73 protein-coding genes and 1 tRNA gene are annotated in these 115,343 nt (G+C 70.3%); 21 read left to right on the top strand and 53 right to left on the bottom strand.

The genetic code is table 11. From position 1 onward, the window contains the following. Positions 1-8: 8 nt before the first annotated feature. The 10 genes from YU1_RS0100375 to YU1_RS31655 form a co-directional block, all read right to left on the bottom strand. Positions 9-1,277, bottom strand: coding sequence for a cytochrome P450 (locus YU1_RS0100375; protein WP_029002386.1), 1,269 nt, complete (start codon positions 1,275-1,277; stop codon positions 9-11). A gap of 74 nt (positions 1,278-1,351) precedes the next feature. After that, entirely contained in the window at positions 1,352-2,629 is a 1,278-nt protein-coding gene (locus YU1_RS27190; RefSeq protein WP_084539554.1) for a cytochrome P450, read from the bottom strand. 78 nt (positions 2,630-2,707) lie between these two features. Further along, a complete protein-coding gene (locus tag YU1_RS0100365) occupies positions 2,708-4,003 on the bottom strand; it encodes a cytochrome P450 (RefSeq protein WP_084539553.1) in 1,296 nt (431 codons plus the stop codon). A 300-nt stretch (positions 4,004-4,303) separates the two neighbouring features. Beyond that, positions 4,304-5,128, bottom strand: a complete 825-nt coding sequence (locus YU1_RS0100360) for an FkbM family methyltransferase (protein ID WP_029002384.1) — start codon at positions 5,126-5,128, stop codon at positions 4,304-4,306. A gap of 349 nt (positions 5,129-5,477) precedes the next feature. Continuing rightward, a complete protein-coding gene (locus YU1_RS33240) occupies positions 5,478-25,028 on the bottom strand; it encodes a non-ribosomal peptide synthetase (RefSeq protein ID WP_029002383.1) in 19,551 nt (6,516 codons plus the stop codon). After that, positions 25,025-26,350 (bottom strand): flavin-containing monooxygenase, encoded by a 1,326-nt coding sequence (locus YU1_RS27185; RefSeq protein ID WP_035713094.1) that lies wholly within the window; start codon positions 26,348-26,350, stop codon positions 25,025-25,027. Before YU1_RS27185 ends, YU1_RS33240 begins: the two co-directional genes overlap by 4 nt. Beyond that, positions 26,347-46,794, bottom strand: a complete 20,448-nt coding sequence (locus tag YU1_RS33235) for an SDR family NAD(P)-dependent oxidoreductase (protein ID WP_029002382.1) — start codon at positions 46,792-46,794, stop codon at positions 26,347-26,349. Before YU1_RS33235 ends, YU1_RS27185 begins: the two co-directional genes overlap by 4 nt. Then, entirely contained in the window at positions 46,791-49,157 is a 2,367-nt protein-coding gene (fabD, locus tag YU1_RS0100340; protein ID WP_029002381.1) for an ACP S-malonyltransferase, read from the bottom strand. The genes YU1_RS33235 and fabD overlap by 4 nt, the downstream gene beginning before the upstream one ends. Next, a complete protein-coding gene (locus tag YU1_RS0100335; protein WP_029002380.1) occupies positions 49,142-50,794 on the bottom strand; it encodes a cyclic peptide export ABC transporter in 1,653 nt (550 codons plus the stop codon). The genes fabD and YU1_RS0100335 overlap by 16 nt, the downstream gene beginning before the upstream one ends. 3 nt (positions 50,795-50,797) lie before the next feature. Further along, positions 50,798-52,453: a cyclic peptide export ABC transporter gene (locus YU1_RS31655; RefSeq protein WP_029002379.1), complete on the bottom strand. Its 1,656-nt coding sequence runs from the start codon at positions 52,451-52,453 to the stop codon at positions 50,798-50,800. 272 nt (positions 52,454-52,725) lie between these two features. On the opposite strand from YU1_RS31655, the gene YU1_RS0100325 reads away from it, so the two are divergent. After that, positions 52,726-52,992 (top strand): acyl carrier protein, encoded by a 267-nt coding sequence (locus YU1_RS0100325; RefSeq protein ID WP_198018768.1) that lies wholly within the window; start codon positions 52,726-52,728, stop codon positions 52,990-52,992. Between the two features lie 32 nt (positions 52,993-53,024). Continuing rightward, positions 53,025-54,983, top strand: a complete 1,959-nt coding sequence (asnB, locus tag YU1_RS27175; RefSeq protein WP_051356315.1) for an asparagine synthase (glutamine-hydrolyzing) — start codon at positions 53,025-53,027, stop codon at positions 54,981-54,983. Positions 54,984-54,999: 16 nt separating this feature from the next. Here the strand turns inward: asnB and YU1_RS0100315 are convergent, their stop codons facing one another. From YU1_RS0100315 to YU1_RS27170, 6 genes are all read right to left on the bottom strand, one after another. Then, on the bottom strand, positions 55,000-55,794 hold the full coding sequence (locus YU1_RS0100315) for an enoyl-CoA hydratase/isomerase (protein WP_051356314.1): 795 nt from the start codon (positions 55,792-55,794) through the stop codon (positions 55,000-55,002). 1 nt (position 55,795) lies between these two features. After that, positions 55,796-57,040, bottom strand: a complete 1,245-nt coding sequence (locus YU1_RS0100310; protein WP_029002376.1) for a beta-ketoacyl synthase N-terminal-like domain-containing protein — start codon at positions 57,038-57,040, stop codon at positions 55,796-55,798. Further along, positions 57,021-57,266, bottom strand: a complete 246-nt coding sequence (locus YU1_RS0100305; protein WP_035713089.1) for an acyl carrier protein — start codon at positions 57,264-57,266, stop codon at positions 57,021-57,023. Before YU1_RS0100305 ends, YU1_RS0100310 begins: the two co-directional genes overlap by 20 nt. 25 nt (positions 57,267-57,291) lie before the next feature. Continuing rightward, entirely contained in the window at positions 57,292-58,542 is a 1,251-nt protein-coding gene (locus YU1_RS0100300) for a hydroxymethylglutaryl-CoA synthase family protein (protein ID WP_029002374.1), read from the bottom strand. After that, positions 58,539-59,786: a cytochrome P450 gene (locus YU1_RS0100295; protein WP_051356312.1), complete on the bottom strand. Its 1,248-nt coding sequence runs from the start codon at positions 59,784-59,786 to the stop codon at positions 58,539-58,541. Before YU1_RS0100295 ends, YU1_RS0100300 begins: the two co-directional genes overlap by 4 nt. Before the next feature lie 90 nt (positions 59,787-59,876). Next, a complete protein-coding gene (locus YU1_RS27170; RefSeq protein ID WP_051356311.1) occupies positions 59,877-60,659 on the bottom strand; it encodes a 4'-phosphopantetheinyl transferase family protein in 783 nt (260 codons plus the stop codon). A 160-nt stretch (positions 60,660-60,819) separates the two neighbouring features. Here YU1_RS27170 and YU1_RS0100285 point away from each other — a divergent pair, with 160 nt between their 5' ends. Then, positions 60,820-61,569: a thioesterase II family protein gene (locus tag YU1_RS0100285; protein ID WP_029002372.1), complete on the top strand. Its 750-nt coding sequence runs from the start codon at positions 60,820-60,822 to the stop codon at positions 61,567-61,569. Between the two features lie 18 nt (positions 61,570-61,587). Here YU1_RS0100285 and YU1_RS27165 read toward each other — a convergent pair whose 3' ends face one another. The 4 genes from YU1_RS27165 to YU1_RS0100260 all read right to left on the bottom strand — a co-directional run bounded on the left by YU1_RS27165 (position 61,588) and on the right by YU1_RS0100260 (position 64,453). After that, the gene (locus tag YU1_RS27165) at positions 61,588-62,898 is read right to left on the bottom strand and encodes a prohibitin family protein (RefSeq protein WP_156921882.1); all 1,311 of its coding nucleotides are present in this window, start codon (positions 62,896-62,898) and stop codon (positions 61,588-61,590) included. A 57-nt stretch (positions 62,899-62,955) separates the two neighbouring features. Next, positions 62,956-63,261, bottom strand: a complete 306-nt coding sequence (locus tag YU1_RS33895) for a hypothetical protein (protein ID WP_198018766.1) — start codon at positions 63,259-63,261, stop codon at positions 62,956-62,958. 152 nt (positions 63,262-63,413) lie between these two features. Next, a complete protein-coding gene (locus tag YU1_RS27160; protein WP_051356309.1) occupies positions 63,414-63,947 on the bottom strand; it encodes a YcjF family protein in 534 nt (177 codons plus the stop codon). Positions 63,948-64,375: 428 nt separating this feature from the next. Next, positions 64,376-64,453: transfer RNA gene (locus YU1_RS0100260), tRNA-Pro, on the bottom strand. A 229-nt stretch (positions 64,454-64,682) separates the two neighbouring features. On the opposite strand from YU1_RS0100260, the gene YU1_RS0100255 reads away from it, so the two are divergent. Both YU1_RS0100255 and YU1_RS0100250 read left to right on the top strand, forming a co-directional pair. Then, positions 64,683-66,344 (top strand): Na/Pi cotransporter family protein, encoded by a 1,662-nt coding sequence (locus tag YU1_RS0100255; RefSeq protein WP_029002369.1) that lies wholly within the window; start codon positions 64,683-64,685, stop codon positions 66,342-66,344. Between the two features lie 343 nt (positions 66,345-66,687). Beyond that, positions 66,688-67,074, top strand: coding sequence for a septal ring lytic transglycosylase RlpA family protein (locus tag YU1_RS0100250; protein ID WP_029002368.1), 387 nt, complete (start codon positions 66,688-66,690; stop codon positions 67,072-67,074). A gap of 256 nt (positions 67,075-67,330) precedes the next feature. Here the strand turns inward: YU1_RS0100250 and YU1_RS34870 are convergent, their stop codons facing one another. From YU1_RS34870 to YU1_RS0100220, 6 genes are all read right to left on the bottom strand, one after another. After that, a complete protein-coding gene (locus YU1_RS34870; RefSeq protein WP_425339130.1) occupies positions 67,331-69,208 on the bottom strand; it encodes a MerR family transcriptional regulator in 1,878 nt (625 codons plus the stop codon). A gap of 15 nt (positions 69,209-69,223) precedes the next feature. Beyond that, positions 69,224-69,541, bottom strand: a complete 318-nt coding sequence (locus YU1_RS0100240) for an integration host factor subunit alpha (RefSeq protein ID WP_029002367.1) — start codon at positions 69,539-69,541, stop codon at positions 69,224-69,226. 82 nt (positions 69,542-69,623) lie between these two features. Then, the gene (locus YU1_RS0100235) at positions 69,624-70,598 is read right to left on the bottom strand and encodes a beta-ketoacyl-ACP synthase III (RefSeq protein WP_156921880.1); all 975 of its coding nucleotides are present in this window, start codon (positions 70,596-70,598) and stop codon (positions 69,624-69,626) included. Continuing rightward, positions 70,595-71,662, bottom strand: coding sequence for a phosphate acyltransferase PlsX (plsX, locus tag YU1_RS0100230; protein ID WP_029002365.1), 1,068 nt, complete (start codon positions 71,660-71,662; stop codon positions 70,595-70,597). The genes YU1_RS0100235 and plsX overlap by 4 nt, the downstream gene beginning before the upstream one ends. A gap of 97 nt (positions 71,663-71,759) precedes the next feature. Beyond that, entirely contained in the window at positions 71,760-72,284 is a 525-nt protein-coding gene (locus YU1_RS0100225) for a YceD family protein (RefSeq protein WP_029002364.1), read from the bottom strand. 4 nt (positions 72,285-72,288) lie between these two features. After that, positions 72,289-73,038, bottom strand: coding sequence for a ubiquinol-cytochrome C chaperone family protein (locus YU1_RS0100220; protein ID WP_245263187.1), 750 nt, complete (start codon positions 73,036-73,038; stop codon positions 72,289-72,291). A gap of 98 nt (positions 73,039-73,136) precedes the next feature. Here YU1_RS0100220 and YU1_RS0100215 point away from each other — a divergent pair, with 98 nt between their 5' ends. After that, positions 73,137-73,604, top strand: a complete 468-nt coding sequence (locus YU1_RS0100215) for an outer membrane protein assembly factor BamE (RefSeq protein ID WP_084539551.1) — start codon at positions 73,137-73,139, stop codon at positions 73,602-73,604. An 85-nt stretch (positions 73,605-73,689) separates the two neighbouring features. Here YU1_RS0100215 and YU1_RS0100210 read toward each other — a convergent pair whose 3' ends face one another. From YU1_RS0100210 to YU1_RS0100195, 4 genes are read right to left on the bottom strand one after another with little or no spacing between them, the layout of a single operon-like run. After that, entirely contained in the window at positions 73,690-74,034 is a 345-nt protein-coding gene (locus tag YU1_RS0100210; RefSeq protein ID WP_029002361.1) for a gamma-glutamylcyclotransferase family protein, read from the bottom strand. 13 nt (positions 74,035-74,047) lie between these two features. After that, positions 74,048-75,040, bottom strand: coding sequence for a threonine ammonia-lyase (locus tag YU1_RS0100205; protein WP_029002360.1), 993 nt, complete (start codon positions 75,038-75,040; stop codon positions 74,048-74,050). After that, positions 75,037-76,104, bottom strand: coding sequence for a glycosyltransferase family 4 protein (locus YU1_RS0100200; RefSeq protein WP_035713084.1), 1,068 nt, complete (start codon positions 76,102-76,104; stop codon positions 75,037-75,039). Before YU1_RS0100200 ends, YU1_RS0100205 begins: the two co-directional genes overlap by 4 nt. Further along, positions 76,104-76,910 (bottom strand): UDP-2,3-diacylglucosamine diphosphatase, encoded by an 807-nt coding sequence (locus YU1_RS0100195; protein WP_029002358.1) that lies wholly within the window; start codon positions 76,908-76,910, stop codon positions 76,104-76,106. The genes YU1_RS0100200 and YU1_RS0100195 overlap by 1 nt, the downstream gene beginning before the upstream one ends. A 231-nt stretch (positions 76,911-77,141) precedes the next feature. Here YU1_RS0100195 and YU1_RS0100190 point away from each other — a divergent pair, with 231 nt between their 5' ends. Further along, on the top strand, positions 77,142-77,990 hold the full coding sequence (locus YU1_RS0100190) for a fumarylacetoacetate hydrolase family protein (protein ID WP_029002357.1): 849 nt from the start codon (positions 77,142-77,144) through the stop codon (positions 77,988-77,990). 42 nt (positions 77,991-78,032) lie between these two features. Here the strand turns inward: YU1_RS0100190 and YU1_RS0100185 are convergent, their stop codons facing one another. The 8 genes from YU1_RS0100185 to YU1_RS0100150 form a co-directional block, all read right to left on the bottom strand. Continuing rightward, positions 78,033-79,154, bottom strand: a complete 1,122-nt coding sequence (locus tag YU1_RS0100185) for a carboxylate-amine ligase (protein ID WP_035713081.1) — start codon at positions 79,152-79,154, stop codon at positions 78,033-78,035. 239 nt (positions 79,155-79,393) lie between these two features. Beyond that, positions 79,394-80,146 (bottom strand): 16S rRNA (uracil(1498)-N(3))-methyltransferase, encoded by a 753-nt coding sequence (locus YU1_RS0100180; protein WP_029002355.1) that lies wholly within the window; start codon positions 80,144-80,146, stop codon positions 79,394-79,396. 393 nt (positions 80,147-80,539) lie between these two features. Beyond that, positions 80,540-80,935, bottom strand: coding sequence for a c-type cytochrome (locus tag YU1_RS0100175; protein WP_029002354.1), 396 nt, complete (start codon positions 80,933-80,935; stop codon positions 80,540-80,542). Positions 80,936-81,082: 147 nt separating this feature from the next. Next, positions 81,083-81,952 carry a bifunctional methylenetetrahydrofolate dehydrogenase/methenyltetrahydrofolate cyclohydrolase FolD gene (gene folD / locus YU1_RS0100170; protein ID WP_156921908.1) on the bottom strand — a complete coding sequence of 290 codons (870 nt, stop codon included), beginning with the start codon at positions 81,950-81,952 and terminating at the stop codon, positions 81,083-81,085. A gap of 192 nt (positions 81,953-82,144) precedes the next feature. Then, positions 82,145-83,299, bottom strand: coding sequence for a tRNA guanosine(34) transglycosylase Tgt (tgt, locus tag YU1_RS0100165; protein WP_035713077.1), 1,155 nt, complete (start codon positions 83,297-83,299; stop codon positions 82,145-82,147). After that, the gene (queA, locus tag YU1_RS0100160; RefSeq protein ID WP_029002351.1) at positions 83,281-84,354 is read right to left on the bottom strand and encodes a tRNA preQ1(34) S-adenosylmethionine ribosyltransferase-isomerase QueA; all 1,074 of its coding nucleotides are present in this window, start codon (positions 84,352-84,354) and stop codon (positions 83,281-83,283) included. Before queA ends, tgt begins: the two co-directional genes overlap by 19 nt. 57 nt (positions 84,355-84,411) lie before the next feature. Then, on the bottom strand, positions 84,412-85,029 hold the full coding sequence (locus YU1_RS0100155; RefSeq protein WP_245263186.1) for an exopolysaccharide biosynthesis protein: 618 nt from the start codon (positions 85,027-85,029) through the stop codon (positions 84,412-84,414). 82 nt (positions 85,030-85,111) lie between these two features. Continuing rightward, positions 85,112-85,381 carry an usg protein gene (locus YU1_RS0100150; protein ID WP_029002349.1) on the bottom strand — a complete coding sequence of 90 codons (270 nt, stop codon included), beginning with the start codon at positions 85,379-85,381 and terminating at the stop codon, positions 85,112-85,114. A 366-nt stretch (positions 85,382-85,747) separates the two neighbouring features. Here YU1_RS0100150 and groES point away from each other — a divergent pair, with 366 nt between their 5' ends. The 3 genes from groES (at position 85,748) to YU1_RS0100135 (ending at position 88,678) form a co-directional block, all read left to right on the top strand. Continuing rightward, complete coding sequence (gene groES, locus YU1_RS0100145; protein ID WP_029002348.1) at positions 85,748-86,062, top strand: co-chaperone GroES; 315 nt, start codon at positions 85,748-85,750, stop codon at positions 86,060-86,062. Between the two features lie 53 nt (positions 86,063-86,115). Next, a complete protein-coding gene (gene groL, locus YU1_RS0100140; protein WP_029002347.1) occupies positions 86,116-87,744 on the top strand; it encodes a chaperonin GroEL in 1,629 nt (542 codons plus the stop codon). Positions 87,745-87,961: 217 nt separating this feature from the next. Further along, positions 87,962-88,678 (top strand): MgtC/SapB family protein, encoded by a 717-nt coding sequence (locus YU1_RS0100135; RefSeq protein ID WP_029002346.1) that lies wholly within the window; start codon positions 87,962-87,964, stop codon positions 88,676-88,678. Positions 88,679-88,693: 15 nt separating this feature from the next. On the opposite strand, the gene YU1_RS0100130 is transcribed toward YU1_RS0100135, so the two are convergent. Further along, on the bottom strand, positions 88,694-89,593 hold the full coding sequence (locus YU1_RS0100130; RefSeq protein WP_029002345.1) for a LysR family transcriptional regulator: 900 nt from the start codon (positions 89,591-89,593) through the stop codon (positions 88,694-88,696). Positions 89,594-89,686: 93 nt separating this feature from the next. Between YU1_RS0100130 and YU1_RS0100125 the strand changes: the two genes are divergently transcribed. Then, entirely contained in the window at positions 89,687-90,466 is a 780-nt protein-coding gene (locus YU1_RS0100125; RefSeq protein WP_029002344.1) for an MBL fold metallo-hydrolase, read from the top strand. Between the two features lie 33 nt (positions 90,467-90,499). Here the strand turns inward: YU1_RS0100125 and YU1_RS0100120 are convergent, their stop codons facing one another. From YU1_RS0100120 to YU1_RS0100110, 3 genes are all read right to left on the bottom strand, one after another. Beyond that, positions 90,500-92,044 carry an ArnT family glycosyltransferase gene (locus tag YU1_RS0100120; protein ID WP_029002343.1) on the bottom strand — a complete coding sequence of 515 codons (1,545 nt, stop codon included), beginning with the start codon at positions 92,042-92,044 and terminating at the stop codon, positions 90,500-90,502. 112 nt (positions 92,045-92,156) lie between these two features. Beyond that, positions 92,157-92,447: an acylphosphatase gene (locus YU1_RS0100115; protein ID WP_029002342.1), complete on the bottom strand. Its 291-nt coding sequence runs from the start codon at positions 92,445-92,447 to the stop codon at positions 92,157-92,159. Between the two features lie 16 nt (positions 92,448-92,463). After that, positions 92,464-93,288 (bottom strand): cell envelope integrity EipB family protein, encoded by an 825-nt coding sequence (locus YU1_RS0100110; protein WP_029002341.1) that lies wholly within the window; start codon positions 93,286-93,288, stop codon positions 92,464-92,466. 98 nt (positions 93,289-93,386) lie between these two features. Between YU1_RS0100110 and YU1_RS0100105 the strand changes: the two genes are divergently transcribed. The 5 genes from YU1_RS0100105 (at position 93,387) to YU1_RS0100085 (ending at position 97,924) form a co-directional block, all read left to right on the top strand. Continuing rightward, a complete protein-coding gene (locus YU1_RS0100105; RefSeq protein WP_029002340.1) occupies positions 93,387-93,851 on the top strand; it encodes a RidA family protein in 465 nt (154 codons plus the stop codon). 6 nt (positions 93,852-93,857) lie between these two features. After that, a complete protein-coding gene (locus YU1_RS0100100; protein ID WP_029002339.1) occupies positions 93,858-94,586 on the top strand; it encodes a glycerophosphodiester phosphodiesterase family protein in 729 nt (242 codons plus the stop codon). Positions 94,587-94,636: 50 nt separating this feature from the next. Beyond that, positions 94,637-95,698 (top strand): DUF4424 domain-containing protein, encoded by a 1,062-nt coding sequence (locus YU1_RS0100095; protein WP_084539550.1) that lies wholly within the window; start codon positions 94,637-94,639, stop codon positions 95,696-95,698. 85 nt (positions 95,699-95,783) lie between these two features. Next, positions 95,784-96,956 carry a GNAT family N-acetyltransferase gene (locus YU1_RS0100090; protein ID WP_029002337.1) on the top strand — a complete coding sequence of 391 codons (1,173 nt, stop codon included), beginning with the start codon at positions 95,784-95,786 and terminating at the stop codon, positions 96,954-96,956. A 200-nt stretch (positions 96,957-97,156) separates the two neighbouring features. Further along, positions 97,157-97,924 carry a proteasome-type protease gene (locus YU1_RS0100085; protein ID WP_029002336.1) on the top strand — a complete coding sequence of 256 codons (768 nt, stop codon included), beginning with the start codon at positions 97,157-97,159 and terminating at the stop codon, positions 97,922-97,924. Positions 97,925-98,016: 92 nt separating this feature from the next. On the opposite strand, the gene YU1_RS0100080 is transcribed toward YU1_RS0100085, so the two are convergent. The 6 genes from YU1_RS0100080 to YU1_RS0100055 form a co-directional block, all read right to left on the bottom strand. Further along, positions 98,017-98,475: a peptidylprolyl isomerase gene (locus YU1_RS0100080; protein ID WP_029002335.1), complete on the bottom strand. Its 459-nt coding sequence runs from the start codon at positions 98,473-98,475 to the stop codon at positions 98,017-98,019. A 30-nt stretch (positions 98,476-98,505) separates the two neighbouring features. Beyond that, a complete protein-coding gene (locus YU1_RS0100075) occupies positions 98,506-99,075 on the bottom strand; it encodes a peptidylprolyl isomerase (RefSeq protein WP_029002334.1) in 570 nt (189 codons plus the stop codon). Between the two features lie 81 nt (positions 99,076-99,156). Continuing rightward, on the bottom strand, positions 99,157-99,678 hold the full coding sequence (coaD, locus tag YU1_RS0100070; protein WP_029002333.1) for a pantetheine-phosphate adenylyltransferase: 522 nt from the start codon (positions 99,676-99,678) through the stop codon (positions 99,157-99,159). A 54-nt stretch (positions 99,679-99,732) separates the two neighbouring features. After that, positions 99,733-100,344, bottom strand: coding sequence for a LysE family translocator (locus tag YU1_RS0100065; RefSeq protein ID WP_029002332.1), 612 nt, complete (start codon positions 100,342-100,344; stop codon positions 99,733-99,735). Between the two features lie 8 nt (positions 100,345-100,352). Then, entirely contained in the window at positions 100,353-103,136 is a 2,784-nt protein-coding gene (gene gyrA / locus YU1_RS27150) for a DNA gyrase subunit A (protein ID WP_051356308.1), read from the bottom strand. Between the two features lie 306 nt (positions 103,137-103,442). Then, the gene (locus YU1_RS0100055) at positions 103,443-104,618 is read right to left on the bottom strand and encodes an E22 family MetX-like putative esterase (protein ID WP_029002331.1); all 1,176 of its coding nucleotides are present in this window, start codon (positions 104,616-104,618) and stop codon (positions 103,443-103,445) included. A gap of 548 nt (positions 104,619-105,166) precedes the next feature. On the opposite strand from YU1_RS0100055, the gene YU1_RS0100050 reads away from it, so the two are divergent. Further along, positions 105,167-105,670, top strand: coding sequence for a GNAT family N-acetyltransferase (locus YU1_RS0100050; protein WP_029002330.1), 504 nt, complete (start codon positions 105,167-105,169; stop codon positions 105,668-105,670). Between the two features lie 103 nt (positions 105,671-105,773). On the opposite strand, the gene YU1_RS0100045 is transcribed toward YU1_RS0100050, so the two are convergent. After that, positions 105,774-107,216, bottom strand: coding sequence for a class II 3-deoxy-7-phosphoheptulonate synthase (locus YU1_RS0100045; protein ID WP_051356307.1), 1,443 nt, complete (start codon positions 107,214-107,216; stop codon positions 105,774-105,776). A 304-nt stretch (positions 107,217-107,520) separates the two neighbouring features. Here YU1_RS0100045 and YU1_RS27145 point away from each other — a divergent pair, with 304 nt between their 5' ends. Then, complete coding sequence (locus tag YU1_RS27145; RefSeq protein WP_035713073.1) at positions 107,521-108,774, top strand: multidrug effflux MFS transporter; 1,254 nt, start codon at positions 107,521-107,523, stop codon at positions 108,772-108,774. A gap of 46 nt (positions 108,775-108,820) precedes the next feature. On the opposite strand, the gene YU1_RS0100035 is transcribed toward YU1_RS27145, so the two are convergent. Both YU1_RS0100035 and gor read right to left on the bottom strand, forming a co-directional pair. Then, positions 108,821-109,117, bottom strand: a complete 297-nt coding sequence (locus YU1_RS0100035) for a hypothetical protein (RefSeq protein WP_029002328.1) — start codon at positions 109,115-109,117, stop codon at positions 108,821-108,823. Between the two features lie 79 nt (positions 109,118-109,196). Beyond that, positions 109,197-110,555, bottom strand: a complete 1,359-nt coding sequence (gor, locus tag YU1_RS0100030; protein ID WP_029002327.1) for a glutathione-disulfide reductase — start codon at positions 110,553-110,555, stop codon at positions 109,197-109,199. A gap of 207 nt (positions 110,556-110,762) precedes the next feature. Here gor and YU1_RS31650 point away from each other — a divergent pair, with 207 nt between their 5' ends. Further along, positions 110,763-112,895 carry a glycosyltransferase family 2 protein gene (locus tag YU1_RS31650; protein ID WP_051356306.1) on the top strand — a complete coding sequence of 711 codons (2,133 nt, stop codon included), beginning with the start codon at positions 110,763-110,765 and terminating at the stop codon, positions 112,893-112,895. A gap of 72 nt (positions 112,896-112,967) precedes the next feature. Here the strand turns inward: YU1_RS31650 and YU1_RS27135 are convergent, their stop codons facing one another. Continuing rightward, positions 112,968-113,483 carry a DUF2059 domain-containing protein gene (locus YU1_RS27135; RefSeq protein ID WP_051356305.1) on the bottom strand — a complete coding sequence of 172 codons (516 nt, stop codon included), beginning with the start codon at positions 113,481-113,483 and terminating at the stop codon, positions 112,968-112,970. Positions 113,484-113,504: 21 nt separating this feature from the next. Beyond that, positions 113,505-114,215: a ribose-5-phosphate isomerase RpiA gene (rpiA, locus tag YU1_RS0100015; protein WP_029002326.1), complete on the bottom strand. Its 711-nt coding sequence runs from the start codon at positions 114,213-114,215 to the stop codon at positions 113,505-113,507. Positions 114,216-114,380: 165 nt separating this feature from the next. Between rpiA and gph the strand changes: the two genes are divergently transcribed. Both gph and YU1_RS27130 read left to right on the top strand, forming a co-directional pair. Then, a complete protein-coding gene (gene gph / locus YU1_RS0100010) occupies positions 114,381-115,067 on the top strand; it encodes a phosphoglycolate phosphatase (RefSeq protein ID WP_029002325.1) in 687 nt (228 codons plus the stop codon). A gap of 77 nt (positions 115,068-115,144) precedes the next feature. Continuing rightward, a partial coding sequence (locus YU1_RS27130) for a transposase (RefSeq protein ID WP_035713249.1) occupies positions 115,145-115,343 on the top strand: 199 nt, incomplete at its 3' end.

The following is a 115,343-nucleotide window of genomic DNA, read 5'->3' as shown; positions in this document are numbered from 1 at the left end:
TCGGGCGCTCAGCGCCCGAGCCGCACCGGCAGGGACTGGAGGCCCCGCTGATTGGTGCGATCCGCCCACCAGACCGGCTCGCCGGCCAGTTCGATGCGGGGAAAGCGCTCCAGCATGGCGCTCAGGCCCACCTGTGCCTCCAGCCGCGCCAGCGATGCGCCGATGCAGACATGCGGGCCGCCGCCGAAGATGAATTGCGCATTCGGCTGGCGGGCAATGTCGAACACCTCCGGTTCGTCGAAGCGGGCCGGATCACGGTTGATGGCGGCGACGAGGCCGATGGCCAGCGCGCCGGCCGGGATGAGGACGTCTCCCAATTGATAGTCCTTGATCGCCACGCGCAGGATAAAATTGATGCTGGGCTCGTAGCGCAGGACCTCCTCGATGGCCGATTTCACGAGGTCAGGGTCGGCCCGCAGCCGGGCGAGTTCGGCGGGATGCCGCAGCAGGGTGAGCAGCCCGTTCCCCAGCACGGTGACCGTGTTCTCGTTTCCCGTGACGAGGCCGAGGAGATTGTTGAGGGTCTCCTCCTCGTCCATGGTGCCGTCGTCGAGCGCCGCCAGCGCCAGAGCGATGAGCCCTTCCCCGGGATTGCCGCGGCGCGCCTCAAGATGGTCGCGCAGGAACGCCTTGTATTCGCGCAGCGCGGCCAGGGCCTCCTGCTTCTGATCCGGCGACATCATGATGTCGCCGATCTTGACCAAGGCGGCGTTCCATTGCGCCATCTGCGGGTCCATGTCCGGTGAGATCTCGAACAGGTTGCGCGAGACCCGCAGCGGCAGGTGGTTGGCGAAGGCGGTCATGAAATCGACCGGGCTGTCCACCGGCAGTTCGTCCAGCAGTCGGCGGCATTCGGCCTCGATCATCGGCTGGAGTTGCGCCATCTGGGCCGGGCGCAGCGCCTTTTCATAGACATCGCGCATGCGGCGATGGTCGGGCGGATTGGCATTGACCATCTGGCGCTGGAACTCGCTGAACAGGTCGAAGCTCACCGGGTCGCGCTGCTTGTTTTCCGGCGTGTTCCAGCCGTTGCTCCACAGCCGGGTGTCACGGCCCATTTCGGGCGCCATAGCCATCTGGCGGAATTCGCCATGGCCGAGGACGAAATAGACGCCGAACGCCCCGTCGCGATGCACCGGCCCAAGCTCGCGGATGCGCTTCAGCTCCGCATGGGGGGATGCGAGGAAGGCGGGGTCGGTCAGCATGGTCCACCAGTCGATCCCGGCGCCCGGCGTGGGGATGGGGGGATTGGCGTCTTGGGTCTCGGACTGGGACATGGAAGATCACCGCCAGTGCGCGCACCGGAGCCGACGGGCGCCCGGATACGCGTTGCCAAACAATGCGTTGCGTCTCATTGCGCGGACGCGAGCCGCAACGGCAGGGAATGCAGCCCGTGCTGGTCGCTGCGATGGGTCCACCAGACCGGAGGTCCGGCCAGCTCGATCCGCCCGTAGCGATCCAGGAGGCTGGCGAATGCGACCTCGGCGGTCATGCGGACGAGGGCCTTGCCGAGACAGATATGCGGACCGGCACCGAAGACCAGATGCGCATTCGGCTGCCGGGTGATGTCGAACACGTCCGGATCCTCGAAGCGGATCGGATCCCGGTTGATCGCGCCGACGAGGCCGATGGCGAGTGATCCAGCCGGGATCAACATGCCGCCGCAGGCGTAGTCGCGGATGGCGACGCGGAGGATGAAGCTGCCGCCCGGCTCATAGCGCAGCATCTCCTCGATCGCGGGGCGGATCAGGCCGCGGTCGGCCCGCAACTGCCCGAACGCGCGCGGGTGCCTCAGGAGCGCCAGCAGCCCATTGCCCAGCAGCGTGGCCGTCGCCGTGCCCCCGGAGATGAGCGTCACCAGATTGGTGAGGGTCTCTTCCTCGTCCATGGTGCCGTCGGCCAAAGCCGCAAGCGCCAGGCCGACGAAGCCTTCGCCCGGGGCATCGCCGCGCGCGGCGATGGCATCCCGCAGATAGGCCTTGAAGGCGCGCAGCGCGGCCTGGGCCTCCCGCTTCTGGTCCGGCGTCATGATGACATTGCCGAGCAGGCTCAACGCCTCGACCCATTGCCCGAGGAGGTCGCCCATCTCCGGCGGGATGTGGAACAGCTTGCGAGAGACGGCGCGGGCCAAGGGGTTCGCGAAGGCCGACATGAAATCGACCGGGACACCGGCCGGCACGGCGTCCAGCAGCCGCTCGCTCTCCGCCTGGATCATGGGGAGGAAACCCGCCAGCCGGGCCGGACTGAAGGCCTTTTCATAGACCTCCCGCATGCGGCGATGGTCGGGGGGATTCATGTTGGTCATCTGGGGCTGGAATTCGCGAAACAGCTCATAGCCGAGGGGGTCGCGCACCCGGCTTTCGGGAGCGTTCCAGCCATTGGCCCACAGGCGTGTGTCACGGCCCATCTCCGGGGCCGTGGCCATCTGGCGGAATTCATTGTGGCCGAGCACGAAATAGACGCCGGAGACGGCGTCATGGTGGACCGCTCCGAGGTCGCGGATGCGCTTCAGCTCCGCATAGGGGCTTTCGAGATAGGCCGGATCGGTCAGCATCGTCCACCAATCGATCCCGGGGGCTTCCAGAGCGGTGGCGGCAGGCGCGGTCGTGTGGAAATCAGACTGAGACATGAACCATCACCGCCAGGGCGCGGGGCCGGAAACCGCCCCGCATGCGCATTGCCGAACGCGGCATCCCGCCGCCTGCTCTCAGGCCAGCTTCAGCGGCAGAGACTCCAGCCCGCGCTGGTCGCTCCGATCGGTCCACCAGACGGGGTCCCCGGCCAGTTCGATGCTCTCGAACCGATCCATGAGCGCGTTGAAGGCGATTTCTCCCGTCATGCGCGCCAGCGCCTTGCCGATGCACACATGGGCCCCGCCGCCGAAGGCGGAATGGGGGTTGGGATTGCGGGTGATGTCGAACACGTCCGGATCGTCGAAGCGCTCCGGGTCGCGGTTGATGGCGCCCACCAGGCCGATGGCCAGCGCACCGGCGGGAATGCGCACGCCGCCGCACTGGAAATCGTGGATCGCCGCCCGGGGGATCAGGCTGCTGCCCGGCTCAAAGCGCAGCATCTCCTCGATGGCGCGCCGCATCAGGCCCCGGTTGGCGCGCAGCTTGGCGAACTCATCGGGATGCTTCAGCAGGGTGATCAGCCCGTTGCCCAGCAGCGTCAGCGAGGTCCGGCTGCCGGAGATGAGCATCACCACGTTGTTGAGGGTCTCCTCCTCATTCATGGTGCCTTCGGCCGCCGCCGCCAGCGACAGGCTGATGAGCCCGTCGCCGGGATCCTTGGCCCGCGCGGCGAGATGGTCGCGCACGAAATCCTTGAACTCGCGCTGGGCGACCTGGGCCTCGCGCTTCTGCTCCGGCGTCATGACCACATTGCCGAGCCAGCTCAGGGCGGCGATCCATTTGCCGATCGGCTCGCCCATCTCGGCCGGAATGTCGAACAGCTTCAGAGAGATGAGATGCGGCAGCGGGTTGCCGAACGCGGTCATGAAGTCGAACGGCGCGTTGGTCGGCAAGGTGTCCAGCAACTGCCGGCATTCCTGTTCGATCAGCGGGATGTAGCGCGCCATGTCGCCAGGGCGGAACGCCTTGTCATAGACCCCGCGCATGCGGCGGTGGTCGGGTGCGTTGGCGTTGATCATCTGCGGCTGGAATTCGGTGAACAGCTCGTAGGTCTGCGGGTCGCGGACCTTGTTCTCCGGGCTGTTCCAGCCATTGGCCCAGAAGCGCGTGTCGCGCCCCATCTGCGTGGTCTTGGCCATCTGGTTGAATTCGCGGTAGCGCGTGACGAAGTAGATGCCCGTCGCGGGGTCTTCGTGCACCCCTCCCAGTTCCCGGATCTTCTTCAGCTCGGGATAGGGATTGACGAGATACTCGTGATCCATCAGCAGCGTCCACCAGTCGAACCCCGCCGGAAAGGAAGCCCCCCCGGGCGCCGCGACGGCGCCGGCACCTGCGCGGGACGCATCCACTTTTTCTTGGCTGTGCGACATGATGAATCCTCCCCCTGCGGAGCGCGAGCAATACAGACCTGAAACGCGACTTTGCCAGACGGGACCCGTCGGAACGGCCGGGACCCGCTGGATATGCTGAACCGGCCCCTGACCGGCGAAACGGTGCCTCAGGTGCCCGTGCGCCCTCGTGTCCGAAAGCCCACCGGGGCATGGAAGCAGATTTGCGCGCGGGCGGCGCGCATCTCGGCGCCCTTGTCCCGCTGCGGATCGTCGCGGAGCGCCGCCCGGCTCATGCCGGAACGGCCGGTCGCCGGCCCCGCCCGCCGGGATCGGCCCGGGTCATGGGCGATGCGCATAGATGTGGAACACCGGCGCGCCGCCCTGCGCCATCGGGTGATCCTCGACCACCGCCCGATAGCCGTGCCCCTCCAGCTCAGCCCTGATGGTGCGCAATTCCTCCGGCCCGCGATGCACCTCGACCAGGAGTTGCCGGATGCGCGGCCACAGCGCCGGGCTGATGCCGTCCAGCACCGCCCGCTCCTGCCCTTCGGTATCGATCTTCAGCAGGTCGATGGTGCCGATGCCGTATTTCGCCACGACACTGTCCAGCGTATCCACCACCGCCGTCACCGCCTCGGTGCGGAACAGCTGGTCGATGAAGGCCGCATCGTCGAGCTTCTCGTGCGCGCCGGTGCGATCGATGATGGCGCGGATCTGGTCACTGGCACCCTGGCCGAACAGCAGGCCGCGCAGGCCGTCCGCAAGCGTCTGGCCCACCGCATGGTCCGCCGTCGAGAGCGCCGAGATGGCCGGGTAATGATCGAACACGATCTCCCCCGGCGCCGCTCCCAGGGCCATCCGGCACGCCTCGACCGCCCCGCCCATGCTGGCGGCGTTGCGCTCCAGCGCCCCGAAGGCGGCGGGCATGGGCTCGAAGGCGAATATCCGCGCGTCCGCGCACAGGTCGCGCAGCCGGAGGCAGAACAGGCCGATGTTGGCGCCGACATCCACATAAGTGCCGTCCGCCGGCAGGCTCAGCCCGCGCTGCGTGAGGTCGTCCGACACGATCTCGTGCCAGCCGAATCCGACCTCATAGGCGTTCACGCAATGAACATTGCGGCCGTCGGGCAAGGTGGCCAGGGAGCCAGTCGCGTCTTGGGTCATGCACCACACCTATAAGTGCGCGGACATTGCGACGTGTCGCGCCGTGATTGTTATCCTGCGTCCACGTCCGGCAGACAAGAAGCCGATCCGGTCGCGCCCCTCAATTGACCGGCCCCTCAGCAGCGTCCCCGTCCGGCCGCGGCCGCACGGGTGTCGAAAGCTCTCGTCGAGCTTTGCATTCCCGATCCCGATCCGCAATGCGCGGCCTCGTGCATCGACGGCCTCGGGCGCACGTGGCAGGCGGCGGGCATCACATGGCGCAACCACTTGGCGGTCCTTGAAAAACAGGTTCCGGTTCCATGCCCGTTGGCACGGGATCAATCCCTTGGAGGCTGGGGCGGATGCACATCTAAATTCGCCCTGTCCGGGACGCGGGCCGCCGCGCCAATTCCCGGGACAGGCATCCGGCGAGATCGGCCACCAGCGGCGCGGCCATGCAGGAATAATGATCGCCGGCAATGGACACCGGCGACAGGTCCGGCAACAGGGCGTCCCAGCCGCGCGCCGGGTCGGCATGGCCGCCGGCCGCCGCGTAGAGCAGCGCAGGCCCGGCGAACGGCGCGGGCCGATAGGAGCGGGCGGCCCGTGCATGGGTGCGGAAGATGCGATAGAGCCCTTCCAGTTGTTCCGGCGTCGTGTCGCCGATGGCGCCCGCCACGTCCGGCCGGAGCGCGAGGTCGGCCACGTTGCGCAGGCCGGTGTCCGCCACCGCGACGCCGAGGCCGTCGCGGGCGAAGGCGCGCAGCAGCGCCGCCTCGGCCATCTCGCCCTCGCTTTCCCCCTCCCCTGCGCCTTCCAGCGCCCTGAGCAGGTCCGGGGCATAGCTGTCGATCAGCACCAGCAGGCCGCCATCTTCGCCGGCCGCGCGGCACTGGCGCGCCATTTCATAGGCGATCACGCCGCCCAGCGACCAGCCGGCGATGTCGCAGCCGCCAGCGGCGTTCATCCGTCGGAGCGTCGCCAGATGATGGGCCGCGAGGGACGGCACGTCCCAAGCCCGCTCAGGCTGCGCCGGATCGAGCAGCGGCGTGTCGAGGCCGTAGACGGGACGCCCGGTTTCCAGAAGCCGCACCAGAGGCACATAGCAGGCGGTCGTTCCCCCTGCCGCATGGACCAGGACCAGCGGCTCGCCCTGCCCTGCCTTCAACAGCCGCACGCCCGGCAAGGCGGGCGCAGCTGGGGCGCCTGAAGGGCGCAGCCGGAGAGCGAGCCGGGCCGGGGTCGGGGCGTCCACCAGATCCGCCATCGCCAGCCGCAGGCCGAAACGCCGCTCCAGCGCGCCCAGCAGCCGCACCGCGAGCAAGGAATGGCCTCCAAGAGCGAAGAAGTCGCTCTCCGGCCGGATGGCGGTTTCCGCCTCGGGGCCGAAGGCATGCCGCCAGATGTCCAGCATCTCGCCGATGCGGTCATCTTCGGAACGCGCGTCGCCGACACGTTCTTCGCCCGATGCCTGCCGCCGCTCCGTGTCGGAACCGGACGCGTCGCCGGGCGGACGGGCGCGGAGCGCCGTGCGATCGACCTTGCCCGCCGGCGTGACCGGCAGCGCCTCGACCCGCACGATCCGCCGCGGCAGCATGCCGGACGGCAGGTGGCGGGCGAGCCGGGCCAGCAGCGCGGCTTCCTCGAAACCCGCGCCGGGCATGGCGACGAAGGCGGTGAGCGCCATGTCGCCCAATGCATCCGGCTGCGCGACCACGGCGGCCGCGCGGCAGCCGCAGGTCCGCAGGGCCGCCTCTACTTCGCCGAGCTCGACGCGGTGGCCGCGGATCTTCACCTGGTCGTCCACGCGGCCGAGGAAGGCCAGTATGCCGGCGCCGCCGCGCAGGAACACCGCCCGGTCGCCGGTGCGATAGAGCCGCTCCGGCGCGTCCGCCGGCGCGAACGGGTCCGCCACGAAGCGCTCGCGCGTCAAGTCGGGGCGCTGGTGATAGCCGAGCGCAAGGCGCTCCGGCCCGCCGAGATACAGTTCGCCCGGCACCCCCTCGGGCACCGGATTGCCGTCGGTGTCCATCAGCCGGACGGTGACGCCGGGAAGCGGCGTGCCGATGGGGACCGGCCCCTCGCCGTCGCCGGGCCGCACATCGTGGGCGGTCGCCGTGATGGTGGCTTCGGTGGGACCGTAGGCATTGACGAGACGCACCTGCGCCAGCGGTCCCGACCGCCATTGCCGGACCAGTTCCGGCGGCAGGCGTTCGCCGCCGCAGATCAGCAGCCGGAGCGCGACGCCCGGACCCGGCTGCTCCAGCGTGCGCAGCAGCTCGGCCAGATAGAGCGGCGGCAGGTCGGCCACGGTGACGGCCTGCTCCGCCAGCACGTCCCGGCATTCAGCCGGGGACCAGATGTCGGGTCCGCGCATGACGAGGCGGGCGCCGCACGCCAGGGCCGGCAAAATCTGCTCCAGCGCCGTATCGACGCCGAGGGCCGCGAACTGCAGCACGTGGTCGCGGGCCTCGATGCCGAGACGCGCGGTGGCGGCCAGGCAATGGGTGGCGATCGCGCCGTGCGACACGACAACACCCTTGGGGGTGCCCGTCGAGCCCGAGGTGTAGATCATGTAGGCGGCATCCTGCGGCGCCGGCCGACGGCCCCGTGCCTCCGCTGAATAGGTCCGCAAGGCCGAGCGGAGCCGGTCAAGCTGCACCACGAGCGTGCCGCGCGGGACCAGGGCGTCCGCCCGTCGCGCGTGCGCCGCATCGGTGACGATGGCGGAGGCGCCTGCATCGGCCACGATGGCGGCCAGCCGCGCGTCCGGATGCTCCGCGTCGAGCGGCACCCAGACGGCACCTACGCTCCACACCGCGAGGAGAGTGACAAGGCTGCGCGGCTCGCGCTCCAGCAGCACGGCCACCTTCGCGCCGGGCCGCAGGCCACGGCTGTGCAGATAGGCCGCGAGACGGTTCGACCGCCGGATGAGCTTGCGGTAGCTGAGGCTCCGGTCGCCGCACACCACCGCGATGGCGTCGGGGGTGCGGGCCGCCTGCGCGCGGATCCAGTCCAGCACGCCGCCCGGACGCTCCGCCAGGGCCGGACCGTGGCCCCAGGTCTCCAGCAGGCGCACGCGCTCCTCCGGTGCCAGCATCTCCTGCCGGCTGACGGGGGCATCCGGCTGGGCGCATACCGAGGCCAGCAGGTTGCAGAAGTGGTCCGTCATGGCCGAGATGCGGGGCATCTCGAACCGGCCGGCATCGAAGGTCACCACCAGTTTCACCTGGCTGCCGTCCTCATGCACCTCGAAGCCGAGGGCGCCGTCGCCCTCCTGGCGGATGGCGGCCAGATAGCTGACCTCCACGCCGCTCTTGAGCGCGAGGGGCTCCATCAGCCGGTCGTCGAGGAAGTTCTGGTAGGCGAAGGTCACGGCGAACAGCGGCGGATCGCCGGCGGTGCGGCCGATCTGGCGCAGCAGGCGGGCGAAGGGATAGTCGGCGTGGTCCAGCCCGTCGGTGATCCCGGCCTGCGCGGCGCGCACCACCTCGCCCGCCGGCATGCCGCCGTCGATGCCGAGGCGCAGGCCCATCATGTTGGCGAAATAGCCCACCGCGCCCTCGAAACGCCGGGCGGGGCGCCGCATGGTCGGCATGCCCACCACCATGTCGTCCTGCCCGGTGTAGCGGCGCAGCAGCATGGCGAGCACGCCCAGGAACAGCGCGGACGGATTGACGCCGAGCGTCGTTGCGGCGGTGCGCGCGGCGCGGATCAGGTCCGGCGGCAGCGTCCGCTCCAGGCTTCGCCCGGCGACGCCCTGCCCGCGCGCCGCGGGCCGGTCGGCGGGCAGTTCCATCACCGGCAGGTCGCCGCCGAGGCGGGCCTGCCAATAGGCGAGCTGGGCTTCGCCGCGCGGCGAAGCGACGTGGCCCTGTTCCCAGGCGACGAAGGCGCTGAAGTCGGTTTGCGGCGGGGGCGGAGGCGGGACGGTGCCGTTGGCGAAATAATCGTAGGCATCCCAGAACACCCGCGCCACCACAGCGGCCGAGACGCCGTCGAAGACGATATGATGCACCACCAGCAGGACGATGCCGGTGGTCGTGTCGCCGGCGCGGTGCAGGAACTCCATCCGCATGGGCGCGGCGGAAAGGTCGAACGGCCGCGCCGCACGGGCGCGGGCGAATGCGGTTTCGTCTTCTCCATCCGGCACTTCGACGAAGGTGAGCGGCACGCGGCCGGTGCCGGGCATGCGCCAGGGCTCGCCGTCCACCGCGCGGATCGCGTCCTCCAGGATGGGAAAGCGCGCGACCAGGGCGCGCCCCGCGCGATCGAGCGCCGCCACGTCCACGCCCGTCGCGCGGAAGGCCAGAGGCACATTGTAGCCGGACGATTCCGGATGGAGGCTCTGGAGCGCCCACAGGCCCTTCTGACCTTCGGCGAGAGGCAGGCGGTCGGCTCCCGGGATTGGTTCCGGCGAGATGGGAGCCGGCGCGTCCAGGGGCGTGCGTGTTTCCGGGTCGACGCGCGTCCCAAGGAAGGTGGCCAGCGCCGCGAGCGAGCCATGGGTTTCCATCTCGCGGAGCGACAGGTCGATCCCCAGCAGATCGGCGCAGGTGCGCTGCAGGCGCAGCGCGAACATGGAGGTGGCCCCGAGGTCGCGGAAGGATGCGTCGGCGGGAATGTCCTGCGGCGCAAGGCCGGTTTCCGCGGCGAGGATCGCGGCGATCAATGCCCGCGGCTCGGTCGGCAGCGGAGATGTGGAGGCCTCCGCCGTGGGCAGCGTGGCCGGCCGCAGCCAGTGGCGCTCGCGGGCGAAGGGATAGACCGGCAGGACCATGGGCGGTCCGGCCGGCGGCTCCTCCACCGTCCCGGCGGCGGGCGCGGGCGGCAAGGCGGGCCATGCCTCCAGCGCGGCCAGCAATTCGGCTCGGTTGGCGGCGAAGATGTCCGCGCGGGCTGGCATCCGTTCCCGCCCATCCCGCAGCGTGGCGGCCATGCGCGCGAGATCGAGACCCGGCCGCGCCCGGACGAAGTCCGCCATGCGCGCCAGAAGCACGCCCAGCCGCGCGTCGTCGCGGGCCGAGAACACGAAGCGCCGAAGCCTATCAGGCGCCTGCGGCGGGACGGGCGCGGGTGGCGCCTCCTCCAGGATGAGATGCACGTTGGAACCGCCTGCACCGAAGGAGCTCACGCTGGCCCGGCGCGGCCCTGCCGCCTGCCATGGCGTCGGACCGTCGAGGAAGACGAACGGGGTTCCATCCAGGTCGATGTCCGGGTTGGGGTGGCCCGGCCTGCGGGTCGGCGCCAATTCCCGGTGCTGGAGCTGGAGCAGGCATTTGGTGAGCTGTGCCAGCCCGGAGACGGCCTCGCCGTGGCCCATGTTGGCCTTCACCGAGCCCAGCGCGCAGAAGCCGGCGGCCGGCGTGAAGCTGCGCAGCGCGCGGGTCGCCGCCCGCACTTCGATGGCATCGCCCATGGCCGCGCCGTTGGCGGCGGCCTCCCAATAGCCGATGGAGACGGGATCGATGCCGGCGGCGCGGATGGTCTCGGTGATGAGCCGCGCCTGCGCCTCGGCGCTCGGGACGCCGTAGCCGGCGGAATGCCCGCCGTGGTTCGAGCCGCTGGCCTTGATGACGCCGATGATGGCGTCGCCGTCCCGCCGCGCGTCGGCGAGCGGCTTCAGCAGCACGGCGCCGACGCCTTCGGCGGGCAGGTATCCGTCGCCGTCCGCGAACGAGCGGCTCTCGGCGCTGCTGCCCACCAGCCCGGCCCGGCTGAGGCCGAGATATTTGAGCGGGTGGATGGACAGGTTGACGGCGGCGGCGATGGCGAGGCCGCACTCGCCGCGCAGGAGGCTCTGGCAGGCGAGATGGACCGCCTCCAGCCCCGAGGAGCACATGGTGTCGAGCGCGACGCTCGGCCCCTGGAGGTCGAAGAAGAAGGACAGCCGGTTGGCCAGCGAGGCATAGGAAGCGAGCGAGACCAGCGCCTTGTCGTCCGGGTCGGCGTCGAAGGCGTGATACTGCTGGTACATGGCGCCCACGAACACCCCGACGCGCGCGTCGTAGCGCTGCTGCAACGCCGCCCGCGTGTGCCCGGCCCGTTCCAGCAGGTGCCAGGTCGTCTCCAGCAGCAGGCGCTCCTGCGGGTCGAGGCGCGCCGCCTCGCGCGGCGAGATGCCGAAGAAGCCGGCATCGAAGCAGTCCACGTCCTCAAGGAAGCCGCCCCAGTTGCAGGCGGTGCGGCCGGGCCGGCCTTTCTCGGGCGCATAGAGGGCGGCATTGTCCCAGCGCCCGGGCGGAACCTCGGTGACGAGGTCCTGCCCGGCGCGCAGCGCCTCCCACAGCGCCTCGACGCTTTCGGCGCCGGGATAGCGGCCCGCGACGGCGATCACCGCGATCTCCCCCGGGTGTGCCTCCGCGGGCGACGTGCCGGACGGCGGCGCATCAGGCGCCGGCACCGGGTGAGCCGACGCCGGGAGGGCACTCGGCGGCGGGGATATTGCGGCGAGACGCGCGCCATGGCTGGCGATGAGCGCGGCCGCCAGCTTGTCCAGCGTCGGATATTCGAACAGCAGGGTGCGGGGCAGCGGGCCGAGTTCCTCCTGTTCCAGCGCCTCGATGACTTCCTGGGCCGAAACGGAATCGAGGCCGTAGCGGTCAAAACTCGCGGTGCGGTCCATGCCGCCTTCCGGCAGCTTCAGGATGCGGGTGAAGAGCGCGGCGAGATGGGCGGCGACGTCATCCGCGTTGGGCAAGCCAGTCGGGGGCGCAGCCACCGGGGGAGCGGCGGGCATCGGCCGCATTGCCGCTCTCAGCCGGGTATGGTCGCCGTCCAGCACCAGGATCTGATGGCCGGCGCCGGCCCGCGCGGCGGCGATCCCCGCCCGCAGGGCCGCCAGCCCGGCCTCGCGTTCCAGCGGTGCCACGCCGAAGCCGCGCGCCATGGCCGCCAGGGTCTCGGGCGCCAGGTGCATGCCGCCGTCGCGCCAGTACGGCCAGTCCAGTGAAAGGGTCAGGCCGCTGCGCGCGCCACGTGCCACCTGCGCGGCCCGGCGGGCGGCAAAGGCGTCCATGAAGGCATTGCCGGTGGCATAGTCGCACTGCCCGGCATTGCCCAAGGCGCCGGACACGGAGGCGAACAGCAGGAACAGGTCCAGCGTGCAATGCGCGCTCGCGGCATCGAGCGCCTCCAGTCCCGCGACCTTCGGCGCGAGCACCGCCCGGAATTCATCCTCCGTCTTGCGGACCAGGAGCTTGTCCCGCGTTACGCCGGCCGCATGGACGATGCCGTCGAGCCGCCCGTGCGCGGCGAGGATCTCTTGCACCAGGGCGTGGACGGCGCCCGCATCGGTCATGTCGAGGCGGCGATGGACGACCTGGGCCCCGGCGATGCCGATATCGTCCGGCCGCGGCGAGCGGCCGGTCACCCAGAGGGTCGCGCCCTGTGCGTGGTCGGCGATATCCCGGCAGAGGATACGGCCAAGGCCGCCGGTGCCGCCCGTGACGAGATAGACGCCGTTGTCCTTCCACGGCGAGGGCGCGCGCGGAGTACCGGCGATCTCCGTCCACCGCCGCACGCTCCGGCCAGCCGGCCCGAAGCGCACGTCGCCGTCCGTGCCCGTGCGCTCGCGCCGGAGCGAGGCGCCGATGTCGGCCGGGGCGCCGTCCACGGCGAGCATCTGGCAACGCAGGCCGGGCTGCTCCTGGCCGGCGGTGCGCAAGAGGCCGCCGAGGCCCTGCCACAGGCCAGCCTCTTCATCGGCCGGGATCACGAGCTGGAGGAGCAGGCCGACAGTACGCGCGCGCAGGACATCCTGCACGATGGCCAGCAAGCCCGCCGCCGCGTCCGCGAAGCGGGCCGCGTCCGTCGGGTCGGTGGCGAGAACCCGGCAGTCCGCATCCGGGCAGGCGCGGGCGATGGCCGCACTGTCGCTGGGCGTGAAGCCGCAGAGCAGCACCAGGACCCGCTCCGGGGCTCCGGCTGCCGGCGTCACGGGCGCCGCCTCCCAGGCGGGCGCGAACAGCAGCGGCAGGCGGGCGGTTTCGCGCACGCGATCCTGCACCGCGCGGGCGGGCATGGCGGGCGGCGGGTCGGAGAGAATGCCCGGCAGGTCCGGCACCCAGTAGCGCTCCCGCGCGAAGGGATAGGCCGGCAGGCTGATCTTGCGCGGCGCGGGGCCACCACGCAGGCGCGGCCAGTCGATCTTCGCTCCTTGCGTCCATAGGCGGGCCAGCCCGTCGAGATCATGCGCCGCCATGCACCGCTCGACCACGTCCGGGCCCGGCGCGGGGCCGCGCGTCCCCCGGCGGAGACCAGGACCGTCCGGGGCATGGGCGAGCGCGCGGTCGAGCGCAGCGGCGAGATCGGCCCTGTCCTGTGCAACGATGGCAAGGCGCACCTCGAAGGCTTCGCGACCTTCCTGGAGCACGCCGGCCGCTGCCGGCAGGTCGGTGTCGTCCAGCGAGTCGAGGGCTGCGCGGAAACGCTGGAGGACGCGCTCCAGCGCGGCGCCGTCGCGTGCCGAAAAGGGGAAGATGGCGGGACCATCGAGCGGTCGCGCCTGCGTCAGGGCCGGATATTCCTCCATCACCACATGGGCGTTCGATCCGCCCGCCCCGAAGGAGGACAGGCCGGCCATGCGGGGACGCTCCGCCAGCCAGGATGCCAGGGTGCGCTGCACCACGAAAGGGGAAGCCGCGAAGTCGATGGCGGGATTGAGCGTTTCGGCATGCAGCGAGGGGACGAGGCGCCCGTGCTTCATCTGCAACAGCACCTTGGTCAGGCCCGCCATGCCCGCCGCGCTCTCGCAATGCCCGATGTTGGACTTGACCGAGCCGATGGCGCAGAAGCCGCGCCGCTCCGTCGCCGCCCGGAAGGCGGTGGTGAGCGCGGAAATCTCGATGGGATCGCCCAGCGCCGTGCCGGTGCCATGCGCCTCCACATAGGAGATGTCGTCCGGCGAGACGCCGGCCTGCGTCAGGGCGCGCGAGATCACGGCGGCCTGGGCGTGGGGATTGGGCACGGTGTAGCCGTGGGTCTTGCCGCCATGGTTCAGCGCTGTGCCGCGCACGATCCCGTAGATCTGGTCGCCGTCCGCCAGCGCGTCCGAAAGCGGCTTCAGCAGCACCGCGCCGACGCCCTCCCCCGGCACGTAGCCGTCGCCGCCGCGCCCGAAACTCTCGCACCGGCCGCTGGAGGAGAGGAAGCGGCCCTGGGCCAAAGCGAGATATTTGTTCGGATGGACGGACAGGTTGACGCCGCCGGCCAGCGCCGCCGAGCAATGGCCGGCGCGGATGCTGTCGCAGGCCAGTTGGAGAGCGGTGAGCGAGGACGAGCACATGCTGTCCACCGCCATGCTCGGCCCGTGGAAATCGCAGAAGTAGGAGACGCGGTTGGCGATCGAGGCCGGGACCCCGGACAGAGCCACGGGATGGCCGGCCTGCGTGCGCTCGGCGCCGTAGAGTTGGTATTCCTCGTACATCACCCCCACGAACACGCCGACGTTCGCGCCCCCTTCGCCGCTGGCGAGGCTCGCGGGAGTGTGGCCGGCGTCCTCCAGGGCTTCCCAGGCGCATTGCAGGAACAGCCGCTCCTGCGGATCGATGAACTCGGCCTCGCGCGGCGAGATGTTGAAGAACAGCGGATCGAACTGGTCCACGCCGTCGAGGAAGCCACCCCAGCGGCTGTTGACCCTGCCCGGCGCTCCCCGCGCGGGGTCATAAAGGCGCGCCGCGTCCCAGCGCTCCGGGGGCACCTCGGTGATGCAATCGCGCCCGGCGGCCAGATTGTCCCAGAACTCCGCCAGCGTGCGCGCGCCCGGATAGCGCCCGGCGAGCCCGACGATGGCGATGGGCTCCCCTGCCCCTCGCGGGTTCGGGGCCATCTCGCGCCGCGCGGCGGCAGCGGCGGGCATCGCGGCTGCGCGCTGCGTCGGACCGCCCGACGTCGGCTGCGGCTGCGCGGGCGTGCGTCCCAGCAGGTTCGCCATGGCGGGTCCGTGGGCCGCGAGCAGGTGCGTGGCCAGGGCCTGGAGCGTGCGGTGCTCGAAGAACAAGGTCTTGGAGAGCGGCCCGAGGTCCGCCTCCAGCCGGTCGGTGAGGCGGGTGATGAGGATCGAGTCGATGCCATAGGCTTCGAGCGGGGCATCCGCCTCGACGCTCGCCAGCGGAACGCGCGCCTCCTCCGCCACGAGGCCGGCCAGATGGCGCACGGCGGCTTCGGCCTGGTTCTCGGTCTGGACGCGGCTGGACGTCCCCGGCCCGCCCTGCGGCGGCAGGGCGCGCACGCTGAAGCCCCTCAGGCGCACCAGGATGCGCCCGGCGATGTCGGCCATGTCCATGTCGATCCGGCGCACGGCGCCTTCGCCCGGCCGCAGGCGGGCGTGCACCCACATCTCCTCGACGGTGGCGCCGAGGATGTCGATCCGGTCCAGGGCGAAGGGCACGGCGGCGACCGCCTCCCCGCCGGTCTGGAACAGGGCGAGGCAGCTCTGGAAGGCGCCGTCCAGCAGGCTGGGATGGAGCGTGAAGGGATCGCGTCCGGCCGCGTCCGGTAGGCGCAGCAGGCCGAGCGCCTCGCCCTCCCCCGCCCGCAGCTCATGGACCGCCCGGAACGCCGGGCCGTAGTCGAGGCCGAGCCCCGCGAAGGTCGCATAAAGCTCTGCCGGCGAGATGGCGCGCGGGCAGCGCGCCGCGAGCACGGCGGGGTCCAAATCCGTCGGCCCCTCGCCCAGCGCTTCGATCCGTCCCTGGGCGTGCAGGACCGTCCCGCCGGCGTCGGCGGTGGTCAGGCGGAAGGTGCCGGGCGCCTGCGCCGCATCCAGATCGATCTGCGCGAAGGTCGTCTGCGCGACGCGCACGGGCAGGAGCCAGACCACCTGCGTCAGCGCCAGCGCTGCGCTGTCAGCCCCTCGCGTCCGGGCGGCGGCCGCGCGCGCCAGTTCCAGCGTCATGGCGCCGGGCAGAACAGGCGTGCCCATCACCCGGTGATCGCGCAGATAGAAGGCTTCCGGCGACAGGCGGATCGGTCCATCCCCGGAGCCGACAGTCACCTCGGCAGAAGCGATAGGCTTCGGCATGGCGTCGGCGCGATATGTCTCGCGGCTGAAGGGATAGGTGGGCAGATGCAGGCGCCGGCGGCCGGGGCCGCTGACCGCGCGCCAGTCGACGGCGCCGCCCTCCACCCAATGTCGCGCCAGGGCATCCAGCGACGTCTCGGCTGACAGTTCCGGCCCTGGCGTCCGCAGGTCCGCCTTGCCGAGGATGACACCCGCCGTCTCCCCCGCAGCGAAGGCCGCGAGGCGGTTGCCCAGATCACTCAGGTCGTCCGCCACCAGCGCCAGCCGATGTGCGAGCGGCGCCCGGCCTTCCTGGAGGGTGAAGGCGAGGTCGGCAAGATCGGCCGCCTCCAGCCGCCCGGTTGCGATGAAGCGGGCAAGCTGGCCCGCCTGTTCGCGCAGTTGCGCCGGCTCGCGGGCCGAGAGCGGGATCAATACCGGCCCCCGCGAGAATGCGGGCCTCGGCCGGCGATCGCGGTATTCCTCAAGGACGATGTGGGCGTTGACGCCGCCGAAGCCGAAGCTGCTGACGCCGGCCCGCAGCGGGAGCGCCGTGCCGTCGGGCGCCTGCGGCGCCACCCAGGGCTGCGCCTCCCGGACCACGAAGAACGGCGAGCCCGACAGATCGATATAGGGGTTCGGCGGCGTGGCGTTGAGGCTCGGCGCCAGGATGCGGTGGCGCATCTGGAGCAGCACCTTGATGACGCCCGCGACGCCGGCCGCCAGCTCCAGGTGGCCGATATTGGTCTTGACCGCGCCGAGCCCGCACCACGCCTTGCCGTTTTGCGGCCCTCCGCCGAGCGCCGCGAAAGCTGACTTCAGGGCGTTGACCTCCACCGGGTCGCCCAGCTCGGTGCCGGTGCCGTGGGCCTCGACATAGCCGACCGCCCGCACGTCCACGCCGGCCTGCCTGTAGGCCTGTCGCAGCAGGTCGGCCTGGGCGACGGTGTTGGGCGCCGTCAGGGAATTGGCGCGCCCGCCGTGGTTGAGCGCGGACCCGCGCACCAGAGCGTAGATGGCATCGCCGTCCCGCTCGGCGGCGGACAGGCGCTTCAGCACCACCATGCCGACGCCCTCGCCGCGCACATAGCCGTTCGCCTGGGCGGAGAAGGTGTGGCAGCGCCCGTCCGGGGACAGCATGCCCGCTTTGGCGAAATTGATGTGCGCCTCCGGCGTGAGCATGGTGTTCACGCCGCCGGCCACCGCCATCTCGCAATCGCCTGCCGCCATGGCCTGCATGGCGCGGTGGATGGCCACCAGAGCGCTGGAGCAGGCGGTTTCCACCGGCTCGCTCGGGCCGTGCCAGTCGAGGAAGAAGCTGACGCGGTTGGGGCCGACGGACGCGGCCGCGCCGGTGGCCAGATAGCCGTCCGCGCCGGTCTCGGCGCCGATCAGGTCGCGATAGCCGCTCGACGAGGTGCCGACGAACAGGCCGACCGCCCGGCCGGCGAGGCTGCGGGGCGAATGGCCCGCGTCCTCGATGGCGCTCCAGGCGTGCATCAGGATGAGCCGCTGCTGCGGGTCCATCATCCGTGCCTCACGCGGGGAAATGCCGAAGAACAAAGGATCGAAGTCGTAGACGCCTTCGATGAATCCGCCCCAGCGAATGTTGGTCCTGTTGCTCTCGGTCTTGGGATCGCCGTCGAAGGCGCGCCAGTCCCAGCGATCGGGCGGGATTTCGCCGATGGCATCGCGGCCCGCGACCAGATTGTCCCAGAAGGCGTCGGCATCGGCCGCGCCCGGGAAGCGGCAGCTCATGCCGACGATGGCGACGGGATCATCTGCCTCCGGCGGGGAGGCCGCCGCCGGCAGTGCCGCCGCGACGGCGGGCGGCGGGAGAACATCCGCCGCGGACGGCGCCGGCTCCAGGCGCTCCATGGCGCCGGCCACATGGCGCGCAAGGCGGCCGAGGGAAGCGAACTCGAAGAAGTCCGCCGGCGTCAGCGACAGGCCGAGGTCCGTATTCACCTTGGCGGCGAAGCTGGTCATGATGACGGAATCGAAGCCAAACTCGCCGAACTCGCTCACCGGGTCGAGGACCGAGGTGTCTGTCTCCAGCACGGCCGCGGCGATCCGCGTCAGATGGGCGAGCGCTTCGGCGACGAAATCCCGCTCGGCCGTAACGGTTTCCTGATGCACCGGAACTTCGGTGATGGCGGGCACCGGGGGCGCCGCCGGCATTTCCGGCGGGCGGGGGGCCGATCCGCCGGTGGGGCGCACCCAATATTCGGTGCGGGCGAAGGGATAGCCCGGCAGGCGGACGCGGCGGGGCGGCTGCGCGCCATAGAGGCTGCGCCAGTCGAAGGCGAAGCCGCGCACCCAGAGATCCAGCAGCAGGTCATGCCGGCCGCGTGCCGGCAGGCCGGCCAGGGCACGGCGCACCTCCGCGTCGCTGTCCAGCAGCGCCAGTGTTTCACGGCCCGCCTTGACGCGGCCGAACCGCAGCTGATCGTCCGTCCGGCCGGCGAGGAAGGCGGCGAGGCGCGCGCCGAGCTCCGCCCGATCGGCGCAGGGGAAGGCGAGCCGGTGCTCCATGGCATCCCGGCCGATCTGGAGCGTGAAGGCGATGTCCGCGACCGTCACCTCGGGCGGCAGGCCCGCGAGCGCGGCCTCCAGGTCACGCGCCACGTCGCGGAGCTGCTCCTCGCTGCGGGCCGACAGCAGGATCAGCGCCGGCCCCTCCGGCGCGGGCGACGCGGCGGGGACGGTGGCGGGGACATATTCCTCCAGCACCACATGGGCGTTGCTGCCGCCGAAGCCGAAGCTGCTCACCCCCGCCCGGCGCGGCAGTTCCTGGCCGGCGGCATCGCGCGGCCGCGCCCAGGGCGCCCCCTGCTGCACCGGGCGGAACGGGCCGCCGTCCAGCTTGAGATAAGGATTGGGCGTGTCGCAATGGAGCGAGCGCGCCAGCATGCCGTGCCGCATCTGGAGCAGCACCTTGATGAGGCCGGCGGCGCCCGCCGCCAGTTCCAGGTGCCCGATGTTGGACTTCACCGAGCCGATGCCGCAGCGCATGGCCGGAGCCGGGCCGAACGTCTGCTCCGCTTCCCGCGCCAGGTCGGCGAATGCGGCGGTGAGCGCCTCCAGCTCGATAGGGTCGCCCAGCGGCGTGCCGGTGCCGTGCGCTTCCACATAGGTCAGGCTGCGCGGGTCGAAGCCGGCGCGGCGGTAGGCGGTGCGCAGCAAGGCGGCCTGCGCCTTCGGATTGGGCGCGGTGAGCGAGGAGGCGCGCCCGCCGTGGTTCTCGGCGCTGGCGCGGATGACGGCCAGGATGCGGTCGCCGTCCCGTTCGGCCGCCGCCAGCGGCTTCAGCAGCACGAGGCCGATGCCTTCGCCGCGCCCGTAGCCGTTGGCCTCCGCCGAGAAGGTCTTGCAGCGCCCGTCCGGCGCCAGCATCCCGGCCTTGGTGAAGCCGATGAAGCTGTCCGGCATGAGCAGGGTGTTCACCCCGCCGGCGATGGCCAGTTCGCAATCGCCGGAGCGCAGCGCCTCGGCGGCGCGGTGGACGGCCACCAGCGCGCTAGAGCAGGCGGTTTCCACCGCGACGCTCGGGCCGGTGAAGTTGAACTGGAAGCTGATCCGGTTCGGCCCCACGGAAGGGGCGAGCCCGGTCATGGCATAGCCTTCCACCGCCGCGCCCGACTGGGCGGCGAGGCGGCCATAGCCGGTGTCGGCGATGCCGACGAACACGCCCATGGGCATGCCGGCGAGCGTGCTGGGCGCATAGCCGGCGTCTTCCATCACCCGCCACGCCTGGGTGAGCAGCAGGCGCTGCTGCGGGTCCATCATGCGGGCTTCGGTGGCCGACAGGCCGAAGAACGGGGCGTCAAAAGCGGCGATGCCGTCGATGAAGCCGCCGCGATGGACGGTGCCGGGGGCCTCTGCTTCGACCCGGCGCCAGTCCCACCGCTCCGGCGGCACGTCGCCGATGCAATCGCGCTCGGCCAGGAGATTGGCCCACAGCGCCTCTGGATCGCCAGCGCCGGGAAAGATGCCGCTCATGCCGATGATGGCGATGGGCATGGCGGCGTCTGGCGTTGCCGCGCGCGGCACGAGCGGTGCGGCGGACGCGACCGGCGCGGGTTGCGGTCGCGCGGGCGCCGCCGCCGCCGGGGTCGCCACCACCCCGAGGCGCTCGGCGAAGCGGGCGGCATGGGCGGTGCTGAAATGGCCGGCGAGGTCGCCCAGCGTCGGATATTCGAAGAAGACGGTGGGGGTAAGGGCGAGGTCGAAGCGCTCGTTGAGCGCGTTGGCGAACTGGGTGAAGGAGATGGAATCGAAGCCGTATTCGCTCAGTTCCATATCCGCTGCGAGGTCTTCCGGCGCCACCTTGAGCTGGGTGGAGACGAGGCCGATCAGGGCGGCGAGCGTCCGGTGCCGCAGCAGGTCGCCATCGATGGCCACGGCAGGCGTGGGTTCCGCGACAACGGGCACCGCCTCGGGCGGGGCGAGGAAGGCCTCGATCCTCGCCCTGTCGCCGGCCGCCACCAGCACTTGCGGCGCATCGCTCGCGAGCGCGCGGTAGAGGGCCGCGAACGCCGCCTCGGTTTCAAGGGGAGCAAGCCCGGTGGTGCGGGCCATGAGCCTGCGGCTGGCCTCGTCCATGACCATGCCGCCATCGCGCCAGAGCGGCCAATCGACGGCGAGCGTGCGCCCATGGCAGGCGCCCGTCCGGCGCCGCGCCTCGCGTTCGGCGGCGAAGGCGTCGAGGCAGGCGTTGGCCAAAGCGTAGTCCGCCTGTCCGGCATTGCCCATCGCGCCGGAAAGCGAGGCGAACAGCACGAACAGGTCAAGGGGGGCATCGCCGAGCGCCCGGTCGAGATTGAGCGTGCCGGCCACCTTCGGCGCCAGCACGCGGGCGAGGTCGTCCGGCGTTTTGCGGGCGAGCGGGCCGTCCTGGAGCACGCCGGCCGCATGCAGCACGCCGTCCAGCCGGCCGAAGCGGGCGCGGATGTCCGCGAGGAGAGCCTCCACCGCCGGGCCGTCCACAAGGTCGAGGCTGCGGTAGATGACCTGCGCGCCGTTGCGTCCGGACAGGCCGGCAAGCTTCTCGGCGATGGCCGGCCCGTCCGCTGCGCGGCCCACGAGGATGAGGCGGGTGTCCGCGGCCCGCGCCATGATCTCGGCCGCCAGCCGCCCGCCGATGCCGCCGGTGCCGCCGGTGAGAAGGTAGACCCCGCCATCGCGCCAAGGCGCCGCCAGCGGCATACCTGCGACCGCCAGCGGTTCCCAGCGGCGGGCGAGCATCCCAGCCCCGTCCAGGCAAACATCCGCCTCGCCGGTGGTGGCAATCCGCGCGAGCCGCTGGGCCAGCGTTGCCGGCTCGCTCGTGTCGGCGCGGATCAACTGGGCGTGGAGGCCGGGATATTCCATCCGGGCCGAGCGCAGCAGGCCGGACAGGCCGGCCCACAAGGGCTCGGTCGCAGGCACCACCACTTGCAGCAGGGTGCCGCCCGCCCCGAGGGTCCGGGCCGCGTCCTGCGCCAGGCCCAGGACCGCCGTCCCCTGGGCCAGGACGGATGCGGCGGTGTCTGCCTCACCGGCGGAGGTGCGGATCTCCCAGTCAGGCAGCGCCGCGGACAAGCGCTCCGCCGTGCCGTCGGGAAAGCCGCACAGCAGCGCCACGCGGCGCCCGAACACGGCCGCTTGGGCAGTGCTGATGGGGGGGAGCCCAGACCAGCGGGGGGTGTAGAGCAGCGTCTCGGTATTGTCTCGCGTCGGGGCGCGCGTGGTGAAGCCGTGCATCCGCACGCGCACCTGTCCCACCATATCGGTCAGATCGAGGTCGAGGCGGCGCACCTTGCCGCCCGTATCTTCGGCCGCCGGGCGGATGCGCACCATCATCTGCGGCGCGCAGGCGCCCAGCACCTCCAGCCGGTCGAGGGCGAAGGGCAGCGCGGCGGCGCCGGCGCGCCCGTCCGCATCGAGCGCCATGCCGATCGCCGCCTGGAAGGCGCCGTCCATCAGGCTCGGGTGCAAAGCGAAGGCATCGGCCGTACCGGCCACCGGATCGGGCAAGGCCAGGTGCGCCAGCACCTCGCGGGCGCCGTTCTGCCCCTGCTCGCTGACCGCCAGCCAGGCGATGGCGCGGTGCGCCGGCCCATAGGCGAGCCCCATGGCGGTGAAGGCGGCATAGACCGCGTCCGCGTCGAAGCGCCGGTCGCAGCGGGCCTTCAGCGCGGCAATGTCCACCGTGTCCGGCGCATCCCTGTCCGGCGGGGTGACGCGAGCCTGGGCATGGAGCACCGCCGCGCCGTCCGCGTCGCGATGCGACAGTTCCACCCGCACCGGAAGCCCGGGATCGCGGATGACGGCGATCTCCACATGCGTCGTCGTTGGAACGTCGAGGCGCTTCAGCCAGACCATCTGCGCCAGATCGCCGGTCGCGCCCGCCATCTCGGCGGCGCGGCGCATCAGCTCCAGATACATCACGCCGGGCAGGACCGGACTTCCGTCGAAGGCATGGTCCCGCAGATAGAAGGCCGCCGCGTCGAGATCGACCGCGTAGCGCCCCGGCGCCAGGGCGCGCAGCACCGGAGCCGTCGACGCCTCGGCAGCGGCTTCCGGCTGCGGCAGCCAGAAGCGCTTGTGCTGGAAGGCGTAGGTGGGCAGCGGCAGGCGGCGGGGGCGCCGATTGACATAAAGCCGCGCCCAGTCAATGGACGCGCCGTCCAGCCACCGCGTGGCCAAAGCCGGGGCGTCCAGGTCTGCGGCGACAGGGTCCACCACCGGGCCGCGAACCGCCTTGCGGTCGAGTGTCCGGAAAGCGGTCCGGTCGTCGGCCAGCGTTGCGCGCAACTGGGCCAGCAGGTCCGCCCGGTCCCGCGCCACGAAGGCGGCGCGCACGCGCATGGCGTCACGCCCGGTCTGGAGGGTGAAGGCGATGTCCTCCATCGCCGCGTCGCCGGCGGAGGCCTCAAGATGGGCCGCCAGCCGCGCGATCCCCTGCCGCAGCGCCTCGGGCGTCCTGGCCGACAGCGGCACCACGAACGGGCCGGCAAGCGCGGGCCGGACCGAGGCCGGCGCGCGATATTCCTCGATCACCACATGGGCGTTGGCGCCGCCGGCGCCGAACGAGCTGACGCCGGCCCGCCGCGGCGCCTCCCGGCCCTCGACCACCGGGCGGGTCCAGGGCCGCGCCTCGGAGAGCAGGTAGAAAGGCGTGCCGGACAGGTCGATCAGCGGATTGGGCCGCTCGCAGTGGAGCGTGCGGTAGAGCGTGCCCGCGCGCAGCGACAGCAGCACCTTGATGACCCCGGCAATGCCCGCCGCCGTCTCCGCATGGCCGATGTTCGACTTCACGGAGCCGAGCCCGCAATGCGGGCTGGCGGGGATTGGCAGGCCGTGGTCGGCATAGAGCTCGGCGAAGGCGGCCTTCAGGCCCTCCACCTCGACCGGATCGCCCAGAGGCGTGCCGGTGCCGTGGCATTCGATCAATGTGACGGTGCGCGGATCGATGCCCGCCCGACGGTGGGTCTCCGCCACCAGCCGGGCCTGCGCCCTCGGGTTGGGCGCGGTGAGCGAGGTCGCCCCGCCGCCGTGGTTTTCCGCCGAGGCCCGGATCACGCCGAGGATGGTGTCGCCGTCCCGCTCGGCGGCATCTAGCCGCTTCAGCAGCACCGCACCCACCCCGTCGGCGCGGCCATAGCCGTCGGCATCGCGGGAGAAGGTCTTGCAGCGCCCGTCGCGGCTCAGCATGCCGACGCGCGAGAACAGGATGTGCTGCGTCGGGGTCAGCATCAGGTTCGCGCCGCCGGCGATGGCCATCTCGCAGCCTTCGTGGCGGATGCTCATGACCGCGCGGTGCAGCGCGACGAGGGAACTGGAGCAGGCGGTGTCGATGACCTGGCTCGGGCCGTGGATGTCCAGCAGGAAGGACAGGCGGTTGGGGCAGAAGACGTGGCCGAGGCCGGTGAGCTGGACAGGGTCCACCTGCCCTGCCCGGTTGGCGAGGTCCGCATAGTCCTGGAGGTTGATGCCGAGAAACAGCCCGACGTTCCGGCCCGCCAGGGCGCCGGGTGCGTAGCCTGCGCTCTCGATGAGCTGCCAGACGCATTCCATGAACAGACGGTGCTGCGGGTCCATCAGCTCCGCCTCTTTCGGCGAGATGCCGAAAAAGGCTGCGTCGAAGGCGTCGTGCCCCGGCGCGAAGCCGCCGAAATGCACGTCGGTGCGCGGGCCTGCCTTCGGGTTGCCGTCCACGGCACGCCAGTCCCAGCGCTCCGGCGGCACGCGCGTGATGCAGTCGTCGCCGGCGCGCAGGTGGGCTTCGAACGCCGCAATGTCTGGGCTCTGCGGGAACACGCCGTCCATGGCGATGATCGCCACCGGAGCCTCCGGCCTCGGGGGCGACTGCGTGGCAGCGGGCGGTGCGGCGGGCGCCGGGACGACCGGGTCGATCGTCCGGGCACCGCCGGGCGCGCGGGCCGAGCGGTGGCGGGCCAGCCAGGAGGCCACGTCCGGCTCCGCGCGGTGCGCGGTCGCAGGTGTGGGCGCGGGTGCGCCAGTGGGCTCGGGTGCCGCCTTGCGCGCGTAGTGCGCGGCCACCTGGGCGCCGTAGCGGCTGCGCAGGATGGCCACCAGGTCGTCCAGCCGGCGGGCCTCGAAGAAGGTGGTCGGGGCGATGGAGACGCCGAGGAAGCGCGAGATGCGCGTCATCACCTCGGTGATGGCGATGGAATCGACGCCGTAATTGGACAGGTTCTCGCGCGGGTCGATCTGATCCGCCGGCAGGCGCAGCGCGGCGGCGGTGAGCGCCAGGACATCCGCGTCGAGGCCGTCGCCGGCGGGAGACTGAGGCACGGCCGCCGGCGGTTCCGGCGCCGGCCGCGCCGGCAGCCGCGCGCGGGCACGCGCCACAAGCTCGTCCTCCAGCACCTGCCGCATGGCGGCGCGCAGCGGATCATCGGGCAAGGTCATTGGGCCGCCACCATGCCCGGCCCCTCGCCCGAGGCGAGCAGGTCGCGATACTTGCGCATCTGGCCCAGCAGCTTCCAGAGGTCGGCTTCGAAGAGATGGCGGCGGGAGGCGATGAAATAGTCCTGCCCCAGGTCCGGCGCATCCACCGTCTTGGCAGCGAGGAAGGCGGCGAGCCCGCGCGTGCGGCCGAAGAAGGCTCGTGCATAGTCGCGCACGAACAGCCCCTGCGTCTTCAGCCCGTCGCCCAGCCCGCCGGCGGCGTTGATGAAGCCCATGAACAGCAGGTCGTCATGATTGCGCGGCACGGAATGCAGGAAGAGGTCGGGAATGCCGTCTTTCCATTCCAGCTCGCCGGGATCGAGGAAGGAGAAATCGCGCTGGTAGCCGGTGGCATAGACCACCGTGTCCACCTCCTCCAGAGAACCGTCCGCGAAGCGCACGGTGCGGCCTTCGAACGCCGCCACATCGCCCTTGGGCCGGATGTCGCCATGGCCGATGTGGTAGAGCACCAGCGAGTTCATCACGGGATGGGCGGCATCGAGCGCATAGTCCGGCCGGGGCAGCCCGTAGTCGGCGCCGTCATAGCCGGCAAGGCGGAACACCTCCTCCACATAGGCGAGGGTTTCCTCCTTGGTGGCGAACTTGCCGCCCAGCTCCATCATCCATTGCGGCGTCGGCTTTCCGCCGATGAACTTGGGCTGGTAATAATAGCCCCGCCGCGTGCTGTGGATCACCGACGCCGCGTGATGCACGGCATCCACCGCCACGTCGCAGCCGGAATTGCCGCCGCCCACCACCAGCACGCGCCGCCCGCGCAGCTGGTCGCCCGACTTGTAGTGGCGGGTGTGCAGCGTCTCGCCCTCGAAGGCGCCGGGATAGGCGGGGTCCGGATAGAGCGGCTTGCATTGCAGGCCGGTGGCGATGACCACCAGGGGATAGACGGCGCTGAAGCCGTCGCCGCTGGTCACCCGCCAGCCGCCCGCCTCGCGCGCGAGGCGCCGCACCGGCGCGTTGAACCTTGCCTTGCCGTAGAGCCCGAACGCCTGCGCGTAGGAACGGATGTAGCGCAGCATGAGCGCATGGCTCGGATAGGCCGGATAGTCGTCCGGCATCGGAAAGTCCTGCACCTGGGTGTTGAACTTCGGCGAGATGAGGTGGAGCGAGGCATAGGTGCGTCCGCAGTCCGCATCCGCGTTCCACACGCCGCCGAAATCGGCCTCCGCCTCGAATATCTCGAAGTCGAGGCCGGCGTCGGCCAGTTCCCGGCCGACGCCGATGCCCGTGGGCCCGCCTCCGATGATGGCGATCTTACCCACACTCATGGCTGCCCCCGTGGCGCGAGATCGAGATCGGCGAGGTCTTCGGCCCGCCGGGTCAGCAGGCCGTCCAGCCAGAGCAGCGGACGGCCGTCCAGATCGTGGAGGCTGATGGCGACGCCGCCATCCCCTTCGGCACCGTGGATACGGATCATCATGTCGCGTGTCAGCGGCGCCTCGGCAACGTACCGCTCCAGCGCATAAGGGTGCGCGGGCGGCGGGGCGTGGCCGTTGGTGCGGGCGAAAGCCAGCAGACGCCAGAGCAGAGCCAGGAGGTCGCCGTCCAGGCTCGCCGCCGCCCCTGCGGGACGCCGCAATTCAGCCTCAAGGCCCCCCTCGCGCCGCCGCAACCGGGCGATGCAGGCTTCCAGCGCCACGGCCTCCGCGCCGGCCCGGGCGGAAAACTGCCGCCAGGCGGCGGTCGCATCTGCGCCGTCAGGAGCCGTCGCCAGGGTGGCGGGCATGGCGAAACCGACGTCCTGCCCCTCGTCCAGCAGCAGCGCGCCCACGTGGCACGGCACGTCCGACCCGTCCGCCAGCACGTCATAGAGCCAGCCGTCCGCATCGGCCCGCACGTTGATCTTCATGTCGCCCGCTGGTGCCGGCTTGCCCCAGACCAGATGCGTCACGCCGCGCACAGGCCGGCCAGCCGCCTGCGCGCCGGCGGCGCGGGCCAGTTCGGCCAGTTCGAGCCCGAAGACACGGGCCGGTCGCCCGGCTGCGGGAGGTGTGGCGGGCACTGCAATCGCAGGCTCCGGAGCCTCGATCCAGCAGCGGACGCGGGCGAACGGATAGCCTGGCGCGGACAGCCGGCGGCCGGCAGCCGGCGGCCAGGAGATGGTCTCCCCGTCGGTCCAGCGCCGCGCCAGTTCATGATCGCCCGCCCCCCGGGGAGCGCGGCCCGACGCCACATCACTGAGCCCGGCGCGAAGCGCCTCCCGGTTCCGGAACACGATGGCCGCACGGCATGGGAAGGCAGTGCGACCCTGCTGGAAGGTCGCCGCCAGCCCGGCGAGGTCGAGGTCCGCGTGCGCCACCACGTGGCGTTCCAGGCGTTCCGCATAGGCGGCGAGGCGCTCGGCGGTCCGCGCGGACAAGGGCAGCACCAGATCGCCCGTCCCGGTGGCCGGCTTGGCCCGCGCCGGCGCCTCTTCCAGCACCAGATGGGCATTGGTGCCGCTGAAGCCGAAGGCGCTCACGCCGACGCGGCGCGGCCCCGTGCCGGCAACCCAGGGCGTGCGCGCGGTGTTGAGCCGGAAGGGTGTGCCGTCGAGCAGGATGTCGGGGTTCGGCTTCGCCACATGGATGGTGGGCGGCAGCTCGGCATGCTCCAGCGCCAGCATGGCCTTGAGCGCGCCCGCCACGCCGGCGGCGGCCAGCAGGTGGCCCACATTGCTCTTCACCGATCCCAGCGCGCAGGTGCCGGCACTGCCGGCAAAGGCGCCGGCCAGCCCCTCCACCTCCATGGGATCGCCCAGCGGCGTGCCGGTGCCGTGGCATTCCATCAGGCCGATGCTGGCGGGGGCGATGCCGAAGCGGTCGTAGACGGTCTGGAGCAGCCGCGTCTGGGCCTTGGGATTGGGGGCGGTGATGCCGTTGGTGCGGCCGTCCTGGTTCACGCCCCAGCCGCGGATGATCGCGCGGATGGGATCGCCGTCGCGCTGGGCGTCGGACAGGCGCTTCAGCACCACGACCCCGACGCCCTCGCCCGGGACGAAGCCGTTGGCCCGCGCATCGAAGGTGAAGCACCGCCCGTCCCGCGACAGCATGCTGACCTTGGCGGTGTCGATGAACATGGACGGGCCGATGAGCACGCTGGCCCCACCCGCCAGCGCGAGGTCGCAATCGCCCAGCGCCAAGCTGTTGCAGGCCTCCGCGATGGCCACCAGCGAGCTGGAGCAGGCGGTGTCCAGCGACACGGCCGGGCCGTGCAGGTCCAGCATGTAGGCGATGCGGGCGGCGAGGATCGAGCCCGAATTGCCCAGCAGGCTGTAAGCGTTGCGCTCGGTGATACGGTCCGCGTAGCCGCTCGGCCCGGAGCCGACGAACACCCCGCAGGCGCCGCCGGCCAGCGTGTAGGGATCGATCGCGGCGTCCTCGATGGCATGCCAGGCGTGTTCGAGGAACAGGCGCTGCTGCGGGTCCATCAGCTCCGCTTCGCGCGGCGTGATGGTGAAGAACTGCGGATCGAACAGCTCCACCTCGTCGAGGACGCCCATCCACTTGCAATAGGTCTTGCCCGGCGCCAGCGGATCGGGATCGAAATGCGCCGCGATGTCCCAGCGCTCCGGGGGGACTTCGCGGATGCAGTCGCGGCCGGCGGCGATGTTGTCCCAGAAGGCGCCGAGATCGGGCGCCTCGGGAAAGCGGCCTGCGGCGCCGATGATGGCGACGGCCTCCCGCTCCGGCGTCGACCGGACGGCGGGGGCAGAGGGGCGGCGATCCGTGTCGGGCATGCCCGCCGGGCTTTCCGCCTCACGGGGCTGCGCCCGCTCGACGGGCAGCTTCGGCTTCAGGCCCGCCACATGGTCCACCATCGCTCCGACGGTGGGATGCGCATAGACGGCGGTGGCCGGCAGGGAGAGGCCGAAAGCGGCATTCAACCGGCGGATCCAGGTGACGGCCAGGATGCTGTCGAGACCAAGCTCCAGGAAGCTGGCGCTGTCGCGAACATCGGCCGGATCGTTGGCCAGTTCCTCGGCCAGATGCGCCACCAGGGCGGCCCGCACCGCCGCTCGATCAGTCGCCCCGTCGCGTTCGGGACTTCCCGCGACGGCCACCGCTGGGCGCGCGGTTTCGGCCAGTTGCGCGGCAACCGCTTCGCGCACGGCCTGCCAAGCCGAAGCGTTCTCATCCGGCGCGGGTGCGGCGGAAGGCGCCTGCACATGGTGTCCCGCCGTCTCGCCGACGGCCAGCGCGGCCACGTGATCCACCAGCGCGCCCACGGTGGGGTGCGCATAGACCGCCGTGGCCGGCAGGGAGAGGCCGAACCGGCCGTTCAAGTGCCGGACGAAGGTGACCGCCAGGATGGAATCGAGCCCCAGTTCAAGGAAGGTGGCGCCGTCACGCACCTCCTGCGGTGCGATCATCAGGTCGTCCGCAAGGCAGGCCACCAGGTCCCGCCGCACGTCGCCGCGTGGCCGGGCCGTGATGCGGGGCGCGGCCGCTTCCTCGGCGGGCACGCCGAACGCGGCGCGGATGCGGGCCATCACCTCCGGATTGCCCACGAAAGTGCGGCTGTGCAGGTCGAGTTCCGCCGCCAGCGTCGCCTCCAGGCGCGCGCGCACCGGCCGCGCGCCTTCGGCCTTGGCGGCTTCGAGCGCGGCGCGGGGATGGCGGGCAAGGCCATGGGCGATCGCCACGGCGGAAGCTTCCACCTGCGCCGCCGGCACCACGCGCAGGCCGACGTCGCGCGCGGCGAGCTCCCGCCCGCGATAGGGATGGGCGGAGAACAGCACTTCCCGGCCGAGTTCGTCGCCGAGCCGCGCCGGAAACACCAGGGTGGCGCCCGCCCCCGGCGTGAACCCGAGGGTCAGATAATTGCTGTGATAGATGCCCTCGGCGGCGAAGACCTGGAGATCGCAGAACATGCCCAGTGACCAGCCCGCGCCGATGGCGTGGCCCTGCATGGCGGCGAGCACCGGCAGGGGGCAGCTGAGCGGCAGGCTGTAGATCCGGCGGTCGGTGAAACGGCTTTCGCCGCGCTGAAGGCTCTCCAGGCCGCCCTGGGTGCCGCCGCAGGCGAAATATCCCTCGAAACCCGTCAGCACGACCGCCTTCAGCGCGGCGTCGCTGGCGATGGCGTCGAACGCCTCCGACAGGCCGTCCATGAAGGCGTCGGTAAACATGTTCTTGTGCGCCCGCTCCTGCATGCGCAGCACGGCGACGCCGTCCCCATGCACCTCCAGCGCCATGACCGGAGAGGACAGCGGGATCCGGCGGATCGCCGCCGCCGGAGGGCCCGTCAGAGGAAGCGCATCACCGATCAGGCCGGACAGCGGGCTGGCGAGCGGGCCGGTCGGCCGGCGCGGCGGCATGTGCCGCTTCAGCTCGATCAGCGCGCCACGCGGCGCGGACGCGATCTGGCGTGCAAGCGCCCAACCTTCCGCCATAAGGCTGGCCGCCGGGACGTGCCGGATGCCGCTGCTGTGCGACGGCGCACGGTCCGGCCCGAGAAGGAGGAAATCGCACGCCTGGGAGACGGCCTCGGCGGCGCCTGCCCCGCCCTGCGCGAGGGCGGCGACGACGGGGACTGGGCAGGCAGCCAGGGCTGTAGCGAGTTCCAGTCCGTCCGCCGGGTCGCCGCCGGGCGCATCGTCCCGTGTCACCAGCACCGCACGAACAGTGCCATCCGTACCCGCCGATGCCAGCGCGGCGGCAAGAGCCGCGTTCGTCACGTGGTCCCATGGCCCGTCGAGCACCAGATGGCGCACGCCTTCCGCATCGGGTTCGACGCGGAGCCGCCCTGCGGGCCCGGGCGGAACCGGCGCCAACGGGGCGAGAGCGACCTTGCCGCGGGGCGGCGAGACTGTGACCGGCGAAGCGGAGGCGACCGGCGCCAAGTGCACGCGCGCCGCCGGGCGCGGCGCGTCCGCGCCACCCGCTGCCGCGCTGACCTTGGCATCCACAGGTGCCGAGGCGGCGGCCGGCACGGACAACGACTGGAGCCCCTCGCCTGCCGATCCCGGCGTGGCCCGGCGTGCCGCCAGACGCTCGGACATCTCCGTGGGCGTCGGCACGCCCTCCACCCACAGGGCGCGTCCCGCGAACGGATAGGTAGGCAGCGGCACGCGCCGGCCCCCAGCGGGGAAGAGCCGGGAGACCGGCAACGACGCGCCGGCGATGAAGGCCCGCGCCAGTTCGGTGAGGTGGGCTGTCCCCCCGCCACCGTTCGCCGTCAAACCGTCGGCTTCCGCATCCGCGACAAGCGGGGCGCCCGCCCCGTCCGGCACCTCGCCGGCGAACACGCTGGCCGGAACATGCCCCGCCGCCCATTGCGACAGCCGGGCGGCGGCGTCCTGCGTGTCATGCGCCACCAGCGCGAGACGGTGCGGATGGTGGGTGCGCCCGGCCGCCAGGGTGAAGGCCACGTCGGCCAGCCGCGGACCCGAACGGGCGGATAGATGCGCCGCCAGCCGCTCGGCCTGCCGGCGCAGATCCTCGGCGGTGCGGCCCGACAGGACGATCAGCTGCGGTGCCCCGTCATCCTCGGCTGTCGGCTGTGTGGGCGCCTCCTCAATGACCACATGGGCATTGGTGCCGCTGAAGCCGAACGAACTGATGGCCGCCCGCCGGGGCATCTCCCCGCGGCCCCACGGTTCGGCGCCGGTATTGACCCGGAAGGGCCCGTCGGCGAAGGCGATGGCGCCGTTGCCGGTGCCGAAATGCAGCGAGGGCGGCACAGTGCGATGGCCGAGGGCCAGCAGCACCTTGACGAGGCTGGTGATGCCTGCCGCCGTGGTGGCATGCCCGAGGTTCGATTTGACCGATCCGAGGCGGACGCCGGTGCGGCCGGCGAAGACCCGCGCCAGAGCGGCATATTCGATGGGATCGCCGAGGCTGGTGCCGGTGCCGTGAGCCTCCACGAGCGTGATGCCGGCCGGGTCGATCCCGAATTGCTCATAGACCTCCCGCATCAGCCGCTCCTGCGAGACGGCGCTCGGCGCGGTGATGCCGTTGGTGGCGCCGTCCTGGTTAACGCCGGCGGCGACCACAAGGCCGTGCACGGTGTCGCCATCGGCCAATGCGGCGGAGAGCGGCCGCAACAGCACCGCCGCGACGCCCTCCCCGGGCACCATCCCGTCCGCCCCGGCGCCGAAGGCGGCGCAGCGCCCGCTGGGCGAGAGCATGCCGGCCCCGTTCGCATAACGGTAGAAGCGGTCGGTGCATTGCACGAACACGCCACCGGCCAGGGCAAGCTCGCTCTCGCCCCGCCACAGGCTCTGGCACGCCAGATGGAGGGCGACGAGCGAACTGGAGCAGGCGGTGTCCACCGCGACCGCCGGCCCCTTCAGGTCGAGGGCATAGGCGATGCGCGCGGGGATCAGCGACGAGGTATTGCCCCAGAAGGCCTGGGCCGGCGGCTGGGTGCGGAACAGCTCCTGATAGTCCCCCGCGCTGCAGCCCACGAAGACACCGCAGCGGCGCCCGATCATGTCGGCACCGCCATGGCCGGCGTGCTCCAGCGCCTTCCAGGCCTCCTCCAGGAACAGCCGCTGCTGCGGGTCCATGTGCCGGGCCTCGATCCCGGAAATGCCGAAGAAGGCCGCGTCGAAACGCTCGATGCCTTCGATGAAGCTGCCGTGCCGCCCGAAGGTGCCGGGGGGCGCGGCCGCCTGAAGCGGATCAAGGTCGAAGCGGGTCACCGGCTCCACCAGGTCGTGGCCCGCCTCCAGGTGCGTCCAGAGCGCATCAAGGTCCGGAGAACGGGCGAAGCGCCCGCTCATGCCGATGATGGCGATGGGCTCCTGGCCCCCTGCCCGCTCCCCGATGGTCCGCACGACCGCCGGGATGCTTTCGACGGCGGCCGGGCTGGCCGCCGGCGGCGCGTCCGGCGTCTCCGCGGCAAGCCCGGGATGCTCGGCGAGCAGATGGCGCTCCAGCCGGACGACGGAGCTGAAATCGAACAGTCGCGTATGGTCGAGCGTGACCCCGAGCGCCCGGCGCAGCCGGTCCACGAGTTCGGCGCCGAGAATGGAATCAAGGCCGTAGTCGGCGAAGGGGGCGGCCACATCCACCGCGGCCTCGGCGATGTTCAGCGTATGCGCCACTTCCCGCCGGAGGGTCTCGCGCAGGCGGGCGGATGTCGTTTCCGGACCGGCCTGTGCCGGCTCGACCATGGCAGGGCGCGCGGAGACGGAGGCCGGCGGCCGCGCCTGCCCCCGTTGCGGGGCGGCCGGCGCGCGGGCGGCGATGACCTGCTGGCCGAGCGTCCGTTCGCCCTGCGGCGAGCCGGCGACCCAGCGCAGCCCTTCCGCCTCCAGGGCTTGCCGCCACGCGGCAGCGGTCAGGGACGGCGTGCCGGGAATGCGCAAATGCGCGTCGGTGAAGCGCCACCAGCCATCCAGCAGGCCGAAGGTGACATGGGTGAAAAGCGTCGCCCGGCTGGTCTCGTTCAGCAGCAGAATGCCGCCGGGCGCCATCACCTGGCGCACATGGGCGAGCGTGCGGGCGATATCGGCGGTGGCGTGCAGGACGTTGGCGGCGATGACGAGGTCGTAGCCGGCGAGCGCGACGTCCTGGCCTTCCGGCCGCCTTTCCACGTCGAACAGAGCGGTGGAGAGGAAGGGGGCCTGGGGCCGGAAGCGCTGCTCCGCCCGCAGCAGGAAGGCGCGCGACACGTCGGTGAAGCGATAGTCGGCGATGGCCCCGACCAGCGGCGCGAGCGCGCGCAGCACCGGCGCCGTGGTGCCGCCCGAACCGGCGCCGATCTCCAGGATGCGCAGGCCGGCCTGCGGGGCGGCCGCCCGTCTGCGCGCCAAAGCGTCGGCGGCCGCTTGCGCCAGCACGGCGTTGAAGCGGGAGGCGGTGTCGTTCCGACTGTAGACGGCCTCCACCAGATCCAGCTTGCCGGCCGGGAACATCACGGCGGTGGCCGCCCGCGCGCCGGTGAGAATATCCCCGAGGGACCGCAGCGTCGTTTCCGCCAGCGCCACCTGCGCCGAAGGGGAGGCAAGCGCGGCTTTGAAATGGTCCCATGCGGCCCAGGCCGCGTCGAGGCTCGGGGCCTGTGCGCCGGGATGGTCCGCCAGCAGGCGGTCCAGCGCCGCGCGCCACGGGGCGAAGCCCGGCGTTATGGCGGCCGGCTCCACGTTCCGCAGAACGGCACGCAGCAGCGGCGCGAGGGCGCGTTCCAGCGCCGCATTGGCATCGATGAGCGCCCCGCGCCCCGGCGGCTCGGCCGCAAGGCTTTCGGCAAGCGCGGCATCGATGCCGTCGTCGCCGACGCCGGGCAGCCAGAAGCGGTCACGGGCGAAGGGATAGGTCGGCAACGAGACGATGACGCCGCCGGCGGGTCGGGGCAGGCTGTCCCAGTCCACCGGCGCGCCGTCCACCCAAAGGCCGAGCATGTGGTCGTGGCGCCCTTGCGCGATCCACCGTGCGGCAAGGCTTGCCAGATCGCCGGCATCCGCCCGCGCAAGGGGCGTGGCGGGGGCAGTGCCGGCCGGGCCGCCGACATGCAGGCCGGGGTGATCGGTCCGGCCGTCGAGATAGGCACGCAGGGCCGCGGAGACTTCGCCGTGACTGCAGGCCGCGATGGCGAGGCGCGCGGCCATCGGCTCGCGCCCCACCTGGAGGGTAAGAGCGATGTCCGCCAGGGCCGGCCGGTCGGCGGAGGTCTCGCCGGCTCGCGCGGGCAGCAGGGCCAGCAGGTCCTCCGGGCAGATGCCGTCGCGCAGCGCGTCGGGACCCAGCGGCGCGTCGAGATTGGTGTCCAGCCAGTGGTGCAGGGCGAGGCGCTGGAGCGCGTCGAGGCCCATGGCGTCGAACGGCTCGCGCAGGTCGATCTCCTCCGGCCCGACGCTCAGCAGCGTCGCCAGCTCGGCGCGCAGGCGCGCGCCTTGGGCGCTGAGGTCGCGGGCGGCGACCGGTGCGCCCGGGCTTGCACCGGCTTCGAGGAATGCCAGAAGGCGCGCAGCCGCCTCGCGCAGGCGCTCCGGCGTGCGGGCGGAGAGCGGCAGCAGGTGCACGGTTGCATCCGCCGGGGCGTCCGGCCGTGCGGGTGCGGGCCACGCCTCCAGCACCACATGGGCGTTGGCGCCGCCGGCGCCGAAGGAGGACACGCCGGCGATGCGCCGCTCCGCCGTCCAGGGAGCGGCCGTGCGTTGCAGGACGAAGGGCGAAGCGTCGAGGTCGAGGTCGAGGTTGGGATTGGGCTCGGTCGCGTGCAGCGTCGGCGCGAGCGTGGCATGCCGCATCTGGAGCAGCACCTTGGTGACGCCGGCGATGCCGGCCGCCGCCTCCAGATGGCCAATGCCCGACTTCACCGCGCCGAGGCCGCAATAGCCGCGATCGGCTGTGTCGGCACGGAAGGCCTGCGTCAGCCCCGCCACTTCGATGGGGTCGCCCAGTTCCGTGCCGGTGCCGTGCGCCTCCACATAGCTGACGTCGCGGGCCGAGAGGCCGGCCTCGTCCAGCGCGGCGCGTATAACGGCGCGCTGGGCGTCGGGATTGGGCACGGTGTAGCCGTTGGTGCGCCCGCCGTGGTTGACGGCGCTGCCGCGGATGACCGCATGGATGCGGTCGCCGTCCGCCAGGGCGCGCGCCAGCGGCTTGAGCAGAAGGCAGCCGACGCCCTCCCCCGGCACGAAGCCGTCGCCGCCGGCGCCGAAGCTGCGGCAGCGCCCGCCTGCGCTCAGCATGCGGGCGGCGCTCAGTTCCACGAAATTGGCGGGGTGGAGATAGAGGTTCACCCCCCCGGCCAGGGCCAGCTCGCAGTCGCCGGCACGCAGCGCCTCGCAGGCCGCATGCAAAGCGGTGAGCGAGGACGAGCACATGGTGTCGAACGGCAGGCTGGGGCCGTTGAGGTCCATGGCGAAGGAGACGCGGTTGGCGATGCTCGCGAACGAGGTGCGGGGATGGACGACGGCGCCGCCTTCCACCTCGAACGGCGGGTAGAGGGCAAAGCCGGTCTTGGTGACGCCCACGAACACGCCCACCTTGCCGCCGTGCCGGGCGGCGAAACGCGCGGGTGAATAGCCACCGTCCTCGCTGGCCGCCCAGGCGGCCATCAGGAACAGGCGTTCCTGCGGATCCATGGCAGCCGCCTCGCGGGGGGCGATCTTGAAGAACAGCGGGTCGAAGTCGCAGAAGCCCTCCAGGAAGGCGCCCCACTTCGCATAGCTCTTGCCCTCGGTGACCGCCCTGGCCGGATCAGGTTCGAAGAAGCCGTCGAGCGCCCAGCGCTCGGCCGGAACCTCCCCCACCATGTCCCGCCCGGCGACGAGATTGGCCCAGAAGGCATCGAGGTCCGGCGCGCCGGGATAGCTGCCGCTCATGCCGATGATGGCGATGGGCGCTTGGCCGGAGACCGTTGCCTGCGAGGGCATGGGGACGGCCGAAGCGGTCCCGCCGGAATGGACGACGGCGGCGCCGGTCCAGGCCCGGCAGTCCGCCGCGCGCTCGGAGACCAGCCGCCCGGCCAAAGCGCGCAAGGTGCGGTGCTCAAAGAACAGCGTCCGGGAAAGCCCGGCGAACGCCTGCCCCAATTCCCGGTTCAACGCCGTCACCATGAGGCTGTCGATGCCGTAGGTGTCGAGCGTGGCGGCGGGGTCGATGGCGTCCGGCGCATGGCCGCTGACCCGCGCGAACAGGCGGCGCAACGCCTCGGTCGTCTGCACGTTCAGCGCCTTGTCATCGGCTGCGTCGGGCACCTCCTGCGCAGGAGCCGCCGCGCTGCGCCCGGCGAAGAAGGCACGGATGGCGGGCTCCTCGCCCGCTACCACCGCCACGCGGCTCGCGCCGAGGCGGAGCGCGCGCTCCAGGGCCGCGAAACCCGCCGCCGTGGACAAGGGACGCTGGCCCATGCGCGCGAACAGGGCCGCTTCGACCCGCGCATCCGCCTGCATGCCGCCACCCTGCCAGAGCGGCCAGTTCACGGCGAGCAGCGGCGCGCCGTCCTGCGCGGCGAGCGCGTCGAGGAAGCCGTTGGCGGCGGCGTAATCCGCCTGCCCCACGTTCCCCACCGCCCCGGCGAGCGAGGAGAACAGCACCAGGGCATCGAGCGGAAGACCCGCGCAGGCGGAGCGGAGCGCCAGCGCGCCATCCACCTTCGGCGCCAGCACCGCCGCGGCCTCGGCCGCCGTCTTGAAGGCAATGGAGCGGTCGCGCAGCGTGCCGGCGCAGTGGAACACCGCATGGAGGGCGCCGTGGCGGCGCAGGATGTCCCCAATCAGGGCCGCCACGGCCGCTGCATCGGCCACATCCACCTGCGCATAGGAGGCCGAGGCGCCGAGGCGGCCCAGCGCCGCCAGTTCTTCGGAACGCGCCGCATCCAGCGCCGAAGAGCCCGCCAGCACCAGGACCGCCCCAGGCGCCGCCTCGGCGATATGCCGCGCCAGCCGGCGGCCGAGACCGCCCATGCCGCCGGTCAGGAGATAGACGCCGTTCGGCCGCCAGCCCGGCCATACCGGCTCGCCGGCGGGCGGATCGCGCCACTCCAGCACCTCGCGCCGTCCCGCCCGGTAGCGGACCCGCGCCGTGCCGGAGAGTGCCTCGCGCGCCAGAACGTCCGCCGCCGCGGCGGGCGGCATGGCCTCCAGGCTCACCACCTGCCCACGGATGTCCGGATGCTCCAGGGCGGCGGTGTCGAGCACCGCGCCCAGCCCCGCCATCAGCCCGTCGTCGCCAGCGAGCGGCACGGCCAGTTGGACGAGGAGCGGGCCGCGCCGGGCGCCGGAAATCTCGGCGCGCAGGAGCTCCAGCAGACGCAACGTCGCGGCGCGATAGCGCGCACCCGGCTTGTCCTCTTCGGGCGCGAGTGCGAGCGCCCCCGCATCCGGCGGCAAGGCGACGCCCGCGCTCAGGATCAGCCGGCGCGGCGGCGCCTCTGCGCCGAGCGGCAAGGGACGCCCCACCCAGCAAGGCGCAAGCATGACGACTTCGGGCGCTGCCGGCGCCGGTTCCCGGCCGGTGGCGGGCAGCCAGAAGCGGGTCTGGGCGAAGGAACGTGGCGGCAGCGGGCGGCGGCGCGGCATGGGCGCGCCGAGCGGGGCTTCCTCCAGCACCACATGGGCATTGCTGCCGCCGAAGCCGAAGCTGCTCACGCCGGCTCGCCGTGGCTGCGGCCGCCCGGCCTCGTCGGTCCGGCGCGGCCAGGGTGTGCGTGCCCGCACCAGGTGAAAGGGTGTGCCTTTCAGGACCATGTGCGGATTGGCTTCCACGCAATGCAGCGTGGGCGGCAGCTCGCCCCGGGCCAGGGCCATGAGCACCTTGGCGATGCCCGCCAGCCCGGCCGCTGCCTCCAGATGCCCGATGTTCGACTTGACCGTGCCGAGGCCGATGGAGATGTCCTCGCGTGACCGTCCGGCCAGTAGTGCGTCATAGGCGAGGCGCAGCCCCTCCACCTCCACCGGATCGCCCAGCGCCGTGCCGGTGCCGTGCGCCTCGATATAGCCGATGCCGGCCGGGTCCAGCCCGGCCATGGCGCGGCAGACGAGATCGGCCTGGGCGTTGGCGTTGGGGGCGGTGAGGGCGCCGGCCCGTCCGCCGTGGTTTTCGGCCCCGCCGGCGATCACGCCGAGGATGGCGTCGCCGTCACGTTCGGCGGCGTCGAGCGGCTTCAGCACCAGGGCCAGGGCCCCCTCGCCCCGCCCATAGCCGTCGGCGGCGCGGGAGAAGGCCTTGCAGCGGCCGTCGGGGCTGAGCATGCCCGCCTGGTGCGGCCCCTCGAAGCCCTCGGCGGCGAGCGCCAAATTGACGCCGCCCACCAGAGCCATGGGGCAGCGTCCGGAGCGCACCGCCTCGGCGGCGCGCAGCAGCGCCACCAGCGAGCTGGAGCAGGCGGTGTCCACCGCCTCGCTCGGCCCGTGCAGGTCGAGGAAGAAGGAGAGGCGGTTCGCCACCATGGCCAGCGAATTGCCGGTGGCGGCGTAGCCGTCCTGCGGCACGCCGCTGGCTTCCAGCAGGCTGGCATAGTCTCGCCCGCTGACGCCAACGAACACGCCGGTCTCGCGCGGCAGATCCTCGGGGGCATAGCCCGCCTTTTCGAGCGCGCGCCAGCCCGTCTCCAGCATGAGGCGCTGCTGCGGGTCCATCCGCGCCGCCTCCACGGGGGAGATGCGGAAGAAGGCGGCGTCGAAACGGTCGATGTCGCCGAGAAAGCCGCCCCGCTTGGGGAACGCCGCCGCCGCCATGCGCCGCGCATAGGCGCCGTCGTAGCGCTCCATGGGCAGCGCGCCGGTCAGGTCGTCGCCCGCCAGCAGCCGATCGAAGAAGGCCTCCGGCGTGTCGGCGCCGGGAACCCGCAGCGCGAGCCCGACAATGGCCACCCGTGCTTCCGCCGGCGCACGGACGACGCTGTCCGCCGCGCGCATCGGCTGGGCGGGGGGCGTCCGTTCCGGCGCGGCTGCCACAGGTGATGCGGAGGGGGGCGACGCGGAGGGGGCCGCCGCGCCCTGCCCCGCCAGATGCGCCGCCAGCGCCTGGGCATGCTCGCAGTGGAAGAACAGGGCCGGAGAGATGGCGATGCCGAAGCGTTCGGTCAGGGCCGAGGCGAAGTGCGTCAGCGTGATGGAATCGAAGCCGAGGTCATAGAAGGTCGCGCGCGGGTTCAGAGCGTCGGCGGGAAACTTCAGGATGTCGGCCGCCACCGCCAGCACCGGGCCAAGCAGGGCCTGGGGGACCGCGGGAGCCGTGGCGGGCACCGACTGTGGTTCGGGCGTGGGAACCAGCGGCGGGGCTTCGATCTCGTCGGCCAGCCGATCGGCCGGCTTCAGCCTGATCCCCGTCCAGGCCCCCCGGACAGTCCCTTCGCCATCCAGGAAGAGAATCTCTCCGCCGGGATTTCCGCCCGCGACCCGCGCCAGGACATGGGTGACGTGCGCCAGGGAGGCGGCGTCGCCGGACGCGTGCTCGACAGCGGCTAGGGCGAGGCGTTCCCCGCCTTGCCCGCCGAGGATCAGTGCCTGGAACGCCGCGCCCAGCAGCGCCGCCGGCCAGATGACGTTCTGCTTGTAATGGTCCTGCGCCGGGCCATCGGTCTGCACCGTGCAGAGTACCGTGCCGTCGCGCCCCACGACGGCGACGTCCACCACGTCCAGATACGGGCCGAAGCGGCGGCCGCCGTCCGCCAGCGTGGCGCGGACCTCGGCGGCGGAGAGCGTCCGCAGCGCCTCAGTGCGCAAGGTGGCCAACGAAACGGCGGAGGCCTGGATCGGCGCTTCCAGCCCGACCTCGGCGCGCGCGAACGGTGCCGGAACGCCGTCGGCGCCGCAGGCGTCGAGCCGCACGGCGACGCGCTCCCCGGCCAGCGGGGTGACGGCGAACGCGATCTTCCGGACATCGGCCCAGGCGACGGCGCGCTCCACCCGCAAGGCCCGCACGGCAAGCCGGCCCGAAAGCCCGGCCAGTTGACCGGCGGCAAGCGCCATCTCCACCACGGCGGTGGGCAGGAGGTCGGGGCGGCGCGCGTCGGTGAAGGCATAGTCGCGCAGTTCGTCGAGATGCAGGTCCGTCGCGAAGCGCACGCCCGACAGATCCGAGCCGTTGCGGCCCACCAGGGGATGCAGCTTCTCCCGCGCCCCGAGCGGGCGGACCACGGACGGCGCGCCCTCATATTCGGGATACCAGCACCGCACCTTCTCGAACGGATAGGGCGGCAGGGAGACGCGGCGCGGGAGCGGCCGGCCATGCACCGCGTCCCAGTCGATGGCCGCCCCTTCCGCCCAGGCCGAGCCGAGCCGCGCGAAGTCGCCGGCGAGCATGGCTTCGCCAATGTCCGCCGGCTCCGTGCGCGCCTCGACATCCAGGATGGAGGCGGTGAAATGCCCGCCACGCACCGTGCGCGGATCGCTCAGGGCCTCCCCGAGCCGCGCCAGCAGGTCCGCGCGGCTGGCGGCAGCGAAGGCGAGGCGACAGGGCAGCGCGTTGCGGCCCACTTGGAGCGTGTAGGCGACATCCGCGACGTCGAGTTCGTCATGGGCCTCAAGATAGGCCGCGAGGCGGGCGATCCAGGCCGCCAGCCGTTCCGGCGTCATGGCGCTGAGCACCACGGCCTGCGGCCCCGTGAAGGCCGCCTGACGGGGCGCCGCCACATGCTCCTCGATGAGGATGTGGGAATTCATGCCGCCGGCGCCGATGGAGGTCACCCCCGCGCGGCGCGGCAGTTCGCGGCCGTCCGCGTCGTGCAGGCGCGGCCAGGGCATGAGGGTGCGCGCCACATAGAAGGGCGTGTCGGCGAAGGGAATGTTCGGGTTCAGCGTCTCCGCATGGAGCGAAGGCGCGATCTGCCCGTGCCGAAGCTGCGCCAGCACCTTGGCCACGCCGGCGAGCCCCGAGGCCGCGAGCAGATGGGCGATGTTGGACTTCACGGTGCCGATGGGGATCGACTGGCGCTGCGCACCGCCTTTGCCGTAGGCGAGCGTCAGCGCCTTCATTTCGATGGGATCGCCCAGCGCCGTGCCGGAGCCGTGCCCCTCCACGTAGCCGATCGTGGCCGGGTCCATGCCGGCATCGTCCAGCGCCTGCTGGATCGCCGCCGCCTGCTGCGCCGGGCTCGGCACGGTGAAGCCGTTGCGCACGCCGGCATTGCTGATGCCGGTGCCCCGGATCACGCCATAGACGTGGTCGCCGTCCCGCTCGGCGTCGGCCAGCGTCTTCAGCACCAGAGCGCCCACGCCCTCGCCGAGGATGGTGCCGTCGGCGCCGAGGCCGTAGCCGCGGATGACCTCGGCGGTCTTGCTGGTGAAATGCTCCTGCGAGGTGGCGATCAGCTTCTGCGGGTGCAGCAGCAGGCTCACCCCGCCGGCCAGCGCCATACGGCAGCGGCCGCCGCGCAGCATGTGCACCGCCTCGTGGATGCAGGTGGCCGAGGCCGAGCACATGGTGTCCAGGAAATAGGACGGCCCGGTGAAGCCATAGTAATAGGACACCATGTTGGGCACGGTGCCGGTATAGCTGCCGCTGGCCAGCGCGCCCCGCAGCAGCATGTTCTGGAAGCCGTAGAGATCGTATTCGTTGGTCATCGAGCCGACGATGACAGCCACGTCGCCACCGAGCTTGGCCTGCATGTATTCGCGCGAATAGCCGGCATCCTCGAACGCCTCGACGCTGGCTTCCAGGAACAGCCGCACCTCCGGCGACATCAGCTCGGCTTCATACTGGGCGATCCGGAAATAGCGCGGATCGAACTTGTCGATGTCCGGCAGGAAGGCGCCGGTCTTGACCACCGTCTTGCCGAGGATGTCCCGCTCGCCATGCAGCAAGGCCGCATGGTCCCAGCGCTCGGCCGGCACCGCCTCGAAGCCGTGCAGGCCCTGGGATAGCAGGTCCCAGAAGGCGTCCTGGTCCGCCGCCTTGGCCACCCGCAGGGACAGGCCGACGATGGCGATGTCGTGGGTGGAGGCGGCGGGACGCTCCTGCGGCCGGGCCGGAGGGGCTTCCGACATGCTCGGGTCCGGCGTCGCGGCGGCAGCGGCGCCCGAGGGGGCGGGACCTGCGGATTGAGGCGCGGCGGATTGCAGCGCCGCAGCGAGGGCGGGGCCGTACTCCTCCGTCAGATGCGCGGCGAGGGACGCGAGGTCGAGATATTCGAAGAACAGCGTCTTTGGCAGCGGGCCGAGAAGCCGCTCCAGCCGCGCCGTCAGTTCCAGGATGACGATGGAATCGAGCCCGTATTCCACCAGCGGCGTGCCGGCGCGGATGCGGCCGGCGTCCATCTGCACCGCTTCCGCGAACATCTCCTTGAGCAGATCGACCACGCGCGGCGCGAGGTCGGGCGGCGGGCTGCCCAAGTCTGCCGGATGTTCCGCCGGATGCTGCACGGCAGGGGCCGGCGCCGCGGGCCGCGCGGATGGCGCCAGCAGTTCGGCGATGCGCCCGGCATCGCCATGCAGCACCGCCGTGCAGGGTTCGCCCGACCCGATCACCTGCCAGAGCGCCGCCACCCCGGCGTCCGCCGGCAGCGGCGTCGTGCCGAACCGGCGGGTCAGCTCGGCGCGGAACACGTCCGCCACCTGCATGCCGCCCTCGGCCCAGAGCGGCCAGGCAATGGCATGGGTGGCGCCCCGGCGTTCGCCTCGCGCCACCAGAGCGGCCCGGCGGATGGCGAAGGCGTCGAGGAAGGCGTTGGCCCCGGCATAGGCCGCCTGCCCGGCATTGCCGAACACGCCCGCCACCGAGGAGAACAGCACCAGGAAATCCAGATCCGCACCGCGCGTGGCGGCATCGATATGGCCCGCCCCCGCCATCTTCGGCGCCATGACCGCGGCCAGGCGGGCGGGGTCCGCGCCGAGAATGTAGCCGTCGTCCAGCACGCCAGCGGCGTGGATGACGCCCTTGAGCGGCCCGACCTCGGCGGCGATCCACGCCACCAGGCGGGCGACGTCCGTCTCCAGCGAGACATCGCAGGGCGCATAGCGCAGGTCGATGCCCTCGGCCCAGAAGGGCTCCAGCACGGCGACGTCCACCTGCGGCGCGCGGCCGCTGAGCACGATGCGCCGTGCGCCCTGCGCGGCGAGGGCGCGGGCGAAGATCAGGCCGAGCCCGCCGGCGCCGCCGGTGATCCAGTAGACCCCTTCCACCGAAAGGTCCGGCACGGGGGCCGCAGGCAGGGACTTCGGCGAGAACCGCAGGGCGCTGCGATGGTCGTCCGGGCCATAGCGCAGTTCGGGGTGGCGGTCGGCCCGGCCGCGCTCGGCATCGACCAGGCGGGACAGGCGCGCGGCGTCGGCGGGGCCGTCCACCCGCACCAGGGCGCCGAACACCCTGGGATGTTCCATGGCCGCCGTCTTGACGAGGGCGGCGAGCGGGGCTGCGGCGACCGGCGAGACGCCCTCGCCGACCATGACGAGCACCTGCCGTGGTCGTGCCGGCTTCGAGGCCAGCAGGCGCGCGACGTGAGCGTGGGCGGCGAGAAAGAGGGCTGCGGAGGCGGAGGCCTCGTCCGCGCCAAAACCATCGGGCAGAGCCGTGACCGGCAGGCCCGTGCGCCCGGCGAGATCCAGGGCGAAGTCCGGGGGGAAGCCCACCAGCAGGACCTCGGTGTCGAAGCCCGGTGGGACGCTTTCGAGCGGCGCGGGTTCCCACGCGGGGACGGCGTAGATGACCGCGTCCGCCGGCTGCGTCTGCGCCGCAGGAACCTCCGGGTCGCGCGCGGCGGACTGGGCGGCAGACTGGGCGGCGGACTGGCGCAGCACGAGATTGCGGAAGGCGACGCAGATGCGCCCTTCGCTGTCGGCGAGATCGATATCGAGCTGCACCAGCCCGTCCACCGCCTTGCCGGTGCGGCGGACGCAGGCCCACATGCCCGGCGTGCAGGGGCCGTACACCGTGATGCGGCCGCAGGCGAAGGGGATGGCGGCCCCCGCCGGCGCGTCCGGATCCAGCGCCACCCAGGCCTGGATGGCGGCATCCATGAGCAGGGGATGAAGCTGGAACGCATCGAGCGAGGCCGCCAGCCGGCGCGGCAGCTTCAGGGCGGCGAGAACGACACCGTCGCCGGCGCGGACGTCGGACAGCACCTGGAAGCTTGGGCCGAGCACAACGCCGCTCGCCTCAAGGCGGGCGTAGCAGGCTTCGGGCGTCAGCACGGCGGTGGCGCGGGCGCGCAAGGCCGCAAGGTCGAGCGGCGCGCCCGTCCCGTCCGCCGGCGCGATCCGGCCGGTGGCGGCGGTGCCGGTCCCGCCGGCCGCGTCGGGGGCCGTGATGGCGAAGCGGGTGCCGGTGTCGTCCCGATCCAGCCGGATGGACAGCTCGACGGGGCCGTTTCCGGCGCGGATCGGCCGCGCCCAGACGAGATCCTCCAGCCGCATCGGGCCGTCGCGGCCGGTGGCCAGCGCGAAGGCCGCGCGGGCCATCTCCAGCGCCACCACGCCGGGCAGCACCTGCACGCCGTTCACATGATGCTCGGCCCAGAACATCTCGCTGCCGGACAGGCGTGTCACATAGCGCTGGGCATCGAAGCCCGACAGGTTACGGTGCAGCAAAGGGTGCTGCGCCGCCTCGGGGTCCTTGACGCCGAGGCCGGGGTCGAACCAGTGCCGCTCGCGGGCGAAGGGATAGGTGGGCGCGAAGATCCGGCGCGGCGGCGGCATGCCGGCGAGATCCGCCCAGGTCACGTCGGCGCCGGCGACCCACATATCCGCCGTGTGCCGGGCGCCGTCGAGGGCGAGCGGCTGGCTTCCGCCCGCCTGGCGCACCCGCTCGTCGTCCTCACCCCCCAGGAACGCCGCAACGGCGGCGCGCAGGGCGGACACGTCGGAGCCCACGAACGCCACGCGACAGTCCCAAACCTCTCGGCCGGTCTGGAAGGTCCAGGCGAGGTCGCGTATCGCGCCGTCGAACGTGCCGAGGAAATCCGCCAGCCGCTCGGCATAGGCGCGCAGCCGCTCCGACGTGCGCGCGGAAAGCGGCAGGATGACCGGCTCGCCGGCGTCGGGCGCCGCCAGAGGGCCGATGGGCGCGTCCTCGATCAGCACATGCGCATTGGTGCCGCCGAAGCCGAAGGAACTCACCCCCGCCCGCCGGGGCCGGGCCGGGTCGCGCGGCCAGGGCGTCGCCGACGCCTGGATGCGGAACGGGGTTCCCTCCAGCGCGATGAGCGGGTTCAGGGTCTCGAAGCCGACATTGGGCGGCAGCACGCCGTGACGCAGGGCGGCGAGCACCTTGGCGATGCCGGCGACCCCGGCGGCGCCTTCCAGATGGCCGATATTGGTCTTCACCGAACCGATGCCGCAGGTGCCGGGGGCCGGCTCCACGCCGGTCTCGGCGGAGCGCTGGCGGAAGGCCGCCTTCAGGCCGGTGATCTCGATGGGGTCACCCAGCGGCGTGCCCGGCCCGTGCGCCTCGATATAGCTCACCGTATCGGGCGCGACGCCGGCCGCGCGGTGGACCTCGGCGATCAGTGTCGCCTGCGCCTGCGGATTGGTCACCGTGAGCGAACTGGTGTGGCCGCCGTGGTTGGTGCCGATGCCGCGGATCACCGCATGGATGGGATCGCCGTCCGCCAAAGCGCGGGCCAGCGGCTTGAGCAGCAGCATCGCCCCGCCCTCGCCCCGCACATAGCCGTCCGCGCGGGCGTCGAACGCCTTGGCGCGGCCGTCGCGGGAGAGCATGCCGCTCTTGGCGAAGACGATGAAATGGTTGGGCGACCAGCACAGATTGACGCCGCCGGCCAGCGCCAGCTCGCAATCGCCGTTCTGGAGATCCCGCACCGCCTCGTAGAGCGCCACCAGCGAGGCCGAGCAGGCGGTGTCATTGGCGATGCTGGGCCCGTGGAAGTCGAAGAAATGCGACACCCGGTTGGCGATGATGGAGAAGGCGATGCCCGTGGGGGTGTAGGCATCGAGCGCCGTGGTCTCCTTCTCGATCAGCTCGGCATAGTCCCAGTGGCACACGCCCACATAGACGCCGGTGCGGCTGCCCTTGAGGTCGCGCGCCCGCAGGCCCGCATCCTCGATCGCCGACCATGCGGTCTCCAGCGCGAAGCGCTGCTGGGGGTCCATCCAGGCCGCCTCGCGCGGCGAGATGTTGAAGAAGGCCGGGTCGAAGCCGTCCGCGTCCTGGACGAAGCCGCCCCAGATGCTGTTGGTCTTGCCCCTCGCCGGGTCGCCGTGCAGCGCCGCCGCGTCCCAGCGGCGCTGGGGCACCTGCGAGATCAGCGAGCGGCCGGCGGCCAGATGCGCCCAGAAGCCGTCGAGCGTCTCCGCCCCCGGCAGCCGCAGGCCGATGCCGATGATGGCGATGGGGGCGTCCGCATGGGCACGCCCGCCGGGCAGGAAGGCGGAGGTCACGCGGCGCCCCCCAGCATGGTGGCGAAGCGCCGGTTCAGCAACGATGCGGTCTCGTCCATCAGGCGGTCGGCGATGGCGTCCACATGGCGGGCGCGCCAGGAGGCGAGCTCGGTGCCGGCGACCCACTGGTTGAACGCGCCCTGCGCCGGGCCGCACTGCACCTGGAAGTCCACCTTGTGCTCAAGATTACCGGCCAGCGCCCAGCGCGTGGCATCGCGGAAATAGCGCCGGAATACGAGGGCCATGCGATGCTTGGGCAGGGCCTTGGCGCGCTCCACCTCGGCGCCGGGATAGGCCGCGCACACCTCGTCGAACACCTGCGCCAGGCTGCGCTTGAAATAACGCTCCTCGATCAGCTGGCGGGTCTTGCCGTCGATCTCCTCCAGCGCCTCGTGCTGGCGATAGAGGCTGACCAGCTTGTTGGCGCGGGCGGGAAAGAAGATGCCCTTCTTCAGCACCTGCACCTTGGAGCCGAGCTCGAACATCTCGCCGGACGGGGCATAGTCCGTGTCGTGCACGTTCATGCCGGCAAGCAGGTCCTTCACCACGTCGCTGGTGGCGGCCTCCACCGTGGACTGGTTGATCGAGCCGGTGAGGATGAAGTCGGCCCCCATCACGAACATGGCCGCGGCGGCCTCGGGCGTGCCGACGCCGCCGGCGGCGCCCACATGCACCGGGCCGAAGCGCGGCGTCAGCGCCGCGCAGCGGTCGCGCACCTTGAGGATGGCGGGCAGCAGGGTCAGCGGCATGCCCTGGTCGGTGTGGCCACCGGAATCCGCCTCGACGCAGACCGCGTCCGCCATCGGCGTCGCGCGCCCGAGCGCGGCCTCCTCGGCCGTGACGGCGCCGGAGGCCAGCAGCCGGGTCAGGATCGCCTCGGGCGGCGGGGAGAGGAAGAACTCGGCCACGTCCGGCCGCGACACCTTGGCGAGGATGCGGTTCCCGGCATGGATGGAGCCGCCGTCACGCGCCAGCCCCTTCAGCCGGTAGCGCACCAGAGCCGGCGTCACCTGCATGAAGGCGGACGCCTCGATCAGGGGGACGCCCAGCTTCAGCAGCAGGTCGGCCAGGGCCTCCTCCTGCTCGGGGAAATGGGTGTTGGCGATGAAGTTGATGCCATAGGGCGCGCCGGCCGGAATGCGGGCCTGGATGTCCCGCACCGCCGCCTCGATAGCCGGCAGGCGCAGGCCGCCGCTGCCGAAGAAGCCGAGCAGCCCGGCCTGCGCCATGCGCACCACCACGTCGGTGGAGGCGATGCCCTGGTACATGCCGCCGGCCAGATAGGCGTGGCGGACCCCGAACGCCGCGCGGAAGGCGCGCGAACCGAGCGCGGAGCCGGCGAAGCCCTGGCTTGTCCCACCCGAAACCGGGCGTGGGGCGAACGACGGCATCGGCGCCGCGGCGGGCGGCGCCGTCTCGGCGGCGGGCACGTCCTGTTCTTGCAGAGCGGCCGCTTCTTGCCGAGCGGCCGCGAATTCCTCCGGGCTCAGGGGATCCGCCTCCAGTTGGGTCCGCATGACCATGGGCTTGACCACGGCCGCGCCCTCCACGCCGATTTCCTCGAAATCGGCCGGAACGAGGCCGGCGGCCAGGACATAGCGGATGCTGTCGCACCAGCGCACCGGCGCGGTGATCTGCTCGACCATGCGCTCGGCGATGCGGCCCGGCACATGCGGGCGGGCGGTGACGTTGGACAGGACGGGAATGCCCGGTTCGGCGAAACGGACCTTCGCCACCTCGGCGCGGAACGCCTCCTGCGCCGGCGCCATGAAGGGCGTATGGAAGGCGCCGCTGACCTGGAGCACGCGGAAAAAGGTCGCCCCCGCCGCCGTCATGTGCGGTTCCAGCCGCGCGACCTCGGCGCTGAGGCCGGAGATCACGATCTGCCGCGGCGTATTGAAATTGGCCGCATAGACGCGGCCCGGCGCATGCTTGGCGAGCACGGCTTCGATCTGCGGCGCATCGAGCCCGATGACCGCCGCCATGCCGCCGCCCACGGCCTCGCCCATGAGGGTGCCGCGCAGGCTGACGAGGCGCAGCGCGGTCTCGAAATCCAGCACGCCGGCGGCGAACAGCGCCACGTATTCGGCGACCGAATGGCCCAGGAGGAAGGCGGGCGGCACCTGCGTCTTCTGGTGGCGCAGATAGCCGAGCGCGCCCACCACGAACAGCGCGGGCTGCGTGAAGCGCGTTGACGCCAGCCGCTCGGCCGGCCCCTCCCGGCAGAGCGTTTCGATGGAATAGCCGAGCACCTCGTCAGCACGCCGGATCAGAGCCGGAAACTCCGCGAAGAGCTCCGTCCCCATCCCCAGCCGCTGCGCCCCCTGGCCGGGAAATATGCAAGCTTTCACGGCGCGATCCATGCCTCCCCCGGGCGGTCCCAGAGGACCGTACCCAAGTCTAGTCTAACGACACGATCGGCATGGTGCCAGTATCGCTCGTCATGGGTCACGACAATGATGGTCTTTCCGCGCTGCTTCAGGTCCGCAAGTATCCGCGTGTAGAAATATTGCCTGAAATGTACATCCTGTTCCGCCGACCATTCATCGAACACATAGACCGGCCGGTCCTCCAACAGGGCGGCGATCAATGCGAGGCGCTTGCGCTGTCCGGTGGACAGGCTGGTCTGGTTGAACTGACCGTTGGCATAGCTCACTTTATGGGACAGGCCCATTTCGGCGATCAGGTCCTGCACCCGCACCGGATCGACATTTTCGAGGCCGTACAGGCGGTCGAACAGGTGAAAGTCGGCAAAGACGGCGGAGAACAGCTCCCGGAATCCGGCCACCCCCCGGCCCTCCACCGCCGTGCCGTCCACCCGGATCAGCCCGGTGTCCGGCGGATAGAGCCCGGTGACGAGGCGCAGCGTCGTGGACTTGCCGCTGCCGTTGCCCCCGACGATGAACAGCACCTCGCCCCGGTCGAGCGTCAGGTTCAAGGGCCCGGTGGTGAACAGCGGCTCGCCGTGGGCATCGCGGTGGGAGAAGCCGAGGTCCACATAGGAGATGCGCTGGAAGTCGTGGAACTGCGGCGCCGCCGCGCGGGCCTCGGCGGGCGAGATGGCCCCTGCGGCGTCGAGGCGGCGCTCCACGTCCAGAATGGCCCGAAGGCCCACCGCCGCCTGCATGAACATGGGCGACTGGGCGACGATCTTGGCCAGCGGCCCGAAGCAGAACAGCAGCGTCGGGACCAGCTGGAACACGACGGCGCCATGGGCGGTGAGGTATTGCGGCAGGATGAACCCGATCGCACCCAGCGCGAAATAGGTCACGAAGCTGAACAGCAGGATCATCGACGCCCAGTGCTCGCCCGAGGCCGCCAGCGACGCCCGCGCCTCGCCCGAGGCGGTCTCGTAGCCGGCAAGGGCCGCGGCGCTGCGCCGCCCGTTGAGGCGCAGCTCCTTGAAGCCGTTCACGATGTCCCCCACCACGTCCAGCATCCGACCCTGCCGGATCACGGTCTGGCGCAGCGTGTGGCGGAAATCGACATTGATCTGCCAGTAGCTCCAGATGCCGGCGGCGACGGCGAGCAGATAGACGATGAACGACGCCGCGGACAGGTGGGCGAGGTAGATCATCGACACCACCAGAAGGATGGCTTGCTGAAAGCAATCCACCAGCAGGGGAAAGGCGACGGACAGGTGGTTGGTCTCCTGCGACACCAGCGCATACAGGTGCCCGCGCCCGAGACCATCGACGGTCTTCAGCTCGGACTTGCGCAGCTTGTCCATCACCTGGACCCGCAGGTCCTTCAGCAGCCGCTCGATGACCGCGTTGGCGCGCAGCAGGGCGAGGCGGTTGCTCTGGTAATAGAGGATGAAGCACGCCACGAAGATGACGGTGTTCACGAGCCCCGGCCCGCGCCCGGTGGCGACGGCGGCGGCGACGTGGTTGATCATGACCACCAGCAGCGCGCTGGAGAAGCCCGCCGCCACGGCGGGGATCAGCATGCGGCGGAGATCGGCGGCCGGGGCCCGGCGGATGAAGTCGAGGATGACCACCGCTCATCCCTCCTGCGGGGCCGGCAGGGCGGCCGGGACGGTGCGGATCTCGCCCAGGTCCAGCGTGATGCGCCGGTCGGCCACCGACCAGAAGCGGTCGTCGTGGGTCACGGCGATGATGGTCTTGCCCTGCCGCTTCAACTCCGGCAGCAGTTCGAGGTAGTAGATCTCGCGGAACCGGACGTCCTGGTCGGCGGCCCATTCGTCGAACAGATAGATGGGCCGGTCTTCCAGCAGCGCCACGATCATGGCGAGCCGCTTGCGCTGGCCGGTGGAAAGGTCGTGGGTGGAGAAGCGCCCGTCCGCATAGCTGACCTTGCCGGACAATTCGAAGCGGGCGATGAGTGCATTCACGCGCTCGGGGTCCACATCCTCGACCCCATAGAGGCGCTCGAACAGGTGGAAGTCGGTGAAGACGGTCGAGAACAGCTCGCGATAGGCCTGCACCAGCCCCCGCCGCACGGGGATGCCGTCCACCAGGATCTGTCCGCCGTCCGGCTGGTAGAGCCCGCAGATGAGCTTCAGCGCCGTGGACTTCCCGCTGCCGTTGGCGCCGGTGATGAACACCAGTTCGCCCCGCCGGAAGGAGAGGTTCCACGGCCCCACGGCGAAGGTGCTGGGCTCGTGCTCCTTGTGGTAGCCGAAACTGACCGAGGCGAGGCTGATCTCGCGGAAGTCGGCGAGGCGCGCCAAGTCCTCCGGCGAGGCCTCGGACGGGCCGAGCGCGCCCGCGTCCAGCCGCTGCTCCAGGTTGAAGACATGCTCAAGCCCGGTCTCGGCCCGGTCGAACAGCGGGGCGGCGGAGGTCACCGCCGTCACCGGGCCGACGCAGAATATGGCGACCGCGGACAGCTTGTAGATGATGTCCGTATAGCCGGAAAAGAAGGCCGGCAGGATGAAGATGACGACGCCGACGAGAAAATACAGGAAGGCATTGCTGAACAGGAGAAGCACCACCCATTGGCGGCCGATGCCGACCACTTTCTCCTCCAGCGTCTCCACCACATCGATGAAGGAGCGGTGCAGCGCATCGTTCTTGTCGGCGTTGAGGCGGATTTCCTGGAAGCCCTCGGTATAATGAGCCAGCTGCGTGAGCATCACCGCTTCCTGGGCGTGCACCGAGAACATGGCGTGCCGCAGGCCGCGGCGGCGGATCCAGAACATCAGCACGCCCAGCACCGTCACGCCGGTGATCACCAGGAAGGCGGCCTGCGACAGCATGGCGATGTAGAGCAGGCAGAAACCCAGCAGGCCGAGGCTCTGGGCCGCGCTGACCAGCAGCGGGAAGGTCTGCGAGAGGTGGTTGGTCTCCTGCACCACGGTCGCATAGATCTCGCCTTGGCCGATATTCTCCAGGGTACGCAGCTCGGAGGTGCGGATCTTGTCGACGATGCGCAGCCGCAGCGCCTCCAGGCCGTTCTGCAACAGGCGGTTCGCCTCGCGCAGCGACATGCGGTCGGCGAAATAGAACACGCCGAAGGCCAGCAGATAGAGCGTCAGCAGCTGGAGCCCCACCGGCCGGCCCAGGGCCGCCCGCTCCGCCGCGATGTTGATGAGGCCGATCAGCGTGACGTTGCCGATGCCGGCGATGCAGGTGATGACGAGGCCGCGCCAGGGCGTTTCCCCGGACCCGGCATAGAGAAGGCGCAGCACATACATGTTTCAGCCACGCGCCTGCAATGATCCGGCAAGTCACCCAACCGTTCCAGCCGTGGCCAGCGCTGATCTTCGATTGCCCGGGCGCAAGATAGGAAGATGCCTCTCCGCCCGTCAAGGCGCGTGCCGGGCGCGCCGCCCGCGATCCCCGGTTCTCGTGGAGGGCAGGCTCGGGGAGCGTGCATCCACGCACATTCCATTTGCCTCCGGCGGCGCAACTCCACTAGCTTGGATTGCATTCGCCCTGGCGGCGGTCCCTGCGCGGCCGAGACACGATGACCATGTCCCCGGACACCGACAAGATCCGTCGCTTCATCGAGGACCAGTTCCTCGTGGAGTTCGACGCGTCCTTTCCCGAGGACACCGACCTGTTCCGCGAGGGGGTGATGGATTCATTCGGCTACGTGCAGCTGCATCGCTTCCTGGAGGCGGAATACGGCATCACCTTCGCCCTTGAGGACATGACCGGCAACGTGCTGGTGAGCCTCGCCAGCATCCGCGCCTATGTGACCGAAAAGACCGCGGCCCGCGCCGCGTCCTGACCCACGCCTGCCACGCGGGAGCACGCTGGAAAATGTGCGGCATCGTCGGCTTTCTCGGCCCGGCCTCTCGCGACCCCGGCGCGACCGGGACGGTGAGCGCCATGCTGGGTGCCATTGCCCATCGCGGCCCCGACGATGCGGGCGCCTTTCTCGACGCGACCTGCGCCATGGGCACGGCGCGCCTCGCCATCATCGATCCGGCGCTCGGCGCCCAGCCGGTCTGCGATCCGGGCGAGCGCTACTGGCTCTGCTACAATGGTGAGATCTACAACTACCGCGAGCTGCGTGCCGAACTGGAAGCGCTGGGGCGGCCGTTCCGCACCCACAGCGACACCGAGGTGCTGCTCCAGGCGTGGCTGCAATGGGGCGAGGCCTGCCTGCCGCGCCTCAACGGCGGCTTTGCCTTCGCGCTCTACGATCGCCGGACGGCGACGCTGGTGCTCGCCCGCGACCGCTACGGCAAGCGGCCGCTGTTCTACGCGTGGCACCGGGGGACGTTCTATTTCGCCTCGGAGATGAAGGCCTTCCTGGCGGTGCCGGGCTTCGGCTTCGCCTTCGATCCGGACCAGTTGGCCGCGATCCTCGGCCAGTGGACTCCGCTGCCGCACCAGACCGGCTTCTCCGGCATCGACAGCCTGCCGCTCGGCACCTGCCTCACCCTCACCGAGACGAGCGCCACCCTGCGCCGCTTCTCGGGCATCGCCTTCGACGACGGCCCGGCCATCGGCTCGCGCGGGGAGGCGATCGAGCGCATCCGCCAGCAGATGCGCGAGAGCGTGGCGCTGCGCCTGTGCAGCGACGTGGAGGTGGGCGTCTATATGAGCGGCGGGCTCGATTCCGCCATCATCGCCCGGCTGGCCCGCGACGCCCTGCCCCGGCTGTCCACCTTCTCCATCGCCTTCGAGGACGCGGAATTCGACGAGTCCGCCGAGCAGCAGGAACTGGCCGCCGCCCTCGACACCCGCCACAGCACCCTGCGCATCCGCCATGCGGACATGGTGGCGGCCTTTCCCGATGCGGTGTTCCATGCGGAGGTGCCGGCGTTCCGCAGCGCCTTCGTGCCCATGTTCCTGCTGTCCCAGCGCACGCGCGCGAGCGGCGTCAAGGTGGTGCTGAGCGGGGAAGGCGCGGACGAGGCCTTCCTCGGCTACGACCTGTTCAAGGAAACCCGGCTGCGCGCCGACTGGGACAGCCTGGACGAGGCGACGCGCACGGAGCGCCTGGCCCAGCTCTATCCCCATCTCAGCCATTACGGGCCGCAGGACGTGGCCGCGACCACCGGCCTCTACCAGCAATTCTCCCGGGAGCATCTGCCGGGGCTGTTCTCGCACGAGCTGCGGTTCCAGAACGGCCGCTTCTCCGCCCGCCTGCTGAAGCAGGCCGGCGATCCGTTCGCCGCCGTGGGCCGGCTGGCGGCCGAGGAGCCCGGCTTTGCCGCCATGACGCCGGTGGAGAAGGCGCAGTGGCTGGAGTACCAGACCCTCCTGCCCGGCTATCTGCTCTCCACCCAGGGCGACCGCATGGCGCTCGCCCATGGGGTGGAGAACCGCTGCCCCTTCCTCGACCCGGCGGTGGTGGCGCTGGCCTCGGCGGTGAATCTGCGGTTCGACGACGGCTTCGAGGAGAAGGCGCTTTTGCGCGCCGCCTTTGCCGACTGCCTGCCTTCGTCGGTGGTGCGCAAGCGCAAGTTCCCCTACCGCGCGCCGGAAAGCGCCGCCTTCGCCAGCCTCCGGCCGGACTATCTGGAGCTGGTGCTCTCCGAGGCGGAGCTGGCGAAGCTCCCCTTCATCGACCAGCGCTTCGCCCGCGCGCTCGCGCAGAAGGTGCTGTCCCGCGATCCGGCGGAGATCAGCACCAAGGAGAACCAGACCTTCATCTTCCTGCTGTCCATCGCGCTGCTGAACCGCGATTTCGTCGCCGGCGGGCGCCGGCCGGGCGCTGCGCCGCAGGTGCGCATCGCCGATTTCCGGCCCGTGCCGGTGCCGGCCTGACCCCGCGCGCCAGGGGTCACGGCTCCCAGGGGAATTTCAGTTCCGTTACATAGCGGGCGATGTTCGCCCGCACATCGGGATCGGCGAACATCTCCCGGTTCGCGGCCAGCGCCGCCGGCCGGCAGCGTTCGATCGTATCCGCCACGCCGGCGGCATAGGCCTTGTACCGGGCGAGCGCCGGCTTGCCGAGCCGGCGCAGGCGGACCAGATGGCTGCGCAGCAGCGCCTCCGCGTCCGCCTCCACCGCGTCGGCCAGCCCCCAGGCCAGGGCCTCCGCCGCATCGATGGTCCGCGTGCCGAGGGCAAGCTGATGGGCCCGCTGCATGCCCACCCGGCGGGCCAGGAACGGCAGCACGCAGGCGGGATAGAGGCCGAACAGCAGTTCCGGCAGTTGAAAGCTGGCGCTCCGGGCGGCCAGCACCACATCGCACGCGGCGGCAAATCCCACGCCACCCGCCGTCGCCTTGCCCTGCACCAAGGCGATCGAGACGAACGGCCCGGTGGAAAGGCGCGTCCAGAGGTCATAGAGCGGCGCGGGATCGTCCGCTTGGTCCTGGCCGCTGGCACCGGCCAGGTCGCCGCCGGCGCAGAACACCGTCGGCGTGCCTTCCAGCACCAGAACGGTGATCGCCGGCCGGGCCGCCATGTCGGCGCAGACGGCCACCACGGCGCCCAGTTCCGCCACCAGTCCGGCGGTGATGGTGCCGCCGCCCTCGCGCCCGCCGAGGCGCACCCGGCACACGCCGTCCGCCACCTGCACCGCGAGGGTTTGCCAGGGACGGGAGGTCAGGTCGGACGGGGACATCTCCATCTCACGCTCCCGGCGCGCGCAGGACGAGCGCGGTGTCGATGCCGCCGAAGCCGAAGGACAGCGACAAGGCATGCCGCACCTCCAGCCGTTCCGACGTCTCGCCCACCCAGCCGAGCTGCGGCACGATGGGCGTCTTCAGGTTGCGCGTGGGGTGCAGCCGCCCGTCGCGCATCTGGAGCAGCGTCGCCGCCACCTCGATGGCGCCGGCGGCGGCGATGCCGTGTCCGAGGATGGACTTGGTGGCGTTGATCCGGGCCGTGGCGAGGCCCGCTTCCAGCAGGGCCGCCGCCTCGGTGTCATCGCCCAGCGGCGTGCCGGTGCCGTGCGCGTTCACATAGTCGATGGCGTCGGGGCCGATGCCGGCGTCGGCCAGCGCCAGCCGGATGGCGCGCAATTCCCCCTCCAGCGACGGGTCCGGCCCCCGGTGGCCGTCCGCCCGGTGGGCGCCGCCCACGATGCTGCCATAGGCCGCCGCACCCGCCGGCAGGTCGTCCGCCCGGCGCAGGACGAGGGCGGCGCAAGCCTCGCCGAACACGAAGCCGTCGCGGCCGCGATCGAACGGACGGCATGCGGCTCCCGGCGCGGCCTCGGCCTGCGCGTGGCGCGGCCCCAGTGCCCCGAGCGCCTGCAAGGCGGCGAGATCCACATGCGACAGATCCTGGAGGGCGCCGAGGGCGATGCAGGCGTCCACCCGCCCGCTGCGCACCGCCTCCGCCGCCTGGAGCACAGCCACCGCGCCGCTGGCGGACGCGCCGCCCACGGTGAGCGAGAAGCCCCGGATCGGGAAGGCGGCGCAGCACAGGCCGCAAATGTCGGTGTCGAAGAAACTGTAACCCAGATGCGGCGAGAGGATCGCCCGCCCCTCCCCGTGGGCGGTCAGGGCCAGCACGGCTTCGCGGTTCTGCAGATTGGAGCCGCCGACCACGAGGCCGATGCGGGCGGGATCCACGTCGGCAAGGCCCGCTTCCGTCCAGGCTTCCCCCAGCACCGCCACCGCCACCCGGCCGGACAGGCCGGCGGTGCGGGCGATGCGCTTGGGAAGGACGTCCGGAGGATCGGGCATCTCGACGCCGATGAAGGGCGTCGCCGCCCCGGCCGGCTGCCGACCGGGCCGGGCCAGCACGCCGAACACGTCCGCGCCGGCATGAAGGCCGGTGCGCAGGACCTGCTTGCCATAGCCGAACCCGCTGGCGACGCCGATGCCGGTGACGACCGGCGGCGCGCCCTCAGCCCGCGAGCTTGGCATGGAGCAGGTCGGCCAGTTCGCCGATGTTGCGCGGCCCGACCAGCTTGGTCGGGGAGATGTCGAGCTGGAGCGCCTGGAGGGTGAGCAGCAGCACCTCGTTGCGCTCGATGGAGTTGACGCCGAGGTCCACCATGGAATCCGCGCGGGCGATGGGGTGCCCCTCCAGTTCGGGCACCACGTCGCGGATCTGCGCGATCAGGGTTGCGAGGACGGCATCGTCAGTCACGGATATCTCCTTCGGCGCGGGCTCGTCACACCCACGCATACTGCCGATGGTAGTTCACCACGGCCTCCAGCACGAGGCGGGGTGTGCCGTCGGCGTTGCGGCGCGCGCCGGGGACGGCGCCGGCGTCGATGGCGAGGTTCTTGGTGCCGAAGCGCGCGATGCCCTCGCCGCGCAGCAGGTGCTCGTATTCCGCCATGGACAGCCGGTAGCGGGCATCCAGCTTCCGCGCGATGCCCATCTCGGCCAGCAGGCCGGGAGCGCCTTCGCCCACCACCCCGCTGAGGAATTCCGAGCAGCAGCCGGAGCCGTAGGCGAACAGCCCGACCCGCTGCGGCGCAGTCAGGCCCGCAGTGTCGATGACGCCCGCCAGCGCCAGGAAGACCGAGGCGCCGGCCGTGTTGCCCACCCGCGCGCCATAGGCGAGGCTCGGCGCCATCCGGCGGGCGAAGTCCGCCTCGATCTCGGCGGGGGCGGCCTTGTAGAGCCGTCGCATGAGATGGCGGTGGGCGCCCTTCACCATGCCGCCGAACGGGGTGTGGAAGCACAGATAGGCGAAGCTCTCGCGGAAATCCGCGCCTTCCACCCGCCGGGCATAGTCCTTGAACGCGCCCTCGCAGCATTCCAGATAAGCCATCAGCGACAGGTCCGCGTCGCCGGCCTCGGTGTCGGGGCCGGGACGACAGGTGTCCATCACCTCGAACGCATGGTTGCCGTAGGCGCCGGGATCGATGCGCAGCACGTGCGGCTCCTCGCCCACCAGCAAAGCCACGGCGCCCGCGCCCGAGGTGGGCTCGGAATAGGCCCATTCCTGGATGGCGGCGGCATCCGCCAGGGCGAAGCGGGAGATGTCGGTGGCGATCACCAGCGCCTTGGCGCCGGGCGAGGTGCCGGACAGGATGAAGTTCACCGCCATCTGCAGCCCGGCGGTGCCGGAATAGCAGGCCTGCTTGATCTCGAAGAGGCGGCAGTTGCGCCCGAGCCCGAGCAGATCCTGCACATAGGTGCTCATCGACTTGCCGAAATCGATGCCCGATTCCGTGCAGGTGACCACCATTTCGATGCGCGCGCGCGCCTCCGGCGTCATGCGATCCAGGATCGGGCGCGCGGCATTGACCGCGAAGCTCACCGGGTCCTCCCAGGGCAGGGCCACGGTCTTCTCGCGGATCAGCAGGTTCTCGAAGCGCGGGATGTCGAGCCCACGGTGCGCGCACAATTCGCGCACGTCGAGATAGGCCGCGCCGCCATGGATGTTCAGGGCCTCGATGCCGACGCTCATGACGCGGCGGCTCCCACCCGCACCGGCAGTTCGCCGAGCCCGCGCGCATTGATGCGGTCAAGCCGCCATTGCGGCGCGCCGGCCAGCTCCAACTGCGGGAAGCGGTCCAGCAGCATGTCGAAGGCCACCTGCGCCTCCAGGCGGGCCAGCGGCGCGCCGACGCAGAAATGGATGCCGCCGCCGAAGGTGAGGTGGGCGTTGGCGGTGCGGCCGATGTCCAGCCGGTCCGGATCGGCGAAGCGCTCCGGGTCGCGGTTGACCGCGCCGATGAGGCCGAGCACCGGGGCGCCGGCGGGAATGGTCACGCCGTCCACCTCCATGTCCTCCCGCGCGATGCGCAGGATCATGTTGCCCCCCGGCTCCATGCGCATGAATTCCTCCACCGCCGTGCGCATCAGGCTGCGGTCGGCGCGCAGGCGCGCCATCTCGCCGGGATTGCGCAGCAGCAGCAGCAGCCCGTTGCCGATGAGCGTCACCGTGGTCTCGTGGCCGGCGATCAGCATGGAGACGAGGTTGGTGAGCGTCTCCTCCTCGTTCAGCGTGCCGGTCTCGGCGGCGGCGAGCACGCTGCCCATCATGCCGGCGTGCGGGCAGCCGCGCCGCGCCGCCAGATGCTCCCTCAGGACCGCCTTGAATTCGGTGAGGGCATCGAGCGCGCCGCGCTTCTGCTCCGGCGTCATCATGATGTCGCCCACCTTGATGAGGGCGGCGCTCCAGCGGGCGATATCCGCGTCCATCTCCGCCGGCATCTCGAACAGGTTGCGCAGCACGCGCAGCGGCAGCGGGCCGGCGAAGGCCGCGATCATCTCCACCACGCCGGCGGCCGGCATGGCGGCGATCAGGCGCTCGGCCTCGGCGCGGACCATGGCCTCAAGGGCCGCCACTGCCTGCGGCCGGAAGGCGGGCTCGTACACCGCCCGCATGCGGCCGTGATCGGGCGGATCGCTGTTGATCATCTGCGGCTGGAACTGGGACAGGAGGTCGTAGCCCACCGGGTCCGCCGCGGCATATTCCGGGCTCGCCCAGCCGCCGGTCCACAGCCGGGTGTCGCGGCCCATCTGCGGGGCCTTGGCGATGCGGGTGAAGGCGCGATGGCCGAGCACGAAATGGATGCCGGTCTCGGGATCGCGCTGCACCGTGCCGGCCTGCCGCCGCCGCGCCAGCTCGGCATAGGGGTCGGCCAGGAAGGCCGGGTCGCTGAGCAGCGTCCACCAGCCCGGAGAAGCCGTCATCGGGTCCGCCATGTCACCCCTCCCCCATGCCGGGCCCGACGTTGATAGCGGCCGGCACCCAGCCTGACAACTCGCGCCGGAGCGCCGCCGGCCTGTTCCGCCTCAGGGGGCCGGCGCCCCATCGAGCAGGGCCAGCATTTCCCGTCCGGTGATCCGCCCCGCATGGACGCGCACGCGCGCCGGTGCCGCATGGCGCAGCGCCAGCGCGAGGGCATGGCCGGGCGACGGCGCGAACCGCTCCAGGCGCCAGCAGGCGGGATTGTCCGCCGCCGCGGGCGCGAAGCTGATGCCGGGCGGCGACAGGCGGCAGGCGAAGGTCTCAAGGCCCAGCGACAGGCCCCGGCCGACGGCCTTGATATAGGCTTCCTTCAAGGTCCAGAAGCCGAACAGCGCCTCGGGCAGGTCTGCCGCCGGCAGGCCCCTTAGATGGGCGATCTCGGCGGGGGCGAAGGTGCGCGCCGCAAGCTCCAGCGACAGGCGGGCGGGATTGATCGCCTCCACGTCGACGCCGACATCATTGTCCAGCGTCACGGCCACCGCCACGAGGCCGCGGGTGTGGGTCAGGTTGAAGCGCAGCGGCGGCGCGCCGTCCTCGGGCGCCAGTTCCGGCTTGCCGTGGGCGGTGGCGGCGAAGCGCAGCGCGCCCGGCACGCCGGCGCCGTGCGCGGCGAGCAGCGCGCGGGCCAGCGCATGCGCCGCCACATAGGCGTCGCGGTCCTGGGCAAAGTGAAAGCGGGACGCCCGTTCCCGCTCGCCGTCGTCGAGCAAAGAAGTGAGCCGCGGCCAGTGGTCCGGCCCCACGTCGTCCACGAACAGCCAGCGGACGTCCACGGCGTCCGGGCTGAGCGCCGGCGTGGCGGCGGCTTGCGGGGCGAGGGGCTGCACGGCGGCGGGCCTTCCGGATTCGCGTCACGAAGACGCGCACATGTCCAAAGGCTTAGACCATATTCCACGCGCCAGGAAACGGCCGATCTGAGATAAGGTGCCGCAGGATTGCCCGGCCGGTCCGCATCGTCCCATCGCACGGAGCCTCGTCGAAACGCCCATGTCAGCCTGGTTCGTCGCCCCTCCCGCCCGGCCCGCCGCACGGCTGACCCTGCTTTGCATCCCCCATGCGGGGCGCGGCGCGTCGCTTTACTTTCCCTGGCGTCGCGACCTGCCGGAGTGGATCGAGCCGGTCGCGGTGCAGCTGCCCGGCCGCGAGGCGCGCCTCGGCGAGCCGCCGCTGCGCCGCATCCGCGCCATGGCCGAGGGCCTGGCCGCCCAGGTCTCCCACCTGCCGCCCCGCCCCTACGCGCTGTTCGGCCACAGCATGGGCGCCCTGGTGGCCTATGAGCTGGCCCTCGCCTTGCGCCGCATGGGCGCGCCGGCCCCGCTGGCGCTGGCACTGTCGGGACGGCGGGCGCCGACGCTGCCGAACCCGCAGTCGCCCATCCACGGCCTGTCCGATGCCGATTTCATCACCGCCATGTGCGCGCGCTACAACGGCATTCCCCAGGCGATCCTGGACCACCCGGACATGATGGCGATGCTGCTGCCGATCATGCGCGCCGATCTGGAGGCGGTGGAGACGCACATCCACCAGCCCGAGCCGGCCCTGGCCACGCCCCTGCTGCTCTATGGCGGCGCCGACGACCCGCAGGTGAGCCCGGAGAGCTTCGCTGCCTGGGCCGCGCTGGGCGCCGGCGGCGCGCGCAGCCGCCTGTTCTCGGGCGGGCACTTCTATTTCCAGGATGACCGCGCGCCGCTGATGGCGGCGCTGGCGGAGGACCTTGAGCCGCTGCTCGGGCTCTAGCCGCCGGCCTGAGCCGGCTTATTCCGGCCGGGCGTTCGGCGCCACCTGGTCCGAGCTTGCCGGGGCGATGGGTTCGAGCCGGTAGCCGAACCGCTCGCCGAGCGCCTGGAGGAATTCCGGAGCGGGCTTGGTGGGCGGCGCGACCGCCCGTGGCCGGGACGTCTCGTCGGTGCGGGTGGGCGCCTGCGGCAGTTGCGGGGGCTGGCTGCCGGAGTTGGCCGCCTGGTCCACGGCGAACGGCGCGCCCAGGGCGGCGCCTGCGCCGATCTGCACCGGCGCCCGCGGCGGCGTCATATCGATGGAGCCGCTCAACTGGCCGCTGTGGGCGGTGTCGGCGTCGCGCAGGTCGGCCGGCGCCTTGCCCACGCGCGGCCCCGGCGCGGCGGCGTCGCCGGTGTTCAGGATCAGCGGCAGGCCCTGGGAGCCGCCGCCGCCGATGACCACCACCTTGGCGTTGTTGGACGCGGCAAGCTGGAGCGTCGCCTCGATGCCCCGCCACTTGAGGTAGGTCTCGGAGATGCCCTGCTGCACGGTCTGCTGGAACGCCTGGATGCCCTGCGCCTCGATCAGCTTGCGCTGGCTCTCCAGCTTTTCCCGCTCGATGCGGAAGACGTATTCCTGGGAGATCTGTGCTTGTTCAAGCTTACGCTCTATTGCGGTCTGGAGGCGGGGCGGCAGCACCACATCCTTGAGTAAAACATCCACCAGCGACACGAAGTTGGGGCCGCCCGGGGGCTCCTCATTGCCGCCGATCCGGTTCGCCCGCTCGTCCTGCACGGTGAAATCGTAGATCTCCTGCTGGATCTGCGTCCGGCGGGTGGAGAACAACTCCTCGGTCTCGTATTGCGAGATGCGCGAGCGCACCACCGAGCCGATCTCCGGCACCATCAGCACCGTCAGGTAGTTCGGCCCGATCTCCTGGTGCAGGCGCGGCAGGGTGGCCGCGTTCAGCCGCCAGCGGAAGGTGATGCGGATGGAGAATTGCAGCCCTTCCCGGGTGAGGACGTCATAGGTCTCGTCGTCCTCCTGCAGCCGCACGTCGTAGATGAAGATGCGGTCCCAGGGGAAGATGATGTGCAGCCCTTCGCCGAGCCCGGGGCTGGCGGTGCGCGTGCCGCCGAAGAAGCGCAGCCACAGCACCCCCGAATGGCCGGACGGGACGGTGATGAAGATGCTCGGCGCCAGCGCCGCCACCACGAACATGAGCACCAGCAGCGCGAGCATCACCCCGCGCCGCTCCCGGTGGATCAGGCGGTGCGCGGCACGCCCGATCCGTTGCCGGGCCGAAGGCGGGCGCTCGGGCGTGGGGCGGGAGGTGGCGCTATCCATGGGAGGGAATCTGCAAAGCGAAGGCCGGCGGCCAGATGAGGTGTCGCATCCTGGTCGTCACGCGCGCTTTCGCTTCTTCACCGGCTCGCCGTCCACATCCACCACCATCGGCGTCGCGATGATCAGGATGATGAGCGAGATCACCGGGGTGAGCACGATGGCCAGGATGAAATAGAGGAAGAATCCGCCACTCCGCCCGATGGCCATGAAGCCGACGAGCACTGAGAACAGGATGTACAGCCCGACCATCATCGTATCGACACGCTCGCTCGTCCAAACGGTATTGGCAGCAGACGCAATCTCCCGCAGGACGCGGGAGACCGGAAGCCGGGCCTGCGCAGCAGCGCCCCGGAGATATTCCATGCGGAATGCCGAGCCGGGCGCACAGACAGCGCGGGCCGGATGCGGTGCAGGCGCTTCGCCGGGTGGCGATACGGGGCACGAGCCGTGCCGGCCCCGTGGTCATGCCATCACCGGCAGATGCGAGGGCGCCGGTGCGCTGCGCCCTGCGCGATTCAGGCCGGGACCGCGGCGCCCTTCGGCTCGCGGGCGGGAGGCGCAGGCGGCACCACGGGCGCGGCCTGGACCGGAGCTTCCTCGACGGTGGCGCCTTCCCGCGCCTTGGCCGCCTCGAACTCCTGCATGAAATAGGCCTTCATCTCGTCCGGATCGAAGTCCAGCAGCGTGCCGCCGGTCTCGAAATGCTGCACGAAGACGCGGCCGACCGCGATGGTGGACGCCGCCGCGAGCGCCGGAACCAGCAGCACGCCGGCGATCTGGCCCACCACGGGAACGAACTTCAGGGCGGACACCGTGCCGGTGCCGACGGCCACCGGCAGCGCGCTACCCAGCAGGGCGCCGATGGCGACGCGGGCGCGATCGGCGGAGAATTCACGGCCGTAGATCTTGGCGAGATCAGCCAGCATCTTGACCTGCGTGCCGGTGATGACCGCGAAATCAAGAACCGGCACGGGGATCAGGCCGAAGCCAGCCGACCAGTAGGAATAACGGCGGATGAGCGCCGTCGCCTTCTCGAATTGCTCAGACATGAATGGCCCCCAGCTAGATTTCGATCAACTTCGCCCCTGGCATCGCGTATCGATTCGCCAGCGGTCCAAACCTCATCGACGGGCGTCGTTCCGACAGCGTGAAAACGCCAACGACGCGAGAACGGCAGCATGGGAGCCATGCTGGTTCTATGATGACGCCGCAACATCTCACAGGGCCTTTTCCCTGTCCACTGCCGCGGCCGAAATTGGCCTGCCGCCGCCCCTTCGGATGGGTGGGATTGGCCACCGCCTGGCAGGCCGGACGGAGGGGAGCCAGGTGGAGGAGGACGTGGAGGAGGGCGTGAGGGCGGAAGCGGAGATGGGAAGTGGGCGCGCCCGAAACAGAAAGAGCCGGGATGGCAGACCATCCCGGCTCTTTCTTCAGAGCGACGGCCACCGGCTGAACGCCGGAGCCATGTGCTTATGACTGGTCGGGCAGGCGGGATTCGAACCCACGACCCCTAGTCCCCCAGACTAGTGCGCTAACCGGGCTGCGCTACTGCCCGTCATGCACCGCTCTGAACCCGCCGTCCCGCATAGGCCCTGAACCTGCGTTTTCCCGGAAGGAAAAACGCTGCCCGCTGGCGCGGCGTTCCGACGTGGGGCGGAGAGTTAGACCATCGGGTCGGCGCCGACAAGCCTGAAATCCGGTTGTCCCCGGATCACCGCCTCCGGTTGACGCCGCATCCCTCCGTGCCATGTTCGGCAGCGGTAGCGGAGCCGAGGAGCGCGCGCTTGACCTTTCCCGTGACCCTGCTTGACCTCGCCGGCTGCATCGCCCTGCTGCTGTGGGGCACGCATATGGTGCAGAGCGGCGTGCAGAGCGCGTTCGGTCCGCGCCTGCGCAGCTTCCTGGCCGGCGCGCTGAAGACGCGGGTGCACGCCTTCTTCGCCGGGCTCGGCGTCACCGCCGTGCTCCAGAGCAGCACGGCCACCGGCCTCATGGTGGCCGGATTCGCCGCCACCGGGCTGGTGGACCTCGTTCCGGCGCTTGCGGTGATGCTGGGCGCCAACGTCGGCACCACCCTGGTGGTCCAGGTGCTCTCCTTCGATATCTCGCCCCTGTCCCCGGCCCTCATCCTCATCGGCGTGATGATGTACCGGCGCGCTGGCGGGCCGACGCCGCGCGACATCGGCAAGGTGGCCATCGGCCTCGGCCTCATGCTGCTGTCGCTGCACCAGTTGATCGATCTCATCACCCCTTATGAGGATGCGCCCAGCCTCAGGATGCTCATGGGCGCGGTGTCCACCCAGCCGGTGGTGGCGGTCGCGGTGGCGGCCGTGCTTACCTGGGTGGCCCATTCCAGCGTCGCCGTGGTGCTGCTGGCCATGTCGCTGGGCGCCAAGGGCGTGGTCGCGCCGGAGGCGGCGCTCGCCCTGGTGATCGGCGCCAATCTCGGCAGCGCGCTCAATCCCCTGCTGGAGGCGAGTTCCGCCAGCGATCCGGCTTCCCGCCGCCTGCCGTTCGGCAACGTGCTCAACCGCCTGGTGGGGACGGTGGTGGCGCTGGCGCTGCTCGACCCCATCAGCCGCCTGCTGGTGGGCATCGAGCCGGCCACCGCCCGCGCCGTGGCCGACTTCCACACCTTGTTCAACCTGGTGCTGGCGGTGGTCTTCCTGCCCCTGCTCGATCCCTTCGCCAATCTGCTGCGGCGCCTGTTCCCGGTGAAGGTGCAGGAGAGCGATCCGGCCCGGCCGCTCTATCTCGATCCGATCGCCATTGACACGCCGGTGGTGGCGCTGGGCAATGCGGCGCGCGAGGCGCTGCGGCTCGCGGACATATTGGAAACCATGCTGTCCTGCACCCGCGACGCGCTGGAGAAGGACATGCGGGCGCGGATTCCCGAGGCGCAGCGGCTGGATGACGTGCTCGACCGGCTCAATTCGGCGATCCAGGCCTATCTCATGCGGCTCGACAATGACGCCCTGAGCCCGGACGACCACCGGCGGCTCGACGAGATCCTCGCCTTCTCCACCAACATGGAGCATGCGGGCGACGTGCTGGACAATTCGCTGCTGCCGCTGGCCGCCAAGCGCCTGAAGCGCGGGCTGGTGTTCTCACCGGAGGGCCAGAGCGAGATCGCCGCCATGGTGGAGCGCGTCATCGCCAACCTGCGCACGGCCGGCGCCCTGTTCATGACCAACGACGCGCGCACGGCACGCCTGCTGGCCGCCGAGAAGGCGGTGTTCCGCGACCTGGAGACGAAGGCGACGCAGAGCCATTTCGACCGGCTGCGCGCCGGCCAGATCGAGTCGGCGGAGACCAGCGGCCTGCAACTGGATGTGGTGCGAGATCTGAAGCGCGTGAACGCGCATCTCGTGGCGGGAACCGCCTATCCCGTGCTGCAGCGCGAAGGAGAACTGCTGCCGAGCCGGATTTCTTCCGAGCTTGGTTAGAAAAGTCCGACCTGTGGATCGCCGCTGTTCGCGCATAGACGCGCGCTGCTGTGCGTAAGGTCGCCCTTTATACGCAAACACAACGGGCCGTCGGCGGATAGTGCACTGATATTCAATCAAGAAATTCCCGATGTGGCGGTAGTATATGCCGGATCTATAGAGTTAAGCTCGTCAAGAGAAGATTGCGACTTTTCGGCCACAGGCTTGTGGATAAGTGCACAAGAGTAGCCGCACTATACCTCTCTAGTTGTATGGACCGTTGTCTCGCCTGCTGCGCGTGACATTCTCGCCTTAATGCACGGCCATTGGCGGCACTCCATCAACAATCATGGAGGTTGCGGGAATGGAGATCCGAAAGGGGTTTCTGCTTGGTTCACTTGCACTGACGATGGCCGGTATCGGCACGTCGGCTTCGGCCGCCGAGCCCAAACAGACCGGCATCGCGTCCTACTATTGGCAGGGACGCGGCACAGCCAGTGGCGAGCGTTTCAATCCCAACGCCCTAACGGCAGCCCATCGCTCGCTTCCCTTCGGTACGAAGGTTCGCGTCACCAATCTCAAGAACGGACGCACGGTCGTGGTCCGCATCAATGACCGGGGCCCCTTTGTCCGCGGTCGCATCATCGACGTGTCGAAAGCCGCCGCATCCGAGCTCGGCTTTCACGGCTCCGGCGTCACCAAGGTCGCCCTTTCCGTGGTCAATGACAGCCTGACCGCGATCGAACCCTAAGCCTCATCCCCTCCGCGCCCGTCCCGCCGCCGCAGCGCATCTGGAACGGGATCGTCATGCCGGCGCCCTCATGCCGGGACCCTCGTGCCGGCCCCGACGTGCGGCGCGCGGCGGGCTGTCTCCCGATCAGCACGGCACATAGAGTTGCCGTCCGGTGGACCGCACATGGACTTGCAAAGATCAAACACCGCGCCGGCGGGTGGGTTCCCACCGCCGGCGCGGTTTTTTTACGTTCTGTTAAGGCGCGCAGAGGGACTCAGTCGGTGCCGCGTCCCTGGGGATCGTCCAGCGCGGTGATGATGCGCCGGCATTCCGTCAGTTCAAACAGGGCCGCCTGGAGGCGGCTGATGTCGTCGCGCGAGAGCACAGGCGCCGGCGGCTGCGGCGCGCCCGCAAGGCGGGGCTCCGAGCGCAGGTGCGGCGGCAGATACTGCTCCGGCGGGCCGGGGCGATGCGGCTCGGGCGGCAGGTATTCGTCGGGATCGTGGCGCCACCCCTCCCCGCCCCGCGCGGCATAGGCCGGCGGCTCGGGCATATCGTAGCGCCGCTCGTCGCGCCGCTGCGGTGCACGGGGGGCGCGGGCGTCGGCCGCCCAGGCGCCCGGCGCGCCTTCGTCCAGCTCGTCCGGATCATATTCCTCCAGCGGGCCGCGCAGCGGGCCGAGGCGGCCGGCGGCGGCCACCGGCGGCGCCGGGGTGGCGGGCGGCGGATCGAAGAAGGGATCGCGTGGCGCCGGCCGGGCGGTGCTCACCGGCGGGGCGGCACCGCGCTCCGGACCCCGACCGGGCGGCGGAGCCTGGAGATAGGGCTCCTCCGGCTCCCAGCCGCCGTGCGGCGGCTGGCGCGGCGTCGGCTGGCGGGCCTGCGCCGCATAAGGCGGCTCGGCCTGGCGCGGGGGATGACCGCCCTGCGGGGGATGACCGCCCTGCGGCGCGTAACGCTCGTGCGGGGCGTAACGCTCCTGCGGGGCATGGCGCTCCTGCGGGGCGAAGTCGTCCGGCGCGTAGGCTTCCGGGGCGGCGGCGCGGGGCCGGGACGGCGCGCCCTGCGGGGGCATGCGGGTATCGGCGCGAGGGGCGTCGTACATGTCGTCGTCTTCGTACTCGTCGGCCGGGCCGAAACCGTCGGCTTCGGCGCGGTCCGCGCGGGAGCGGGGATCGAGGCCGCGCGGTGCCGGAGCGGCGGGCGGCTCGGGCGGCCGCTTGCGGGCGCGGGCGGGGATATATTCCTCCGGCGGACCGGGCTCCGGCGGCGGCGGGGGCGCCGCCTCCTTGAGCCGGCGGATGCGGGCGTCCAGCGGTTCGGAAATCGGCTCGTCCACCGCTTCCTCATCATCGAAGAAGGGCAGCAGCGGATCATCCAGCTCCGGCGCCGCCGGGCGCTCGGGGATACGCGAGGCCGGTCCCCGGCTCGGGCGCTGCGGCGGCGGCACGGGCCGGCGCTGGGCCGGGCCGAAGGACGGCTCCTCCCGCTGCGCCGCGCGGCGCGGCGGCTCCGGCAGCTCGTCGTCCGCGCGGAAACCGTCGTCGGCCCGATAGATGTCGTCGTCGTCCGGGCGCGTCCCGGCGCGCAAGCCGGGCTCCGCCCGGCGGGCGGCGGCCGGGCGTTGCGGCTCGGCGCGGGCCGGCGGTGGATCTTCCGTGCGCGGCGTGAAGCTGGCGAAGTCCGGGAACGGCAGCGGCGGCTCGTCCGCATGATGGCCCGCGGGGCCGTCCTCCGCCGGGGCGCCGCGGCCACGACGGCGCGGGATCAGCCCGCCCAGCAGGCCGCCGAGCCCGCCGCCGTCCGCGCCGGGGACCGGAGCGGGCGCGGGCGCCGCCACCGGCGGCAGGCCGATGCCCACGTCCTCGTAGCCGAGCGCCTGCACATGGCGCACGCCCTGATCCTTCAGGATCTTCTGCACACCCTTGATGGTGTAGCCTTCGCTGTAGAGCAGGTGGCGGACGCCGCGCAGCAGCTCCACGTCGTCCGGCCGGTAATAGCGCCGGCCGCCGGCCCGTTTCACCGGGCGGATATGGGTGAACTTGGTTTCCCAGAAGCGCAGGACATGCTGGGGCAGCTCAAGCTCGTCTGCCACCTCGCTGATGGTGCGGAAGGCGTCGGGGGACTTATCGAGATGCCTCGCGTCAACCACGTGCCTCGCGGCTCCTTAATCGCGACCGGAAGGCTTCCCTGTGCGCCCGTTGATGCGATTCTTCAAGATGCTGGAAGGCTTGAAGACCATCACCCTGCGGGGCTCGATGGGCACTTCCTCGCCGGTCTTGGGGTTGCGCCCGACGCGCTCGCCCTTGCTCCGCACCACAAAGGAGCCGAACGAGGACAGCTTGACGGTTTCGCCCTTCGCCAAGCAGTCCGCAATCTCGCGCAGCACCATCTCCACCAGCGCTGCGGATTCCGTGCGCGACAGGCCTACCTGCTGGTAGACGGCCTCGCACAGATCGGCACGCGTCACGGTCCGTCCAGCCATGTGTCTTCCCGGCCCCTCGAGGACACCAACGCGTGAACCTATCCACTCGGACGGAGCACGGTCAACGCTCTTAATGCGTTATTTACCAACGCAGAAGCGCGGAACCCCAGGTGAAGCCCCCGCCCATCGCCTCCAGCAGCACCAGATCGCCGTCCTTGATGCGCCCGTCGCGCCGCGCCACGTCGAGCGCGAGCGGGATGGAAGCGGCAGAGGTATTGCCGTGGGCCTGCACCGTGGTGACGACTTTTTCCGGGGCAATGCCCAGTTTCTGGGCGCTGGCGTCGATGATCCGGCGGTTGGCCTGGTGCGGCACGAACCAGTCGATGCTGTCCGCCGACTGGCCGGTGGCGGCGAAGGCGTCGGTGATCACGTCGGTGATCATGCCCACCGCATGCTTGAAGACCTCGCGGCCCTCCATGCGCAGGTGCCCCACCGTGCCGGTGGAGGACGGCCCGCCGTCCACAAACAATTTGCTGCGGTGACGCCCGTCCGAGCGCAGATGCGAGGTCAGGAGCCCCCTGCCCTGCGCCTCGGCCTCCGGCACCGCCTCCAGCACCACCGCGCCGGCGCCGTCGCCGAACAGCACGCAGGTGCCGCGATCCTGCCAGTCGAGGATGCGCGAGAAGGTCTCCGCGCCGATCACCAGCGCCCGCTTGAAGCTGCCCATGCGCAGGTGCGCATCCGCCGTGGCGAGGGCGAAGACGAAGCCCGAGCACACCGCCTGGAGGTCGAACGCCGCCCCGCGCGTGATGCCCAGCTCGTACTGGATGGTCACCGCCGTCGCCGGGAAGGTCTGGTCCGGCGTGGAGGTGGCGAGGATGATGAGGTCGATGTCGGCGGCGGTCAGGCCGGCGTCGACCAGCGCTGCCTGGGCGGCCTTGAGGCCGAGGTGCGAGGTGAACTCGCCATCCGCCGCGATATGGCGCTCGCGGATGCCGGTGCGCTGGACGATCCACTCGTCGGACGTGTCCACCATGTGCGCCAGATCGGCATTGGTGAGGACCTTCTGCGGAAGGTAGGACCCCACGCCGCGAACCACAGAATGCAAGCCGATCACGATTGTCCTTCCGCTTCCGCCGGCTCCACGCCGTGCGCTGCCGCCGCCGGGCGGCTGACGATGCTGTTCTCGATGCGTTGCAGCAGGTGGTGGCGCACCATGTCGTAGCCAAGGTCCACCGCCGCCGCGAAGCCTTCCGCGTCGGTGCCGCCGTGGCTCTTGATGACCACGCCGTTGAGGCCGAGGAACACGCCGCCGTTGGAGCGGCGCGGGTCCATCTTCTCGCGCAGCACGCTGAAGGCGTCGCGCGCCAAGAGGTAGCCGATGCGCGCCCGCCAGCTGCGGCCCATGGCGGCGCGCAGGTAGCTGGCGAGCTGCTTGGCGGTGCCCTCGGCGGTCTTCAGGGCGATGTTGCCGGAGAAGCCCTCGGTCACCACCACGTCGACGGTGCCGGCGCCGATGTCGTTGCCTTCCACGAAGCCGTGGTAGTGCACGTCCGGCACCCCCTCCTCGCGCAGGATGCGCCCGGCTTCCTTCACTTCCTCGACGCCCTTGATCTCCTCGACGCCCACGTTCAGCAGGCCGACGGTCGGGTGCTCGATGTCGAGAATGGTGCGCGCCATGGCGCTGCCCATGATGGCCATCTCGATCAGGCTCTGGGCGGTGGCGCCGATGGAGGCGCCGACATCCAGCACGATGCTCTCGCCGCGCAGCGTCGGCCAGATGGCGGCGATGGCCGGGCGGCCGATGCCGGGCATGGTGCGCAAATTGACCTTGGCCATGGCCATGAGCGCGCCGGTGTTGCCGGCGGAGACGGCGGCGTCGGCCTCGTGCACCTTCACGGCGTCGATGGCCCGCCACATGGACGAGCGGTAGCGGCCGCGGCGCAGGGCCTGGCTCGGCTTGTCGTCCATGCCCACGACCACCTCGGTGTGGACGATGCGCGCCGCCGCCGCGAGGCCGGGATAGCGGCCGAGGATGGCGGTGATGCGCGGCTCGTCGCCGAACAGCACGAACTGGGCGTCCGGATGCCGCACGCGGGCGATCTCCACCCCGGCGAGGATGGTGTCGGGGCCATGGTCCCCGCCCATGGCGTCAATGGCGATGCGAACGGGTGCGCTCATCGGCCCATCGTTCCCGGAATTCCCTGTGTCTGGGCGCGTCCTGCGCAGGCGGGCGGACAATAGCCGCTCGCTCGCGCATCGCAACTGCGCAAGCCCATCAAGGCTTGTCCTTCAGCCGCGCCAAAGCGGCGAACGGCGAAACCGGGGCCTCGCTCTCGGCTGATTCCTCATACGGCTCGAACACCTCCCCCGGCTTACGGGGATAGGGTTCAAGGCCCAGCGCCAGGAATTCGGTGACCAGCAGGCCGAGGTCGATGGCGCCGTTCTCGATCAGATCGGGCGGATCGAAATCGCTGTCCTCCGGCGCATTGGCCACTTCGCGGGCGATGGTGTCGGCGGTGGCGAAGCGCACGTCCACCTCCTCCGCCACATCGTCGTCGAACGGCTCCAGCGAGACCACCGACACCTGCGTGATGCGGGCTTTGACCACGCCGGTGACGCGCGCGCCGTCGGCGCGCTCCTGCGCCAGATGCAGGCGGGCGCTGAGGCTGAGCACGGCGGAGATGTCGAGATGGCGGGCGAGCGTGGCCCGCACCTCCTCACCCGGCGTCAGCGTGAGGTCGAGCCCGTGCGGCGGGATGTCCGCCACGGGAATCACGTGGGAATAAGGCAGTTCGGTCACGGCCTCAGATCTCCTCGGCCTGGGGGGCGGGAAAGGCGGCCTCGCCCCGCAAGAAGGCTTCCGGCGGCTGCGCGGCGAGCGCGGCCTCGGAGGCCCGGACATAATCGGCGAGCGCCGCCATGGCGGCGGCAGCGCCCGCGGGCGTGGCCCCTTCATAGCGTTCGAAGATGTTCCGGGCCAAGACCCGCGCCAACTCAGCCCGCGCCAGCTCACCGTGCGCCGGATCCGCCAGCGCGGCGTCGTAGGCGGCGGTGCGGTCATAGAAGGCCCGGCCGATCTTCTTCATCTTCTTCGGCACCGACAGGTCGCCGATGCCCATCTCCCGCAAGGTGCGGTCGAGGTCGGCCAGGAACAGGTCGAACACCTCCTGCGACGCCGCGCGCTCCGCCGGCGTGCCGCCGCTGAGCCGCCGGCACAGCAGGAAGGTGTGCAGCATCATCAGTTCCAGGCGTCCTTCCACCGTGTCGGGCACGCAGAAGTCCGTGTAGAACGCGGGCTGCCGCGCCTGCGCCACGATCGCGCCATACAGCCGCTCAATGGTCGCGCGCGTCTCGGATCGGCGAAACAGTCTCAGCATGATGGCTTGCGGGTCTGTGCGCCGGCCGGATACCTGACGCTGGGAATGACGAGCGGCGTAGCGTGCGGCGGACGCCCTGGCAAGGGCGGGCTCGCCGGGTCGCATCGGCCGGTGGGTGTGGTAAGGACGAGACAGAGCGCGGAGCGCGGAACGAAAGTTCGGCGATTCGGACGACATTGCGGGAATCTAAGGGGTACAGCGTGGCACCAGGACGGTCAGCACAGAGGTTTGCCTCGTCTCATCCGGTGCGGCGGGCTTCACCGGCCCGTGGCGTCATGGCGGTCGCTCTGGCGGCGGCGACGCTCGCCGGGTGCAGCAACGTGCCGTTGGGCATGGGCACCATAACGGCGCCCAGCGGCATCGTGCGCACCTATCAGCGCGGCTATGTGCTCAGCGAGGGCTCCCTCGAACAGGTTCCGGTCGGCTCCAGCCGCGAGCAGGTGCTGCTGGTGCTCGGCACGCCGTCCACGGTCGCCACCGTCAACGGCGACGTCTTCTATTACATTTCCCAGACCGAGAAGCGCATCGCCTTCCTGAAGCCGGAGATCACCGACCAGAAGGTGCTGGCGGTCTATTTCGGCAAGGACAAGCGCGTCACCCGCATCGCCAACTATGGGTTGCAGGACGGCAAGATCTTCGATTTCGTGACCCAGACCACGCCCACCAGCGGCGAGGAGCTGAGCATCATCCGCCAGCTGATCTCGGCCACCGACTTCTCCGCCGGCCCGGCATTCGGACGCTGAGGCCATCGAACAAAAAGGCCCCGGAGCGCGCTCCGGGGCCTTTTTTTGTTAGCGACGGTCGCCGTCGTCGCGCGCGGGGCCCGGTTCAGGCCTTCACATAGACCCAGGCGGTGATGCCGGAGGCGAGCACGACCTCCACCCGCTTGTAGTCCGACACCTCATAGGCGTCGGCGGCCTCCAGTTCCTCGGGCGTGATGCGGAACACCTTGCCCGGCACCGCGTCGGCGGGATTGCCGGACGGCATGACGATGGGGTGGAAGCGATCCCCGCTCGCGGCCAGCACATCGGGATCGGTGATCTCCACCATCTCCTTGCGATAGCCCGGCATGCTGTCGTCCGTCCCCTCCAGCAGGCGGCCGAAGGACGACATCTGCACCTCCGCATACTGAAGCGTGCCGTAGGAGAAGAGATGGACGTTCGCCACCGTCATGGCCGGCTCCAGGTCAGAGGGTCTTGAGGCAGGCCTCGAAGGTCTCCGGGTCCACGTTTCCGCCGGACAGGACGATCACCACCGTCTTGTCCCTGGCCGGAATGCGGCCCTCCAGCAAAGCGGCCAGGGCCACCGCGCCGCCGGGCTCCACCACCAGCTTCAGCTCCAGGAAGGCATAGGCCACGGCCCGCGCCACTTCCGCGTCGGAGGCGGAGACCGCGCCGCCGGTCAGCACCTTGTTGACCGCGAAGGTGATCTCGCCGGGGGTCGGCGCCAGCAGCGCGTCGCAGAACGAGCCGGACGCCGCCGCATTGCGCTCGCGCGTGCCGGAGGCATAGGAGCGGGCGTGGTCGTCAAAGGCGGCCGGCTCGGCGGTGATCGGCTGGGCATCGGGAAAGCGCGCCTTCACCGCCAGCGAGATGCCGGCCATCAGGCCGCCGCCGGAGGCGTTGGCGGACACCACGTCGAGCGACAGGCCGAGGGCGGCCAGATCCTCGCAGATCTCCCGCCCCACGGTGCCCTGCCCGGCGATCACGTCGGGATCGTCATAGGGCGGCACGAACACGGCGCCGCGCTTGGCGGCGATGGCATTGGCGATGGCGTCGCGGTCCTCGCTCACGCGGTCGTAGCCCACCACTTCGGCGCCCAGCGCCTTGGTGCGCTCGCGCTTCAACGCCGGGGCGTCGTTGGGCATGACGATGACGGCGGGCATGCCGAGCAGCTTGGCGGCGGCGGCAAGGCCCTGGGCGTGGTTGCCGGAGGAGCAGGCGACGACGCCGGCGGCGCGCCGGTCCTCGGGGATCTGCACCGCGCGGTTATAGGCGCCGCGGAACTTGAACGAGCCGGTGCGCTGGAGCGTCTCCGGCTTCAGGAAGACACGCCCGCCGGTGCGTTCGCTCAGGATGGGCGAAAAGACCAGCGGGGTGCGCACGGCCACGCCCTTCAGGCGTTCGGCGGCGGAGTCCACATCGGCGGCGGTGGGAATCGGACGGGGATGGGCAGTCATGCCCGCGACATTATCCGAGGCCGCCGCAGCAGGCGATAGCGTCGCGCGATCGGGCCGATGTCGTGGGCGATGAGCACGTTATCGAGGAACTGTCGGGCGCTCTCCCGCCAGGTGTGGCGCAGCGCGAAGTCGCGCGCGGCCTTGGGCGAAAGCTCCAGCGCCTTCAGGCAGGCGGTGCGCAGGTCCTCGTCGAGGATGCCCACCACGCCATTGTCCTCGCCGATCACGTCCAGCGGGCCGGTGACCGGATAGGCAGCCACCGGCAGGCCGCTGGCCAGCGCCTCCAGCAGCACGATGCCGTAGGTGTCGGTGCGGCTGGGGAAGACGAAGACATGGCTGGAGGCATAGACCTCGGCGAGCGCCTCGCCCTCCAGCGGGCCGAGGAAATGGGCCGCCGGATAGCGCGCCTTGAGGCTGGCCAGCGCCGGGCCGCCGCCCACCACCACCTTGGAGCCGGGCAGGTCGAGGGCGAGGAAGGCCTCGATGTTCTTTTCCACCGCCACCCGGCCGACGAACAGGAACACCGGGCCGGGCAGGTTCAGCGTGGCCTCGGGGCGCGGGCGGAACAGGTCGGCGTCGACACCGCGCGTCCAGCGCATCAGGCGCTTGAAGCCGCGGCTTTCCAGGTCGCGCTCCAGCGTGGCGGTGGAGACCATGACGCCCCCGCCCGCATTGTGGAAGCCGCGCAGCCAGGCATAGGTCAGGCGCTCCGGCACCGGGGCGCGGGCGGCCAGATATTCCGGGAACTTGGTGTGATAGGAGGTGGTGAAGGTGCGCTTGGAGGCGATGCAGGCGCGCCGCACCAGCATGCCGATCGGCCCTTCGGTGGCGACGTGGACGAAGTCCGGCTGCATGGCCTCGATGCGGCGCATGATCATGCGCGGGGTGGCCAGCGACAGGCGGATCTCGTTGTAGGACGGCAGGGGAATCGTGCGGAAGCCCTGGGGGGTCAGGAAGTCCAGCTCGGCGCCCAATTGGGCCGCCTCGCGGGCGGTGTGCTCCAGCGAGCGCACCACGCCGTTGATCTGCGGATGCCAGGCATCCGTCGCCACCAAGACCCGCATCAGGCTGCCGCGCGCGCTCCCTGGACGGCCTGGCCATTCAGTTCGGCCGCCCGCACCTGCTTTGCCCAATAGATGATCTCGAGCCGCCCGTCTTCATGCTCTGCAACAGCGGTGCAGCTTTCCACCCAGTCGCCGCAATTCACGTAGCGCACGCCGAACGTGTCGTGGATGACCGCGTGGTGGATGTGGCCGCACACCACCCCGTCCACCTTCAGGCGCCGGGCCTCGTCGGCCAAAGCTTCCTCGAACTTGCCGATGAAGTTGACCGCGTTCTTGACCTTCAGCTTGGCCCACTGGCTGAGCGACCAGTAGGTGAGGCCGAGCTTGCGGCGCACCAGGTTGACATAGGTGTTGATACCCAGCGCCAGCGCATAGGCGCCGTCGCCCAGGAAGGCCAGCCACTTGGCGTGGCGCACCACCACGTCGAACACGTCGCCGTGGATGACGAGGTAGCGCTTGCCGTCGGCGGCCTCGTGGATGGCGGTCTCCACCACCTCGATGCCGCCGAAATGCGTGCCGTAATAGTCGCGCAGGAACTCGTCGTGATTGCCCGGCAGGTAGACGATGCGCGCGCCCTTGCGGCCCTTGCGGAGCAGCTTCTGCACCACGTCATTGTGCTTCTGCGGCCAGTACCAGGACGAGCGCAGCCGCCATCCGTCGACGATGTCGCCGACCAGATAGATGGTGTCCGCGTCATGGTATTTCAGGAAATCGATGAACAGATCGGCCTGGCACCCCTTCGTCCCGAGATGGACATCGGAGATGAACAAGGCGCGGAACCGGCGTTCCTCAGGGCTGTCGCTCACGCGGGTGGCCTCTTCCGGATATGCTACGGGATAGCATGATGCCGGACTTAGCCGGAGTCGTGTATCCCTTTTATGACGCACTTGCGAAGAGACGCAACGTGCCCGGCGCCCCGCTCCACCGTTGCGGCGCGCCAATGGGTTGCACCATTGACCAATTCGCCGCGCCGCGCCAGCTTGCCCGGCCCGCGGTGCGCCCGGCGCCTGCGGCATAATCCCCAGGGAGAAACATCCATGAAGCTCGTCCGCTTCGGCGCCCCAGGCCACGAGAAGCCGGGTCTAATCGATTCAAGCGGCCGGATCCGCGACCTGTCCGGCATCGTCCCCGACATCGGCGGCGAGGTGCTCACCCCGGCGGGCCTTGCCCGCATCGCCGCGGCGGACCCCGCCGGCCTGCCGCTGGCGCCGGAAGGCGCGCGGCTCGGCTCCTGCGTCGCCCGGCCGGGCAACTTCATCGCGGTGGGGCTCAACTATGCCGACCATGCGGCCGAGACCAACAACCCGATTCCCGAGGAGCCGGTGCTGTTCAACAAGGCGCCGAACTGCGTGGTCGGCCCGAACGACGACGTGATGATTCCCAAGAACTCCCAGAAGCTCGACTGGGAGGTGGAGCTGGTGATCGTCATCGGCGCCCGCGCCCGCTACGTGGACGAGGCCGACGCGCTGAAGCACGTGGCCGGCTACACCATCTGCAACGACGTCTCCGAGCGGCATTTCCAGATCGAGCGCGCCGGCCAGTGGACCAAGGGCAAGGGCAGCGAGACCTTCGGGCCGCTCGGCCCCTACCTTGCCACCACGGACGAGGTCCCGGACACGTCCAGCCTCGGCATGTGGCTGGAGGTGAACGGCGAGCGGGTGCAGAACGGCTCGACCAAGACGATGATCTTCAACGTCGCCTATCTGGTCTCCTACATCAGCCAGTTCATGGTGCTGGACCCCGGCGACGTCATCACCACCGGCACCCCGCCCGGCGTCGGCCTCGGCTTCAAGCCGCCGCGCTTTCTCAAGGCCGGCGACGTGGTCCGCCTCGGCATCGAGGGCCTGGGCGAGCAGCAGCAGACGGTGGTGCCGTTCAAGCTCTGATCCCCGCAGGGCGCCCGGAACGGATCCGGGCGCCCGCCCCGCTCACTGCCTGGTGGCGTGGGCGAGCCAGGTCTTCACCGCCTGCAAGGCCTCGCCGCGATTGCCGGTGCGGTGGTGGGCCTCCTGATAGACCGCGATCTGCATGTCGGCGCTGGTGCCGGCATCGGCGATGGTGCGCAGGTGCATGAGCGCATCCCGGCAGCCGAGCGCCTCGGCATCCTCCGCCACCAGCGCGACCAGCCGCTCCACCGCGTCGCGCACCTGGATCGCCTGGCGCTCGGCCAGGTCCACGAACGAGCCGTGGATGCCGTAGCGCTGGGCGCGCCACTTGTTCTCGTTGGCGATCGCCCGGTCCACCGCGCCGATGTCGCGGTGATGCTCCGGATGGCGCACCAGATAGCGCACCAGCGCGCGATAGAGCGCGGCGATGGCCACCGCGTCCTCCACCCGGGTGCAGGCGTCCGGCGCCCGCAGCTCCAGGGTCGGGTGCTTCTGCGAGGGGCGGATCGCCCACCATACATAGCTCGAATCGCTGATCGCCCGGGCGCCGACCATGGCGTCCACATATTGCTGGTAGGCGGCGTTGCTCTCGAACAGCTCCGGCAGGCCGGTACGCGGCAGCTCGTCATAGGCGGCGAGCCGGTAGCCCATCAGGCCGGTCTGCTTCGAGCCCCAGAAGGGCGAGGAGGTGGAGAGCGCGATGAAGTGCGGCAGATAGGGCGTGATGCGGCGCATCACATCCACCCGCTGCTCGGGGTCCGGCAGTTCCACATGCACGTGCAGGCCGCACACCATGTTGCGCTCGCCGATCATCTGCAAATCCTGCATCAGCCCGTCGTAGCGGTTGGCCTTGGTGGCGCGCACGCTGTCCCAGCTGGCGGTGGGGTGGGTGCCGGCGGCGATGAAGCAGAGGCCGTGCTCGGCCGCCACCTGCCCCGCCCGCATGCGCAGGTCGCGCAATTCGCCCAGGGCGTCGCCCACCTGGGTGGTCGGCGCGGTGGCGATCTCCAGCTGCGATTGCAGCAGCTCGACCGTGATCGATTCGCCCAGCTGCTCACGCAGATGCTCGAAGAAGCCGGACGGCATGCGGCGCTGCACCGCCTTGGTCTCGGCATCGACGACGAAGAATTCCTCCTCGATGCCGAATCGGTAGTGGTCTGACATGCGTACCTCCCGCCCCACGCTGATGAGGCCAAATCGAAGCTGTAACGCTGCGATGGCGACGAAGTTGCGCCAGGGTGATCGCAAATCCGTCAGCAATGGGGCGGGTGGAAGAGCTTGGAGATCATCTAAGGACAGACTTACCGCCCATTCCGTTGATCCCCGTTGCGAGCGCAGGCTTGGCGTTGTTGTTCACAATTATTTCGACGAATTCCATATTTCACCATGGAACCTTTTGCGGTTCACCGTGGGGCGGTGCCCCAGTCGCCGCACACCGCCTGCACCAAAGCGAGCGCGGCGACCCCCGCGGTGTCGGCACGCAGGATGCGCGGGCCCAGCGCGATCACATGCACGGCGGGATGGCGCAGCAGCAGGGTGCGCTCGTCGGCCGAGAAGCCGCCCTCCGGGCCGATGAGCACGGTCGCCGGCCGCCCCTTGAGCGGCGCGAGCGCGGCCACGGGATCGGCCACCGGCGCCGCCTCGTCGCAGAACACCAGCGCCTGGTCGGCGGGCAAGGCGGCGAGGAAGGCCGCCAGCCCCTGCGGCGGGCGCACCTGCGGCAAAGCGAGGATGCCGCACTGCTCGGCCGCCTCCACCGCATTGGCCTCCATGCGCTCGACATTCACCCGCGAGACCTGGGTGTGCTGGGTCAGGACCGGGGCCAGCACCCCTGCCCCCATCTCCACCGCCTTCTGCACCACATAGTCCAGCCGGGCGTGCTTCAGCGGGGCGAAGGCATAGGTCAGGCTGGACGCCGGCGGCTGGGCGCGGGTGCGGGCGCCGACGGCGAGACGCACCTCCTTCTTGGCCCCGGCGATGCGCGCGGCCCGCCACTCCCCGTCGCGGCCGTTGAACAGCAGGATGGCGCCGCCGACCGGCAGGCGGATCACGTTCGCCACATAATGCGCGGGCTCGGGCGGCAGCGAGACGAGGGCCTCCTCCGCGAGGTCCTCGCGGACGAACAGGCGCTGCGCGCGGAAATCATGGTCGGGCATCGGGGTCTCCGCGGGCGGGGCCGCTGGGCGATGCCGGGCGCACCCTTCAGGCTGTCTGTAAGCGAGGGGCCGCCGGTGTCCGGCAGCTCACGCGCACCGCACAGCCTTCACCACGCGGCGCGGCGCGGCACAAGAGCCATGTGCGGCGAGGCCTGACAGCCGGATCGGACAAGGGAGAGAGGATGACGCCGGGCATTGATTGGGCGCTGGGCGTCGGCCGGGAGGCGGGCGCGGGCATCGCCGGCGGCCCCGCAGACCGCGGGGCGACGCCTTTCGGCATCGCCCCTGGCCGCACCCCCGCACGACCTTGCCTGACCGGCTATCACTGCTTCGCAGAAGCGTGGGAAGCGATCATCACCCGAATGGGTGAAGGGCCCCCGTTGCACGATTCTGTTACTTCTTGGACCCGTCGGGGTTGAACTGCGACAGGAAGGCGATGAGGTCCGCCCGCTCGGCGTCGTTCTTGATGCCCACGAAGGCCATCTTCCCCTTGGGCGCCAGCACCTTCGGATTGGTCAGGTAGTTGTCCAGGGTCGCCTGGTCCCACACCTTGCCCGCGGCGGCGCCGGCCTTGATGTCCTCGGAATAGGCGTAGCCCTCGAAATGGGCCCACTTGGCGCCGACGATGCCGTTGAGCGGCGGCCCGACCTTGGTCTTGGCGTCAGGGCCGATGGCGTGGCAGGCCATGCACTTCTTGAACGACTGCTCGCCCTTGGCGACGTCGGGGTCGGCCGAAGCCGCCACCGTGGTGGCCGCCAGGGCCAGGACAGCGAAGATGATCCGTTTCATGGGCGGTCCTTCTTGTGCGTGCGGGGGTCGCCGCAGCAGAGGGACACGATATAGGGCTGTCTGGATTCCTTCCAAGTGGCAGACAGCCGCGCCCGGACCGGCCGGGCGCGCGCGCCACGCAAACCCTTCGCCTTGAAGGCCCGCGCCTCAGACGCCGGCCTGCCGGCGGGCGGCGGTCAGGGTGTTCTGCAACAGGCAGGCGATGGTCATGGGGCCGACGCCGCCGGGCACCGGGGTGATGAGCCCGGCGATTCCCTGAGCTTCCTGATAGGCCACGTCGCCCACGAGGCGCGTCTTGCCGTCATCCTTCGGGATGCGGTTGATGCCCACGTCGATGACCGTCGCGCCGGGCTTGATCCAGTCACCGCGCACCATCTCCGGCCGGCCCACGGCGGCGATCAGGATGTCCGCCTGCCGGCAGACGCCGGGCAGGTCGCGGGTGCGGGAATGGGCGATGGTCACCGTGCAGTCCTCGCGCAGCAGCAATTGCGCGGCGGGCTTGCCGACGATGTTGGAGCGGCCGACCACCACCGCATTGAGGCCCGCCAGCTTGCCCAGATGGTGCTTCAGCAGCATCACGCAGCCGAGCGGCGTGCACGGCACCAGCGCGTCGAGGCCCACGGCGAGACGGCCGGCATTGACCACGTGGAAGCCGTCCACATCTTTCGCCGGGTCGAGCGCGGCGATGACCTTGGTGGCGTCCATGTGGGCGGGCAGCGGCAGCTGCACCAGGATGCCGTGCACCGCCGGATCGGCATTGAGCCGCGCCACCAGCGCCAGGAGGTCGGCCTCGGCAGTGTCCACCGGCAGCTTGTGCTCGAACGAGGCCATGCCCGCCTCGGCCGTCTGCGCCGCCTTGTTGCGCACATAGACCTGGCTTGCCGGGTCCTCGCCCACCAGCACGACCGCGAGGCCGGGCGTGAGGCCATGGTCGCGCTTCAGCGCGGCCACCTCGTCGGCGATGCGGGCCCGCAGGCCGGCGGCGAAGGCTTTTCCGTCAATGGGCTTGGTCTCGATCACGGAACGATCCTCGGAGGTGGAGGGCGTGTTCTGGTCGGCGCCGCGCGGAGGCGCAATCCCCCTTTCCGCCGCCGGGGCGGCGGTGCGGCCGGATTTGCTCTTAAGCAGAAAATATCTTTCCTAGAAAGAAAATATTCCCCACCACAGCGATAATCCGCACGGCAGCCATGCGGGCGGGGGCGTCTGTGGCTAGGCGGCGTAGGGCGCGATGTCGCCGCGGGCCCAGCCCTCCTTGGTGGCGGCCTTGAAGTCCGCGAAGGTGCCGGCGGCGATGGCCGCGCGCATGCCGCGCATCAGGTCCTGGTAGTAGTGCAGGTTCGCCCAGGTCAGCAGCATGGAGCCCAGCATCTCCTCGCAGCGGATGAGATGGTGCAGATAGGCGCGGGAATAGTCCCTGAGCGCCGGGCAGTCGCTGGTTTCGTCCAGCGGGCGCGGGTCGTCCTGGTGGCGGGCGTTCTTGAGGTTCACCTTGCCGAAGCGGGTGAAAGCCAGCGCATGGCGCCCGGAGCGCGTGGGCATCACGCAGTCGAACATGTCGATGCCGCGCCCCACCGCCTCCAGCAGGTCGTCCGGCGTGCCGACCCCCATGAGGTAGCGCGGCTTGGCGGCGGGCAAATGCGGCTCCACCGTCTCGATCATGGCGAGCATGACCTCCTGCGGCTCGCCGACGGCAAGGCCGCCGATGGAATAGCCGGGGAAGTCCATGTCGGCGAGCGCGCGGGCCGATTCGACCCTGAGGCGCGGCACCGCCCCGCCCTGCACGATGCCGAACAGCGCCCGGCCCTTGGGCTGAAGCTCGAACGCCGTCTTGGAGCGCTCGGCCCAGCGCAGGGAGAGGCGCATGGCCCGCTCGGCCTCCGCGTCCTCGCACGGCAGGCGGACGCATTCGTCCAACTGCATCTGGATGTCGGCGCCAAGCAGGCCCTGGATCTCCACCGAGCGCTCCGGGCTCATGGCGTGCATGGCCCCGTCCACATGGGAGCGGAAGGTGACGCCTTCCTCCGTGATCTTGCGCAGGCCGGACAGGGACATGACCTGGAAGCCGCCGGAATCGGTGAGGATCGGCCGCTCCCAGCCCATGAACTTATGCAGCCCGCCGAGCTTGGCGATGCGCTCGGCGCCGGGGCGCAGCATGAGGTGGTAGGTGTTGCCCAGGAGGATGTCGGCGCCGGTGGCGCGCACCTGCTCGGGATACATGCCCTTCACCGTGGCGGCGGTGCCCACCGGCATGAAGGCCGGGGTGCGGATCTCGCCGCGCGGCGTGAAAATGGCGCCGGTGCGGGCGGTGCCGTCCGTGGCGGTGATCTGGAAGGAGAAGCTGTCGGTCATGTCGAGCGGGGCCATAGCAGGCAGGCGTCGCCATAGGAATAGAAGCGATAGCCCTGGGCGATGGCGTGGGCATAGGCGCGCTTCTGGCATTCGTGTCCCACGAAGGCCGCCACCAGCATCACCAGGGTCGATTTCGGCAGGTGGAAGTTGGTGAGCATGAGGTCCACGGCGCGGAAGGCATAGCCGGGGGTGATGAAGATGTCGGTCTCGCCCAGATAGGGCCGGATCGTGCCGTCCGGGGCGGCCGCGGTCTCGATCAGGCGGGTGGCGGTGGAGCCCACGGTGAGGATGCGCCCGCCCGCCGCCTTCACCGCATTCAGCGCGGCGGCGGTTTCGGCGCTCACCTCGCCCCATTCCGCATGCATCACGTGGTCGGCCGTGTCGTCCGCCTTCACCGGCAGGAAGGTGCCGGCGCCCACATGCAGCGTGACGGTGTGGATGGCGACGCCCCGGGCGCGGATGGCCTCCAGCAGCGCCGGGGTGAAGTGCAGGCTGGCGGTGGGCGCGGCGACCGAGCCCTCCACGCGGGCGAACACCGGCTGGTAGTCGGTGCGGTCGCGCGCGTCCTCTGGGCGCTTGGCGGCGATATAGGGCGGCAGCGGCATGTGACCGATGCCGTCGATGGCCGCGTCCAGCGCGGCGCCGGACAGCGGGAAGGCGAAATGCACCTCGCCGCTCTCCGTCTTGGCGGTCACCGTCGCTTCCAGCGTGCCGCCGTGGGCGCCCGAGAAAACAACGGTATCGCCGGGCGCCAGCCGCTTGGCCGGCCTGGCGAAGGCGGCCCAGGCGTCGGGCGCGAGGCGGCGGATCAGCGTCGCCTCGATGACGACCGTGCTGCCGCCGGCGCGGGCGCGGGTGCCGTCGAGCCGGGCGGGGATGACGCGGGTGTCGTTCACCACCAGCGCGTCGCCGGCCCGCAGCAGGCCCGGCAGGTCGGCGATGGTGGCGTCGGTCAGTTCCTGCGCCGTGCCGGGGCGCACCACGAGCAGGCGCGCGCGCTCACGCGGCTCGGCGGGGCGCAGGGCGATCTGGTCGGGCGGCAAATGGAAATCGAAGGCGTCGACGCGCATGGGCTCTCTGGTATCCGGCGCCCGGTCTTAACGGGCGCGGGACCGCAGGAAAAGGGCTCAGAAGATGGCGACGGCGCCCTGCCAAATGGCCCAGGTCATGCCGAAGGCGACCAGCGTGCCGAGCGCGGTGGCGAAGAAGCCGCCGAGGATCACCGCCCCGTCGCGCTCCACCAGCCCGAGGCCGAGGATGCACACCGCGATGCCGGGCGGCATGTTGCCGAGGAACGGGATGGGCAGCAGCAGCACGAAGCCCAGCAGCACCACCAGCGCCCCCACCACGCGGCGGGCGGTGGGGCCGGCGAACACCTCCATGCGCGGCCGCGACCAGCGCTCGAACCAGGCGATCCAGGAGCTGGAGCGGGTGATGATGGTCTCCAGCACCGAGCGCGAGAAGGTGCGCCTGGCGAGCGCCTGCGGCAGCCACAGCTCCTGCCGCCCCATGGCCATCTGCAGGCCGATCAGCGCCAGGATGATGCCGCAGATCACCGGGATGCCCGGCGGCATGGGGATGCAGTTGGGCAGGCCGAACAGCAGGAAGCTGATGCCGAACGCCCGGTTGCGCAGCGCATCGATGAGGTCGCCCACCGAAACGCGCGGTTCCGTATGGGCGGCGAGGACCGCGGCAAGCAGCTCGGACGTGCGGGGGGTGCGGTGGTCCACCAGGGCCTCGTTCATGTCGGCCCTCTCTTTAGCACCGATAAAGCGGCGGAGTCAGGGCGCACGGCGCAGGACCGGGCCCTGACCTCCGCAGGACGCCTTAATGCAGCAGGAAGACGCCGTCCACCGCCCGCAGCTCGGCGGGCTTGATGAGCTTCTGGTGGACGACGCGCACCTCGTGCAGCGGGCCGTCCAGCTCGCGCTGCCAGAAGTCGAGGAATTTTTTCAGCTCGGGAAAGCGGGGCGAGAGGTCGTAGTCCTGCCAGATGTAGGTCTGGAGAAAGCTCGGATGGTCGGGCATGCGGTACAGGATGTGGGCTGTCACCAGCCCGTAGCCGGACATCTGCTTGGCAAAATCGGACGACACCATGTGAGACACCTCCGCTGATGCTGAACCTCGTGGTTTGGGCCGATGAGAAAGAGTGTCGGCTACAGAGCTTGCGCGAGGCAAGCCTAACGAACGGTTTATTTCGATAAATCAAGGTGTTGGCAGCGATTGGCGGACAGTGCTAGCAACGCCTGTTTCGCAGGCGTCCGCCGCCGTTCGCGGCACGCCGGGCAGGCGATTGGCACTCTCGCGGAAAGAGTGCTAAAAGTTCGCCGCCGCCCCCTTGTGGGGGTGGCATCTGCCCCTTAGATGGCAGCGGTGGCGCGGCCGAACCCTTCGGCCGTGGCCGCGATGCCGGACGCCGCCCGCCGGGCGGCCCGGCGCCCAACCAGAACATGGAGGTTCCCGATGGGTTTCCGCCCTCTGCACGACCGCGTGGTCGTGAAGCGCATCGAAGCTGAGCAGAAGACCGCCGGCGGCATCATCATCCCCGACACCGTGAAGGAAAAGCCGCAGGAAGGCGAAGTCGTCGCCGTCGGTCCCGGCATCCGCAACGACAAGGGTGAGCTGGTCGCGCTCGACGTGAAGGCCGGTGATCGCGTGCTGTTCGGCAAGTGGTCCGGCACCGAGGTCAAGGTCGACGGCCAGGACCTGCTCATCATGAAGGAGAGCGACATCCTCGGCGTGGTCGAGGTCTCCGCCTCCGCCAAGAAGGCCGCGTGACGTCTCTCCCGACGCTTTCGTGAACACCGTCACAATCTGAAGGAACAGGCCCAATGGCTGCCAAGGACGTAAAATTTGCCGGCGATGCGCGCGAGAAGATGCTGCGCGGCGTCGACATCCTCGCCAACGCCGTGAAGGTCACCCTCGGTCCCAAGGGCCGCAACGTGGTGATCGAGAAGTCGTTCGGCGCCCCCCGCATCACCAAGGACGGCGTCACCGTCGCCAAGGAGATCGAGCTGGAGGATCGCTTCGAGAATCTGGGCGCCCAGCTGGTGCGCGAAGTGGCCTCGAAGACCAACGATCTGGCCGGTGACGGCACCACCACCGCCACGGTGCTGACCCAGGCCATCGTCAAGGAAGGCTCCAAGGCGGTCGCCGCCGGCATGAACCCGATGGACCTGAAGCGCGGCATCGACCTCGCCGTCGACGCCATCGTCAAGGACCTGGCCTCCAAGGCCAAGAAGGTGACCTCGAACGCCGAGATCGCCCAGGTCGGCACCATCTCCGCCAATGGCGACGCCGACGTCGGCAAGTTCCTCGCCGAGGCGATGCAGAAGGTCGGCAACGAGGGTGTCATCACCGTCGAGGAAGCCAAGACCGCCGACACCGAACTCGAAGTGGTCGAGGGCATGCAGTTCGACCGCGGCTACCTCTCGCCCTATTTCGTGACCAACGCCGAGAAGATGCGCGTTGAGTTCGAGGACCCCTACATCCTCATCCACGAGAAGAAGCTGTCCAACCTGCAGGAACTGCTGCCGGTTCTGGAAGCCGTGGTGCAGTCCTCCAAGCCGCTGGTCATCGTGGCCGAGGACGTGGAAGGCGAAGCCCTGGCGACCCTGGTCGTCAACAAGCTGCGCGGCGGCCTGAAGGTCGCGGCGGTGAAGGCTCCGGGCTTCGGCGACCGCCGCAAGGCCATGCTGCAGGACATCGCGATCCTGACCGGCGGCCAGGCGATCTCGGAAGACCTCGGCATCAAGCTCGAGAACGTGAACCTCTCCATGCTCGGCCGCGCCAAGAAGGTGGTGATCGAGAAGGAGAACACCACGATCGTCGACGGCTCCGGCGAGAAGGCCGACATCGAGGCCCGCGTGGCGCAGATCAAGGCGCAGATCGAGGAGACCACCTCGGACTACGACCGTGAGAAGCTCCAGGAGCGCCTGGCCAAGCTGGCCGGCGGCGTCGCGGTGATCCGCGTCGGCGGCGCGACCGAGGTCGAGGTCAAGGAGAAGAAGGACCGCGTCGACGACGCCCTGCACGCCACCCGCGCCGCGGTGGAAGAAGGCATCGTCCCCGGCGGCGGCGTGGCCCTGCTGCGCGCCATCAAGGTGCTCGAAGGCCTGAAGGTCGAGAACACCGACCAGAAGACCGGCATCGACATCGTCCGCCGCGCCATCCAGGCTCCGGCGCGCCAGATCGTCTCCAACGCCGGCGACGACGGCTCGGTGGTGGTCGGCAAGATCCTCGAGAACGACACCTACGCCTTCGGCTACAACGCCCAGACCGGGCAGTATGTGGACATGGTGGCGTCGGGCATCATCGACCCGGCCAAGGTCGTGCGCACGGCGCTCCAGGACGCGGCGTCCATCTCCGCGCTCATCATCACCACCGAGGCGCTCGTGGTCGAGCTGCCGAAGAAGGGTGGCGCCACCCCGCAGATGCCGGGCGGCGGCATGGACTTCTGATCAGACAGGCCCTTTGGCGCCGCCCGGCGCTCGCGAGAGTTTTCGGGCGGCGGCATGGACTTCTGATCCAGGTCGGACAATTGGCCTCCGGGCCGGTTCGGGAAGGGCGTCGCGCAAGCGGCGCCCTTTTTGTTTGCGCGCCGCCCGGAGCGGGACGGAAACGACCCCGGACTTGCGGCCGTAATCATTCCGTCACACGGCGACGCTATCGGGCGGCATGAAATTCATCGACTCCTTCCACCTCCTACCCTTCCTCGACACCGTCGTCAGCTATGGCGCCGCCTTCGTGTTCGGCGCGCTGATCGGCGCCGAGCGGCAATATCGCCAGCGCACCGCCGGCCTGCGCACCAACGTGCTGGTGGCGGTGGGGGCGGCGGGCTTCGTCGATCTCGCCCAGGGCCTCGCCGGGGACGCGGAGGCGGTGCGCGTCATCTCCTACGTGGTGTCCGGCATCGGCTTCCTGGGCGCCGGCGTCATCATGAAGGAGGGGCTGAACGTGCGCGGCCTCAACACGGCGGCGACGCTGTGGTGCTCCGCCGCCGTGGGCGCCTGCGCCGGCGTCGACCGGCTGGCGGAAGCCGCCTTGCTCACTGTCTTCGTCATCGCCGGCAACACGCTGCTGCGCCCGCTGGTCAACGCCATCAACCGCATCCCCATCCAGACCGAGAGCGTGGAGGCGACCTATGCGGTGAGCCTCACCACCGGCGTCGCGCATGCCGGCGTGATGCGCGACCTGCTGGAGGCGCAGCTGGAGACGGCCGGCTATCCCGTCGCCGAGATCGAGGTGGTGGAGCGGGGCGAGGAGCAGGTGGAGATCGTCGCCACCCTGACCAGCACCGAAGTGAAGGCCGCCCCCCTGGACGCGGTGGTCGACCGCCTCTCCCTCCATCCCGACGTGGACCACGCCACCTGGAGCGGCAATACGCAGTCCTGACAGGCGCGCGGCGGTTCAGGCCGCGCTGCCGTCCTCGAACAGGGCGCGTTCGGCGCGGAACAGGCCGGCGAGGAAATCCACCACCATCCGCAGGCCCGGCTCCTCGCCCTCACCCGGCCGCATCAGCAGCCAGAGCTCGCGTCCCGGCGGCGTCTCGGCCAGCGTGACCGGCACCAGTTCGGGATCGCACGCACCGATGAAATGGGGCAGCAGCGCGAGGCCGCCGCCCGCCCGCGCCGCCATGGCCTGCGCCACCTGGCTGTTGGCGCGGAACAGCTGGCGGGCACCGGGAAAGCGCCGGGTCAGCCACAGCGCCTCGGGCAGGTGGGAACCGCCCTCGTCGAAGGCGATGAAGCGCGGCGCTTCCCCGGCGGCGATGCGCTCCGGCCAGTCGGGCGTGGCATAGAAGCCGAAGCCGAGGCCCACCAGCCGCCGGGCCACCAGTTCGCCTTCCAGCGGACGGGCGAGGCGCAGCGCGATGTCCGCCTCGCGCCGTTGCAGGCTGATGGCCCGGCGGTCGGCGATAAGGTCGATATCGAGCCCCGGATGCACGGCCTGGAAGCCCGCGAGGCGCGGCAGCAGGAAGCCCTCCGCAATGCTCGGCGTGACGGTGATGCGCACTCGCCCGAGCGGTTGCTCCGGCATGGCGCCGGGACTGATGCGGCCGGCCGCCTGCTCCATGGGGGCCGCATCCTCCAGCACCCGCCGCCCGGCCTCGGTGAGCGCATAGCCGGACCCGGTGCGCTCGAACAGGCGCGCGCCCAGCGCCGTCTCCAGCCCGGTGATGCGGCGTGACACCGTGGCGTGGTTGACCCCGAGCACCCGCGCGGTGGCAGACAGGCTGCCGTGGCGCGCCAAAGCGATGAAGAAGCGAAGGTCCTCCCAATGGGGAGCTGTGCGAAATTTATCAGCCATGGCGCGAAGATCGCGAATTTCCGCTCAGGCTGCCAGCCCCTATCTGGCCACTCACAGGCCGCGATCCCGCAGCCGCCAGTCCCGGAGCGTGCCATGTCCCTCACCCTCACCCTTGTCGGCGGCCCGACCGTGCTCATCGAGGTCGATGGCGTAAGGCTGCTGACCGACCCTACTTTCGATGCGCCGGGCGCCTATGCCCTGCCCCATGTGACATTGGAAAAGCGCACCGGCCCGGCGCTGCCGGCGGAGGCCGTGCTGCCGCTGGACGCGGTTCTGCTCAGCCACGACCAGCATGCGGACAATCTCGACACCAGCGGGCGGGCCTTGCTGGCGCGCGTGCCGGTCACCTTCAGCACCGAGGCCGCCGAGGGCCGGCTCGGCCTGCCCGCCGGGCGGGTGCGCGGCCTCGCGCCGTGGCAGACGGCGGAACTGTCCGCCGCCAACGGTTTGCGGTTGCAGGTGACGGCGACCCCGGCCCGGCACGGGCCCGTGGGCATCGAGCCGCTGTCGGGCGATGTGGTGGGCTTCGCCGTGGGCCGCGAGGCGCCGGGCGACCTCGTCTATGTGAGCGGCGATACGGTCTGGTACGAGGGCGTCGCCGAGGTGGCGCGGCGGTTCGATCCCAAGGTGGTGGTGCTGTTCACCGGCTCGGCCAAGACGCGGGGCGCGGCGCACCTGACCATGGACGCCAACGACGCCATATCGGCCGCCCATGCCTTTCCCCGCGCCCGCCTCATCGCCGTGCACAACGAGGGCTGGGCGCACTTCACCGAGAGCGGCGACGACCTCGCCGGCGCCTTCCGCGCGCTCTGCATCGCCGACCGGCTGACGCTGCTGGGCCGGGGCGTGCCGACGGCGATCGATCTCGGCTGACGAGGCCGGGGCGGCGGCCGACGCCGCCCGCCCTCACCGGCACATGGGGTCGTCGAGCTTCAGCGGGGTGATCTGCCACAGGCTCTGGCGGCGCGGGCGCAGCAGCGGGCCCCACCATTTGAACCACAGCTCGATGGCCGAGCCGTCGGACTTGGGCAAGGGCAGGTTGCCGATGCCGTTGGCGATGCCGGCGATGCGGGCGCAGCCCGTGGCCGGTCGGACCGGCGGGCGGTAGGTGTCCTCATAGGGGATCACCACGCGGGCATTGGGGATCGCCGCCCTCAGCCGGCCGGCGGACATGCGGTCCTCCGCCACCAGCGTCGGCGCGTCGCCGAACTGCGAGGCGATCACCGGGCGCAGCGCCTTCAGCGGCTCGGCGGCGACGCAGCGACCGCACAGGAACGGGTCCGGCCACAGGGTGATGGCGGCGCGCACGGCGAGCACGCCGAAGGCGACGATGCCCACCACCCACAGATAGAGCTTCACCCGCTGCTGCCAGCCGCCGAGGCGCTCCAGCTCGGCGAACACATAGACCGTGGCGAGCAGGAAGAAGACGTGGAAATAGCGGTCGCGCAGGGTGGTGACGCCGATCGCCAGCGCGCCGATCAGCGTGACCACGGTGCCGAGGATGATGATGGTCCGCAGCACCCGGCGGGGCGCGGCGCGCTCCGGGGTGCTCGGGGTGGCGTCCTCGCCGCGGTTCAGCGGCAGGAAGACGGCGGCGGCCAGCGCGACGAAGGGCAGAAGATAGCCGACCCAGGCGCCGGCGAAGGTATCGAGCACATTGCGCGTCGAGCCGTCGCTGCTGCGCCCCACCACCTCGGCGGTGGCGGCCACCACGTCCTGCTTCAGGACATGCAGCGCCAGGGCGTAGACCGCCAGCGGCCCGGCCGCCACCAGCACGGTGAGCGCGATGCGCCGGTCGAGGATGGCGGCGCGGAAGCTCGGCTCCAGCAGGCCGGCGATCAGCAGCACGGCGATGAACGGCACGAAGCCGAACTTGCCCAGCAGGCCGACGGCGATCCAGGCGCCGAGGCCCGCATAGAGCAAAGCGGAGGGCTTGCGGGTGACGGCGGTGAGCGTGAGGAAGCTGCCGGCGATGGCCACGATCATCACGTTGGAATGGGTGAGGATGCGGTGGCTATGGTAGCCGATCACCCACAGCAGGGAGAGCGAGAACACCGCCAGCGCCTGGAGGCGCGGGTCGGCGATCACCTGCCGGGCCACGCGGTAGACCAGCATGGCCATGGTGAACAGCAGCCCGTAGCGCAGGATGGCATAGGGCAGCGGGCCGGGGCCGAAGATCCACAGCAGGCCGTAGAGCAGCCAGTCGAACAGCGGCGGATTGCGCGGCACATAGGAGATCTGGAACGACTGGACCAGATAGCTCTCGATGGCGTCGTCCACATTGATGGACGATTCCAGCAGCCAGGACACCAGCAGGTGGGCGAGCGCCCATAGCCCGACGATCACCGCCACGCCGGTCGCGGTGGCCCACCAGGGCATCGGCGCCACCGGCGCCCGGCCGTAGGGCGGGCTGCCGTAGCGCGATTCGTTCAGGTCCGCTGTGGGCGACAAGCGCACGACATCCTCCCTGGACGCTGCGTCGGAGGTGGGTCTATAGCCGCCTCGCCAGCGGCTGGCTATTGCAGGGAAAGCACGCCGCGCCGGGAACGCGCGCCGGCGCCCGTCAGGCCGTCGCCAGCACGTGGAAGCCGGCCCCCATGGCGACCGGCTCGGCCACCTCCTGGCGCTCGACCCGGTCCACCCGGGCGGAGCGGGGACCTGTCTGGCAGGCCGCCGCCATCGCCTCGACCGCCGCTGCCGGCCCGGCGATGACCGCCTCCACCGTTCCGTCGCGCCGGTTGCGCACGAAGCCGGCGAGGCCGCGCGCCTCCGCCTCGGCGGCGAACCAGGCGCGATAGCCGACCCCTTGCACGCGGCCGTGTATCATCAGGTGAAGTGCGGGGAAGTGGGCCATGCCACACCCTGTCCCATCACTTCTTGGCGCAGGGGGTGGCGGAGGCCTTCAAGGGCTCGAAAGCATCGAGCGCGCCTCGCAAAGCGAACTCGCCATAGTCGATCTTCAGCTCACCGATGACCCCATTGTCGTATAGTGTGAAAGTCATGACATATTCGGGGGCGCTGTCACTTTTCTCGGCGTCGTAATAGCTCACGCTGACCGGGTAGAAGGTGTGCCCGCTGAGCGTCCCGCGGGCCGCCTCCAGCAGCTTGGAGGTGTCCTGGCTGGGCTTCCCGATGACCGCCAAGGTGTTGTAAACCTTGGTTCCGTCGGTGGAGCCGTCATAGACCCGGGCCTCCATCAGGCTCTCGCCCTTGGCCGCCGCCTCCAGCACCCTGACCACATGCTCGGTGGGCATCAGCACCTTGCCCTTGAGCGCCACCGTGCGCGGGTCGGGCTTGGCGATCTTGACCTGAATATCACCGTTTTCCAGGCGGTTAGCCTGTGCGTCCACGTCCGACTTGGTGTCGCCGTTGAGCTGGTCGCGGGTCTTGAAGCGGTAGGCGCTGCCGGTCCCCTCCTCCCAGGAGGTGGAGGCCATGTCCGAGCGCACCGGCGCCCCCTCCCCGGTATCCAGGGTCGAGCTCTGGCGCATGTTGACGGTGTACCCCTCGCAGGCATCGCCGCGAATTTCGTAGTCGATACGGCCGGTTGCGCCGTCGAGACGGCCTGTCGCCTTGCCCGCGTCCAGCGCCATGGCATAACCGGCGCGGTGCGGCAGCAGGGCATCAGCGGACGCCGGCGAGAGGCCGGCGGCAAGGGCAAGGGCGAGGCACGGCAGGCCCAGGGGACGCGGCATTGCAGATCTCCATGACGGGCGCCCGGCGCTTGCGCCGCGTCCCTGGTTCAGCGAAGAGGAAGTCGCAAATTGCGCACAAGGTGTGGCAGGAGATGACAATGTCGCAAACCATTGAACAGAAACTGGCTGAACTCGGCATCACCCTGCCGACCCCCAACGCCCCTCTTGCCAATTATGTCCCGGCGGTGCGCACCGGCAACCTCCTGTTCATCTCCGGCCAGGTGTCCATCGACGCCGCCGGCAAGATCGCCACCGGCAAGCTGGGCGCCGGCATCGACATCGACGCCGGCCGTGCCGCCGCGCGCTTGTGCGCCATCAACCTGATGGCGCAGATGAAGGTGGCCCTCGGCGACCTCGAGAAGGTGGTGCGGGTGGTGAAGCTGGTGGGCTTCGTGAACTCCGCCCCGGACTTCGTCGACCAGCCGAAGGTGGTGAACGGCTGCTCCGACCTGTTCGTGGAAGTGTTCGGCGACAAGGGCCGCCACGCCCGCTCGGCGGTCGGCATCGCCGCGCTGCCGTTCGACGCCGCCGTGGAAGTCGAAGCCATCGTCGAAGTGGCGTGAGCTGACATGAGCCTGACCGCCCGGCCCGTCGCACATCGTGGACTGCACGATGCGGCGGCCGGCGTCATCGAGAATACCGCCACGGCCGTGGATGCGGCCGTGGCGGCGGGCTGCGCCATCGAAGTGGACGTGCAGCGCTCCCGCGACGGCGAAGCCATGGTATTCCACGATTTCACTTTGGACCGGCTGACGCTGGCGCAGGGGCCCTTGGCCGAGCGTACCGCGGCGGAACTCAAGGCGGTGCCGTTCAAGGCGACCACGGACGCCATGATGACCCTGCCGGACCTGCTGGAGCGGGTCGCCGGCCGGGTGCAGCTCATCATTGAGATCAAAAGCGATTTTTCCGGCGATACCCGCCTTGCCGAACGGGCCGCGGCGCTGGTCGCGGCCTATGGCGGGCCGGCGGCGCTGATGTCGTTCGATCCGGACATGGTGGGCGTGGTCGCCCGCCACGCGCCGCAGGTGCGACGCGGGATCGTCGCACAACGCCATTATGCCGACGACCGGACACACCTGACGGCGGCCCGGCGCTTCGCTCTGGGGCACCTGCTGCATTGGCCGCGCTCGCGCTTCCAGTTCGTCGCCTACAAGGTGGCGGATCTCGGCGCGCCGGCGCCGCGACTGGCGCGGGCGCTCGGGATGCCCGTCCTCACCTGGACGGTGCGCACGCCACAGGACCGGGCCCGCGCGGCCGCGGGCGCGGACCAGATGATTTTCGAGGGGTTTCGCCCCTGACGCCCCTGGGCGCCACGGGATGCGGGCCGGACAGCAAGCGGGAGCGGGGCATGGCGGGTTTTCAACAGGGCGATACCAGGCACATCCGGCGGCGCGTGGCCCTAGCCGGCGCGGCGCTCGGAAGTCTCCTTCTCGCGGGCGCCCCTGCCCTCGCCAATGATTCGACGGCGGCGCTGGCCGCCGGCGGCCTCATCTTCGTGCAGAACGACCATGTGCAGATGAAGTCGGAGGACCTGTTCATCTCCGAGCAGGAGGTCCGCGTCCGCTATGTCTTCAAGAGCGACGCGAAGGAGGACCTGCGCGTGCTGGTGGCCTTCCCGATGCCGGACATCACGGTGTCGGAATCGGTCAATCAGTCCATCCCGGTGGACGGCTCGGACAATTTCCTCGACTTCAGGACCATGGTCGACGGCAAGCCGGTGACGACGGAGCTGGAGCAGCGGGCCTTCGCCCTCGACATCGACCGCAGCGAACTCTTGCGCAAGCTGAACATCCCGCTGGCGCCCTATCTGGCCGCCACCGGCAAGGCGCTGGATGCCTTGCCGCCGGCGCAGTGGCAGGAACTGATCGGCCTCGGGCTGGCCCGCGTGGATGAATATGACGCCGGCAAGGGCATGGAGCGCCATCTGGTCCCGCTCTGGACCCTGAAGACCACCTTCTACTGGACCCAGGTGTTCCCCGCCGGACGCGAGCTCAATGTCGAGCACAAGTACCGACCCAGCGTCGGCATGTCGGTAGGCACCGTCATCGGCATGAACGTGCGCGACAATCCGTGGGTGAAGGAGGAGCAGCGGGTGCAGATGGATGCCTTCTGCACCGACCAGACCTTCCTCTCCGCCGTCGAGCGCGCCACCAAGGCGGCCGGCACGCAGGGGCAGCCGGCCTTCAGCGATGCGCGCATCCACTACATTCTGAAGACGGGTGCCAACTGGGCCGGCCCCATCGGTGATTTCAAGCTCACGGTGGACAAGGGCGCGCCGGAGAATCTGGTGAGCTTCTGCGGCACCGGCGTGAAGAAGGTCGGCCCCACGCGGTTCGAGATGACCGCCAAGGACTTCTCGCCGGTCAAGGACCTCGGCGTGCTGATCCTCAAGCCCTATCCGAAGAAGTGAGGGCATGCGGCAGACGCATGCCGCGTGAACCAGGGCGTTCGGCCGGTCTTCCCGTGGCGGGCCGGCTGGCCCATGTTTGCCGGGCATGACCGAAATCCGCATCCTCCCCTCGCTGGCCGATATCTCCGCATCCGATTGGGACGCCTGTGCCGCCGGGGCTCAGCCCCGGCCGGAGCCGTTCGTCTCCCATGCCTTCCTGCGCGCGCTGGAAGAATCCGGCTGCGTGCGCGCACGCACGGGATGGCAGCCGCAGCATCTCGTGATGGATGGCCCGGACGGGAAAGCCGTTGCGGTGGTGCCCGCTTATCTGAAATCCCATTCCAGGGGCGAGTATGTCTTCGACCAGGGCTGGGCGGAGGCTTTCGAGCGCGCGGGCGGCGCCTATTACCCCAAGGTGCAGGTCGCGGTGCCCTTCACGCCCGTCAGCGGCCGCCGGCTGCTGGTGCGCGAGGGCGCGGACATCGACAGCGCGCGCGGGACGCTGGGCGTCGGCCTCGTACAACTGGCGCGGTTGCGCGAGGCGTCCTCCATCCACGTCACTTTCTCCACCGAGGAAGAATGGACTGCGCTGGCGGAACTGGGCTTCCTGAAGCGCACGGACCAGCAATTCCATTGGGTCAACGAAGGCTATGCCAGCTTCGAGGAGTTCCTGGAGGCCCTCGCCTCGCGCAAGCGCAAGGCGCTGCGCAAGGAGCGCCGCGAGGCGGTCGCGGACGGCATCACGATCGAGTGGCTGAGCGGGGCAGACATCACGGAAGCTGCCTGGGACGCCTTCTTCCGCTTCTATACCGACACCGGCGCGCGCAAGTGGGGCCAGCCCTATCTGAACCGGACCTTCTTCTCTCTGCTCGGCGCGCGCATGGCCGACCAGTGCCTGCTGGTGATGGCGAAGCGCGCCGGGCGCTATGTGGCGGGGGCGCTGAACCTGATCGGCTCCGACCGGCTCTACGGCCGCTACTGGGGCTGCATCGAGCACCACCCCTATTTGCATTTCGAGGTCTGCTACCATCAGGCGGTGGACTTCGCCATCAGCCGCGGGCTCAAGGTGGTGGAGGCGGGCGCGCAGGGCGAGCACAAGCTGGCGCGCGGCTACCTCCCGCAGACCACCTATTCCGCGCACTGGATCGCCGATGCCGGGCTGCGCCACGCCGTGGCGCAATATTTGGAGCGCGAGCGGGCCTATGTGGCGCAGGCCAATGAGGACCTCGCCGCCCTCGGCCCCTTCCGCCGTGGATCGGCGGAGGAGGAGGTGGAATAGGCCGCCGTCTTGTTCCCTTCACTTACCCATGGAATGGGTTCGCCCACATTGCAGGCGGCCGCGCGGAATCGTAAAACGCGAGAGGGGCCAAGAGCGCGATCTGCAGATCGCACTCCAATTTTTCGAAACGAGACGGATTCAGCCTTCGGACCCAATCGCAAGGCGATTGCGCCCGCGGGCACCCGGCTCTAGGGGGGCAAATGACCTATTGCTGCGGCGTGCTGGTGCGGGACGGGCTGGTGATGATCGCGGACACGCGCACCAACGCTGGCCTCGACAATATCTCCACCTTCCGCAAGCTGCACATTTTCGAGGAACCCGGCCACTATGTGATGGCCATCGCCTCGGCCGGCAACCTCTCGGTGTCGCAGTCGGTCATCAGCCTGCTGCACGAGGGCGTGGAAGATCACGAGGCGGGCGAGCGGCAGATGCTGCGCGATGCGCGCACCATGTTCCAGGCGGCCCAGCTCGTGGGCCGGGCGATCCGGCAAGTGCACAGCGTGGACGCCAACGCGCTCGAACACAGCAACGTCTCCTTCGACGTCTCCTTCCTGCTGGGCGGGCAGATCGCCGGCGGGCCGCTGCGGCTGTTCATGGTCTATTCGGCGGGCAATTTCATCGAATGCACCACCGACACGCCCTTCCTCCAGATCGGCGAGCACAAATACGGCAAGCCGGTGCTGGATCGCGCCGTGACCTACGACATGAACATCTCGGACGCGCTGAAGAGCAGCCTGATCTCCATGGACAGCACCATGCGCTCGAACCTCGGCGTCGGTCTGCCCATCGACGTGCTCGTGCTGTGCCCCGATGCGCTGGAAGCCGAGCTCAACTACCGCATCGAGCCTGGCGAGCCCTATTTCCATGACCTGCGCGAACGCTGGTCGGCGGCGCTGCGCGCGGCCCATTCCTCCATTCCGCGCCCGCCCTATCTGAAGAACGTGCGCACGTCCCGGCCGGAGGAATAGGCGAGCGGCCGTCCTGAAACGCAAAACGCGCCGGCCTCTCGGGCCGGCGCGCTTCGTTTGGGCCTACGCCATGCGGCGCAGATGGGCTGCGCTCACTCGGCGGTGGCGAGGCGGGCCGTCACGATCTTGTCGGGATCGGCGACCGGCTCGCCGCGCTTGATCTGGTCCACATTGTCCATGCCGGACACCACTTCGCCCCACACGGTGTACTGGCCGTCGAGGAAGCGGGCGTCGCCGAAGCAGATGAAGAACTGGCTGTCGCCGCTGTCCGGGCTCTGCGCGCGGGCCATGGAGACCGTGCCGCGCACATGCGGCTGCTTGTTGAACTCCGCCTTCAGCTTCTTGCCGGAGCCGCCCATGCCGTTGCCATACTGGCCGTCGCCGGTCTGGGCCATGAAGCCCTCGATGACGCGGTGGAACGGGACGTTGTTGTAGAAGCCTTCGTTCACCAGTTCCTTGATCCGGGCGACATGGCCGGGGGCCAGGTCGGGGCGGAAGGCGATGGTCACGTCACCCTTGGTGGTTTCGAGCACGAGCAGTTCGTCAGCCATGGGGCCTCTCCTTTGATGGGCTTATGGGTTTCACTTCACGTCGGCCGCGACCTGCATCTTGACGATGCGGTCGGGGGTCGGGACGGAGCCGTTGGCCTCCTTCGGCCCCTTCTTCAGCTTGTCGATGTATTCCATGCCGGACACCACCTGGCCGACCACCGTGTACTGGCCGTTCAGGAAGGCGGAATCCGCATAGCAGATGAAGAACTGCGAATTGGCGCTGTCCGGCGAGGACGAGCGGGCCATGCCCACGGTGCCGCGCACGAACGGGGTCTTGGAGAATTCGGCCGGCAGGTTGGGATATTTGGAGCCGCCGGTGCCGTTGCCATACTGGCCGTCGCCGGTCTGGGCCATGAAGCCGTCGATGACGCGGTGGAACGGCACGTTGTTGTAGAAGCCCTCGCGGGTGAGCTGCTTCATGCGCTCCACGTGCTTCGGGGCGAGGTCCGGGCGCAGCGCGATGACGACGCGGCCGTAGGGCGTCTCCAGATAGAGGGTGTTCTGCGGGTCGGGCTTGGCGGTCTGCGCCGCGGCCGGAGCAGCGAAGGCGGCGGCAAGCGCGAGGCCCGTGAATTCACGGCGGCCGATGACACGAGGCATGTGTGGGGTCTCCTTGAATCACGCCGGGGTCTTCGGCCCGGTGGCGTGGGGTCGGCGGGAACGGCAGGGCGCCGTCCCCCTTCAGGACGCGGCGGGAAACTTGGCCTTCAGACGGGCGAGCACGATCGGCGGAACGAACGGGGCGACGTCGCCGCCCATGGATGCGATTTGCCGGACCAGCGTGGCGGTGATGGGGCGCACGCGCGGCGAAGCCGGGAGAAAGACGGTCTGGATTTCCGGCGCCATGGTGCCGTTCATGCCCGCCATCTGCATCTCATAGTCGAGATCGGTGCCGTCGCGCAGGCCACGGATCAGCAGCGTCGCGCCGGCGCGGCGCGCGGCGTTGACCACCAGATCGGCGAAGGTCACCGCCTCCAGCGTCGCGCCTTCCTCGGCCGCGATCGGCGCGCAGATCTCGTGCAGCATGGCGAGGCGTTCTTCGGTGGAGAACAGCGGCGCCTTGCCGGGATGGATGCCCACCGCCAGCACCAGATGGTCCGACAGCCGGGAGGCCGAGCGCACCACGTCCAGGTGCCCGTTGGTGGGCGGATCGAACGAACCGCCATAGATCGCGACGCGGCGCGTATGTTGGGTGCTGTTCATGGCGCACACGGTTAGCCGTTGGCGTGGCGCCGTGCAATGGGCGCGGGGCCGGTGCTACCGCCGTCCCGCCGCCAGCAGCACCATGGCCCCGCCCGCCAGGATGCCGGCGGAGACGCGATCGGCGACGCGGGAAAAATGGCCGGACAGCGCCGCCCGCGCCTTGTCCGCCACCACCGCCCAGACCATGTCGCCGACGAGCGCGATGGCGGCGAAGATGGCCGCCAGCAAGGCGATCTGGCCGCCGGGATGCTGGGTGTCCGTGACGAACTGCGGCAGGAAGGCCGCATGGAACAGCAGGGTCTTGGGGTTGGCGAAGGCCACCGCGAAGCCACGGCCGAAGGCGGCATGACCGGAGGGGGTAGGCAATCCCACGCTCTTGCCCGCGCCGCGCCACTGCAGCACCGCCAGCCAGATGAGATAGGCCGCGCCGGCATAGCGCACGAGGTCGAAATGCCGGGCGAACAGGTCCACCACCCAGGACAGGCCCGCGGCCACCACGACGAGTTGGAGCACCAGGCCCACGTTCACGCCCATGGCGCTCAGGATGCCGGCCCGTCGCCCGTGCTTCAGGCTGGTGCCGACGATAAGCGCCACGTTCGGGCCCGGCGTCGCGCCGAGAGCCAGGCAGGCGAGGACGAACACCGCAAGGCTCTCGGCTGGGATCATGGCTGGGCCTATTCCTCGGTCGGGGCGTCGGGCAGGTCGGTGAGGCCGTCCTCGCCCTCCTCCGAGGCTTCCCCGGCCTCGTCCTCGCTGATGTGCTCGACCGAGACCACATGCTCGTCCGCCGCCGTGTCGAACACGATGACGCCCTGGCTGGCCCGGCCGACAATGCGGATGCCCTTCACCGGGCAGCGGATGAGCTGCCCGCCGTCGGTCACCAGCATGATCTGGTCGGCGTCGCGCACCGGGAAGGACGCCACGAGGCGGCCGTTGCGCTCGTTCACCGCCATGGCGACGATGCCTTTGCCGCCGCGGCCGGTGACCCGGTACTCATAGGATGAGGTGCGCTTGCCGTAACCGTTCTCGGAGATGGTCAGCAGGAACTGCTCAAGGGCCTGCATCTTCATGCGGGTCACCTCATCGAGCCCGCCCTCCCCGGCGGCGGCTTCCTCGGCATCCGCCTCGACGGCGGCCTCCTCGGCCACGGCACCGCCGGCGGCATTGCGGCGTTCCGCATTGGCGAGGCGCAGATAGGCGGCGCGCTCGTCGGCCGAGGCGTCGGCATGGTTGATGATGGCCATGGAGATGATCTTGTCATCCTTCTCCAGGCGGATGCCGCGCACGCCCAGCGAATCGCGGCCCTTGAAGACACGAACCTCGGGCACCGGGAAGCGGATGCAGGCGCCGTTCGCGGTGGTGAGCAGCACGTCGTCCTGCTCGGTGCAGAGCTGGACCGAAGCGATGGACTCGCCCTCGTCCAGCTTCATGGCGATCTTGCCGTTGCGGTTCACCTGGCTGAAGTCGGCCAGTTCGTTGCGCCGGACATTGCCGCCGGTGGTGGCGAACATGATCTGCCAGCGGCTGTGCTCGCCGGCGTCCTCCGGCAGCGGGACGATGGAGGTGACCCGCTCGTCCGCCGCCAGGGGCAGGATGTTGATGAGCGCCTTGCCGCGCGCCTGGGGCGCAGCGGCGGGCAGGCGCCACACCTTGAGCTTGTAGACCTGCCCCTTGGACGAGAAGAACAGCACCGGTGCGTGGGTGGAAGCGACGAACAGGCGGGTGACGAAATCTTCGTCCCGCGTGGTCATGGCCGAGCGGCCCTTGCCGCCGCGCCGCTGCGCCCGATAGGTGGAGAGCGGCACCCGCTTCACGTAGCCGGCGTGGGAGACGGTGACCACCATGTCCTCGCGGGCGATCAGGTCCTCGTCGTCCAGGTCGCCGAAGCCCTCGGTCAGCTCGGTTTTCCGCGGCGTACCGAACTCCGCCTTGATGGCCAGCAGCTCGTCGCGAATGATCGCCCGCATCCGCGGCCGGCTGGCCAGGATCTCCAGATATTCGGCGATCTCGATGGCGAGCTTGTCCAGTTCGTCGGAGATTTCGTCCCGGCCCAGCGCGGTAAGGCGCTGGAGGCGCAGGTCGAGAATGGCGCGGGCCTGCTCGAAGGACAGGCGATAGGTGCCGTCCTCGGCGACGAAGTGGCGCGGATCGGCGATCAGCACGATCAGCGGCTCGACATCCTTAGCCGGCCAATTTTTCTCCATCAGCCGCTCACGCGCCGTCGCCGGGTCCGGCGCGGTGCGGATAAGCTGAATGATTTCATCGATATTGGCGACGGCGATCGCCAAGCCGACCAGCACATGGGCGCGATCACGCGCCTTGCGCAGGAGAAATTTCGTTCGCCGGCTTACGACCTCCTCGCGGAAGGAGATGAAGGCGGTGAGCGTGTCGTGCAGCGTCATCACCGCGGGGCGGCCGCCGGACAGCGCCACCATGTTGACGCCGAACGAGGTTTGCAGCGGCGTCATGCGGTAGAGGTTGTTCAGCACCACGTCCGCCTGGGCGTCGCGCTTCACCTCGATGACCACGCGCATGCCTTCGCGGTCGCTCTCGTCGCGGATCTCGGCGATGCCTTCCAGGCGCTTGTCGCGCACCAGCTCGGCGATCTTCTCGATCATCGTCGCCTTGTTCACCTGATACGGGATCTCGGTGATGATGATCGCTTCCCGCTCCTTGCGGACGGTTTCGATCGAGGCGCGGGCGCGCATCATGATCGAGCCGCGCCCGGTCATGTAGGCCTGGCGGATGCCGACACGGCCCATGATGAGGGCCCCGGTGGGGAAATCCGGGCCGGGAATGTGTTCGAGCAGCGCTTCGGGATCCAGCAGCGGGTCGTCCAGCAGTGCCACCGTGCCGTCGATGACCTCGCCGAGATTGTGCGGCGGGATGTTGGTGGCCATGCCCACCGCGATGCCGCCCGCGCCGTTGACCAGCAGGTTGGGGAACCGCGCCGGAAGGACGGTCGGCTCGCTCTCGCTGTTGTCGTAATTGTCCTGAAAGTCGACCGTGTCCTGGCCGAGCTCGTCCAGCAGCGCCTGCGTCACCTTCTCAAGGCGCACCTCGGTGTAGCGCATGGCCGCCGGCGGATCGCCGTCCACCGAGCCGAAATTGCCCTGCCCGTCGATCAGCGGCAGCCGCAGCGAGAAAGTCTGCACCATGCGCACCAAGGCGTCATAGACCGACTGGTCGCCATGGGGATGGTATTTACCGATCACGTCGCCCACCACGCGGGCCGACTTGCGATACTGCTTGTTCCACTCGTATCCGTTCTCATTCATGGAGAACAGGATGCGGCGGTGCACCGGCTTCAGTCCGTCGCGCACGTCGGGCAGGGCCCGGGCGACGATCACGCTCATCGCATAGTCGAGATACGAGCGGGACAGCTCGTCGGTGATGGATACGGGCCGGATATCGGAAGGCGTAGCGCCACCCTGCTTCGGCGTCTCGTGGTCAGCCAAACGATCACTCTTTCATGGTCGGCAACAGTCGTCAGTTGTAGCCGATTCACCTTTGCAATACCAGCACTGAGCCTTCGCGATCGAGGCTAAAACACATGTAAAATCAGATACTTGAAAAGACATGCTCACACGACTGGGGATCGTTCGCCGCAGCGGGCGCGAAATGCCGCCGTCCTGCCTCGGCGAAGCAATACTGAAATACCGGCACCGAGAGGGCCCCGGATCTTCGAATGCCCGTCGGATGCCCAAACGACAAGGCCTCCCGGCCTGTACGCCGGGAGGCCCGCCGACGCCGGTGAGGCGGCGCTACTGAGCGAGGAACCGCGTGATGGCCTCGCCCGCCTCGGAGACGTTGAAGACGCCGTTGAGGTGCCCTCGTCCGCCGCCGATGTTCACCTGCTCCACCTTGGCGCCGCCGGAGCGGATTTTGTCGGCGGTGCGCGCGATGGTGGGCGGCGGAAACACCAGGTCCTCGCTGGAGGAAATCAGCAGCACCGGCGCCTTGATGCGGGCAAGGCCCACGTCCCCGCCCGGCGCGAAGGTCTGGTTGGCCTTCACGAGATAGAGCAGGTGATTGGCGTCGGCGAACTCCGCGCGCGCGGCGGCGATCTTTTCCAGCGTGGCGTCGATGGCATAGCGGTTGGCCATGGACTTCTCAGGGTCCTGGCCGGCCTCCGCCCATTTGCGGTTGAAGGTGTCGTCGGCCCAGGTCCAATAGCTCGAGAACAGCGTGATGACCTTCAGCGACTGGGCGAGCCCCGCGTTCGGCGGGGTGCGGCCGTAATAGTCGCCATTGTTCCAGTTGGGATCGAGCCGGATCGGCGAGGCCCAGACGTCGAGCCAGGCCACCAGCCACCCGTCGGTGTCTCCGGCGCCGATCACCGGGATGACGCGCGAGACCATCTCAGGATAGCCGGTCGCCCATTCATAGGCCTGGAGCGCGCCCATGGAGGCGCCCATCACCGCGTGCAGCTTGTGGATGCCGAGGCTCTCCAGCAGGGCCTTCTGCACGTTCACGAAGTCGCGGATGCCGACGATGGGGAAGTCCATCCCATAGGGCTTGTTGGTGTCCGGGCGCAGGGTCGCCGGGCCGGTGGTGATGACGTTCGGGTCCTTGGGGTTGAGGTTGACCAGCGTATCGGACGAGATGATGTAATATTTGTTCGTGTCGAGCGGCTTTCCGGGGCCGACGATGGCGTCCCAATAGCCGGGCGCCTTGTCATCCGGCTTGTACTTGCCCGCCACGTGGCTGCTGCCGGAGAAGAAGTGCGTGACCAGGATCACGTTGCTCTTGTCGGCATTGAGCGTCCCATAGGCTTCCCAGCCGATCTTCACGTCGCGCAGCGTCCCGCCGCTGACCGTGGTGTATGTGGGCAGGGTGAAGCTCTTCTTCTCGACAATGGCATCAAGGGCGAGCGCCGGCCCGGTGCTGACAGCCGCGAGCAGTGGCAGCGCGGCCAGGGCCAGCGCTCCCAGCAGCATGCCCCGCCGGGGCGGCCGGCACCGTTCCGGGGCAGCGGATGCGTCGGCGAATTGTTGTGTGGCGTGATGTGAACGGAATGTCCAAAACCTCATGGCGCCTCCTTCGGCCGCCCGTGGCACGAGCAGCCGCCTCCTTTGCGGGACCAGCCTCGTTAACGACGGCGGGCGACGGCGGTTCGAAGGACGCCGGGAACCAAACTGACGCATCGGTCCCGATGGCGGGCACCGAGGCGGGCGCGCCACGTCCTTGAACGCGCCATCCGCCACGGTCGGCATGGGCTGGCTGCCGGCACTGTGCGGCGGCCCGGAGAACCCGGCAATCGCTTTTCTGGCAAGGGTGCGGCGGCGATTTCACGCGCGGGGCGCTGGACCGTGGGGCGAGGCCGTGCTAATCGCGCCGCCTCCGGTTGAGGCAGTCATGATCCAGGTGTTCCAGCGACGACGAGAAAACGGGCCGCGCGCTTCCGCGCGTGATCTGTCGCGTCTGCCCGCCTGAGCCGCTCCCGGCCTGGGCGGGCCTGTGTCTGCCTCGCTCCCGGCTTTAGATCATGACCGAACTCCCCATCACCGTTGCCCAGGAAAACCCCGCCAATGGCGCCGCCATCGAGCGGCTGCATCGGCGCACCTTCGGCCCCGGCCGGTTCGCCCGCACCGCCTTCCGGCTGCGGGAAGGCGTCCCGCCGGACTACACCCTGTCGTTCACCGCGCACGTGGGCACCATGATGGTGGGCTCGGTGCGGCAGACCCCGATGTTCATCGGCACCACCCCGGCCCTGCTGCTCGGCCCGCTCACGGTGGAGCCGCCGTTCCGCGCGGTAGGCATCGGGGCACGGCTGATGAAGGTGTGCATGGATGCCGCGCGCGACCAGGGCCACCGGCTGATCCTGCTGGTGGGGGATGCGCCCTATTACGAGCGTTTCGGCTTCAAGGTGGTGCCGCCGGGACGGATCGCCATGCCCGGCCCGGTCGATCCCGGCCGGCTGCTCGTGGCCGAACTCCAGCCCGACGCCTTCGCGGGCATCAGCGGCCCTGCCCGCTCGTCGGCGCACTGACGCGCTTCCCGCGCCTCCACCCAACCGCGAAAAGAAAATGCCCCGGCGAACCGGGGCATTTCAGCTGTGTCTGCGGTGCCTGGCGCCGGTAACGGCGCCGGCATCACTCGGCGGCGACGACCTCGGGCCGACCGCGCGACTGACGGTCACGCTTCAGCAGCTCGGCCACCAGGAAGGCGAGCTCGATGGACTGCTCGGCGTTCAGGCGCGGGTCGCAATAGGTATGGTAGCGATCCCGCAGGTCCTCGTCCGAGATGGCACGCGCGCCGCCGGTGCATTCGGTGACGTTCTTGCCGGTCATCTCCAGATGCACGCCGCCGGCATAAGTGCCTTCCGCCGCATGCACGTCGAAGAAGGTGCGGATCTCCGACAGGATGCGGTCGAACGGCCGGGTCTTGTAGCCGGAGCCGGCCTTGATGGTGTTGCCGTGCATGGGATCGCACGACCACACCACGGTGCGGCCTTCCTTCTCCACCGCCCGGACCAGGGCCGGCAGGCTGTCGCCTACCTTGTCCGCGCCGAAGCGGCAGATCAGCGTGATGCGCCCGGCTTCATTGTCCGGCTGGAGGATGTCCAGCAGGCGGATGAGGCCGTCGGTGGTCAGCGAGGGGCCGCACTTGATGCCGATGGGGTTCCGGATGCCGCGGAAATATTCCACATGCGCATGGTCCGGCTGGCGGGTGCGGTCGCCGATCCACAGCATGTGGCCGGAGGTGGCGTACCAGTCGCCGGAGGTGGAATCCACCCGCGTCAGGGCCTGCTCATAGCCCAGCAGCAGCGCCTCGTGGCTGGTGAAGAAGTCCGTGGAGCGCATCTCCGGGTGGGACTGGGGATCGATCCCGCAGGCGCGCATGAAGTCGAGCGCCTCGGTGATGCGGTTCGCCAGTTCCTGGTAGCGATGCGACTGCGGACTGTCCTTCACGAAGCCCAGCATCCACTGGTGGGCGTTGGCAAGGTTGGCATAGCCGCCGGACGCGAACGCCCGCAGCAGGTTCAGCGTCGCCGCCGACTGCCGGTAGGCCTCGATCTGGCGGTGCGGATCAGGGATCCGCGCTTCCGGCGTGAAGGCGATGTCGTTGACGATGTCGCCCCGGTAGCTGGGCAGCTCGACGCCGTCGACCACCTCGGTGTTGGACGAGCGCGGCTTGGCGAACTGGCCGGCGATGCGGCCGAGCTTGACCACCGGCGCGCCGCCGGAGAACGCCATCACCACCGCCATCTGAAGGAAGACGCGGAAGAAATCGCGGATGTTGTCGGCGGAGTGCTCGTCGAAGCTCTCGGCGCAATCGCCACCCTGGAGCAGGAAAGCCTCGCCCGCGGCCACCTTGGCGAGGTGGGCCTTCAGGCGGCGGGCTTCGCCGGCGAACACCAGGGGCGGATAGGAGGCGAGCTTGGCCTCCACATCCTTCAGCGCGGATGCATCCGGATATTCGGGCACCTGGACCACCGGATAAAATCGCCAGGAATCCGGACGCCAGCCTTCGGCGCGGCGCGAGACGGTCTCGGCGGCGCTCGGGATGCGGTCGGAAACGGGGCGGGTGGTCATTCTAATCTCCATCCAGCTTTCGCCGGCGCTCATGCGCCGTGCGTTCCGGTCCTCGGCTCAAGGTCCGCAGGCTCCGGAACGTGGGCTTATACACGAGAGCGCCGGAGCACGGAACCGGAACATGGGAACGCCATCGACGCACCGTCAGCCTGCGGGGCACCCGCTCCGGGAGCGCCAGCTATGCGCCCGGTGCACGTGATGGTGCGCGCGTCTTCGCTGGAAGCCCGCGCGCTTGGCTAGGGGATGCCTTAAGAAGGCCGCGGACCGCATTCATCCGCCGCCCATCGGCCCAGAAGAGACAGATATGACCAAGAATGAGAGAGGGGTCGCACCGTCGACCGCCTCCGCGCCTTCCTTTTACGAATTCGTCGCCATCGTCGCCCTGATGATGGGGACGACCGCCTTCTCCATCGACAACCTGCTGCCCGCGTTCGAGCCGATCCGCCAGGACCTCGGCGTCAGCCGCCCGGCGGACCTCCAGCTCATCATCACCGCCTTCATGATCGGCTTCGCCTTCATGCAGCTGGTGTTCGGCACCATCTCCGACGTGATCGGGCGCAAGCCCGCGCTGATGATCGGCCTCGCCATCTATGCGCTCGGCTGCGTGCTGGCGCTGGTGACCGACAGTTTCGCGGTGCTGCTGGTGGCGCGCGCCATCCAGGGCATGGGCTCGGCGGCGGCGCGGGTGCTCTCCGTGGCCATCGTGCGCGACCGCTTCAAGGGCCGCGAGATGGCCCGCGTCATGTCGCTGTGCATGATGGTGTTCCTGGTGGTGCCGGTCGTCGCGCCGACCATCGGCAGCGGCATCCTGCTGATCGGCACCTGGCACCACATCTTCGTCGCCATGTTCGCGTTGAGCGTCGTGCTGGGCGTGTGGTTCAGCCTGCGCATGCCGGAGACGCTGCATCCGGAATATCGCGTGCCCTTCTCCGTGCGCGGCATCGCCCGTGGCATGCGGATGACGCTCACCAACCGCAGGGCGGTCGGCTATGCCACGGCCATGGGCCTGATGATGGGCGCGCTGATGGCCTATGTGGGCTCGGCGGAGCAGATCTTCGATTCCGAGGTTTATCACCTGGGCGCCTGGTTCCCGATCGCCTTCTCGTCTGTGGCGGCGGTGATGTCGGTGGCTTCGTTCGTGAATTCCAAGCTGGTCGGCCGCTTCGGCATGCGGCACCTGTCCCATGCGGCGATCATCGGCTTCACGCTCGTGGGCGCCGCGCAGACGGTGTTCGCCATCGCCTTCGACGGGCATCCGCCGCTGCTGCTGTTCTGCAGCCTCATCGCGCTGAACCAGGCGCTGTTCGCGCTCACCGTGCCCAATTTCAACTCCATGGCCATGGAGCCGCTAGGTGCCATCGCCGGGACTGCGTCGTCCTTCATCGGCTTCTACACGACGCTGCTCGGCGCAGTGATGGGGATGATCGTCGGCCAGTCCGTGGCCGGCTCCGTGCTGCCGTTGAGCGTCGGCTACATGGTGCTGGGCCTGCTGGGCATCCTGGCCGCGCTCTGGGCCGAGAAGGGCCGCCTGTTCGGCGGGCAGATCACCGCCGGCTGATGTTACGCGGAGCCATGGCGGGGCCTGCCCCGCCATGGCCAGATGATCAGAAGCCGGTTTCCTTCGCGCAATCGGCGATGGTCTTGGCGAGCTTGGCGCGGCCAGCGTCCGCCTCCGTGGTCTCCCGCAAGGTACAGGCATCGAGCGTGTCGAAGGCGGCGCCGCTGATTTTCTTCTGGGTGAAGGCCTCCAGCGTCGCCATGCGATCATTGGGCGGCAGCGCCTGATACTTCAGGACGGCGCCGGGCTTGTCCTGGTTCGGCAGGATGGGGGCAGCGGCGGCCGCTTCCGCATGGGCCGCGACGGAACAGGCAAAGGAGGCAAGAACGAGCAGCGTGCGCACGGCAATCCCCGGACAAAAGCTTGACCAGGGCATGTATTGCAACGGTGCAGGGGCGCCGTCCACGGTGCCGTAGCGGCAGCTACGACGCCTTTGTACGCAGCGTTACCAATTCCTCAGCGCCGGTCGGATGGACGGCCACCGTGCGGTCGAAATCCGCCTTGGTCGCGCCCATCCCGATGGCCACCGCCGCCATCTGGATGATCTCGGAGGCAGCCTCGCCCACCACGTGGCAGCCGAGAACCTTGTCGGTGGCCACATCCACCACCAGCTTGACCAGCATCCGGGTCTGGCGGCCGGACAAGGTCGCCCGCAGCGGCCGGAACTGGGCCTTGTAGATGTCCACCGCATGGCCGGCCTTGCGCGCGGCTTCCTCGGACAACCCGACCGTGCCCACCTCCGGTTCGGTGAAGACGGCGGTGGCGACCAGATGATGATCCACCCGCCATGGCTTGCCGCCGAACACCGTGTCGGCGAAGGCGTGGCCCTCGCGGATGGCCACGGGGGTCAGGTTGATGCGGTTGGTCACGTCGCCCACCGCATAGATAGACGGGACATTGGTCCGCCCGTCCGCATCGACGATGACGGCGCCCGCCTTGTCCAGCGCGACGCCGACGCCCTCCAGGCCGAGGCCGCGCGTGTTGGGCAGGCGGCCGATGGCCAGCATCACCTCATCCACCTCCAGCGCGGTGCCGTCGGACAGCGCCACGCGCTTGCCGGCCTCCGTCCGCTCGATGGCGGTCAGGGTGCGGCCGGTCAGGATGTGGATGCCGGAATGTGCCATTTCCTCCGCCACATGGGCGCGCACGTCCTCGTCGAAGCCGCGCAGGATCTTGTCGGCGCGCAGCACGAGGCTGACCTCGGAACCGAGTGACCGGAACAGGCAGGCGAACTCCACCGCGATATAGCCGCCGCCCTGGATCACGATCCGGCGCGGCAGCGCGGGCAGATGGAACGCTTCGTTCGAGGTGATGGCGAGGTCCGCCCCCGGGATGGCCGGGCCGAGCGCCGGATGGGCGCCGGTGGCGACGAGGATGTGGCGGGCCTCGATCACCTCGCCGCTGCCGGCGAGGCGGATGGTGTTGGGTCCCTCCACCACGGCGCGCCCGTCGACGATCTCCACGCCGGGCGCCGCGAGGTTGCGGCGGTAGATGCCTTCCAGGCGGGCGATCTCCTGGTCCTTGCGGGCGATCAGCGTCGACCAGTCGAAGTGCTTGCCCTCCACGGTCCAGCCGAAGCCGGCCATGTCCTCCAGATCGTGCGCATAGCGGCCGGCATAGACGAACAGCTTCTTCGGCACGCAGCCGCGGATCACGCAGGTGCCGCCCAGCCGATATTCCTCGGCCAGCATCACCGAAGCGCCGTGCTGGGCCGCGATGCGGCCGGCGCGCACGCCCCCGGAGCCACCGCCGATGACGAACAGATCCACGCTCCGCGACATGCTGATTCCCTCCGGCGGCCGCGCGCTGGTGCGCGCAAGACCCGCCTGCCGGCCGTGCCGCGCCGGTGCGGAACGATCGGGGGCGGCAGTTCAATGCCGTCCGGGCGGTGCCGTCAAGCATGCGGCTTGCCCACGACCCGCCAATGATGCTTCAAACCGCCAGCGGCCGGAGCATCCCGTCCGTCGCCTTCAAGCTCCGGCCGGTGCATGCCCGATCTCATCCCACCCCGCTGGCTGCGCCCCCGGCGCACCGTGGAGGGCCAAGCCGATTTCCCGCTGCCGCTGGCGCTCCGCCTGAAGGTGCGGCGCCGGGGCTATGCCTTCGTGCTGGCGCTGGAAGCGGGAAATGTGACGGTGCGGGGCGTATTCCGCGATGCCTCAGGGCAACCGCTGGGGCCGGCCGTCCTTGAAGCGCCCGCGGCCGGGGTATTCGTGCCCCAGGGCGCGGCGAGCCTCAGCTTTCCGGCCGAAGGCTCGGGCCTACGGGTCGGCTATTATCCGCGCAGCAAGCTGGGCCTGAAGCTGCATGCCTTCTTCAACGGCACCTTCAGTGGAGCGCCGATGGGCAAGCGATGGCGCACCGCCGGCGCGGCGGCGCGGGACCTGCGCGGCACCCATGGCGCGCTGATCCAGGCCGGGCCTGCCCACCGGCAGGAACAGGCGGCCGCCTATCGCCGCTACCGGGCGCGGTTCGTCGAGGATTTCGCCGAGGTTCCGCCCGCCGACGCGGCGCCCCTGCTCTCCTTTGTCAGCCGCGTATCAGCGATCGCGGACCTTGGCCCGGCCCTCGATGCCCTGGCGCGACAGACCGACCGACAGTGGGAATGGCTGGTCCTCGTGCCCGAAACCGAGCGCGCGGCGGCATCGGCCCTGCTGGACGGCCAGACCCGGGCGCGCCTGCTGCCCGCGACGGGCGACGATCCGGCGGAGGACTTCAACCGAGCCTGCGCGCAGGCGAAGGGCGCGCTCATCGCACCGCTCGACCCGGCGGGGCGCCTGACCCGTGACGCGGTGGCGATGATCCGCGCCGGCTTTGCCGCGCATCCGGACTGCCGGCTGCTCTATGCGGACGAGGAGCGCCTCGACACGGACGGAATGCCGGTGGAGGGCATCTTCAAGCCGGCGTTCAACCGCCATCTCCTGCGCAGCCTCGATTACATCGGCCAGCCCTGGGCGGTGCGCGCCGATCGGCTGATGGAGATCGGCGGCGCGCGCGCCGGGTTCGGGGCCGCCTGGAGCTACGATTTGCTGCTGCGGGCGGCGGACCCGCTGCCATCGGCGGCCATCCGGCATGTGCCGCGCGTGGCCTATTCCCGCACGGCGGGGATGGGGGACGGCACCTTCGCTGGACCTGCCGTCGAAGCCGCCCAGCGGGCCCTGCGGGAGGCGGCAGGTGTCGCCGAGGTCCAGGCGTCCGAGGGCCGACTGAGGCCGCTCTATCCCCTGCCCGCAACGCCGCCGCTGGTCTCCTTCGTCATCCCGACCCGCGATCGCGCCGACCTGCTGGGGCTGGCGCTGCGGTCGATGATCGCGCTGACCGCCTACCGCAATTTCGAGATCGTCGTGGTGGACAACGGCTCCGTGGAGCCGGAAACCTTCACGCTGTTCGAGGACATCAGCCGGATCTGGCCGGCGACCAAGATCGTGCGCGACGACGGCAATTTCAATTATCCGCGCATCTGCAACCGGGGCGTCGATGCCGCCTCCGGCTCGCTCATCTGCCTCCTCAACAACGACATTGAAGTGGTCGAGCCGGGCTGGCTGGACGAGATGGTGGCGCTCGCCAGCCTGCCGCAGACCGGCGTGGTGGGCGCCAAGCTGCTGTTCCCCGACCGCACCATCCAGCATGCCGGGGTGATCGCCGGGCTATTCGCCTATGCCGGCCACTGGTTTGCCCATGCGGCGGCGGACGCGGACGGCTACCAGGGACGGCTGCACAGCCGCCAAAACCTCTCCGCCGTCACCGGCGCCTGCCTGATGATCCGCCGCGACTGCTGGGACGCCATCGGCCCGCTCGACGCCGAGCGCTTCGCCGAGGACTGCAACGACATCGATCTCTGCCTCAGGGCGGTGGCGGCGGGCCATGAGCTGGTCTGGACGCCGTTCGCCTGCCTGATCCATCACGAATCGGCTTCGCGGGGGAAGCGCCGGGCCAAGGCCCATCGCGAGCGCCTCAAGGCGCAGCGCGCGCGGTTCGAGGCCCGCTGGCACGCCAGCAGGCTGGTGGACCCGCACTACAATCCGAACCTGCGACGCAAGAGCCTCTATGCCACCCTAGCAGCGGAGCCGGACGGCAGCCGCGGGGCGCGGACCTGCCTCGTTCCTCCGCCCGAGGCCTGACCCCCAAACGGAAAACGGCTCCGATGACGCATCGGAGCCGCTCTCGAACACGATATGACGAAGAGGGTGCGATCAGAGATCGTAACCCTGCTTCTTCATTTCCTCGCGGATGCGGTTCATGGCGTCCGCATTCACCTTGCCGCCCCAGGCCTGGATGCTGGTGACCGCCTGCTGCACGATCTGGGTGCGGTCGGTCACGAGCTTCTTGCCCACTGGCGTCGAGAAGAACGCCAGCGCGTCCTTCAGTTCCTGCTCGGTGAAGCGCTGGGCATAGGCCGTGGCGAGGATGTCGATAATCTCGCCCTTGCGCTTCTCGAACTCGGGCCTGAGCGCCAGCGCGGTGTCGCGCAGCTGCTTGGCGAGGTCCGGATTGGTCTGGAGGAAGCCGAGGGCGGCGCCGTCCAGAAGGTTCGGGATGACACCGTCAAAGGCTCGGGCCTCGCCATTGGCCTCGACCAGTTGGCGGGCCACCTGCATCTGGCTGGCGGTGGGCGGCGTCGCGACGGACTGGGCGAAGGCGCCCTGCGCCATCAGGCCGAGAGCGAACAGACCCAGACCCAGGCGCCGGACGGAAGGAAATAGCGACATGACGTTCTCCAAGGGGCAGGTTCAGGCCGTGGCCTGACGTTCGATGACGCGGATGCCGTCGGCGCCGGCGAGCACGGCGCGGCGGGCGAGACCGAGGAACAGGCCGTGCTCGACCACTCCGGCCACCTCCTCCAGGGCCCGCGCGAGGCGGCGGGGATCCGGGATCTGGCCGAGATGGGCGTCCACGATCACATTGCCCTGGTCGGTGATGACCGGCTTGCCGTCCGCCGAAAGGCGCAGGCGCAGCTCGCCCGCGCAGCCGGCCGAGACCACGGCGCCCTCCAGCCGGCGCAGGGTGGCGGTGGTGCCGAAGGTCACGATCTCGATGGGCAGCGGAAAGCGGCCGAGCATGGCGACGAGCTTGGTGTCGTCGGCGATGACGATCATCTCGCGCGCCGCGCTGGCGACGATCTTCTCGCGCAGCAGCGCCGCGCCGCCGCCCTTGATCAGGGCGAGGTCGGGGCCGATCTCGTCCGCGCCGTCGATGCACAGGTCGAGCTCAGGCTGCTCGTCCAGCGTCGCCAGCGGCACGCCGAGGGACTGGGCCTGCGCGCGGGTCTGTTCGGAGGTCGGCACGCCCACCACCTTGAGGCCGCCGGCGACCCGCTCGGCCAGGAGCGCGACGAAATGCTTGGCCGTAGACCCCGTGCCGAGGCCGAGCCGCATCCCGTCCGTCACATATTCCAGCGCACGCGCGGCGGCGCGGCGTTTCAGGTCTTCTGCATCGGCCATTCGGTTGTGCTCGTCTAAGGCTGCTGGCGTTGCCTAGCCGTGATCGGTGCGGATCACAAGCCGTGAGGCGCCGCGACACTGGCGACGTTGCCGCGAAAAAGGGGCAGATTGTGATGTGGATCACCGTCGGCGAGGCGCCGGCACCCGCCCGGAGGATGAAGTTTCATGCCGCAGGTCCGTCCCGTCATTGCGTTCGATCTCGATGGCACCCTCGTCGATACGGCGCCTGATCTGCTGGCGACACTCGACGTCGTCCTGTCCGCCCACGGGGTCGCGCCGGTGGACCGCGACGAGGCGCGGCCGATGATCGGGGGCGGGGCGCGCCTGCTCATCGTGCGCGCGCTGCGCCGCGTCGGCGTCGAGGTCGATGCGGCCGAGCTCGACCGGATGAACCGGCAGTTCCTCGACCACTATGCCGCACATATCGCCGACACCTCCCGCCCCTTCCCCGGTGTTCTCGATGCGCTCGACCGGCTGGAGGCCCGCGGGGCGATTCTCGCCGTCTGCACCAACAAGCTCGAATATCTGGCCCGCCTGCTGCTGGACGGCCTCGGCCTGTCGCCCCGCTTCGCTGCCATCACCGGGGCGGACACGTTCGGCATCTCCAAGCCCGATCCGCTGCCGCTGCTCTCCACCATCTCCGCCTGCGGCGGCGTGCCTGGCCATGCGGTCATGGTGGGCGACAGCGCCACGGATGTCGCCACGGCCCGCGCCGCCCGCATTCCCGCGGTCGCCGTGTCCTTCGGCTACACGGAAACGCCCGCCGCCGAGCTGGGCGCCGACCGGCTGATCCATCACTTTGCCGAACTCGAGTGCGCTGTGGATGACGTACTGCGATCCACAGCCGCCTGAGCCCCTAGGTAGTGTGGACTCTTGGGGTTCCCGGGCTGAATGATCTGTGATTCAAAGCTGCCTTTGATGAGGCAGCGATGGGTGTTCTTGATCGACTGGTGCTTGGGGATGAGCAGTGGGCGCGGATAGCGCCGCACATCATCGGCGACGAGCGGACGCGCGGCTCTTCGGGCCGGGACAATCGTATGTTCATCGAGGCGGTGCTGTGGATCGTGCGCACCGGCTCGCCTTGGCGCGATCTGCCGGAGCTGTTTGGAGAATGGAACACCGTCTTCC

Source organism: Azorhizobium doebereinerae UFLA1-100 (assembly GCF_000473085.1).
Classification (GTDB): Bacteria; Pseudomonadota; Alphaproteobacteria; order Rhizobiales; family Xanthobacteraceae; genus Azorhizobium; species Azorhizobium doebereinerae.
This window is presented reverse-complemented; position numbering and strand designations above follow the sequence as displayed.

What these genes read in the sequence shown, in the direction of transcription:
- groL (WP_029002347.1), top strand. Translation starts at nt 86,116, where the DNA reads ATGGCTGCCAAGGACGTAAAATTTGCCGGCGATGCGCGCGAGAAGATG.
- YU1_RS0100080 (WP_029002335.1), bottom strand. Translation starts at nt 98,475, where the DNA reads ATGGCTGACGAACTGCTCGTGCTCGAAACCACCAAGGGTGACGTGACC.
- plsX (WP_029002365.1), bottom strand. Translation starts at nt 71,662, where the DNA reads ATGAGCGCACCCGTTCGCATCGCCATTGACGCCATGGGCGGGGACCAT.
- YU1_RS27160 (WP_051356309.1), bottom strand. Translation starts at nt 63,947, where the DNA reads ATGTCTGAGCAATTCGAGAAGGCGACGGCGCTCATCCGCCGTTATTCC.
- YU1_RS0100285 (WP_029002372.1), top strand. Translation starts at nt 60,820, where the DNA reads ATGTCAGCCTGGTTCGTCGCCCCTCCCGCCCGGCCCGCCGCACGGCTG.
- gph (WP_029002325.1), top strand. Translation starts at nt 114,381, where the DNA reads ATGCCGCAGGTCCGTCCCGTCATTGCGTTCGATCTCGATGGCACCCTC.
- YU1_RS0100240 (WP_029002367.1), bottom strand. Translation starts at nt 69,541, where the DNA reads ATGGCTGGACGGACCGTGACGCGTGCCGATCTGTGCGAGGCCGTCTAC.
- YU1_RS0100075 (WP_029002334.1), bottom strand. Translation starts at nt 99,075, where the DNA reads ATGCCTCGTGTCATCGGCCGCCGTGAATTCACGGGCCTCGCGCTTGCC.
- tgt (WP_035713077.1), bottom strand. Translation starts at nt 83,299, where the DNA reads ATGGCCCCGCTCGACATGACCGACAGCTTCTCCTTCCAGATCACCGCC.
- YU1_RS0100050 (WP_029002330.1), top strand. Translation starts at nt 105,167, where the DNA reads ATGACCGAACTCCCCATCACCGTTGCCCAGGAAAACCCCGCCAATGGC.
- YU1_RS0100155 (WP_245263186.1), bottom strand. Translation starts at nt 85,029, where the DNA reads ATGAACGAGGCCCTGGTGGACCACCGCACCCCCCGCACGTCCGAGCTG.
- YU1_RS0100205 (WP_029002360.1), bottom strand. Translation starts at nt 75,040, where the DNA reads ATGACTGCCCATCCCCGTCCGATTCCCACCGCCGCCGATGTGGACTCC.
- YU1_RS27185 (WP_035713094.1), bottom strand. Translation starts at nt 26,350, where the DNA reads ATGAGTGTGGGTAAGATCGCCATCATCGGAGGCGGGCCCACGGGCATC.
- YU1_RS0100200 (WP_035713084.1), bottom strand. Translation starts at nt 76,104, where the DNA reads ATGCGGGTCTTGGTGGCGACGGATGCCTGGCATCCGCAGATCAACGGC.
- gor (WP_029002327.1), bottom strand. Translation starts at nt 110,555, where the DNA reads ATGTCGCGGAGCGTGGATCTGTTCGTCATCGGCGGTGGCTCCGGGGGC.
- YU1_RS33895 (WP_198018766.1), bottom strand. Translation starts at nt 63,261, where the DNA reads ATGGAATATCTCCGGGGCGCTGCTGCGCAGGCCCGGCTTCCGGTCTCC.
- YU1_RS0100310 (WP_029002376.1), bottom strand. Translation starts at nt 57,040, where the DNA reads ATGCCAAGCTCGCGGGCTGAGGGCGCGCCGCCGGTCGTCACCGGCATC.
- YU1_RS0100175 (WP_029002354.1), bottom strand. Translation starts at nt 80,935, where the DNA reads ATGAAACGGATCATCTTCGCTGTCCTGGCCCTGGCGGCCACCACGGTG.
- YU1_RS0100105 (WP_029002340.1), top strand. Translation starts at nt 93,387, where the DNA reads ATGTCGCAAACCATTGAACAGAAACTGGCTGAACTCGGCATCACCCTG.
- groES (WP_029002348.1), top strand. Translation starts at nt 85,748, where the DNA reads ATGGGTTTCCGCCCTCTGCACGACCGCGTGGTCGTGAAGCGCATCGAA.
- YU1_RS0100090 (WP_029002337.1), top strand. Translation starts at nt 95,784, where the DNA reads ATGACCGAAATCCGCATCCTCCCCTCGCTGGCCGATATCTCCGCATCC.
- coaD (WP_029002333.1), bottom strand. Translation starts at nt 99,678, where the DNA reads ATGAACAGCACCCAACATACGCGCCGCGTCGCGATCTATGGCGGTTCG.
- YU1_RS0100315 (WP_051356314.1), bottom strand. Translation starts at nt 55,794, where the DNA reads ATGGAGATGTCCCCGTCCGACCTGACCTCCCGTCCCTGGCAAACCCTC.
- YU1_RS0100110 (WP_029002341.1), bottom strand. Translation starts at nt 93,288, where the DNA reads ATGCCGCGTCCCCTGGGCCTGCCGTGCCTCGCCCTTGCCCTTGCCGCC.
- YU1_RS0100055 (WP_029002331.1), bottom strand. Translation starts at nt 104,618, where the DNA reads ATGCTGCTGGGAGCGCTGGCCCTGGCCGCGCTGCCACTGCTCGCGGCT.
- YU1_RS0100360 (WP_029002384.1), bottom strand. Translation starts at nt 5,128, where the DNA reads ATGACCCAAGACGCGACTGGCTCCCTGGCCACCTTGCCCGACGGCCGC.
- YU1_RS0100115 (WP_029002342.1), bottom strand. Translation starts at nt 92,447, where the DNA reads ATGGCCCACTTCCCCGCACTTCACCTGATGATACACGGCCGCGTGCAA.
- rpiA (WP_029002326.1), bottom strand. Translation starts at nt 114,215, where the DNA reads ATGGCCGATGCAGAAGACCTGAAACGCCGCGCCGCCGCGCGTGCGCTG.
- YU1_RS0100065 (WP_029002332.1), bottom strand. Translation starts at nt 100,344, where the DNA reads ATGATCCCAGCCGAGAGCCTTGCGGTGTTCGTCCTCGCCTGCCTGGCT.
- YU1_RS0100325 (WP_198018768.1), top strand. Translation starts at nt 52,726, where the DNA reads ATGACCATGTCCCCGGACACCGACAAGATCCGTCGCTTCATCGAGGAC.
- YU1_RS0100365 (WP_084539553.1), bottom strand. Translation starts at nt 4,003, where the DNA reads ATGTCGCACAGCCAAGAAAAAGTGGATGCGTCCCGCGCAGGTGCCGGC.
- YU1_RS0100220 (WP_245263187.1), bottom strand. Translation starts at nt 73,038, where the DNA reads ATGTCGTCCGAATCGCCGAACTTTCGTTCCGCGCTCCGCGCTCTGTCT.
- YU1_RS0100085 (WP_029002336.1), top strand. Translation starts at nt 97,157, where the DNA reads ATGACCTATTGCTGCGGCGTGCTGGTGCGGGACGGGCTGGTGATGATC.
- YU1_RS27145 (WP_035713073.1), top strand. Translation starts at nt 107,521, where the DNA reads ATGACCAAGAATGAGAGAGGGGTCGCACCGTCGACCGCCTCCGCGCCT.
- YU1_RS0100190 (WP_029002357.1), top strand. Translation starts at nt 77,142, where the DNA reads ATGAAGCTCGTCCGCTTCGGCGCCCCAGGCCACGAGAAGCCGGGTCTA.
- YU1_RS0100095 (WP_084539550.1), top strand. Translation starts at nt 94,637, where the DNA reads ATGGCGGGTTTTCAACAGGGCGATACCAGGCACATCCGGCGGCGCGTG.
- YU1_RS31655 (WP_029002379.1), bottom strand. Translation starts at nt 52,453, where the DNA reads ATGTATGTGCTGCGCCTTCTCTATGCCGGGTCCGGGGAAACGCCCTGG.
- YU1_RS0100295 (WP_051356312.1), bottom strand. Translation starts at nt 59,786, where the DNA reads ATGGCGGACCCGATGACGGCTTCTCCGGGCTGGTGGACGCTGCTCAGC.
- YU1_RS0100125 (WP_029002344.1), top strand. Translation starts at nt 89,687, where the DNA reads ATGTCCCTCACCCTCACCCTTGTCGGCGGCCCGACCGTGCTCATCGAG.
- YU1_RS0100180 (WP_029002355.1), bottom strand. Translation starts at nt 80,146, where the DNA reads ATGCCCGACCATGATTTCCGCGCGCAGCGCCTGTTCGTCCGCGAGGAC.
- YU1_RS0100130 (WP_029002345.1), bottom strand. Translation starts at nt 89,593, where the DNA reads ATGGCTGATAAATTTCGCACAGCTCCCCATTGGGAGGACCTTCGCTTC.
- YU1_RS0100100 (WP_029002339.1), top strand. Translation starts at nt 93,858, where the DNA reads ATGAGCCTGACCGCCCGGCCCGTCGCACATCGTGGACTGCACGATGCG.
- YU1_RS0100300 (WP_029002374.1), bottom strand. Translation starts at nt 58,542, where the DNA reads ATGAGCGTCGGCATCGAGGCCCTGAACATCCATGGCGGCGCGGCCTAT.
- fabD (WP_029002381.1), bottom strand. Translation starts at nt 49,157, where the DNA reads ATGGATCGCGCCGTGAAAGCTTGCATATTTCCCGGCCAGGGGGCGCAG.
- YU1_RS0100215 (WP_084539551.1), top strand. Translation starts at nt 73,137, where the DNA reads ATGGCGGTCGCTCTGGCGGCGGCGACGCTCGCCGGGTGCAGCAACGTG.
- YU1_RS0100250 (WP_029002368.1), top strand. Translation starts at nt 66,688, where the DNA reads ATGGAGATCCGAAAGGGGTTTCTGCTTGGTTCACTTGCACTGACGATG.
- YU1_RS27135 (WP_051356305.1), bottom strand. Translation starts at nt 113,483, where the DNA reads ATGTCGCTATTTCCTTCCGTCCGGCGCCTGGGTCTGGGTCTGTTCGCT.
- YU1_RS0100135 (WP_029002346.1), top strand. Translation starts at nt 87,962, where the DNA reads ATGAAATTCATCGACTCCTTCCACCTCCTACCCTTCCTCGACACCGTC.
- YU1_RS0100375 (WP_029002386.1), bottom strand. Translation starts at nt 1,277, where the DNA reads ATGTCCCAGTCCGAGACCCAAGACGCCAATCCCCCCATCCCCACGCCG.
- YU1_RS27165 (WP_156921882.1), bottom strand. Translation starts at nt 62,898, where the DNA reads ATGGATAGCGCCACCTCCCGCCCCACGCCCGAGCGCCCGCCTTCGGCC.
- YU1_RS31650 (WP_051356306.1), top strand. Translation starts at nt 110,763, where the DNA reads ATGCCCGATCTCATCCCACCCCGCTGGCTGCGCCCCCGGCGCACCGTG.
- YU1_RS0100150 (WP_029002349.1), bottom strand. Translation starts at nt 85,381, where the DNA reads ATGGTGTCGTCCGATTTTGCCAAGCAGATGTCCGGCTACGGGCTGGTG.
- YU1_RS33240 (WP_029002383.1), bottom strand. Translation starts at nt 25,028, where the DNA reads ATGACCTTGCCCGATGATCCGCTGCGCGCCGCCATGCGGCAGGTGCTG.
- YU1_RS0100210 (WP_029002361.1), bottom strand. Translation starts at nt 74,034, where the DNA reads ATGACGGTGGCGAACGTCCATCTCTTCTCCTACGGCACGCTTCAGTAT.
- asnB (WP_051356315.1), top strand. Translation starts at nt 53,025, where the DNA reads ATGTGCGGCATCGTCGGCTTTCTCGGCCCGGCCTCTCGCGACCCCGGC.
- queA (WP_029002351.1), bottom strand. Translation starts at nt 84,354, where the DNA reads ATGCGCGTCGACGCCTTCGATTTCCATTTGCCGCCCGACCAGATCGCC.
- YU1_RS0100185 (WP_035713081.1), bottom strand. Translation starts at nt 79,154, where the DNA reads ATGTCAGACCACTACCGATTCGGCATCGAGGAGGAATTCTTCGTCGTC.
- YU1_RS27190 (WP_084539554.1), bottom strand. Translation starts at nt 2,629, where the DNA reads ATGTCTCAGTCTGATTTCCACACGACCGCGCCTGCCGCCACCGCTCTG.
- YU1_RS0100045 (WP_051356307.1), bottom strand. Translation starts at nt 107,216, where the DNA reads ATGACCACCCGCCCCGTTTCCGACCGCATCCCGAGCGCCGCCGAGACC.